Genomic DNA, 111,991 nt, shown 5'->3' with positions numbered 1-111,991 from the left:
GAGCCGGGGCGTGCGTACCGCAGGCCGGAGGGTTTCCGGGAGCGGGCGGTCGAACTCGCCCTGGTAGCGGCCGAGGAGGCCATGGCGGCGCTGCCCGGGGGGCTGGTGCCGGCCGAGCGGTTCGGCGTGGTGCTGGGCACGTGCAACGCCGGTCTGCTCTCGGGCCGGGAGTGGCTGCGGGCGGGGCGGGACGGGGAGGCACCGGCGCCCGAGCTGCCGTCGCTGGTCACGCCGCAGGCACTGGCCGAGGTGGTGGGCGCGGCGTTCCGGCTGCGCGGCCCGGTGCTCGCGGTCAACACGGCGTGCGCGTCGGGTGCCAACGCCATCGGGCTCGCCGCCGACCTGCTGCGCCGGGGCCGTGCCGACGCGGTGCTGGCCGGTGGCAGTGACGCCTTCTCCGATGTCGTCTTCGCCGGTTTCCACGCGTTGCAGTCGCTGTCGCCGGAGCCGGCGGCGCCGTACTGCGCCGAGCGGCAGGGACTGTCGCTGGGCGAGGGGAGCGGCATGGTGGTGCTGGTACGGGCGGACTTCGCCCGCGAGCACGGACTGCCGGGGCTCGCCGACATCGCCGGTTACGGGCTGTCCGCCGACGGGTTCCACGCCACGGCGCCGCATCCGGAGGGGAAGGGGGCCGCCCGCGCCATCGAGGCGGCGCTGCGACACTCCGGGGTCGCCGCCGAGCGGATCGGTTACGTCAACGGGCACGGGACGGGGACGCCGAAGAACGACCCGGCCGAGTCCCGGGCCATCGCCCTGGCGCTCGGGGCGGAGGAGGCCGCCCGCGCGCCGGTCTCCAGCACCAAGTCGGTGATCGGTCACCTGCTGGGCGCGGCCGGGGCCGCGGAGGCCATCGTGACCGCGTACGCGCTGTCGGAGCAGACCGCGCCGCCCACCGCGTCCTTCACCGCGCCCGACCCCGACTGCCCGCTGGACTACGTCACGGGAGTGGCGCGGCCGCTGTCCACCGGGGCGGCGCTCTCCAACAACTTCGCGTTCGGCGGGGCCAACGCCGCGCTCGTCCTGACCCGCACCGAGGACGCGCACCGTCCCCCGCTGCCCGACACCGACCGCGTGGTGGTGACCGGTATCGGACTGCTCAGCCCGGCGGGCGACCGCGTGGCGGAGGTGTGGTCGGCGTACGCACGCGGCGAGAGCCCCGTCGCGTGGGCCGGTGGGCTGCCGGTGTGCCGGGTCGACTTCGACCCGGAGCCGTATCTGACGAAGCGTCAGCGGCGGCGGATGGACCGGCTCGGGCAGCTCGGCGTGGCCGCCACGGTGAAGGCGCTGGCCGACGCGGGCATCGCGCCTGGCGGTGCCGAGGCGGAGGCGGTCGGCATCGTCTTCGGCACCGGCACCGGGCCCATGGAGGCGATGGAACGGTTCACCGTCCCGCTGCTGGCGGAAGGCCCGGCCGCCGCCGACCCGGCGGTGTTCCCCAACACCGTCTACAACCAGGCGGCCGGGCAGATCGCCATCCACCTGGGCCTGCGCGGGCCGACGTCCACCCTCTCGGTGGGCCACGCCACCGGTGCCGCCGCGCTGGCCTACACCGCGGACCTGCTGGCGGCCGGGCACGCCGACACCCTGGTGTGCACCGTCACGGACGCCCTCACCGACGAGGTGGCCAAGGCGTACGCGGCCGTCGGCGCCGCCTCCACCCGGGCGCCGGGCGAGGGGGACGACGGCAGGTTCACCCTCGCCGAGGGCAGCGTCGCCGTCGTACTGGAACGGCGGTCCCACGCGGTCGCCCGCGGCGCCCGCGTCCTGGGTGAGGTGCTCGGCCACGGCATGGCGTCGGACGCCAGCCGCGCCCGGCTGTGGGACCCGCGCGGCCGGGGCCTGGAGCGGGCCATGCGGGCCGCCCTGGACGACGGGGGCCTCACCCCGGGCGGCCTCGGCGCGGTCTGGCTCGCCTCGGCGGGGCTGCGGGCGGCCGACGCCGCCGAGGCCGAGGCGGTGCGGCGGTTGTTCGACGGCTGCCCGGTGCCGCCCGCCCTGCACGCGCCGAAGACGGTGCTCGGCGAGCCCATGGGCGTCGGCGGGGCGCTGAGCCTGGCACTGGCCCTGCACCACACCGGCTCGGGGGACCGCCCGGTGCTGCTCAACAGCTCCTCACTGGGCGGCAGTCATGTGTCGCTGGCGGTGCGCCGTGGCTCCGGCGCCGAGGAGACCCGTACATCCCACGCCACCCCGACAGGAGAGACCCGATGACGCTCGAAGGACAGGTCGCCCTGGTGACCGGCGGTTCGCGGGGCATCGGCGCCGCGGTGTGCCGCCGCCTGGCGGCCGACGGTGCCGCCGTCGCCATCAACTACCGCAGCTCGGAGGGCCCGGCCAAGGAGCTGGCCCAGGAGATCGAGGCGGCCGGCGGACGGGCCGTGACCGTGCACGGCGATGTCGCCGACGCGGCACACGCGGAGGAGATGGTGCGCCGGGTCACCGAGGACCTCGGCGGGCTGGACATCCTCGTCAACAACGCCGGTGTCGCGCAGGACGCGCTGATCTACAACATGGGCATGGACGACTGGCTGGACGTCATGCGCGTCAACTTCGGCGGGGTGTTCCACTGCACGAAGGCCGTGCTGCCGCACTTCATGGCCAAGGGCAGCGGGGTGATCGTCAACGTCTCGTCCGTGATGGGCGAACGCGGCTGGATCGGTGAGTCCAATTACGCCGCCTCCAAGGGCGCCGTCAACGCCTTCACCCGCTGCTGCGCCATGGAGTCCGCGCGGTTCGGCGTCCGGGTGAACGCCGTCCTGCCGGGCTTCGCGCCCACCGACCTGGTGGCGGGCCTGACCGAGGGCGACACCGGCCGCTCCATCAGGAAGCAGATCCCGATGCGGCGCTTCGGCGAGGTCGACCAGATCGCCGAGGTGGTGCGCTTCCTGAGCGGGCCCGAGTCCTCGTACATGACGGGCTCCCTGGTCAACGTGGACGGCGGCGCGATGACCGCGCTGGGGCTCGGCCGCCCCTGACCCCCCGTGGGCCGCGCGCCGCCGGCCCGCCGCCGAGCGGTCGTCCGTACGGCCCGGCTGCCCGCCGCCACCCGGCGTGCCCCTGCCCGCTGCCGCCCGGCTCTCCCCCGGCCGGGACGGCCGCGGGCGGGCACACCCGGCCGGGGCACACCCGGGGCCCCCGGGCGGCCGCCCGCCCGGGGGCCGTACGCCGTCGGCCGGCCGGCCGCGTGTGGGCGGTCCTGGGCGGGACGCGCCGGTGTGGTCCGCCCGCTGGGGGCGCGCGTCGCGCCCGGTGGGCACCGTCACCGCCGGCCGCGGGTGTATCCGCGGCGCGGCCGGGCGGATCTCAACGGTGACAGCGGGCGCCACCGCCCGCGTACCCGACCCACTCTTCTCTCTTCGACCGGCCCAGCGCCCGGCTCACCTGGAGGACATCCCATGGAACGCAACACCATCGTCGACGCCGTGAACGACGCCGTCATCGACGCACTCGGCGTGGAGCCGGAGGAGGTCACACCGGACGCCACCCTGCTGGACGACCTGGGCGCCGAGTCGATCGACCTGCTCGACATCCTCTTCCGGCTGGAGCGCTCGCTCGGCATCAAGATCCAGGCGGCCGAGCTCGCCGCGTACGTCCAGGGCGGCATCCCGGACGAGGAGTTCGGCGACGAGAACGAGATCGTCTCGGCCGCGGGCCTCGCCCAGTTGAAGAAGGTCATGCCGCAGATCGACGTCGACGCCCTCACCGGCACGCTCCAGGCGACCCAGGTCATGGGTCTGTTCACGGTGGAGAACCTGGTCGCCCTCGTCGCGCACCGCGCGGGTCTCGGCGCCGCCGAGACCGCCGGCGCGGCCGCGTGAGGACGACACCCATGACCGCGATACACATCATCGGCACCGGTGGCTACCAGCCCGGCGAGCCGATCTCCACCGACGAGATCGCCCGTCTCGTCGGCCCCCTGCCGGACGAGGTGCGCGAGGGCCTGTCCATCGAGCGCCGCTTCTGGATGATCGACCCGGAGACGGGCGAACACCGCGAGAACAACTCGGACATGGCCTACAAGGCGGCGGTGCGCGCCCTGGAGTCCGCGGGGCTCGAACCGGGTGACGTCGACCTGCTCGTCCTGGCGACCGGCACCCCGGACTTCCCGCTGCCCCCGCTGGTGAACATGGTCCAGGAGCGTCTCGGCCTGGTGCGCTGCGCCACGCTGGAGCTCCGCTCCGGCGGCGCGGGGGTCGTCCAGGGGCTGGACATCGCCCGGATGTACCTCCAGTCGGGCGTCTACCGGACGGCCCTGGTGATCGGCAGCGAGGCCATCTCACCCGTGCTGGCCCCGGTGTTCCTCGGCAAGGACCCGGACAAGATCCGCATGCGGGACCGCATGCCGGTCTACATGTTCGGCGACGGCGCGGGGGCGATCGTGCTGCGCGCCGAGGAGGGGGCCACCTCCGGCGGGATCCTCGGAGCGGCGATGGAGGCCATCGGCGGAGACCGCAAGCCGGGCATCCACTCGGTCGGAGGCGGTACGCACGCCCCGATCCACGAGCAGCTGAAGGCCAAGCGGCTGGTCGACCTGAAGGTCGACGTGGTCGGCGCCGGTGACTTCACGCCGGTGATGGTCACCGAGGCGATCAGCAGCACACTGCGGCGCAGTGGCGTGGACGTCGGCACCGTCGACCTGTGCCTGGTCCCGGAGGGCAACGTCGGCTGGATGCTCGAATCCCTCCAGGAGCTCGGGCTGGACACCGCCGACTGGAAGGCGCTGGACGGCAAGATCATCGACAGCCTCGCCACGATGGGCGCCGTCGGCTGTGCCGCGGTTCCGCTCTTCCTCGACGACGCCTGGCGCAGTGGCCGGATCAAACCCGGTGACCGGCTGATGTTGGTGGGCGTCGAGTCCACCAAGTGGATCTACGCCGGTGCGGTCGTGGACTGGACCGCGCCCGCTCCCACCCTCCCGTAAGGAGCCGGCCATGACGTCCCAGCAGCCGCCCCTGGCCTCCGTCGCCACGGCGGAGCACGACACCGGGCGGTTCCGGCAGGCCATGGGGCGCTTCCTCACCGGCGTCGCGGTGGTCACCTCGGCGGGGCCGCAAGGGCCGCACGGCACCACGATCAGCTCCCTGACCTCCGTCTCCCTCGATCCCCCGATGCTCCTGGTGTGCCTCAGCCGGCAGTCGTACGGGGCCGAAGTGATCCGCGACGCCGGCACGTTCACCGTGAACGTCCTGGGGCGCGACCAGTCGGAGCTGGCGGGCTGGTTCGCCACACCGGGCAGGCCGCGCGGGGCGGCGGGCTTCGCCGGAGTGGCGCACCGGACGGGGAGCACGGGCGCGCCGGTGCTCGCCGGTGCGGTGTCGCACCTGGACTGCCGGGTGGCGCAGCGGATTCCGGCGGGCGACCACACCATCTTCCTCGGCGAGGTGGCGGAGGTCGGGCTCGCCGACAGCGCCGATCCCCTCGCCTACCACCAAGGGCAGTTCCTGCACCTTCCGTGACTTCTCGAGGCGCCCATAAGGGGCCGGCGCGACACTCGTGCCGGTCCCTTGTGCCGCCCCCATCCCAAGGAAGTGACCATGAACGACATCGCCTTTCTCTTTCCCGGCCAGGGCTCCCAGCGGCCCGGCATGGGCCGGGACCTCGTCGCGCGCCATCCGGAACTGACCGACAGGTACTACCGGGTCGCCGACGAGGTGCTGGGCTTCGAGCTGTCGAAGCTCTGCTTCGAGGGCTCGAAGGAGGAGCTGCTGCCGACCGAGATCACCCAGCCCGCGGTGTTCCTCACCGGCGTCGCCGTCCTGGACGTGCTGCGCGGCCACGGCGTCACCCCGTCGGTCACGGCCGGGCACAGCCTGGGGGAGTACACGGCGCTGGTCTGCGCGGGCGTGCTGGAGTGGACGGACGCGCTGCGGCTGGTGCGGAGGCGGGGCGAGCTGATGGCCGGGGTCAACGAGCGCACCCCGGGCGCCATGGCCGCCGTCATCGGCCTGTCCGCCGCCGAGGTGGAGGAGCTGTGCGCCCGGACGCACGGCCGCACCGGCGCCGTGGTGGAGGTGGCCAACTACAACGACCCGCGGCAGCAGGTGATCTCCGGGGAGCGGGACGCGGTGCGGGAGGTGGCCGCGGCGGCCAAGGCGGCCGGTGCGGAGCGCGCCGTCACACTGAACGTGGGAGCGCCGTTCCACTGCAGTCTCATGCGTGAGCTGGAGGAGGAGTTCACCGCCGAGCTGGACACCGTCGCCTTCCGGGACCCCCGGCTGCCGGTGCTGGCCAATGTGACGGCGGCGGTCGTCCGTACCGGCGCCGAGGCCAAGGACTGCCTGCGCCGCCAGCTCGCCGGTGCGGTCCGCTGGGAGGAGACGCTGCGCGCCATCGGGGACCGTGGGGTGGCGTCCTTCGTGGAGGCCGGTCCGGGACGCGTGCTGAGCGGTTTCTGCCGTACGACCCTCCCGGACGCGTCGTGCCACCCCGCCGGCGAGGCGGGGCGTATCGACCGTTTCCTCAATACCTGGCAGCGGCCGGACGGTACGCCGCTCGAATGACCATCTCGTCGGCCCCGGGCAACAGTTGAGTCCCGCGAACGTGCCTACTCATCGGTATTGCCGTTCGCGGGACTTTCACCTACGCTGCATCTAGTTAAGTGGCGAACTATGTGGTGGGGGTGTGAAAGAGAGTGGAAGAAAGCGACATGGAAGCCCTGACCAAGCTTGCCGATGCCATCGGACAGCCTTCCTCCACCGTGGCCGAGAAGGCCAAGGCGCTCTTTCCGTTTATCGCCCAGGAATCCGAGATGCGGGAATTCGGCGTGGACGACCGGGAACCGGTCGCGGTTTCGGAGTGCGTAAAGCCGGAATCACATGGCTGAGCCGCACGGCTGAGCCGCACGTCAGTTTTCCTCGTCCGCTTTCCCCGGCTGGTTCTTACGGCTGGATCGGACCGGCCGGCGAACCCGGAGTCACACGGGCTGCGCCGGACCGGCCGGCCGGAACGGAATCACGGCACCGCATCGCGCCGGCCGGCCCGGCTTCACACGGCCGACGAGCGCAGCCCGGCGCTGCTCTCCAGGGCGTACGCCCGCAGCCCCATCTTCTTGATGGCGTCGAACAGCTCCCTGGCCTGTTCGGAGCGGTCCGCCTCACGCTCCAGGGCCCGCCGCAGGTGCTTGAGGCAGCGCGCCCGGATGGGCCCGATGGAGCCGCGCGCCATTCCCAGCGTGGCGCTCACCTCGTCGTACGACATCGGCGGGTCGGCCATCAACAGGCCGAGCAGCGCCTGGCACTTGGGCGCGAGCGAGCAGTAGGCGTGCAGCACCTCGTCACGCCGCTCCCGCGCGAGTGCCGACTCCTCCGGCTGGTTGGACGACGGCTCCGGCCGGTCGAACACCTCGGGGTCCTCGATCGGCGTGCTGCGACCGCCGCGCTGGATGTGCTTGAGGCTCTCGCGGCGGGCCGCCACGGAGATCCAGTGGGCCAGTTTCTCCGGGTCCCGCAGCTTCCCCAGGTGCTGGATGACCCGCAGCCAGGTGACCTGGCTGACGTCCTCGCAGTCCGCCGGGCCGAGCCGGTGGCCGCGCGCTATGGCCCATATCAGCGGCGTATAGCGGTCGACGATCCTGTTCCAGCTCTCCTGGCTGCCGGCCAGGCACTCATCGACAAGCGTATGCAAAGGTACAGATTCCACGTACATCCCCCGATAGTTATGTGGAACTCTTACTTCCCTGCACTGACGGTGTCTCGATAACCACCGTACTGGAGTGCTACAGGTGTTAACTATACGGTGCCGATCCGGCCTTGTGTCAACGGCTGAAATCACCCCCTGCAACGCCCCGCGCCGGAGGCCCGATTGCGCGGTTGCGCAACCGGACCCCCGGCGCGTTCGCCTTTTTCTACAAGGCAGCCGGCGCGCCCCCGGATTCCGCCGCCTCTCGGCTGTAAGGACACCCGGCGGCCGGTTTCGGTTCCCCCCCGACCAAGGCCTCCGACGATTCCGCCGCCGGCTCCCGTGACGGCGCCGGGGGCGCCGCGGGGGTGCTCGCCGGGCCCCGGCCGGTGACCGGCCGCAGCGTCATCCGGATGCCGTGCTTGGCCCGCAGCGAGATGTCCGGCTGCATGACGACCGGGTGGCCGGGGACCATGTCCAGGTGGAAGCGCTGGAGGATCGACGCCACCACGATGGTCAGCTCCATGTTGGCGAAGGCGAGCCCCACGCAGTTGCGCGGCCCGGCGACGTACGGCACGTAGGCGTATCTCGGCCGCCCGGCCGAGCGCTCGCGTGTGAACCGCTCCGGGTCGAAGCCCTCGGGGTTGTCCCAGAACTCCGGGTTGCGGTGCGTGATGTACGTACTCAGCAGCAGGAACGAACCGGCGGGGATGTCGTAGCCGCCGAGCACGTCGTCCTCCAGCGGCATCCGCGCCACCTGCCAGAGGGGCGGGTAGAGCCGCAGCGCCTCCTGGATGAACATCTTGAGGTACTTCAGCTGCGGCAGGTCCTCCTTGGCCGGCGGCCGGTCCCCCAGCACGGCGAGCACCTCCGCCCTGGCGCGTTCGGTCTCCGCGGGACGGGTGGAGAGCAGGTGGCAGATCCACGACAGGGTGGCCGCCACCGTCTCGTGCCCGGCGATGAACAGCGTCATCACCTGGTCGCGCAACTGCTCGTCGGTCATCAGGTGCCCGGTCTCGGGGTCCGGGGTGCGCATCAGTGTGGACAGCAGGTCCTCGTCCTCCGCCTCCCCCTCCGCCGGCCGTCCCCGGCGCTCGGCGATCAGCCGGTACACCGTGTCGTCCAGCAGCGTGCGCGCCTGCCGGAAGCGGCGGTTGCGCGGTGTCGGCACCCGCTCCGGGATGTCGGCCACCGCGATGAGCTTGCTGTTGATGTGCTCCAGCTGGACACCCACCGCCCGGCCCAGTTCGAGCGCGTCGTGCGACCAGTCGGCCCGGAACAGGCAACGGGCCAGGATCTCCAGGGTGAGGCTCTGCATCTCGGTCCGGGCGTCGATGACCTCCCCGTACCGGGCCACCCGCTCCCACCGCTCCAGCATTCGCGCCGCGCTGTCCACCATGACACCGGCGAACCGCTCCAGCGGCTCCTTGCGGAAGGTGGGCGCGACGGTGCGCCGCTGGGCCTGCCACACCTCGCCCTCCGTGGTGACCAGCCCCTGTCCCACCGAGACGCGCACCTTGCGGTTGAAGTCGTCGGGGTGGGGATAGTTGGCGAAGTTGTCCACGAGGATGTGCTTGAGGTGGTCGGGGTGGGTGACCAGCACCACCGGCACCGGGCCGCGGAACTGCACCAGGTCGCCGTGGTCCCGCCAGGCCCGGACGAACGTCCGCAGCGGGTCGCGGCGGAAGTCCAGCGCCGACCCCAGCAGCGGCAGCCCGCGCGGCCCCGGTGGCCGCCGCCTCCCGGCGACCGGGCGGCCCCGCATCACCGGGCTCCTTCCGCCACGCCCTTGACGTGTTCCAGGCGCATCGGCATCCCTCCGCGCGGATACAGGAAGACGTTCGACGTCGGTTCGCACACGTGCCCGCCCGCCAGCGTCAGCCGGTACGCCTGGAGGATCCTGGCGATCACCAACGGGGCCTCCAGGACGGCCACCGACGAGCCGGGACACAGCCGCGGACCTCGCGAGAAGGGGATGTACGCGTACAGCGGCGCCCCGCCGGTGGCGCTCTTCTCGAACCGCTCGGGCAGGAACCCCTCCGGGTTCTCCCAGAACCGCGGGTGCCGGTGCATCAGGTAGGGGCTGATGAAGACCTGTGACCCGGCGGGAACGTGGTACCCGCCGATCTCGTCGTCCTCCAGCGGACTGCGCGACATGGTCCACACGGAGGGGTAGAGGCGCAGCACCTCCTGGTAGAAGGCCTTCAGATAGCGCAGCTTGGGCAGGTCCGCCGCGGTGGGCTCGCGGTCCCCGCACACCTCGGCGATCTCCGCCCGCGCCCTGCGCTCGGATTCCGGGTGCCGGGACAGCAGGGAGAACGCCCACACCAGGGACAGCGCCGTGGTCTCGTAGCCACCGAGGAACATGGTGACGACCTCGTCCCGCAACTGCTTGTCGGACATCCGCTCACCGGTCTGCTCGTCCTGCGCGCGCAGGAACCGGGTCAGCAGGTCGTCCGGGGCGGAACTGTCCCGCCGCCGCTCCTCGATGAGCCCGTACACGAAGGAGTCGAGGGTGTCCCGGGCCCGGAGGAAGCGGGTGCGGGCGCGGCTGGGCAGCGACTGGGGGAGTTCGACGAAGCGCTGGAGACGCGTGTTGGTGTACGCGTTGCAGATCCGCACCGCACGGGCCAGCTCTCCCGCCCGGCCGCTCACGTCGGTGCTGAACAGTGTCCGCATGACGATGGTCAGCGCGAGCCGGAACATCTCGGGGGTGATGTCGAAGGTCTCCTCGCGGGTGGCCCTCGGGTGCCAGTCGCGTACGAGATCGCCGGTGGCGTCGACCATCGCGGGCGCGAAGCCGGCGATGCGCGATCCCTTGAAGGCGGGCTGCGCCAGCCTGCGCTGGCGGAAGTGGAAGTCCCCGTTGCTGGTGAACAGGCCCTGCCCGACCCAGGGTTCGAACTTGCCGACGGACAGCGGGTCCTTCGGGTAGTTGGCCTGCCGTTCGTCGAGGACGTGTTTGATGTGGTCGGGGTGCGCGATCAGGAACAGGTTGCGCTTGCCGGGCAGGCGGAAGCGGACGACGTCGCCGTACTCCCGCCATGCCCGGGTGAAGGTGCCGACCAGGTCGCGGACGAGGTCGGGGCCGCAGCCGACCACCGGATAGCCCTGTGGGCCCGGGGCGTGGCGGACGCGGCCGCTCGAGGTCAGACTCATGGTGGTGCCTCGCTCTGCTGGTGGCCGTCGGTCAGCGGTTGCGGATCCTGTGCCTGGCGACGTGGAGGATGTTGCCGAAGGTGAGCTTGAGGATCGTGCCGGGCCCGCTGCCGGGTTCGGGCGCCATGCCGAGCTGCTCGACCATGGCGGCGGTGCTCTCCTCGTGCCACAGCTCGGCGAACCTGCCGTCGCGTACGAGGTGGAAGTCCAGGCCCGTCATCGTCATCCGGCGGCCTGTGCCGGGGAAGCCGTACAGCTCGCCGTGGAAGGTGCCGGTGGCGGTCCACCGGTCGATGACCTTGTCCCCCATGACGACCACGTCGTCCAGGAAGAACCGCAGGTCAGGAAAGGCGTCGTGCATGAGCTGGACGGCGGCGCGGTGCCCCGCCGGGCCCTGCGGGCAGCCGGGCAGCGGCATGTGGTCCACCCAGTCGGGGGCCAGCAGTTCGCGCTCGGTCGCGACGTCGTTCCTGTCCCAGACGTCCTCGATGTAGCGGCGGGCCATCTCGTGGTACGTCTTGTCGAGGGAGCCGTCGAAGTTGGCGTGTGCCTGGATGTCGATGTGCGCGGGGCGTGACATCAGCGGTCCTTTCGGTAGGCGTGGTGGCGGTGCGGACAGGGGCGCGCGTGACCACGGCGGAGCGTGCGGGCGCGCCGGGGACGCCGGGTGCGCCGGGGTGCGCCGGGGGCGCGGGGATGCGGTGGGTGGCGAGGCGGACGTGCGGGCAGCGGCCGGTACCGGCCCGGCTCAGAGCTCCGGGCCCACGTCGGTGACCCCGGCGGCGCGCAGGATCTCCTGGGCGGTGTGGCTGCCGGAGACGATCACCCGGAGGGCGCTCGCCGCCTGCGCCCAGTGGCCGGAGAGGTAGAGCCCCTCGATGGGGGTGCGGTAGGTCAGGCGCTTGCTGCCCGCCTGCGCGGGGGTGTTCTCCCAGCCGTAGGCCGCACCGCGGTGGTTGCCCGTGTAGCGCTCCAGCGTCAGCGGCGTGGCGCTCGACACGAAGGTCAGCCCGTCCCGGAAACCGGGGTAGAGCCGCTCGATCAGGCCGAGGTACTTCTCCTCCAGCTTGGGCTTCAGCTCCTCCCACGGCTCGGGGCCCTCGTAGGGAGCCAGTGCCGTGGAAGTGACCAGGTGCTCTCCGGGCGGGCCGAGGCTCGGGTCGAGGAGCGTCGGTACGACCACCACCGTGGCCGGGGCCTCGCCCGCCGAGAAGCCGGCGAAGTTGCGGTCGTGGTCGTCGCTCTCGTAGATGAACGTCTCGTGCGCCCCGCCCGCCGCGGCGATGTCCAGGGTCGTGGCGGCGTACACCACGAACATCGACATGGAGCCCTTGAGCGAGCGGAGCCTGCGGTTGTACGCCTTCGGCAGGTGCTCCAGGCCCACCAGGTCCTGGAAGGTGTGCGTGGCGTCCGCGTTGGAGATGACGATCGGCGCCCGCAGCTCCTGGCCGCCGGCCAGCACCACCCCCTCGGCGCGCCCGTCGCGGACCAGGATCCGCTCCACCGGGGAGTTGGTGACGATCTTGCCGCCGTGCCGCTCGATCGCCGTGGTGAAGGCCTTGACCAGGTGCTGGAAGCCACCCTTGCAGTGGTACAGGCCGTGCATCTGGGTGAAGAGGAAACGGGCGAACAGCTCGAAGGACAGCTGTGACGGCGGAAGCCCCATGTACGGCCACCCGGCGCTGCAGAAGGCCTTGCAGCGCGGGTCGTCGATGTACTGGTCGAGCACTTCCCCGAGCGTGGACATCCGGTGCCCGAACAGGGTGGGGAAGCGCTCCACCGCCTCGCCGAGCTCCTTGGGCGACAGCTGCACCGGCACCTGGTGGGCCTCGGCCAGGAACTGCTCGCACAGCCCGAAGAAACCCCGGATGCCCTCCGCCTCGTGCGGGAAGAGCCGGATGTGCGACTCGATGAACGCCTCGGACCCGAAGGGCGCGTCCAGTACGTCGTCGTCGATGACCACGCGGTAGAGCGCGTCGGACTCGACGAAGTCGCACATCTCCCGTACGCCGAGGTAGCGCAGCAGGACGTCGATCGTGCCGCCCTCGGCCGCGCCCGGTACGACGTGGATGGCCGGGTCGTAGTAGCGGTCGCCGGCCCGGAAGGCGTGTGCGTATCCGCCGATTCCGGCGGCGCGCTCGGCCACGAGGACCCGCCGGCCGAACTTCGCCAGGTAGGCGGCCGCCGCCAGGCCGCCCAGGCCGCTGCCGACGACGATGACGTCGTGGTCGGTGTCCGCGGTGGGCGGTTCTTCCGTCGGCTCGTGCATCGGCATCGGCTCTCCCGGGGATCGAGGTGCGGTGGCTTCACTCTCAGAGATCCGCGGCCGGGGTCCCGGGATACAACTCCGGGACCGTTCAGTGGCGTTGTTGTTCCTTCCGGTGCTTGCGGTCCAGCCAGGACAGCCGGACGGCCGTCCTGACGGAGTGGGCGATCGTCCCGAGCGGGCCGGTGCCGGGCGGTGGCACGATGCCCATCTGCATGAGCATCCCGGCGTAGTCGCCCTCCTGCCGGAACTCGACCATGCGGCCCTGGTCGTCGTACGTCTCCTCGATGATCTCGTCGATCTCCAGGAGCCGGCCGGTGGGCGGGATGCCGAAGAGCGGGCCCCACTGGTGTCCGCGGAAGGTCAGCCGGAGAACGGCCTGGTTGCCCTCGATCAGGATGTCGTGCCATTCGACGTCGAGGTCCGGCTTGGCCGCCCGGACCATGTTCAGTGTGTCGAGGAACTCCTGACCGCCCGCCATGACGGGGCGGCCGGGCAGGTGGGCCCGGTACTCCGGGGCGTACCACTCCAGGGCCCGCGAGTTGTCCTTGGACCAGGACAGCTCGGCCACCATGTGCACGTGCTCGCGGGTGAGCCGGAACGGGGGCCGGGCCGCGGTGGGTTCCGGGGTGCTTCCGGGGGTGTTCTCCGGGGACGCTCCCGGGGTGGGTCCGGGGGTGGTCTCCGTCTGCGCCGGTATGCCGTGCGTGGTCATCGGACGTCCGCCTTCCTTCGCTGCTGGATCTTCGCCTTGGCCGCCAGGACACCGAGCCGGCCGACGGTCTTGAAGGTGTGCGCGACCGTGCCCAGCGGTCCCGCGCCCTCGGGCGGGGCGATGCCCAGCTGGCCGAACACGCCCAGGTAGTCGGCCTGTTGCCAGAGTTCGGCGACTTTCCGGCCCTCGAACCGCAGGATGATCATCTCGGTGAGCCGGGTGGGCCTGCCGGTGGGCGGTATGCCCATCAGGTCGCCCAGGTGGGTGCCGGTGAGCTCGGCCCGCATGAACACCTTGTCCCCCTCCCGCACCTGGAGGTGGATGCGCTCCTGGAGGTCGGGCAGGGCGGTGCGCAGGCCGGCCGCCATCTTCTTGAAGTCGGCCGGGCCGTGCACGTCGGGCAGGCCGGGGAAGTGCCCGACGAAGTGCGGCACGAAGAACTCGTCGATGGCGTCGAGGTCGGCCTGGTTCCATACCCGGTCCGCGATGTGCGCGGCCAGCTCCTTCAGGTCGGTCCGGTCGTTCGGTGGCATGGGGAGTTCCTCCACTGGGTGAGGGCCGGGACCGGACGCGGTCCCGGCGGGTGTGTGAGAGAGGGGGCCGCCGCGTCAGTGCCCCCGGGCCGTCTCCACCGGGCGCTGCTCGCCGGCGCCGTCCGGCTCCGTCGCCGCGATACCGGTGACACCGGCCGGTGCCTTGGCGGTGCGCCGGGGCAGGACCACGACCGCCGCGAGCGCGCCCAGCGCGGTGACGCCGGCCGCGATCAGCATCGAGTCCACGAGCCCGGCCATGAACGCGTCGTTGGCCGCGGCGAGCAGCCGCCGCCCGCCTTCGCCGCCGAGCCCTTCGGCCACGGCGCCGGCCGCGCCGACGGAGTCGCCCACGGCCGTCGCGGCCTCCGCCGGCAGGTGGCCGAGGTCGGGCAGGTCGTCGCGGTAGGAGTTGGCCAGGGCGCTGCCGATGACGGCGATGCCCAGCGCGCCGCCGACCTGCATGGCGGCGTCGGTCACCGAGGCGCCGGCTCCGGACTGTCCGGAGGGGGCGGCGGCGAGCATGGCGTCCGCGGCGGCCGGCATGGTCAGGCCCATACCGAGGCCGAAGAGCGCCAGGCTCCAGACCACCTGGGTGTCGGAGTCGATATCGGCTCCGGCCGTCAGGAGGAGGGCGACGGTCAGCAGGGTGAGCCCGGCCGTCACCACGGCCTTCAGCCCGAGCCGCTCCACCAGCTTGGGGCTGAGTGGCGCGGCGATCATCATGGTGGCCGCGGCGAGCAGCCGCACGCCCGCGGTCAGCGGCTCGTACGCCAGGACGAACTGGAGGTACTGGGTGAGGACGAAGAGCGAGCCGAACATGCCGAACGAGACGGCGGCGACGGCCAGGGCGGAGCCGCTGAACCGGGAGTCGCCGAACAGGCCCGCCGCCAGCATGGGGTGGGCGGTGCGCCGTTCCCACAGCACGAACCCGGCCATGAGCAGCGCGCCGACGCCGAGGGAGACCAGGGTGACGCTGTCGGTCCAGCCGTTACGGGACGCTTCGACCAGGCCGTAGACCAGGACGCCGAGGCCGGCGGCCGACAGCAGCGCGCCCATCAGGTCCAGGCCCGGGTGGTCGCGGTTGAGCGACTCGGGGATCAGGAACACGGCGGCGAGAAGCGCGACGACCACCACGGGCGCGTTGACGAGGAAGACGGACCCCCACCAGAAGTTGTCCAGCAGGAAGCCGCCGACGACCGGGCCCAGCGGAACACCGAGCGCGGCGCTGCCGGCCCAGATGCCGATCGCCTTGGCCTGTTCCTCGGCCGGGAAGACGTCCTTGATGATGGCGAGCGTGGCAGGCATGATCATCGCCGCTCCGACGCCCATGGCCGCGCGCATCGCGATGAGCATGGCGGGGTCGGTGGAGAAGGCGGCTGCCAGTGAGAACGCGAGGAACACCACCATGCCCAGGATCAGCAGGAGCCGCCTGCCGAAGCGGTCGGCCAGACTCCCGCAGAGCAGCAGCAGCCCGCCGAACGCCAGGGTGTAGGAATCGACGATCCACTGCATCTCGGTGCCGGTGGACGCGAAATCCTTCTGGATCATGGGCAGTGCCATGTTGAGGATCAGGTGGTCGAGGCCGATCAGCAGCAGGCTCAGGCAGAGCGCGGCCAGGATCTGCCAGCGATGCCGATGGACGGTACTGCGGTCCACGGTCTTCTCCTTCGGTGGATGAGGAACCCCGCTTCCCGGAGGAGCGACAGCCCTGTCGTTCACAGGGATCCGCGCGGAGTGGGGCTGGATACAGCGGGAGGGTGGGCGGCGGCCGGGAACGGCCGGGCCGCCGCGGACCGCGTCAGCGGGAGTGGCGGCCTTCGCGCGCGGTGCGTTCCGCACGGCGGCCGACGGCACCCAGCAGGTCGCGGCGCATGAGGCTGCTGAAGGGCTCGATGACGAGCCAGTAGGGCTTGAAGCGGCGGGCGGCGCGCGGGTCCGTCGCGTACACGCGGGTCTCCGTGTGCAGCCGCGCTCCGGCGCCGCCGGGTTCGGCCCACAGGCCGAACACCCCCTTGACGTACCCGGGCCGGTCGAACGCCATGAACTCCTCCGGGCTCAGGCCCGGGACGACCGCCTTGGGGAGGCTCGGCTTCCAGGGCTGCCCGACGAAGCCCATGATGAGTTCTCCGCCGGGGACGTCGTCCAGCACGATGAAGCCCATCCGCTTCATGCCCTGGATCGCGTCGGCGTCGCCGGCGATCAGCTTCCGGTCGCTGTGACCCAGCAGCCGGGACGGCAGCGTGCGCAGCGTCATCAGCGGTCGCATCACCGTCATCTCGCTGAACGTCACCTCTTTGAGCGCCCTGGCCGCCTCCGGCTCGGGTGCCGCGACGGAGCGGTCGTGGTGCGTGCGCCATTGGGCGCCGGGCAGCCAGTGGTCCAGTCGCGCCGTCATGAGCCGCCCGCCCGCGCCGGGCGCGCCCCGCGCGCCTGTTGCCGCCTGTCCACCATGGGGGTTCCTCCTCGAAACAGCGGGCTCACCGTCTCCAGATCCCAGGGGCGCGGGCTCGGATACATCCGTGCGGGCACCGTGACCGGACGCGGCGGAAGGAAGACCCCCGCTTTCCGAGACTGGAGTTTCGGAACTACGGACTCGTATACTGCCACCATGCCGGACTCTGGACAACAGCTGGGGCGCCCCAGGGACAGCCACATCGACCACGCGGTGCTCGCGGCCGCCCGCGGGCTCCTCGCCGAGGTGGGGTACTCCCGGGTGACCATGGACGCGACCGCCGCCCGCGCCGGAGTGGGCAAGGCGGCCATCTACCGCCGGTTCGGCTCCAAGGCGGAGCTGCTCTTCGCCGCCTCGGTGCACGACATGAGCATCGAGCCGCCCCCGGACACCGGCTCGCTCCGTGGCGACCTGCACGCGCTGGCGCGGCTCATCCACGAACGCCTGGGCAACCCGCTGGCGCGGCAGGTGACGCCCGCCCTGATGGCCGAGATGGTGCGCTCGCCCGAGCTGGCCGCCCGGCTCCAGCAGACCTTCGTCGCCCAGCAGCGCGCCGACTTCGCGGCCCTGCTGGAACGCGCGGAACGGCGGGGCGAACTGCCCCGGCCGCTGGACCCGGCGCTGGCGCACCTGTTGCTGAGCGGGCCGGTGTTCATGGCGCTGTTCGCCTTCCAGGACCCGGTCGACGACACGGTGCTGGGCGAGATCGCCTCGGTGATCGCCGCGGGCCTCGTCGCCCGGTCCGCCGGCCCCGCTCCCGGCTGAGGGGGAGCGATGCCAGGAGGCCACCCGCCCCGCCCCCGCGACCCGGCCGGCCGGCCGGACCGCCCCGCCCCCGGGGACCGTCCCCCCGGCTCCCCCCGCTCCGACCGGGCACGCGCCGACCGGGCACGCTCCGACCGGGCACGCGCCGAGGCGGCGGCCGCCGTGTACACCCCGGCCGTCCTGAAGCTGTACGACGCCGCCGTGCTGGGCGCGGTCTGCTCCCTGGTGTGGCGCTGCCCGCGCCGCGAGATGCTCTCGCTGTACGAACGGAACCTCTCCGCCCGGCACTTGGAGGTCGGCCCGGGCACCGGCTACTTCCTCGACCGGAGCCCTGCCCCCGTCCCGGAACCACGGCTCACTTTGCTCGACCTCAACCCACAGGTGCTGGCCACCGCCCGGCGGCGGCTGGCCCGTTACTCACCCGCGGTGCGGTGCGGCAACGTGCTGGAGCCCCTGGAGCTCGACGGCGGACCGTTCTCCTCGGTGGCACTCAACTTCGTCCTGCACTGCCTGCCGTGCCCGGCGACGGAGAAGGGCGCGGTCTTCGACCACCTCCTGCCCCACATGGCGCCCGGCGCACGAGTGTTCGGCAGTACGGTGCTGGCCCACGGCGTGCACCACACCCCGCTGTCCCGGCACCATCTGCGCACCCTGGCCCGCCACGGGGTCCTGCACGCCGGGGACGACTCCCTGGAGCTGCTGAGGGCGGCGCTGGAGAGCAGGTTCGACCACTGCCGCATCCGCACGCGCGGGGCCGTCGCGCTCTTCGAGGCCACGGGCCGCCCGCGCCGGCGGCGGGGCTGACCCACGGCTCCCCGCCCCGAACTGACGCCTGTTAGCTTCGGTTACCTAGGGTAGGTGTATGAGTCGCACGCCGAACCCCCTGTCCGGAAAACGCATGACGTCACAGAGGATGCAGGTAGGTATGGCCCAGAGGCAGGAGTTCCAGGCGGGGCTCTCCCGGCGGGAGCAGCAGCGCCGTGCGACCATCGACGAGATCAAGCAGGTGGCGCGCGGGCTGCTGGTCGACGAGGGCATCGGCAGCGTCACCATCCGCGCGATCTCGCGCCACATGGGGATGACCGCCCCCGCCGTCTACCGCTACTTCACCAGCCACGAGGAGTTGCTGCGCACCCTGCGGGCCGACATCTTCATCGAAGTCGCCGGCTACCTCGAGGCGTCCTGCGACGTCCTGCCCGAGGACGACGCCCCCGGACGCCTGATCGCCGCCGCGCGGGCACTGCGCCGCTGGGGCCTGGAGCACGAGAGGGAGTTCGGGCTGCTCCTCGGCCCCGGCGCCCCGGGAGCGATCGGCGGCGAGGAGTCGGACCTGGAGCAGGACGCCGGCTGGGTCTTCGGCCTCCTCTTCGCGGACCTGATGGCCAAGCTCTGGCGCTCGCACCCCTTCCCGGTCTCCCCGCCCGGCTCCCTCCACCCCCGCCTCGCCGCCCAGCTCGACCGCCTCCGCGCACACCGCGACGTGGACCTGCCCATCGAGGCCATCGCCGTGATGCTGCGCTGCTGGGTACGCCTGTACGGGCTGGTCTGCATGGAGGTCCTGGGCCACCTGGACTTCGCCCTGGACGACGGCGGCCCCTTCTTCGAACGCGAACTCGCCGACACCTGCGAGACGCTCGGCGTCGGCCACCGCTACACCGAGGAGGCCCCCCGGGACCCGGCACGGTGCTTCAAGTAGCCGTCACCGGCGGCCCGTCGAGGCCCCGGGGACCAGGCACCCGCCTCGCCCCGGCGACGGCGGGCCGGGCGGGTTCACGCGGGGAACCGGCGGTCCACCAGCCGCCACGCCACCTCCACGAGCACGGCGCCGACCGCCGCGATGCCCACGGCCAGCCACGGCATCGTCGTGCCCACCAGCCGCAGCGCGAAGAAGTCCTGGAGCCAGGGCACGACGAGCACCAGCAGGAACGCCCCGCCCATGACCGCCACCAGCGCGATCCGCCACCACGTGTAGGGCCTGGCGACGATGGCCAGCACCCACATCGACACCAGGAACAGGGTGAGCGTCGCCGCGCTGGTCTCGGCGCTCAGCGCGTCCGGCCCGCTGTAGTGGGCGCGGGCGAGCAGGTACGTCGCGAACGTCGCCGAGGCGGCGACGATCCCGCCCGGGATCGCGTACCGCATCACCCGGCGGACGAAGTGGGGCTTCGCCCGCTCCTTGTTGGGCGCCAGCGCCAGGAAGAAGGCGGGCGCGCCGATGGTGAGGGTGGACAGCAGGGTGAGGTGGCGGGGCAGGAAGGGGTACTCGATGCCGGTGCACACCACCAGGATCGCCAGCAGCACCGAGTAGACCGTCTTGGTCAGGAAGAGGGTCGCGACGCGTGTGATGTTGCCGATCACGCGGCGGCCCTCGGCGACGACGGCGGGCAGCGTGGAGAAGCTGTTGTTCAGCAGGACGATCTGGGCCACGGCCTTCGTCGCCTCCGAGCCGGAGCCCATGCTGACGCCGATGTCCGCGTCCTTCAGGGCCAGTACGTCGTTGACGCCGTCACCCGTCATGGCGACCGTGTGTCCGCCGGACTGGAGCGCCCCGACCATGCCGCGCTTCTGCTGCGGGGTGACCCGCCCGAAGACGGCGCCCTTGTCGAGGGCCTTGGACATCTCGTTCCGTTCGGCGGGCAACCGGCGGGCGTCGACGGTGTGCTCGGCGCCTGGCAGTCCCAGCTTCTCGGCGACGGCGCCGACCGAGACGGCGTTGTCGCCGGAGATGACCTTGGCGGCGACGTTCTGCTCGGCGAAGTAGGCCAGGGTGTCGGCGGCGTCGGGGCGCAGCCGCTGCTCCAGGACGACGAGGGCGGTGGCGTGGGCGGTCGCGGTGACGTCGGGGTCGTCCAGCTCGCCGGTGACGTTCGCCAGGAGCAGGACGCGCAGCCCCTGCTGGTTGAGGCCGTCGATCTCGCCCAGGACGGGGTCGTCGTCGGGGAGGAGGACGTCGGGCGCGCCCAGCAGCCAGGTGCTGGTCCGTCCGTCGCCCTCGCTGAAGGTGGCGCCGCTGTACTTGCGTGCGGAGGAGAACGGCAGGGCTCGCACGCACCGCCAGTCCTCGTTGTCCGGGTAGGCGTCGATGATCGCCTGGAGGGAGGCGTTGGGGCGGGGGTCGGACTCCCCGAGGGCGCCGAGGACCGTGCGGACGTACGTCTCGTCCGAGCCGTTCAGGGGGCGCAGCTCGGTGACGTCCATGCCGCCCTCGGTGAGGGTGCCGGTCTTGTCGAGGCACACGACGTCGACGCGGGCGAGCCCCTCGATGGCGGGCAGCTCCTGCACGAGGCACTGCCGGCGGCCGAGCCGGATGACGCCGATCGCGAAGGCGACGGAGGTGAGGAGCACCAGGCCCTCGGGGATCATCGGCACGATGCCGCCGACGGTCCGGGCGACGGAGTCCTTGAAGGCGGCGTCCTTGACGAAGAGCTGGCTGATGACGAGCCCGATCGCGGTCGGCACCATCATCCACGTCACGTACTTGAGGATCGTCGAGATGCCGCTGCGCAGCTCGGAGCGGACGAGCGTGAAACGGGACGCCTCTTCGGCGAGCTGCGCCGCGTACGCCTCGCGTCCCACCCTGGTGGCGGTGAACGCCCCGCCTCCGGCGACGACGAAGCTGCCGGACATGACCTGGTCGCCGCGCTTCTTCACGACGGGGTCGGCCTCACCGGTGAGCAGCGACTCGTCGATCTCCAGGCTGTCGGCCTCGGCGACCTCGCCGTCGACGACGACCTTGTCGCCCGGTCCGAGCTCGATGCAGTCGCCGAGGACGATCTCCGACATGTGGACCTCGGTCGCCGCCCCGTCCCGCCGGACGGTGGGCTTGGTCTCACCGATGACGGCGAGGGAGTCGAGGGTCTTCTTGGCGCGCAGCTCCTGGATGATGCCGATGCCGGTGTTGGCGATGATGACGAACCCGAACAGGCTGTCCTGGATCGGTGCGACGACCAGCATGATCACCCACAGGACGCCGATGATCGCGTTGAAGCGGGTGAAGACGTTGCCGCGGACGATGTCGGCGGTGGAGCGGGAGCTGCGGACGGGTACGTCGTTGACCTCGCCCCGCGCGACCCGCTCGGCCACCTCGGTGGCCGTCAGCCCGGCGCTCCGGTGCCGGACGGGCGCCTGGGCCGGGTGGACGGGGTCGAGCTCGGCCCCGGCGTCGATGGTGGGCCTGCCGGGTTCGGAGCCGTCGGTCTCGATCTTCGCCCGCTGCGTCATGTTTCCGACGGTACGACCGTCCCCGCGCCCGCACACCGCGACCGGCGGGAAGATCCGCCCCCGGTACGACGGGAATCGTCCCGTGGACGTACGGCACACCCTGACGTCGGGCCTCTGGGTCCGCCCCGGCGTCAGGGCTTCCGGGTCAGGAGGCCGCCAGGAGGCCGTCAGGCGGTGTCGCCGTGCGACTCCCGGGCCGCAGCGCGCTTGAGGGCCGCCTCGCGCCTGCGGACGTACCAGATGCCGATCAGGCCGAGTCCGCCACCGGCGAGGCAGGTCCACACCCACCAGGTCAGGTCGCGGTCGGCGAACCAGCCGTAGAAGGGGACCTGCACCACGAAGAGGACGAACCAGATGACCGTGCCACCGGTGATGGTGGCGACGACGGGCCCCTCAAGGGGCTCGGGTGCCTCGTGCCTGGGGGTCCACTTCGCCATGCGCACAGTGTAGGCGGGGCCTTCCGGGTGGCTCCCGGCCCTGGCGCACCAGTGTTCTACGCGCGGAGATACCGATCTTCGCATCATGCGTTCATACTGAAACATCTTGTGTCTGACTGGTTTTCTTAGTGTGAATGACCAAATACGACCGGTCATGGCGCCCCATCCCACCCCCGCACCATGAGGTTTCGCATGCCCTCCTCGGCCACCCCGCTGACGGACGCCGGCGCCCGGCCGCCGTCCCCCCAGCAGCCGACCAGCCGCCTGGACCGCTACTTCAGGATCTCGGAGCGCGGCTCCACGGTCGCCCGAGAGGTACGTGGCGGATTCGCGACCTTCTTCGCGATGGCCTACATCATCGTGCTGAACCCGATCATCCTCGGCAGCGCCAAGGACATGTACGGGCACCAGCTCGACGGCGGCCAGCTCGTCACCGCCACGGTGCTGACGGCCGCGTTCTCGACGCTGCTGATGGGTGTCATCGGCAACGTGCCGATCGCGCTGGCGGCCGGGCTCGGAGTCAACACGGTCGTCGCCCTCCAGCTCGCGCCCCGCATGTCGTGGCCGGACGCCATGGGCATGGTCGTCCTGGCGGGCTTCGTGGTGATGCTGCTGGTGGCGACGGGGCTGCGCGAGCGGGTGATGAACGCCGTACCCCTCGGGCTGCGCAAGGGCATCGCCATCGGTATCGGCCTGTTCATCATGCTGATCGGCCTCGTCGACTCCGGCTTCGTCTCCCGTATGCCGGACGCCGCCCACACCACCGTCCCGCTCCAGCTGGGTGCCAACGGTCACCTCACCGGCTGGCCGGTCCTGATCTTCGCACTGGGCGCGCTGCTCACGCTGGCGCTGATCGTCCGCAAGGTGCCGGGCGCCATCCTGATCTCGATCGTCGTCATGACGATCGTCGCGATGATCGTCAACGCGGTCGCGACGATCCCCTCCTGGGGCCTGACCAGCCCCGAGTGGCCCGGCAACCCGGTCGCCAGCCCCGACTTCGGTCTCGTCGGCGAGGTCAGCCTCTTCGGCGGCTTCGGGAAGGTCGGTGTGCTGACCGGCTGCCTGTTCGTCTTCACCGTCCTGCTGTCCTGCTTCTTCGACGCCATGGGCACGATCCTGGGCGTCGGCGACGAGGCCAAGCTGATGGACAAGGACGGCAACTTCCCCGGCATCAACAAGGTGCTCCTGGTCGACGGCCTGGCCGTGGCCTCCGGCGGCGCCACCTCGTCCTCGGCCACCACCTGCTTCGTGGAGTCCACGGCGGGCGTCGGCGAGGGCGCGCGCACCGGCCTGGCGTCCGTCGTCACGGGCGCGCTCTTCTCGGTGGCCCTCTTCCTCACGCCGCTCGCCACGATGGTCCCCTCCCAGGCGGCCACCCCCGCCCTGCTGGCGGTCGGCTTCCTGATCCTGGCCGGGTCGGTGAAGGACATCGACTGGAGCGACTTCACGATCGCGGTGCCCGCGTTCCTGGCGATGGTGATGATGCCGTTCACGTACTCGATCACCAACGGCATCGGCATCGGCTTCATCGCCTTCAGCGTGCTGCGCCTGGCGGCCGGACGCGGCCGGGAGGTCCCGGTGGCGATGTACGTCGTCTCGGCGGTCTTCGCCTTCTACTACGCCATGCCGGCGCTGGGCCTCACGTAACGCGCCCCGCGCCTCTCCCGGTCGGCCCGGCCCGTGCTCCCCGCACGGCCCGGGCCGCCCATGTCTCCGCCCCCGTTTCCCGGCGCGGGTCGCGGCGCGGGGCGGGGCCGGGGCGAGTGCGGGGCGGTGCTGTGCGGGCCGGTGTCCCTGGCGGGGCGGGGCGGGGCGCTCGGGTCCGCGCGCGCCCTGGGCGCTGGTGGGACGGGCGCGCGGAAACGCGGCCCGTTCCCGCCGAGGGCCTGGGGCGCGGGGGAGACGGACGCACCCCCGGCGGCGTGCCGCCCGCGCCGCGCGGGCGCGGGTCCCTGGTGGGGCGGGGCGGACGCGGGCCGGCGCGGGTCCTGTTCGCCAGGCGGGGCGGGCGTGCTGGTGCCGGGAGCGAGGCCCGGGTGTGCGCGGGCGCGCGCGGGGCGCCGCGTACGGGGGAGGGCCGCCCGGGCGGCGTCAGGCAGCGTCAGGCGCCGTGGAGCCGTAGAAGCGGTTCGTTTCGTCGACCGCCGTTTCGAGGCGCTCGTCGAAGTCGTCGCGGACGAGCGTCCGGACCACGTAGTCCTGGACGCTCATCCCGCTGCGGGCGGCGTGGCGCCGGACCCGGTCGAGCAGCTCTCCGTCTATTCGCACGCTGAGCACCGTCGATCCCATGGCGCCCAGACTCGCCGCCCCGCCGCGCTCCCCGCGCTCCTTTCCGCCCTGCTCTCACTCGTACGGGTGACACGTAGCACTCCCCGTTCGCCGGGTAGTATTTAGCCAGGGTAATGAGTTACGCTAAATAGATGCCTGATCTTTCCCACGGCGACCCCGCTGACGTAGCCGCCGTGAACGCCTTGCGCTCCGCCGTCATGCGGCTGGGCCGACGCCTGAAGCACCAGCGCGTCGACGAATCGCTGAGCCCCACCGAGATGTCGGTGCTCGGCACCCTCGCCCGCTGCGGTTCCGCCACCCCCGGTGAGCTGGCCCGCAAGGAGCACGTGCAGCCGCCGTCGATGACGCGCATCGTGGCCCTGCTGGAGGCCAAGGGACTGGTCCGGCTGGAGCCGCACCCCGACGACCGCCGGCAGAAGGTCGTCAGCCAGACCGAGACGGCCGAGGCCATGCTCGAGGAGTCCCGCCGCAAGCGGAACGCCTGGCTCGCCACCCTCGCCGAAGGTTTGGACGAGGACGAGTGGGCAAAGCTGCGCGATGCCGCACCCGTGCTGGAGAAGCTCGCACATCTGTAAACAGTCACACCAAGGAGGCGACCCCTTTTGAGTACGGGACCCGGAGCAGACTCCGCACCCGCACACAACCCCTACGACAAGCACGACAAGCACGACAAGCGCGACAAGCACGCCAAGCACGCCAAGCGCAATAGGCGCGGCGAGCGTGACAAGCGCGATACGCACGGCGGGCCCCGCCGCACCGGGACCTTCTCCTCGCTCAAGGTCCGCAACTACCGGCTCTTCTTCACCGGTGCCATCGTCTCCAACACCGGCACCTGGATGGCCCGTATCACCCAGGACTGGCTGGTCCTCAGCCTCACGGGCTCCGCCGCCGCCGTCGGCATCACGACGGCGCTGCAGTTCCTGCCGATGCTGCTCTTCGGCCTGTACGGCGGAGTCCTCGTCGACCGCTATCCCAAGCGCAACCTGCTGATGCTCAGCCAGGGTGCCCTCGGCCTGTGCGGTCTCGCCCTCGCCGTCCTCACCCTCTCCGGCCATATCCAGGTCTGGCACGTCTACCTGATCGCGTTCCTGCTCGGCATGGTCACGGTCGTCGACAACCCGGCCCGCCAGTCGTTCTACTCCGAGCTGGTCGGCCCCTCCGAGGTCCGCAACGCCGTCAGCCTGAACTCGGCCAACTTCCAGTCGGCCCGCCTCGTCGGCCCCGCCGTCGCCGGCGCGCTGATCGCGTCGGTCGGCAGCGGGTACGCCTTCCTGATCAACGGCCTGTCCTTCCTCGCCCCGCTGGCCTCCCTGATGCTCATGCGCACCAGCGAGCTGCACCAGGTGGAGCGGGCACCGCGAGGCAAGGGCCAGCTGCGCGAGGGACTGCGGTACGTCGCCGGCCGCCCCGAGCTGATCTGGCCGATCGCGCTCGTCGGATTCGTCGGCACTTTCGGCTTCAACTTCCCGATCTGGCTGACCGCCTTCTCCGACGACGTCTTCCACGCCGGAGCGGGCACGTACGGCTTCCTCAACACCCTGATGGCCGTCGGCTCCCTCATCGGCGCCCTGCTCGCCGCCCGGCGCGGCACCTCGCGGCTGCGGCTGCTGGTCGGTGGAGCGGTCGCCTTCGGCGTACTGGAGATCGCGGCCGCGTTCTCCCCGTCCTTCTGGGTCTTCGCGCTGCTGCTGGTCCCGATCGGCATGTTCGGCCTGACGGTCAACGTCACCGCCAACTCCTCGGTCCAGCTCGCGACCGACCCGGTCATGCGCGGCCGGGTGATGAGCCTCTACATGATGGTGTTCGTCGGCGGTACGCCGGTGGGCGCGCCCTTGCTCGGCTGGATCACCGACACCTACGGCGCCCGCGCCGGCTTCGCCACGGGCGGCGCCGTCTCGCTGGCCGCCGCCGTGGTGATCGGCCTGGTGCTGGCGCGGGTGGGCGGACTGCGCCTGAAGGTCGAGATGCACGGCCGCCACCCGCACGTGCGGTTCGTCCCGCGCGAGCGGCTGACCACGGCCGCCTAGCGGCACCTGTGCGCTCCGAAGGGGCCCGCCCGGGACGGGGCGAGGCCCCTTCGTCACACCCGCCGCTCCAGAACCTGCCCCGGCCAGTCGCCGACCGTGTAGGTCTCGGTGGGCGTGAAGCCGTGCCGTACGTAGTAGTCCACGAGCCGCCCCCCGCCGCCCGCGAAACAGTCCACCCGCAACAGCGGCACCCCCCGCCGGCGGGCCTCCTCGACCGCGTGCGCCAGCAGCGCGCCGCCGACCCCCCGCCCGTGGAACCGGCTGTCGGTGGCCAGGAAGCGCACGTAAAGCTCCGGTTCACCGGCGGGAGCGACATCGGGCCCGGGGAACGGCGTCAGCGTCAGCGCCCCGGCCGGTACGCCCCCGATCTCGGCGATCCACGGCGAGCCCTCCGCGACGGTCTCGCGCACCCGCCGCGCGGCCCGTGGCCTCGACGACCACGGCTCGGTGCCCCACTGGTCCGTGATCCCGCGCGCGTTCAGCCAGACGACCGCGCTGTCCAGCACACCGAGTATCGCGGGGACGTCGTCCACCCCGCCCCGCCTGATCCGCACCTTCTCCATCGGCCAAGGGTACGGCGCGTGGATCATGCCAGACTCGACGTATGAGGCTTTTCGCTGCCGTGCTGCCGACTCGTGCGGCCGTGGACGAACTCGCGGTGCGGATCGACCGGTTGAGAGCCCTCCCGGGCGCCGGTGACCTGCGCTGGACGGGGCGTGCCGGCTGGCACTTCACGCTGGCGTTCATGGGGGAGGTGGACGACGGGCTGGTGCCCGAGCTGTGCACCCGGCTCGCCCGCGCCGCGCACCGCACCGCGCCCTTCCCGCTGCGCCTGCACGGCGGCGGACGGTTCGGCCGGCGGGTCCTGTGGGCGGGCGCGGCGGGCGGGCTGGACGAGATGCGGCTGCTCGCCGACCGCGCGGACGCCGCCGCCCGGCGCGCGGGCATCCCGATGGACGAGCACCGCCGCTACCACGCCCACCTGACCGTGGCCCGCAGCCGCACGGACGCCACGGACCTGCGCCCGTTCGTCGAGGGGCTCCAGGACCTCGAGGGCACCCGCTGGAACGTGGCCGAGCTCGTCCTGGTACGCAGCAACCTGCCCGGTGGAGGCGCCGCGGGCCAGGCACCGCGCTACGAGGCGGTCGGTTCCTGGCCGCTCGGAGGAGCCAGCTAACCTCGAAGTGTGGACCCGAAAACCCGTAACCGGATCATGGCCGGTGTGCTTGTCCTGATGTTCGTGCTCGTCGCCGTGGCGGCCGCCTTCGGCTGATCCCGAGGCGCGGCCGCCCGGCGACCCCGTCACCAGGCGAAAGCCTCCGGTGACGGCCCCGTGCCCGGGAAGATCGCGTCCAGCTCCTTCAGGACCTCCTCCGACAGCTCCAGCTCCACCGCACGCAGCGCGGAGTCGAGCTGCTCGGCCGTACGCGGCCCGACGATCGGCCCCGTCACGCCCGGCCGGGTCAGCAGCCAGGCCAGGGCCACCTCGCCAGGCTCCAGACCGTGCTTGTCGAGGAGGTCCTCGTACGCCTGGATCTGGAGGCGTACGTCGGTGTCGGCGAGCGCGTCCGCCGAACGGCCGCCGGCGCGGCGCCCGCCCTTGGCCTCCTTCCTGATCACCCCGCCGAGCAGTCCGCCGTGCAGCGGCGACCAGGGGATGACGCCCAGGCCGTAGTCCTGGGCGGCCGGGATGACCTCCATCTCGGCGCGGCGCTCGGCCAGGTTGTAGAGGCACTGCTCGCTGACGAGCCCGAGCATGCCGCGCCGGGCGGCGGTCTCGTTGGCCTGGGCGATCTTGTAGCCGGGGAAGTTCGACGACCCCGCGTAGAGGATCTTGCCCTGCTGGATCAGGACGTCGACGGCCTGCCAGATCTCCTCGAAAGGCGTGTGCCGGTCGATGTGGTGGAACTGGTAGAGATCGATGTAGTCGGTGTTCAGCCGCTTGAGGCTGGCCTCGACGGCCCGCCGGATGTTCACGGCGGAGAGCTTGTCGTGGTTGGGCCAGACCGGCCCGTCGGCCGCCATGTTCCCGTACACCTTGGTGGCGAGCACGACCTTGTCCCGGTCGCCGCCCCGGGCGAACCAGGAGCCGATGATCTCCTCCGTACGGCCCTTGTTCTCACCCCACCCGTACACGTTGGCGGTGTCGAAGAAGTTGATGCCCGCGTCGATGGCGGCGTTCATGATGGCGTGACTGCCGGCCTCGTCGGTCTGAGGTCCGAAGTTCATCGTGCCGAGGACGAGTCGGCTGACCTTGAGTCCGGTGCGTCCGAGCTGCGTGTACTTCATGGATGTACAGCCAACGCCTTGGAGGGCGCTCGAAGCAAGGGGGCGCCCGTTCGTCCCGGCCCGGACCCCACGGCGCGGCTCTCCTGCGCCCGCGCCGCCGGCCTACTTCATGCGCCGCTGCATGACGTTGAGGCATGCGAGGACGACGGCGAGCGGCAGCGGGACCACCACGGCGATCGCGCTGTCCCCGAACACCGGTGCGACGAGGGCGAGGATCAGCAGTGGTCATTGGCACCGGTACGTACCGTCAGGATCACCGCGCCAAGCGGGGCTGGGACGGCCGTACTTCAGCTCGGGCGGTCCGCAGCCGCCGTCACGTTGTCGGTCATGCGGCGCAGCACCTTGAGTGCGGCGACGTATTCGTTGTCGGTGATGCCGTCGTGGATCCGCGCCCGGACGCCCGCGAGCATCTCCCTGATGCGGGCCTTCGCGGCGCGGCCCTCGTCGGTGAGGTGGAGGCGCTCGTCCTCGCCGGCGCGGACCCAGCCCCGGTGGAGCAGGTGGTCGACGGCGCGGGAGGCGTCGTACGGGGTGTCCGCGACGTCGGCGAGTCCGGCGGCGATCACCTCCCGGGTGACGTGGTCGCCGACGTCGACCCGGTTGAGGGCCCACCACATGGGCTGGGTGACGTCCACGCGGGCCATGGCGTCGCGGATGTGCTTGATGACGGCCTTGTGGACGACGCCGCTCCAGTAGCCGATCGGCTGGGAGGCGAGGTCGGCGTCGGTGGCGGCGGGGTCGGCGGGTGCGGGAACGGTCGGTGTCGTCGTCATGCCGATGACCGTAGGACCTCGACCGCGCTTGAGGTCAACTCCCCCACGGGAAGGGTCAGTCGGCGGGTGGAGATCGTCGTACGTCCGGCGGCCGACCCCGCTCAGGCTGTGGGGTGACGCCTCGGACGGGTCCCGCTGCCTAGCCTCACCGGTATGAATCACCTGCCTCGCGCCGCCGCCGCTTTACTCGGACTCTCCCTCGCCCTGCTCGGCACGGGCGCCGCCCACGCCGCCCCCGCCACGCCGGTGGCCCCGGCCGCCGAGACCGCCCGCGTACGCCTCGAACTGCCGCCGCCCACCGGCGCGTACGTGGTCGGGCGTGACACCCTGCACCTCGTCGACAAGAGCCGCCCCGACCCCTGGGTCCCCGAGGCCGGGGGACGCGAGCTGATGGTGTCGATGTACTACCCGGCTCGGCCCGGTGGCGGCCGGACGGCCCCCTACATGACCGCCGCCGAAGCCCAGGCCTTCATCGACGACCGGGGGCTGACCGACGCCGTGCCCGCCAGGACGCTCAGCGGCACCCGCACCAACGCCCGCCCCGCCGCCGCTCCCGTACGCGGGAAGTTCCCGCTCGTGGTGCTGTCACCCGGCTTCACCGTGAACCGCTCCACCCTGACCATCCTGGCGGAGGAGCTGGCGAGCCAGGGGTACGTCGTCGCCACCGTCGACCACGCCTACGAGTCGGCCGGCACCGCCTTCCCCGGCGGACGCCTCCTGGACTGCGTCGCCTGCGACAAGATCAAGCCGGGCGGGTACGGCGTGGTGCCCAAGGGGCGGGCGAAGGACGTGTCCTTCCTCCTCGACCGGCTGCTCGCCGACAAGCACCCCGCCTGGCGGCACGCCCGCGTGATCGACCGGAAGCGGATCGGCATGGCCGGCCACTCCATCGGTGGCGCCTCCGCCGCGACGACCATGGCGGGTGACGACCGGGTGCGCGCCGGGGCCGACATGGACGGTTCCTTCATGGAGCCGGTGCCCGCGGAGGGCCTGGGAGGGCGCCCGTTCATGATGCTGGGCACGGGCGACGACGACCCCTCCTGGATACGCGACTGGCCGCTCCTGGACGGCTGGAAGCGCTGGATCAGCGTCACCGGCTCGGGCCACTTCACGTTCACGGACGTGCCCGTGCTCGCCGACCAGTTGGGCCTGCTGCCCCCGGACGAGCCCCTGTCGGGCAAGCGGTCGCAGGAGATCACGCGGGCGTACGTCACGGCCTTCTTCGACCTGCACCTGAAGGGCGTGGACCGGAACCTACTGGACGGCCCGACCGCCGAGCACCCGGAGGTGGTCTTTCACCACCAGGAAGGCTGACCAGGCGGAGGGGGAGAGGGCCAGGGCGGGGCGGGTCACGTCCTTCGAGTCACGGACGTGGACGGTGTGGGGGCAGGCGGCCACCTCGACGCAAGCTCCGCCCTGGTCGCCGCTGTAGGAGGACTTGGTCCAGGCGAAGGCGACCTCGACGCAGTCGCCACCTTGGGGGCCGCTGTAGCTGCTCTTGAACCAGCCGAGGTCGGTGCTCATAGCTCTCGTGCCACCTCTTCGATGAGTTCGGCGGAGTCCTCCGGGGTGAGGGCCTGGGCTCGCAGAATGCCATACCTGGCGAACACGTCACCCAGGTCCGGCTGTTCGCTGAGAAAGTAGCGCCCGCCCTGTCCCTCGACGTACACAAGCTGACTGCGGCGCTCGGCCGTGTCCAGCAGTGTGAAAGGGCCATCGATTCCAGCATGGGTGCGCCGGTCCTCCGGCATCACCTGGATCTCGACATTCCGTAGCCGCGCGATGTCGAGGATGTGCAAAAGGTTCCTTTTAAGGACGGGTGGGCCGCCAAGCGGCCGGGTTAGCACCGCCTTCTCCAGCACGAAGCTGACGAGAGGCATGGGCTTGCGGTGGAACAGCGCTTGTCGCGCCAGGCGGGCCGTGACGCCTGCCTCGATCTCATCGCTGTCCAGTGGCGGGCAGGCGCAGCCGAAGACCGCGCGAGCGTATGGCTCGATCTGCAACAGCCCGGGGATGACGTGGTTCTCGTATTTGTGGATAGCCGCCGCCCGCGCCTCCTCCTCCAAGTAGTCCTCGAACCACGCCGCCACCCCGCTCGCCCTCACCTCCTCCGCAACCTCCACCAGTGCACCCTGTGCACCCAGCAGCTCGTCCGCCACGTCCACGAAGTTGCCCCTCGGGCGACGCTCGCCGCGCTCGATCATGGCCACCTGGGACTTGGAGTAACCGGTCTCCCGGCCCAGCGCCTCCTGGGAGACCTTCGCTCGCTCGCGGTGGAACCGCAGCAGCCTTCCGAACGCCTTCGCGGCGCCGGGACTGCCGTTGTTTCCGATGTTCACGCCCGCCCTCCCGAGGTGCACAGACCAGCACAGAAGCCCTGTGGTGCTGGTCACAGTAGGGCCGGACCGCGAAGCTGGCCGCATGAATCCGCGCAACTCACCCAACGGGGTTCCGTCCTGGATCCCCGCCTCCGGGCACGCCCTGCGGCATGCCGGCATCCACTTCGACGCCGTTCGCGTCACGGGGGTGCTCGGCGAGGAAGTGGCCTACCGGCTCATGGAGTTCACGGACTTCCGGGCCGGGCCGATCGTCCGGGAGCTGACCGGCGAGCAGAACGTGTACTTCCTGCTGCCGCCGCAGACGGCGGCGGCGTACGCGTGGCCGGCGGGGGCGCGGGCGCTGAGCCGGAGCGGGCGGGGCGCCGCGTTCGTGGGCATCCCCGCGCTCGACGGGCTGACGTGGCCGCTGGACTGGCGGTCGCGGCCCACGGCGGACGTGCCGTTCGTGGAGCCGGGCCTGCTGCACGAGATGGTCGGCCGTGCGGTGCGGTGAGCTGGGAACACGCGATCGCGGATCGCCTGGGCTCCCGTCTTGCACGTCGCCGCCACGCCAACGGGCCTGAGCAGACGCCGCAATGGAGGAAGACCCCTTGATGCCCTTGGTCTGAGGGGGCCTCCTAAGATGACCGAAGCCGCAGGGCCGGACAAGCAGACGTAATACGGGTGACCGCATGCGGCAGCGGCCACGAACCAAAGTAGGCCATCACCACGGGGGGATCGATGGGCTGGGACGAGTGGGAACAGATCAAGGCTGACGTAGCGGCCCGTTCCGAGACGCATATGCAGGTGAACGCCGCGGGTGCAGCGGCCGGACCACCTGATCTCAAAACCAATGCGCACGGCAAGGGCGGGGCGGTCAAAGCGCTGGTGGAGCTGATACGTCCCGGGCTGGACAAGGCGGGCACCCATGCCGATGAGACGACGGATGCGGCGGAGCGCGCCTTCAGCGGCTGGGCGACCGGCTCCGGCCTGGCGGACGCACACGAAGAGTGGGCCCTACAGGTCAAGAACCTGAAGGCGCGCCTCGCGGGGGACCAGGCGGCTCTGAGCAGCACACGCAGGGACTTCCAGTACGTTGACCACGGTGTGTACAGCGGGCTCGCAGGCATCGACGTCCCGACACCGGATCCACGCCGGGATGCCTGACCTCCACTCTCGGTCGGCTCGTACCGGTAGGCGAGCCGGGCGCCCAGCACACGGAAAGGGGTAGGCGTGCTCACCTACCAGGACGTCATGAACATCCGGCTGACGCCGCTGACGACCGCGTCCGTCTCGTGGGACGAGATGGCTGACGGCTTCGAGCGCCTGGGCGAGGCCTACGGAGACACCGTTCAATCCGTGGCGAGCGATGGGTCGTGGGTCGGTGCCAGCGCCAATGCCGCGAAGCCCCGCTTCGCTGCGACGCGGGCGCAGTTCGACGCTGCGGCGGCCGAAGCCCGGGCCATCGCGTCGATCCTCCGCGACATCTACGCGCAGTTCACCGAGCGAATACAGGCGGTCAGGCACCTGGTGGAGTCGGCGAAGGAAGCCAACATCCACATCGACGCGAACGGGCAGGCTCACGTCGACGAAAGCAAGGTCAAGGGCACCGATATCGGCGGCCTCGCAGACGCCGCTCTTCGCGCGATGCACGAAGCTTCCTGGACCGCTGCGGTGGCTTCCGCCGTCCAGGCGGTCGACGATGCGGACCAGGGCGCCAAGCTGGCCCTCCGCGACGCCGCCGGCATCAAGAGCTTCTTCGAGGAAGCGTTCGACCAGGCCCGTGGCGCGGGCCACGAGTTCAACGCGAACGCGGTCGGCGACATCGAGGTCGTCGAGGCCCGCGAGGCCAAGAAGTACGCGGACCAGATCCTGGCGGGCGAGAAGCCGGCCGACCCGGAGGAGTGGGCGCGACTGATGCGCGACAACTCCGGGGACAAGCAGTTCAGTCAGACGGTGCTGAACCATCTCGGGCCCGAGGGCACCATCAAGGTGACCAACCAGCTCAACACCTTCGCCTACGATTCGGACACGGGCAATAAGCAGCACTACCTGGGGGCGGAGCGAGGCCTCGCCAACGCGCTCGCCACCGCGACGCAGGACCCGAAGTCCCAGTTCTACAAGGATTTCCACGCCGGCATGAAGGAAGCCGGTATGAAGCGCTACGAGTGGCAGGGCGAGAAGGTCCGCGGCTACCAGTCGCTCGTCACTTTGATGCAGCACGGCGAAGGCTACTCGGACCGGTTCATGCACGACCTGGGTGACGACCTGATCGCCGCTGAGAAGGCGGACAAGGGCAACGACAACTGGGACCTGCCCAAGAGGTTCGTCACCTCGCGGGACGAGTGGTTCGCGAACGATCCCCTCGACGGCCTGCTCGGGATCATGAGCAAGGACCCGGAGGCCTCGGCAGCGTTCCTCGACCCCAAGTCGGACCCCAACCCGGAGGACAACGAGAAGCAGGGGAACGACCGGCTCGAATACCTGACGCGCAAGCGCGACTGGGACGTCGTCGACGGGAATCCCCACATGCGCAACCCGCATGACCCCGACAGCATCTGGGGCGATCCCCTCCGCAGCTACGACATCGAGGACGCGCAGGACAGGGCCGGGTTCGGCGCCGCACTCGTGGCGGGGACGACGGGCATCGACCCGAACAACTCGGGCGGAGGTTACGTCGAGCACTCGACGGCGAACAACCGGGTGTTCGAGGGTGCGCTGAACCATCTCGCCGCCGAGGGCAACGACTTCCCCCCGAGCCTGCGCACGCCCATGGCGGTGGCCATGGGCAACTACGGGGATGACGTACACGTTGCGGCAAGTGCTCACAACGATGGGGAAAGCTCTCTGGATCGCGGGCAAGTCCTGGAAGTGGCAAAGCAGATATCCCGGGACCAGTTCGCATATGGAACGCTTCAGGACAGCATAAATCGCGAGATCCTCCACGACATAAACACGGCCAAGGAAAACGATTCGGAGTCCTTGGTGAGGGCCGGTCGCACCGTGGGCTTCCTCGAAGAGGCTCGCTATCAAGGTCTCGCGATGGATGCTGGTGATGCCAAGACTAAGGCCGCCTGGGAAGCGAAGTGGGACTATCACACGTGGGGCGGCGTCGTGAACTTTATTCCGCATGTAGGCGATGCGGCGCAGAGAGGTGTTGACGCCCTCACTGCCAAGTGGCTTGAAGAAGAGGTCGCAAGGATCGACAATGGGCAGGTGCGGGACAACTTGGCGACCGGAACAGATCGAGAGGGAAGGCTTGAAGAATTGGCGATGATCTGGCGGGAACGGAATCCCGACCTGGCGGCACTTGAGAAGCCGTATATGACCGTCGACACCATCGATAATGCTGCCAACAATGGAAACGATACGGCTAAGCGCCTGGCGGGGAAGGGGGCATGATGCGCCATCGCAGGGTCGTGGCTGCTTGTGCTTCTGTGCTGCTCGTTGCCGGTTGTTCGGGGGGTGAATCGGAGTATGACTATGCGATCCCCAGCGAAGTTTGTGACGTTGCCGTCGCGCAACAGGATGTGAAGCCGCTCCTTCCTCCTGGGAAGTCCGTCAAAGAAGATTCCAGTGAAAGCCTGTCGAGACCGGGTGAGCGTAAAAGCTGCAGCATAGTGGTGGATGAAGGGGTGGATCTCACCGTTTCATTGTCTCGGCAGTGGGGAGATCTCGATATCGTAGAAGAGGCGGCCGATAAGTACATCGGCCTGAAGAGGGTCGACCTGGGTGGTGGATTCACAAGTGCGGGCGTAGGTGACGACGGTGCCGTTGCGTGGGCGGCATGCAAGCCCAAGGCGAATCAACGCCAGTACGAATTTCCGGAGACCCAGAGCGGGAGGTACGACGCTCTGGCGCTGGAAATTCGAGTTGGAAATGAGAAACCCGCTGACGTCGGGGAGTGGCGTGAGCGAATCGAGAACTTTCTTCGGGCGTACGTCCCTGGAATGGTCCAGGCCTGGTGTGCATGATGCTCGGCCCACCTGGGCGCCATCGTGGTCGCGAGAGGTGTTCCCCGCCTACGTGACGGCAGAGTCCGAGCGGCTCGGCTGTGGTCCGCTTCAGATCCGGCTGCCCGCCTCCTGACCGTCGGACCGAGTCGTCACGCGCGGGGGCGTGAGCAGGCGGGCGACCGCACGAGAGGGGTGGTGGCCGCGCAGGGATGCCGGCGACGCCTACTGATCTGGGACGGGCGCGTACGGCCCGCCCAGGCCCCACGCCTGGTGCATCGCCGTCGCGAAGGCGGCCGCGAGTTTGTGCTCGCCCGAGGGGCCGGGGTGGGTGCCGTCGTAGGTGTCGGTGGCGATGTCGTACGAGTCCGGCGTCGACGCCAGCAGCAGGGGGGAGCCGGGTTCGTCGAGGTCGGCCACCGTCTTGGCCAGCAGCTCGTTGAAGCGGGCGCACTCGGCGGCGAAGTGGGCGTCGTACTGGGCGCGTACGTTCGGGATCACCGGGAGCAGGACCGCCCGTACGCGCGGGTTGGCGGCGCGGGCCTCCGCGATGAAGGAGCGGACGTTGCCGGACGTCTGGTCGCTGTCGGTGTAGAAGCCGAGGTCTATCAGGCCCAGCGAGACCAGCAGCACGTCCGCCCGCGCGGCGGCGACCGCCTCGCGGACCAGCGGCGCCATGTGCAGCCAGCCCTCGCCCCAGCCGGAGAGGTGCCGGCGGGCGTCGGCGGGGAACGCCGGGTCGGCGTACGCGTGCGAGACGGCGGCGTCGGCGGTCGTCTCGTACAGTTCCGTGCGCGGGCCGACGATCTCGTACGGGCCGGGGAAGGCCGCTTCGAGGTGCTGCCACATCCGGTAGCGCCAGGTGTAGTCGCCGGCGCGTCCGATGGTCATGGAGTCGCCGACGAACATGAAACGCATGGGGGTCATCATCGCCGACCGGGGCGCTGGTGTGCGATGTGACCATGGACACTGGGGGCATGCGTTCGTTGCGTACGTCCCTGGGCGCGGCCCTCGCCGCGGTGCTGCTGTCCGCCGCCCCCGCCACGGCCGCGGGGGAGGACGGCGGGTTCGCCATCGAGGACCCCCGCGTCACGGAGTCGAGCGGGCTCGCGGCGAGCCGCGCCCACCCGGGGGTCTACTGGACGCACAACGACCAGGACCGGCCCCGGGTGTTCGCCGTGGACTCCAGGACAGGGAAGACCGTCGCCACCGTCACGTTCCGGGGGGTCGGCACGCCGCGCGACATGGAGGCGATCTCGGTCGGGGCGGACGGCAACGTGTACGTGGGGGACATCGGCGACAACCTCGACGGCTCCTGGGACCACGTCTGGATCTACCGCTTCCCCGAGCCGGAGCGGCTGCGGGACCAGACGGTGGAGGCCACCCAGTACACGGTGAGGTACGCCGACGGGCCGAGGAACGCCGAGGCGCTGATGGTCCACCCCACGACCGGGCGGGTCTACATCGCGTCCAAGCACGAGGACGGCGGCGGGTTGTACGAGGGCCCCGCGCGGCTGAGCGCGGGCGGCCCGAACGTCTTCCGGCGGATCGGCGAGGTGCCGTGGGTCACGGACGGGGCGTTCTCGCCGGACGGTGACGAGCTGGTGCTGCGCGGGTACTTCAGCGCGCGGGCGTACGCCTGGAAGGACGGGCGGCTCGGCGCCGAGAAGCGGCTGAGCGCGCCGATCCAGCGGCAGTCGGAGTCGGTGACGTACACGGTGGACGGCTCGGCGCTGATGTACGGCTCGGAGGGGACGAACAGCGAGGTGGCGCGGGTGCCCGTGGAGGGTGCGCGCCCCGCGCCGAGCGGCGGCGGTTCCGCCGCGCCGGGCACGAGCGGCGCGACGCCGGGGCCCCCGGGCGGGAGCGGTGACGGCGGCGGTGGCGGTGGCAACACCACGGTGGGCGTCCTCGTGCTGGCGGGGGCCGGTGCCCTGGTCCTCCTGTGGCGGCGGGGGCGGCGCCGGGGGTGAGGCCGGGGCAGGGCGCCGTCAGCCCGTGAAGTGCCGCACCGCCTCGTGCGTGAACGCCTCCACGGCCGGGGTGGCCCACCGCTTGCGGTGCCGGGCCAGCCGCACGGGGACGTCGGTGAAACGCGGACCGGGGATCCGGACGAGCCGTCCCTGGCGCAGGTGGTCCTCCACCGTCGTGAGCGGCAGCAGGGTCAGCCCCAGCCCGGCGGCCACGCAGCCGCGCGCCGCGTCCACGCTGCCGAACCGGGTCAGCCGCGGGCGCGCGCCGGGCACGGCGAGCAGCCGGCGCTCCAGCGCGTCGCTGTAGGAGCAGCCCTGCTCCAGCAGGAAGTAGCTCTCCGCCGCGAGCTCCTCCCAGGTGACCGGTCGGGTACGCGCGGCGAGCGGGTGCCCGGGGGAGCAGAGCAGGCCAAGTGGCTCACGGCCGATCGGCTCGGCGGTCAGGTCGGGGAAGTCGCCCTCCTCCTCCAGGCTCAGGGCCAGGTCCAGGTGCCCGGAGCGCAGACCCTCGACGCTCCGCGCCGTGCCGGCGGCGTGGAGGCGGACGTCGACGTCGGGGTGGCCGGTGCGCAGGGCGGCGATGACGCCCGGCAGGCGGGTGGAGCACAGCGACTCGGGGGTGCCGACGGTCACCCGCCCCCGTACGGCTCCGTCGCCGCCGGTCCCGGCCCGCAGACGGGCCACCGCGTCGAGGACGTTCCCGGCCTCCTCCAGCAGTCGCCGGCCGGACTCGGTGAGCAGCGCGCCGGAGGGGAGGCGGTCGAAGAGGCGGGTGCCGAGCTCCCGCTCCAGCGCCCGGATCTGCACGGTCACGGTGGATTGGGCCACGTGCAGTTCGGCGGCGGTGGCGGTGAAGCTGCCGGTACGGGCGAGGGTGGCGAAGGTGTGCAGCAGTCGGGTGTCCACCCTCCCAGGCTATGCGTCACGCGCATGGGACCGATCGGAATCAATCGTTGGACGCGATGGCCCGGGCGGCGCCAGCATGGACCCATGACCACCACCGAAGTGCCCCTGCGGTACACCGCCTTCACCAGCGCCCCCGAGGGCGGGAACCCCGCCGGTGTCGTACTCGACGCTTCCGGACTCGACGACGCGGCGATGCTCGCGACGGCGGCCGAACTCGGTTATTCGGAGACCGCGTTCGTCACCGAGCGCGACGAGGCGGCGCGGCGGTTCCGGGTCCGCTATTTCAGCCCGCTGGCGGAAGTGGCGTTCTGCGGCCACGCCACCATCGCCCTGGCCGTCGCGCTCGCCGAGCGGCTGGGCACCGGGGACCTCCACCTCGACACCCCGGCGGGCGGGATCCCCGTGGCCACCACGAGGGACGACTCCGGCGCGGTCCTGGCCACGCTCACCAGCGTCCCCGCCCGCAGCCGGCCCGCCGAGGGCGCCGAACTGGACGCGGCCCTGCGCGCGCTGGGCTGGTCCGCCGCCGAGCTGGACCCGGAGCTTCCCCCGCACGTGGCCTTCGGCGGCAACGACCATCTGGTGCTGGCCGCCGCCTCGCGGGAGCGCCTGGCCGGCCTGGAGTACGACTTCGACGCCCTCGGCGCGGTGATGCGGGAGCACGGGTGGACGACCGTGAACCTGGTGTGGCGCGAGTCGCCGGAGCGGTTCCACGCCCGCAATCCGTTCCCCGTCGGGGGCGTCGTGGAGGACCCGGCCACCGGAGCGGCAGCGGCGGCGCTCGGCGGCTACCTCCGCGCGCTGGGCCTGGTCACCCGGCCCATGACGATCGCGATCCGCCAGGGCGAGGACATGGGCCGCCCCAGCGACCTGCTGATCGAGGTGTCCCCGGAGGACGAGCGCACCCGGGTCACGGGCCGGGCGGTCGCGATCGCGTAGAGGGGCCGCTCACCGCCCGGCCGGTCGCCGCTCGGCGGGCTGCCGCCCCGCCGGTCACCGCCCGGCCGGTCACCGCTCCGTGGGCTGCCGCCCGGCGGCTTCCGCCACCATCGCCTCGAAGCCGCCCATCAGGGCCCGCAGGCCGAACTCGAAGTGGTCGAACTCGGTGGAGAAGGCGTCCGGGGAGAGCGCCGCCATCATCGGGTACGCGCCGGTGCGCATGGCGCGCTCGAGGAAGGGCTCCTGCCGTGTCCAGAACTCCTCGTCGCTGACACCGGTCTCCTTGGCCGCCTCGACCGTCTCGGCCTCCATGCGCACGATCCCGGTGACGAAGCTCTGGACGGCGATGATCACGGAGATGAGCTCCGGGTCCGTGAGGCCCATTCTCTTCAGGCCCGTCAGGGCGAGTTCCAGCCCCCGCAGGGCGCTGGGGCCGAGGACGGTACGGGTCTGGTTGACCTTGAGCAGCCAGGGGTGGCGGCGGTACAGGGCCAGTTCGGCGCGCGCCAGCGCGTCGACGGCGGTGCGCCAGTCGCGGGGCTCGGCCGGCTGCGGGTCGAGCATCAGACCCCGTACCCGGTCGAGCATCAGGTCCAGCAGCTCGGCCTTGCCGGGGACGTACCGGTACAGCGACATCGTGCCGACGCCCAGGTCGGCGGAGAGCCGCCGCATCGAGACGGCGTCCAGGCCCTCGGCGTCGGCGACCGCCACGGCGGCGGCGACGACACGGTCGACGGTCAGGCCGCGTTTCGGGCCCCGGGAGGGGGGTTCGCCGATTCCCCAGAGCAGTTCCAGGCTGCGGACGATGTCGCCGCTGCCGCTCGTCGCCGCCGGTCGGGCGGGTGCCTTGTCACTGCTGGTCATGGCGCCAGCGTAAATCACTGGACGAAAATTGAGTACGCTGTACGCTCGCTTGGGTACGGTGTACTCAGTTTCAGTGGGAGGGCGTCATGGACGACTGGGCGGTACGGGCCGAGGGCCTGGAGAAGCGGTACGGGGAGAAACGCGCACTGGACGGATTCGACCTTGCCGTGCGGCCCGGCACGGTGCACGGGCTCCTCGGCCCCAACGGGGCGGGCAAGACCACCGCCGTCCGCGTGCTGGCCACGCTGCGGCGCTTCGACGGCGGCCGCGCCGAGGTCGCCGGGGTCGACGTGGCCCGCGACCCGCGCCGCGTGCGGGCCCTGATCGGCCTCACCGGCCAGTACGCGGCCGTGGACGAGATCCTGACCGGCCGGCAGAACCTGGAGATGTTCGGCCGGCTGTTCCACCTCGGCGGGCGCCGGGCCCGCTCGCGCGCCGCCGAACTGCTGGAGCGGTTCGGGCTGACGGAGGCCGCCGACAAGGGCGTCGAGGGGTACAGCGGCGGCATGCGGCGCCGCCTGGACCTGGCCGCCTCGATGATCCTCGCGCCCCGCGTGCTGTTCCTGGACGAGCCGACGACCGGCCTGGACCCGCGGGGACGCGGCGAGGTGTGGGACGCGGTGCGGGACCTGGTGGCGGGCGGGACGACGGTCCTGCTGACCACGCAGTACCTGGAGGAGGCCGACAAGCTGGCCTCCCGGGTCACCGTCATCGACCGGGGCCGCGCCATCGCCGACGACACGCCCGAGGCGCTGAAGGACCGGGTCGGCGGTGACCGCATCGAGGTCGTCGCCGCCGACCCCGCCGACCTGCCGCGCGTGGCCAAGACCGTCGCCCGGGTGTGCCACGGCGAGCCGCACGTGGACGAGGAGGAGCGGCGCGTCCACGCACCGGTCGCCGACCGGGTCGTGGCGCTCACCGAGGTCGCCAGGACCCTCCAGGACGAGGGCGTCCAGGTCGAGGACATCGGGCTGCGCAGACCGAGCCTCGACGACGTGTTCCTGCGCCTGACCGGCCATTCGGCCGACGAGGAGAACAAGGAAGGAGCGGCCGCATGACCATCTCGCTGGAGCCCCTCGCCGGGCGCGGACGGGCCTACTGGGCGCTCGCCGACTGCTGGAACGTGGTGCGCCGGACGCTCACCCACTACCGGCGCAAGCCCGTCTACATCGCCTGGCAGCTCGGCTTCCCGATCCTGTCGGTGCTGCTCTACGGGTATGTCTTCGGTGGCGCGATGAAGCCGCCGGGCGGTGGTGGGGCGGACGCCTACCGGGACTTCCTGATGCCGGGCATGTTCGTGATGACGATGGCCTTCGGGTTCATCAACACCGCGACCGCCGTGGTCACCGACGCCAACAAGGGCGTCATCGACCGCTTCCGCTCCATGCCCATGGCGCCTTCCGCGGTGGTCACCGGGCGGGGCGTCACCGACGTGATCATCGCCTGCGCCGAGCTGGCCATCCTCGCGGGGACCGCGTTCGTGATGGGCTGGCGCTCGGACGGGGGCTTCCTCGGCACCGTGGCGGCCTTCGGCCTGCTGCTCCTGCTGCGCTACTGCCTGACCTGGGTCGGCATCTGGCTCGGGCTGCTGGTGCCGGACCCTGAGGCGGCGGGCGGGCTGTTCGCGGTCGCCTTCCCGCTGACCATGATCTCCAGCGTGTTCGTCCAGCCCGGCTCGATGCCCGACTGGCTGGGCACCGTCGCCGCCTGGAACCCGATCTCCTCCACGGCGGCGGCGACGCGCGAGCTGTTCGGCAACCCCGGTGCCGGGGGCGGGAGCTGGGTCGAGCAGCACGCCCTGCTGATGGCGGTGGTGTGGCCCGTGGTGATCACGGCGGTCTTCCTGCCGCTCGCGGTACGGCGCTTCCAGCGGCTGAGCCGGTAGTACGCGCCTGAGGGCGGCCGGTGGACCACGGCGGGGGCGGCCGGTGGACCACGGCGGGGCGGCCGGTGGTCCACGGCGGAGGGTGGGCCCGCGGAGGGGGTGCGGGCCCACCCGGTCCGGTTACGCCGGGCATTCCTTCCAGGCCAGGCGGTAGATCGTCTTGATGTCCCCGTCCGTGGAGTCCATCGTGATGAAGCTGTTGGTCTTCGCCGGGTCCGAGGTGCCCGCGCTGACCCGCAGCTCGGTGTTGATGTTGAAGTTCCGCTTCGCGCCGCAGGGCGCCCAGACCAGCTGGCCCCAGTCGGTCTGGTCGGTCGCCTGCCAGTTGTTGTCGTACGGGCCCCGGTACGGGTGGCTCGTCCTGGCCGTGTCCGGCGAGCCCTGGAAGTAGTAGGACGCCTTCTGTTCGGCGGTGGCGCCCGGCTCCAGCTTGGCGTAGCCCCGGTAGTCGGCGCTCGCGACGGCGTAGGTGAAGCCGCCCGGAACGTGGACGATCAGGTTGAGCTGGCAGTTCTTGCGGAAGTCGGTCGGTTTCGCGCCCACGCCCACCTGGGCGAGGTAGTCGCTGTACGTCACGGTGAAGGCGGTGTTGTCCGGGGCCACGGCGACGGCGGCCGTGCCCTGGGGGCAGCCCGAACCGTTGACGGTCGCGATCTCGATCACGATCTTGTCGGGCGGGGCCACGATGCCCGCCGAGGCGGGGGTCGGGGTGAGGGCGGTCGCCGCGAGGGCCGCGGTGGCGGCCGAGCCGGCGAACAGGGATCTGGACAGGGAGCGTCGGGACATGGGGCTCCGATCGGTTGCCGGTCGAAGTGGGGGGTCCAACCGTGGATGTCCTGGACATGCCAATCACTCGCGCGGGTGCTTCCGAGGTGCTTCGGATGGTAGGGACCGGCGACGGCACCGGATAGAGCGGTTATCGGCCGCATGCGGAAGGGCCCCGTCCCATGGCGGGATCGGGGCCCTTCACGGACGACTGCCTACAGCTTCTCGATCACGTGCTCGACGCACGCCGTCAGCGCCTCGACGTCCGCCGGGTCGATCGCCGGGTACATCGCGATCCGCAGCTGGTTGCGGCCCAGCTTGCGGTACGGCTCGGTGTCGACGATGCCGTTGGCGCGCAGCACCTCGGCGACCGCCGCCGCGTCGATCTCGTCCGAGAAGTCGATCGTGCCGATGACCTGCGAGCGCTTGGCCGGGTCGGCGACGAACGGCGTCGCGTACTTGGACTCCTCGGCCCAGCCGTACAGCGTGCGCGCGGAGGTCGCGGTGCGCCGCACCGACCAGTCGAGACCGCCCTGGCCGTTGATCCACTTCAGCTGCTCGTTCAGCAGGAACAGCGTGGACAGCGCCGGGGTGTTGTACGTCTGGTTCTTCAGCGAGTTGTCGATCGCCGTCGGCAGGGAGAAGAACTCCGGGACGTGCCGGCCGGACGCGTGGACCCGGGCGGCCCGCTCCAGCGCCGCCGGGGAGAACACACCGATCCACAGACCGCCGTCGGAGGCGAAGGACTTCTGCGGGGCGAAGTAGTACACGTCCGACTCGGTGATGTCGACCGGCAGACCGCCCGCGCCGGAGGTCGCGTCCACGAGGACCAGCGCGCCCTCGTCGGCGCCCTCGACGCGCTTGACCGGCGCGGCGACACCCGTGGAGGTCTCGTTGTGCGTGAACGCGTACACGTCGACGCCCGCCTCGGCCGCCGGGTCGGGGTGCGTACCCGGCTCGGAGGAGATGACGGTCGGCTCGGCCAGCCACGGGGCCAGCTTGGACGCCTTCGCGAACTTGGACGAGAACTCGCCGAACGACAGGTGCTGCGACTTGTTCTCGATCAGCCCGTAGGTCGCGATGTCCCAGAAGGCGGTGGAGCCGCCGTTGCCGAGGATCACCTCGTAGCCCTCGGGGAGGGAGAACAGGTCACGCATACCGGCGCGGACCTCGCCGACCAGGTTCCTGACCGGAGCCTGGCGGTGGGACGTGCCCAGGAGGGAGGTGCCGGTGACGGACAGGGCGTCCAGCGCCTCCGTACGCACCTTGGAGGGGCCCGCGCCGAAACGGCCGTCGGCGGGCTTGATGTCAGCGGGAATCCGGATCTCAGCCACGTTCGGAGCCTAGCCGCTCAGGGTCACGGCCGAAGACCGTGTCCGTCCGATGAGACACGAAATGGCAAGTTCACCGCCGGCCCGGACCCAGCCGGACGGGCAGCTCGAAGAGGTCGTTCTGCGTGACGACCGGCTTGCGGCGCAGCTCGGAGGCGGGCACCGCGAGGGCGAGGCCGGGGAAGCGCGCGTACAGCGCCGGCAGGGCCACACCCGCCTCCAGCCGGGAGAGCGCCGCCCCCGGGCAGACGTGCGGCCCGTGGCCGAAGGAGATGTGCCGGTTGGGCGAGCGGGTGATGTCGAAGACCCCGGCCGTCGGACCGTGCTGCTCCTCGTCCCGGCCGATCGCCCCGTACGACACGATCAGCGCGTCCCCCGCGGGGAGGGTCCGGTCGCCGACCCGGACGTCCTCGGTCGCGAACCGGATCAGGACGTGGGAGGTGGGGGTGGAGAACCGGAGGGTCTCCTCGACCACGGCGTCCCAGCCCGCCTCCCCGGACCGGACGAGGGCGAGCTGCTCGGGGTGGGCGGCCAGGTTGACGACGGCGTTGACGATCAGCGAGATCGTCGTCTCGTGACCGGCCGCCACCATCAGCTGGAGGGTGGAGACGATCTCCTCGTCGGTGAGGTGGTCGCCGTTCTCGGACGCGGCGATCAACGCGCTGGTGAGGTCGTCGCCCGGCTCCGCGCGGCGGGCGGCCACCACCTTCCCCATCATCTCCGCCAGCTCCCCGAGGGTCGCCACGACCTCCTCCGGCGGTGTCTGGGTGGAGAAGAACTTGTCGAACAGGACCTTCAGGCGCGGGTGGTCCGCCGGGTCGATGCCCATCAGGTCGCTGATCACGTACATCGGGAGGGGGTAGGCGAACGCGGCCTTGAGGTCCACCGTCTCGTCCGGTCCGTGCGCGGCCAGACCGTCCAGCAGGCGGTCCGTCAGCTCGGTGATCCGCCCCCGCATCAGCTCCACGCGGCGCGGGGTGAGCGCCTGCGCGACCAGCGCCCGCATCCGGCGGTGGTCCTCGCCGTCCACGGTCAGCATGGACCGGCCGGGGTTGGCCAGGCCGATCAGCGGCCAGTCCCCCGGTATCTCGCCGCGCCGCCAGGCGCCCCACACCCCGATGTCCTTGACGAGCCGTCTGTCGGTGAGCAGCGCCCGCGCCTCCGCGTGGCGCGTGACCGCCCACACCGGGACCCCGCCCGGCAGGACCACCCGGGCGAGCGGCCCGGCCGCGCGCAGGGCCGCGCTCTCGCCGTCGAGGTCGGTGACGAAGGGGTCGAGGGGGATGGGTTCTTCCTCTGCGGTGATCACGCGGTGCCTCCGAGGGCGGGGGTCGGGGTGAAGGTCACGGGCAGGTCGGTCAGGCCGCGCAGCCAGGGCGAGGGGCGCCTGGTCAGCGCGTCCGCGCCGGTCGCCAGGTCCAGGTCGGGCAGCCGGTCCAGCAGGACCTCGATCCCGGTACGGGCGATGACCTCGGCGATCTCCTGGGCGGGGAACGGGCAGCGGTGCTCGCCGTGCCCGAAGGAGAAGTGGGCGCTGTTGCCGCCGGTGAGCGCCGCGTTGTCGATGTGGACCTGCGGATCGGAGTTCGCGGCGGCCAGCCCCAGCAGGAGCAGGTCACCGGCCTTGATGTGCCGCCCGCCCAGGTGGGTGTCGCGCGACGCCCACCGGCCGGCCACGTTCTGGGTGGGCGTGTCGGCCCACAGCACCTCGTTCATCGCCTCGGCGACGCTGTGCCGGCCGCCGGAGAGGGACGCGGCGAACCGGTCGTCGGTCAGCATCAGGCGCAGGGAGTTGCCGATCCAGTCGGCCGTCGGCTGGTGCCCGGCGGCCATCATGACCATCATGTCCTGCGCCATCTCCTCGAGCGTGAACCCGGACGGGTCGGCCAGCATGCGCGAGGCCACGTCGTCACCCGGGTCGGCCTGCTTGGCGGTGAGCAGGCCGAATATCGCCTCGCCCAGGTGCCGCTGGCCGTCCAGCGCCCGCTCCCGGCCGTCGATCATGTCGTTGAGCGCGGTGACCAGCCCGGGGCCCTCCTCGTCGGGCACCCCGTAGATCTTCACCAGCACGCGGACCGGCAGCAGCATGGCGTACTGGGCGATCAGATCCGCCTCGCCCTTGCCGCAGAACGCGTCGATCAGCCCGTCCGCGAACCCCTCGGCGTACCGGCGCAGACTGAAGGCGTCGACCGATTCGAGGGCGGTCGCGATCATCCCGGCCCGCAGGCGGTGGCGTTCGCCGACCGTGTAGAGGATCGACGGCTGCTTGCGGCCGATCATCGGCAGGAGCGGCCAGTCGTCGGGGACGCGGTCCCACTGGTTCCACAGGTCGGAGTCCCGGCTGAAGAGCACCGGGTCGCCGGTGACCTGGTGCAGCTCGCGGTAGTCGAGCACCAGCCAGGCCGGGACGTCCCCGTCGAGGAGGACCGGGGCGACGGCTCCGTGCTCACGCCGGATCTCCCGGTACAACTGGGCGGGTTCGGTCTGGAACCGGGGCCCGGACAGGGGCACGGGGGCGGTCATGTTCTGGTCTCCCGGGGGGCGTGCAGGTGTTGGAGGTGGGTGACGAGGGTGATCAGTACGTACTTGCTGGACGAGCGGTCGCGGGCGTCGCACTCGACCAGCGGTACGTGGTCGGCGAGGTCGAGCGCCTCGCGGATCTCCTGCTCGGTGTGGGCCGGGCCGCCGAAGTCGTTGCAGGCGACGATGAACGGCATGCCGTGGTGCTCCAGGCGGTCGATCGCGTACCAGGAGTCGGCGAGGCGGCGGGTGTCGACGAGGACGACCGCGCCGAGGGTGCCGGAGAAGAGGCGGTCCCACAGGAACCAGAAGCGTTCCTGGCCGGGGGCGCCGAAGAGGTACAGGACGTTGTGCGCGTCGAGCGTGATGCGGCCGAAGTCGAAGGCGACGGTGGTGGACGTCTTGGTGTGGATCTGGGCGACGTCGTCGACGGCCTCGCCCGCGCGGGTCATCGTCTCCTCGGTGTTGAGGGGACGGATCTCGCTGACCGAGCGGACGAGGGTGGTCTTGCCGACACCGAAACCGCCGACGATGACGATCTTCAGACCGTTGTCGGCGGTGCTGGTGAGCGGTGTCCGTTCAGAGGTTGCGGAGTCCAACGAGCACCTGCTCCAGGAGGTCGGGGTCGGGAAGGCTGTAGGTACCGGACCCGTCGGCCGGTCCGGCCGTACGGGGGTGGCGGGCGCTGATCCGGCCCGTACCGAGCAGGTCGGCGAGGAGGATCCGCACGATGCCGACGGGCAGCGCGAGTTCGGCCGCCACCTCGACGACCGCGGTGGGGCGGCGGCACATGCGGAGGATCGCGGCGTGCTCGGACTGCATGCCGGGCGCCGGGTCCGACTCCGCCACCACCAGGGTCACCAGGTCGAAAGGCGCGTCCGGGGCGGAACGGGTGCGGCCACCGGTGAGGGTGTACAACCGGTCCGGGGACTCGTCCCTGTGGTTGATCGGAGTCACGGTGTGCGGGGTTCGGCGTGCAGGTGCTCGCCGAGCTGCTCGACGAGTTCGCTCATGTTGTGCCCCACCAGGCCGACGTCGGAGTCCTCCGCGGCGACCACCGCGAGATGGGCGCCCTCGCCGGCCTCGACGATGAGCAGGACACCGCCGTAGAACTCGGCCATCGCCGACCGCACGCCGCCGGTCCCGTCGCCGAACTCCATGGACGCCCCGTGGGACAGGCTCTGGATGCCGGCGGCTATGGCGGCCAGCTGGTCGGCCTGGTCGACGGAGAGCTCCGGCGTGCGGCACAGCTTGAGGCCGTCCCGGGACAGGACGAGCGCGTGACGGGCTCCGGGCGTGCGCTGGAGGAGGTTGTCCAGCAGCCAGTTGAGCTTTTCGTCGGTGGTGGTACCGGTGGTCATCGAGGGGTGCCTTCCGTGGTGGTGCGTACCGCTTGGCGGAAGCTGCTGAAACGGGCCGCCGACCGGGTCCGCGACGCGGGATCGGTGTGCTCGGCGGGGGTGGTGGGGGTGCCTTCGGGGTGGGCGGCGGCGAGGGTCTGGCCGCGGCGGCGCTTGGGGAGGCCGCCGGGCGAGCGCGTCGCGGCGGCTTCGGAGGTGGTGGTGGCGGGGCGCTCGTGGACCTCGTGGGGTTCTTCCTGGAGCCGGTCGGTCTCGTGGGGCCTCCGCGCCCCGTACGTCTCCTGGTCCTGGTGCGTCTCCCGCGTCTCGTCGGCCCTCCGGGGTGCGGGGGGCGGCGGGATCTCCCGGGGCGCCGCGGGCGCGGGCGCGCTCTCGCGGCGGGTGCGGGCGATCAGTTCGTGCGGGATCATCATCAGCGCGCCGGTGCCGCCCCGGGCCGACGGGCGGAAGGACACGGTCAGGCCGTGCTTGCGGGCCAGCCGTCCGACGACGGCGAGGCCCAGGCGGGTGCCCGACAGGCCGGTCAGGTCGGTCCCCCCGGACGGGTCCACGGCCCGCTCGGCACGGCGCAGCTGGACGTCGCTCATCACCAGGCCGCTGTCCTCGACGGTGACGACGAGTCCGGCGGGGACCTCCTCGACGTACACATGGACCTCGGCGGTGGGCGGCGAGAAGTTGGCCGCGTTGTCGAGGAGTTCGGCCAGCGCGTGCATGACGCCCTCGGCGGCGTGACCGGCGATCGCGGCGTCGCTGGTGGTGTGGAGCCGCACGCGCTGGTAGCCGCCGATGCGGCCCATGGCGCCGCGCAGGATGGACTCCACCACGATCGGCTTCGCCCAGCGGCGGCCCGAGCGGGCGCCGGTGAGGACGGCGATGGAGTCGGCGAGGCGGCCCGCCTGGGCGGTGCGGTGGTCGAGGTGGAGAAGGTCGGTGAGGACGTCCTCGTCCGCGTGCCGGTGCTCCATCTCGCGGAGGTCGGCGAGCATGCTCGTGGCCAGTGCCTGCATACGGCCGGCCGCGTTGGCGCAGGCGGCCACGGCGGCGGCCCGGCTGGTCTCGCTGCGCGCCGCCTCGGCGCGGGCGCGGCCGGCCTCCGCGCGGGCTTCGGCGGCGACCCGGTCGGCCTCGGCGCGGGCTTCGGCGGCGACCCGGTCGGCTTCGGCGCGGGCCTCCGCCCCGGCGCGGGCGGCGGTCGCGCGGGCCTCGGCCACGGCACGGTCGGCGTCCGCCTTGGTCCGGGCGGTCTCCGCGCGGGCCTCGGCGAGCGTCCGGGCGGTGTCGGCGGCGCGGCGGGCGGCCTCGGTGGTGAGCGCGCCGGTCCGGTCGCGCAGCCGGCGGGCGGTGTCGAGGGCGTACGCGGCGGTGGTGAGCGCGGCGGTCAGCAGCACGGCGGCCACGGCCGAGCCCCATGCGAGCGGAGTCCGTACGGAGTCGGGAGCGACGGTCACCGCTCCCGCGCACAGGAGGCCGGTGACGGCCGCCGAGATCAGCAGGGTCGGCACGGCCGGCCGGTGGGAGGGGCGCAAATCGTCAGTCCTCTGGGCGTGGGGGCAGCTGGAGCCGTCAATTCCCGAACAATTCCGGGTCACTATAAGAGAATTGGCGATCACTTTGGGAAGTTCCTGTGTGCTTTCTTCTGCCGACCCCGGCGAGGGCCCGGACCCCGGAGGCCCGGCGGGGGCATCCTGGCCCCATGGGTGATCAGCTACGGGAGACGGCAGCCGTCGCGCGGGCGCTCCGGGACGCGGTGCGCGGCGACGTGGACTTCGGCGCGGCGGCCCGCGCCCTGCACACCATGGACGCGTCCAACTACCGCCGCGTCCCCGTCGGCGTCGTGGCCCCGCGTGACGCGGTGGACGTGGCCGCCGCGCTGGCCGTGTGCCGCGAGCACGGCGTGCCGGTCGTCCCGCGGGGGGCGGGGACCTCCATCGCCGGGCAGGCGACCGGCACCGGCGTCGTGCTGGACCTCACCCGCCATATGAGGGGCATCATCGCGATCGACCCCGCGACGCGGACGGCCGTGGTCCAGCCCGGCGTGGTGCTGGACCGGCTGCGCGACGCGGCACGCCCGTACGGGCTCACCTTCGGCCCCGATCCGTCCACCCACAGCCGCTGCACCCTCGGCGGCATGATCGGGAACAACGCGTGCGGGTCGCACTCGGTGGCGTGGGGGACGACCGCCGACAACCTGCGCGAGCTGTCGGTCGTGACGTACGGCGGCGCCGGACTGCGCCTCGGACGCGGCGGACAGGGCGCGCCGGACGGACTGGACCGGCTGGTCCGCGAGCACCTGGCGGCCCTGCGCACCGGCTTCCCGCCCGGCCTCCCGCGCCGCATCTCCGGCTACGCCCTGGACGCCCTCCTTCCCGAGCACGGCACCGACGTCGCCCGCGCCTTCTGCGGCAGCGAGGGCACCCTGGGCGTGCTGACCGAGGCGACCGTACGGCTCGTCGAGTCGCCGCCCGCCCGCGCCCTCGCCGTCCTCGGGTACGCCGACGAGAGCGCGGCCGCCGAGGCGGCAGCCGGCCTCCTCCCGTACGGCCCGCTCACCGTCGAGGGCATGGCCGAGGACCTGGTCCGCGACCCGGCCGCCCGCGCCGCGCTGCCCCGGGGCGGTGCCTGGCTCTTCGCCGAGACCGGCGGTGCCACGTCCGGCGAGGCCCGTGCCCGCGCCGAGCGCCTGGTCCGGGCCGCCGACGCGCTGGCCGGCACGGTCGTCACCGAACCGGCCGCCCAGCGCGCCCTGTGGCGGGTACGGGAGGACGCCGCGGGGACCGCCACCCGCACCGCCGAGGGCGCCGAGGCATGGCCCGGGTGGGAGGACTGCGCCGTCCCGCCCGCCCGGCTCGGCGCGTACCTCCGCGACTTCCGCGCCCTGCTCGCCGCACACGGCCTGCACGGCACGCCCTACGGCCACTTCGGCGAGGGCTGCGTCCACGTCCGTATCGACTTCGACCTGGTCACGGACGACGGCGTCCGGCGCTTCCGGCGGTTCTCCGAGGACGTGGCCGACCTCGTCGTCGCCCACGGCGGGTCGCTCTCCGGCGAACACGGCGACGGCCAGGCGCGCGCCGAACTGCTGCCGAGGATGTACGGGGACGAACTGGTCGCCCTCTTCGCCCGGTTCAAGGACCTGTGGGACCCGGCCGGAGGCATGAACCCGGGCACGCTCGCCCGGCCCGCCCGCCTCGACGAGAACCTCCGCTTCGCCGTGCTGCCGCGCGAGCGCGTGGACGTCGTCTTCGGCTACCCCCACGACGGCGGCGACTTCACCACCGCCGTACGGCGATGCGTCGGCGTCGCCAAGTGCCGGGTGGACGGGCCGAGTCGGGGCCCCGGGGTGATGTGCCCGTCTTTCCGGGCGACGGGGGAGGAGCGGCACTCCACGCGCGGTCGCGCCCGGCTGCTGCACGAGATGCTCGCCGGCGAGGTGGTCACGGACGGGTGGCGGTCGACCGAGGTCCGGGACGCCCTCGACCTGTGCCTGGCGTGCAGGGGCTGCCGCAGCGACTGCCCGGTGGGGGTCGACATGGCCACGTACAAGGCGGAGTTCCTGCACCACCACTACGCGGGGCGGCCGCGCCCGGCCGCCCACTACGCGATGGGCCGCCTGCCTCGGTGGCTGCGCCTCGCGGCCCCCTTCGCCCGGGTCCTCAACACCGCCGCGCGGGTGCGCCCGCTCGCCGCCCTGGCCAAGCGAGTGGCGGGCGTGGCACCGGAGCGGGACCTCCCGGAGCTGGCGGCGGAGACGTTCACCCGCTGGTTCCGGCGGCGGGGGAGCGCGCCCGGCGACCTGCTCCTGTGGCCCGACACGTTCACCGAGTACCTGTCGCCCTCGGTGGGCCGCGCGGCCGTGACCGTGCTGGAGGCGGCGGGCCTCCGCCCCGCGCTGCCGGCCGCCCGGGTGTGCTGCGGCCTCACGTACGTCTCCACCGGCCAGCTCGACCACGCCCGGACCGTCATGCGCCGCACCCTCGACACCGTGGAACCCGCCCTGGGGACACCCGTGGTCGTCCTCGAACCGAGCTGCGCCACCGCCCTGCGGACCGACCTGCCCGAGCTGCTCCCCGACGACCCCCGCGCCCGCCGCCTGGCCGGCTCCGTGCGTACCTTCGCCGAGGCGCTGGAGGAGTACGCCCCCCACTGGCAGCCCCCGCGCCTGGACCGACCGGTCACCGGCCAGACGCACTGCCACCAGCACGCCGTCCTCGGCGACGCCGCCGACCGCCGCCTCCGCGCCCGCGCGGGCCTCACCGGCGACCTGGCCGGCGGCTGCTGCGGCCTGGCCGGCGACTTCGGCTTCACGCGCGGCCACTACGAGGTCTCGGCCGCGTGCGCCGAGGACCAGCTCCTCCCGGCCGTCCGCGCGGCCCGCCCCGGCACCGAGGTCATCGCGGACGGCTTCTCCTGCCGCACCCAGCTGGACCAGCTGGCGGCGGTGCGGGCCAGGCACCTGGCGGAGGTGTTGGCGGAGGGGCTCGGGGCCTGAGGGCGGCCCTTACGGTGGAAGGGTCGGTTCCGCTCTGGTTGGTACAGTATGTTGGACCAGGAGTTCAATCAGAAGTACCTCGTACTTCGTCGAGGAGAAAGTCGTGAGGGTCCCGGTGTGAACGACGCCGCCCGTACGGAGGCCGCCGCCCGTACCGCAGACGCCGCCTCCGTCGCGCTGCCCGAGACCGCTGCCGCGCACGCCGACGGTGCCGCGCGCCCGGACGGGGCCGTGCGGCGGCGAGGGGCTCTCGGGCCGGTCGCGCTGGTGGTGGCCGGCGGGCTGTCCGTGCAGTTCGGGTCGGCCCTCGCCGTGCTGCTCATGCCGCGCGCCGGGGCGCTCGGGGTGGTGACGCTCCGGCTGATCCTCGCCGCCCTGGTGCTGCTGGCGGTGTGCCGCCCCAAGGTGCGCGGGTACACCCGGGCGGACTGGGGGACGGTCCTGGCGTTCGGGGCCGTCATGGCGGGCATGAACGTCCTCTTCTACCAGGCCGCCGACCGCATCCCGCTGGGCGCCGCCGTCACCCTGGAGGTGCTCGGTCCGCTCGCCCTGTCGGTGATCGCCTCACGGAGGCTGGTCAACGTCGTGTGGGCCGGGCTGGCGCTGGGCGGTGTGCTGCTGCTGAGTGGCGGCGGGTTCGACCGGCTGGATCCGGTGGGCGCGGCGTTCGCGCTGGCGGCGGGCGTGATGTGGGCCGCGTACATCGTCTTCAGCGCCCGCACCGGGCGGCGGTTCCCGCAGGCCGACGGGCTGGCGCTCGCGATGGCGTTCGGCGCGGTGCTGACCCTGCCGCTGGGCGTCGCCGAGGCCGGGTCCAAGCTGCTGGTGCCCTCGACGCTCGGGCTCGGCCTCGCGGTCGCGCTGATGTCGTCCGTCCTGCCGTACACCCTCGAACTGCTCGCGCTGCGCCGGCTGCCCGCGCCCACCTTCGCGATCCTCATGAGCCTGGAGCCCGCCATCGCGGCGACGGCCGGGTTCCTCGTACTGCGTCAGGCCCTTTCCGTCACCGACGCCCTGGCGATCGCGCTGGTCATCGCGGCGAGCATGGGCGCCGTGCGGTCGCAGACGGCGAAAAAGTAAGCAAGCACGCTTGCTTGTTTCTCGGGGCGCTGCCATGCTCCGGGGCACGCACTGCCGTGTCCCCGGAGGGAGCGCACCGTGTCCCACGCCCTGCTCACCGATCTGCGCGACGAGAGCGAGGAGCTCGACCGGCTGGTCGCGGGCCTGAGACCGGACGGCTGGGCCACCCCCACCCCGGCGCCCCGCTGGACCGTCGCCCACCAGATCGCCCACCTCACCTGGACCGACGACGCGGCCCTGCTCGCCGTCACCGACGCGGACGGGTTCAGGGCCCACGCCGAAGAAGCGCTCAGGGCCCCCGGCACCTTCGTCGACGCCGGGGCGGAGGCGGGCGCCGCCGCACCCCCCGGCGAGCTCCTCGCCCGCTGGCGGGAGGGCCGCACCCGCCTCCACGCCGCACTGGCCGCCGCCCCCGCCGGCGCCCGCTTCCCCTGGTACGGGCCGCCCATGAGCGCTGCCTCGATGGCGACCGCCCGCCTGATGGAGACCTGGGCCCACGGCCGGGACGTCGCCGACGCCCTCGGCGTCACCCGCCCCCCGACCGCCCGCCTGCGGCACGTCGCGTGGATCGGCGTGAGGGCCCGCGACCACGCCTACGCGGTCCGGGGCCTGACCCCGCCCGACGAGCCCTTCCGCGTCGAGCTGACCGCCCCGGACGGCTCGGACGTGTGGGCGTACGGCCCCGAGGGCGCCACCCAGCGGATCACCGGGCCCGCCCTCGACTTCTGCCTCCTGGTCACCCGGCGCGCCCACCGCGCCGACGTGGCGGTACGGGCGGAGGGCCCCGACGCCGACCGGTGGCTCGACATCGCACAGGCCTTCGCCGGACCGGCGGGCCCCGCCCGCGCTCCCCGGACCCGGCCCGAGCCCGGACCCGGGCCCCGGACCCAGTCCCAGCCCCTGCCCGAGCCCGAGCCCGAGCCCCGGAGCCGGCCCGAGCCCCAGCCCCGGGCCCGGCCCTCCGGGGCCGCCTCGTGAAGCGGCCGCTGCGGATCGGCAACGCTTCCGGCTTCTACGGCGACCGCTCCGACGCGGTGCGCGAGATGCTCACCGGCGGCGACCTCGACGTCCTGACCGGCGACTACCTCGCCGAACTGACCATGCTCATCCTGGGCCGGGACCGCCTGAAGGACCCGGGGCTCGGCTACGCCAAGACCTTCCTGCGCCAGATGGAGGAGGGCCTCGGGCTCGCCCACGAGCGCGGCGTGCGGATCGTGACCAACGCCGGCGGCCTCAACCCGGCGGGCCTCGCCGCCGCGCTGCGTGCCCTCGCGGACCGGCTCGGCCTGCCGGAGGTGCGCGTCGCGCACGTCGAGGGCGACCAGCTGCCGGTGCCCGAAGGGGCGCTGACGGCCAACGCCTATCTGGGCGGCGGCGGCATCACGGAGTGCCTGCGCGGCGGGGCCGACGTGGTGGTGACCGGCCGGGTCACCGACGCGGCGCTGGTCAGCGGGCCGGCGGCGTGGTGGTTCGGGTGGGGGCCGGAGGAGTACGACCGGCTCGCGGGCGCGGTGGTCGCCGGGCACGTCCTGGAGTGCGGCACGCAGGCGACGGGCGGCAACTACGCGTTCTTCGCCCGCCACGACGTACGCCGGCCCGGCTTCCCGCTCGCCGAACTGCACGAGGACGGATCCGCCGTGATCACCAAGCACGACGGTACGGGCGGGGTCGTCGACGCCGGGACGGTCACGGCGCAGCTGCTGTACGAGACGGCGGGCGCGCGGTACGCGGGCCCCGACGTCACCGCGCGGCTCGACACCGTCCGCCTGGACCGGGACGGCCCCGGCCGGGTGCGGATCATGGGTGTGCGGGGCGAGGCGCCGCCCCCGACGCTGAAGGCCGGGCTGACCCGGCTCGGCGGCTGGCGCAACGAGGTCGTGTTCGTGCTGACGGGCCTCGACATCGAGGCCAAGGCGCGGCTGGTGCGCGAGCAGTTGGCGGGCTCCTTCGCCGAGAGCGCCGAGGTGCGGTGGGAGCTGGCCCGCACCGACCGGCCGGACGCCGACACCGAGGAGACGGCCAGCGCCCTGCTGCGGCTGGTGGTCCGGGACGCCGGCCCCGACGCCGTGGGCCGGGCCGTGAGCGGCGCGGCCGTGGAGCTGGCCCTCGGCAGTTACCCGGGCTTCCACGTCACGGCCCCGCCGGGGAAGGGCGCGCCCTACGGGGTGTTCGAGGCGGTGTACGTCGACCCCGGCACCGTCATGCACACCGCCGTACTCCCGGACGGCGAACGGGTGGTGATCCCGGCGGCGGTACGCACCCGGCCCCTGGAGCCCGTTGCCGAACCGCCCCTCCCCGAGCCCCTCCCGGCCGGTCCGGTGCGCCGCGCCCCGCTCGGGCTGGTCGCCGGGGCGAGGAGCGGCGACAAGGGCGGCGACGCCAACGTCGGGGTGTGGGCGCCCACGGACGAGGCGTGGCGCTGGCTCGCCCACACGCTGACCACCGACCGCTTCCGCGCGCTCGTCCCGGAGACCCGCGACCTGCCCGTCGCCCGGCACGTCCTGCCGAACCTGCGCGCGCTGAACTTCACCGTCACCGGACTGCTGGGCGAAGGCGTCGCCGCCCAGGCCCGGTTCGACCCCCAGGCCAAGGCGCTGGGCGAATGGCTGCGCGCCCGCCACCTCGACATCCCGGAGGCCCTGCTGTGACCGTCCTCCCCACCGCCCTCGACACCGCCGGGCCCGACCACGCCGCCCACCGCGAGGCCATGCTCGCCAAGCTCGCCGAGGTGGAGGCCGAGCACGCCAAGGCCTGTGCCGGCGGTGGCGAGAAGTACACCGACCGGCACCGGGGGCGCGGCAAGCTCCTCGCCCGTGAACGGATCGAGCTGCTCCTCGACCCCGACGCCCCGTTCCTGGAGCTGTCGCCGCTCGCCGCGTGGGGCAGCGACTACCCCGTGGGCGGGTCGATCGTCACCGGCATCGGGGTCGTCGAGGGCGTCGAGTGCCTGATCACCGCCAACGACCCGACCGTACGCGGCGGCGCGTCCAACCCCTGGACGCTGAAGAAGGCGCTGCGCGCCAACGAGATCGCGTACGCCAACCGCCTGCCCTGCGTCAGCCTCGTCGAGTCCGGCGGCGCCGACCTGCCGTCCCAGAAGGAGATCTTCATCCCGGGCGGGGCGCTGTTCCGCGACCTCACCCGGCTGTCCGCCGCCGGGATCCCCACCATCGCCGTCGTCTTCGGCAACTCCACGGCGGGCGGGGCCTATGTGCCCGGGATGTCCGACCACACCGTGATGATCAAGGAGCGGTCGAAGGTCTTCCTCGGCGGCCCGCCGCTGGTGAAGATGGCCACCGGCGAGGAGAGCGACGACGAGTCCCTCGGCGGCGCCGGGATGCACGCGCGCGTGTCCGGGCTCGCGGACCACTACGCCGTCGACGAGGCCGACGCGATCCGCCAGGCCCGGCGGATCGTGGCCCGTCTCAACCACCGCAAGGCGCACCCCGACCCGGGCCCGGCCGAGCCGCCGAAGTACGACCCCGAGGAACTCCTCGGCATCGTCCCCGGCGACCTCAAGGTCCCCTTCGACCCGCGCGAGGTCATCGCCCGGATCGTCGACGGCTCGGACTTCGACGAGTTCAAACCGCTGTACGGGCCGTCGCTCACCACCGGGTGGGCGTCGCTGCACGGCTACCCGGTCGGGATCCTCGCCAACGCCCAAGGGGTGCTGTTCTCCGCCGAGTCCCAGAAGGCGGCGCAGTTCATCCAGCTCGCCAACCAGCGGGACATCCCCCTGCTCTTCCTGCACAACACCACCGGCTACATGGTCGGCAAGGAGTACGAGCGGGGCGGCATCATCAAGCACGGCGCGATGATGATCAACGCGGTGAGCAACTCGAAGGTGCCGCACCTGTCCGTGCTCGTGGGCGCGTCGTACGGCGCCGGGCACTACGGCATGTGCGGCCGCGCCTACGACCCCCGTTTCCTGTTCGCCTGGCCCAGCGCCAAGTCCGCCGTGATGGGCCCCCAGCAGCTCGCGGGCGTCCTGTCGATCGTCGCCCGCGCCTCCGCCGCCGCCAAGGGGCAGCCGTACGACGACGAGGGGGACGCCGCGCTGCGCGCCATGGTGGAGCGGCAGATCGAGTCCGAGTCCCTGCCGATGTTCCTGTCGGGGCGGCTGTACGACGACGGCGTCATCGACCCGCGCGACACCCGCACCGTCCTCGGCCTGTGCCTGTCGGCGATCCACACCGCCCCGGTCGAAGGCGCGCGCGGCGGCTTCGGCGTCTTCCGGATGTGAGGACCACTCCATGATCTCTTCTCTCCTTGTCGCCAACCGGGCCGAGATCGCCTGCCGCGTCTTCCGCACCTGCCGGACGCTCGGCATCGACACGGTGGCCGTCCACTCCGACCCGGACGCGGGCGCCCTGCACGTCCGCGAGGCCGACGCGGCGGTACGGCTGCCGGGGGCGGTGCCCTCCGACACGTACCTGCGCGGCGAGCTGATCGTGGAGGCGGCGCTCGCGGCGGGCGCCGACGCGGTGCACCCGGGCTACGGGTTCCTGTCGGAGAACGCCGGCTTCGCGCGTGCCGTGATGGACGCGGGTCTGACGTGGATCGGCCCACCGCCGGAGGCCATCGAGGCGATGGCGTCCAAGACACGGGCGAAGGAGCTGATGGCGGCGGCGGGCGTCCCGCTGCTGGCCCCCGTCGACCCGGCTGCGGCCACCGGCGCGGACCTTCCGCTCCTGCTCAAGGCGGCGGCGGGCGGCGGCGGCCGGGGCATGCGGGTCGTCCGCGACCTGGCCGCGCTGCCCGGCGAGCTGGCGGCGGCGACCGCCGAGGCCCGGTCGGCGTTCGGGGACGGCGAGGTGTTCGCGGAGCCGTACGTCGAGCGCGGACGCCACGTCGAGGTGCAGATCCTCGCCGACGCGCACGGCACGGTGTGGGCGCTCGGCACCCGCGACTGCTCGCTCCAGCGGCGGCACCAGAAGGTCGTCGAGGAGGCCCCTGCGCCCGGTCTGGACGCCACCCTGCGCGCGACCCTCCACGCGTCGGCGGTGGCGGCCGCGCGGGCGGTCGGGTACGTCGGCGCCGGCACCGTCGAGTTCCTGGTCGCCGGCGACCGGGCGTACTTCCTGGAGATGAACACCCGGCTCCAGGTCGAACACCCCGTCACGGAAGCGGTCTTCGGCCTGGACCTGGTCGCCCACCAGCTCCGGATCGCCGAGGGAGCCGCGCTGCCGCCGGAGCCCCCCGCCCCCGAAGGCCACGCCGTGGAGGTCCGGCTCTACGCCGAGGACCCGGCCCGGGACTGGGCCCCCCAGACCGGCGTCCTGCACTCGGTGGACGTCCCGCCGGGTGACGGACTCCGGGTCGACACCGGGTACACCACCGGCGACACGGTCGGCGTCCACTACGACGCCATGCTCGCCAAGGTGATCGCCCACGCGCCCACCCGCGAGGAGGCCGTCCGCAAGCTGGCGCACGCCCTCGCGCGCGCCCGGCTGCACGGGCCGGTCACCAACCGGGACCTGCTCGTGCGGTCGCTGCGGCACCCGGACTTCGTGGCGGGGCGCCTCGACACCGGGTTCTACGAGCGGAACCTCGCCGCGCTGACCGCCCCCGCGCCCGGCGAGCAGTACGCGGCCGTCGCCGCCGCCCTCGCGGCCGCTGCCGCCCGCTCCGGCCGTTTCGGAGCCTTCCGCAACGTGCCGTCGCGGCCTCAGGCCGCCCGGTACGGCGACCACGAGGTGCGTTACCGCCCCACCCGGGACGGCGGGTTCACCGTCGAGTCGCACCCGCACGCGCGCGTGGTGGCCGTCTCGCCCGGCCGCGTGAGCCTCGAAGTGGACGGCGTCCTGCGGCGCTTCGAGGTGGCCGCGTACGGCGACGGCACCGTGCACGTGGACACACCGGGCGCCTCCTTCCGGACGGTCGTCCACCCCCGGTTCACCGACCCGGCCGAGCGCACCGCGCCCGGCTCGCTGCTCGCGCCGATGCCCGGCACCGTCGTCCGGGTCGCCGACGTGCGGACCGGCGCCCGCGTCGAGGCGGGGCAGCCGCTCCTCTGGCTGGAGGCGATGAAGATGGAGCACCGGATCACCGCTCCCGCCTCCGGCACGCTCACCGCGCTCCACGCCGCCCCCGGCCACCGGGTCGAGGTCGGTGCCCTGCTCGCCGTCGTACAGGAAGCACCGGAGAAGGAGACCGACCGATGAGCAGCGTCATCGAGACCGAAGAGCAGCAGTCCCTCCGTGCCGCAGTCGCCGCCCTCGGCCGCCGCCACGGCCGCTCGCACGACCCTGAGGCCCGCGACGCGCTCTGGGCCGAGGCAGGCAGGCTCGGCTACCTCGGTATCAACCTGCCCGAGGAGTTCGGCGGCGGAGGCGGCGGCATGGCCGAGCTGTCGATCGTCCTCGAAGAGCTGGGCGCGGCCGGCTGCCCGCTGCTGATGATGGTCGTCTCACCCGCCATCTGCGGCACCGTCATCGCCCGCTTCGGAACCGACGAGCAGAAGACCCGCTGGCTGCCGGGCCTCGCGGACGGCACCCGGACCATGGCGTTCGGCATCACCGAGCCGGACGCGGGCTCCAACTCGCACCGGATCACGACCACCGCCCGCCGGGCCGGGGACGGCTGGGTCCTCACCGGCCGCAAGGTGTTCATCTCCGGCGTCGACATCGCCGACGCCACCCTCGTCGTCGGCCGCGCCGAGGACGCCCGTACCGGCAGCCTCAAGCCCTGCCTCTTCGTCGTCCCGCGCGACGCCCCCGGCTTCGGCCGACGGCGGATCGACATGGAGCTGCACGCCCACGAGAAGCAGTTCGAGCTGACCCTCGACGGCGTGCGGCTCCCGGCGGACGCCCTGGTGGGCGACGAGGACGCCGGGCTGCTCCAGCTGTTCGCCGGACTCAACCCCGAACGGATCATGACCGCCGCGTTCGCCGTCGGCATGGGCCGGTACGCGGTCGCCAAGGCCGTCGAGTACGCCAAGGACCGCCAGGTCTGGAAGGCCCCCATCGGCGCCCACCAGGCCATCGCCCACCCCCTCGCCCAGGCCCACATCGAGCTGGAACTGGCCCGCCTGATGATGCAGAAGGCCGCCCACCTCTACGACGCGGGTGACGACCTCGGCGCCGGGGAGGCCGCCAACATGGCCAAGTACGCCGCCGCCGAGGCATGCGTGAAGGCCGTCGACCAGTCCGTGCACACCCTCGGCGGCAACGGCCTCACCCGCGAGTTCGGCCTCGCCTCGCTCATCACGGCTTCCCGAGTGGCACGCATCGCTCCGGTGAGCCGGGAAATGATCCTGAACTACGTGTCCCACCAGTCCCTGGGCCTGCCCAAGTCGTACTGACAGCCGTCCCGCCCCCCACCCGCGACGCGGCGCCGGCCCGCCCGGCCGCCGCGTACACGGCCGGGACCGGCGTGTACGACGAGGACGGCGACGGCGGCGACGGCGGCGACGAGACCCCCGGGGCGTACGTCGTCGGGCGGCCACGGCGTACGTCGTCGGGCGGCCCACGGCGAACGACCCGAGCGGCGGCGACATCATCGCCCGCGTGGCGGGGAAGGTCGCCCCGTACAAGAAGATCCGGCGCGTCGGCTTCACCGGCGGCGTGCCGAGGGCGGCGCCGGGAAGGACATCCGGCGCGAACAGAGGGAGCGGGAAGGCGCATGACGAGGCTCGTCACCACCGCGCACGAGCGGGGCATCACCACCCTGACGCTGGACTCTCCGGACAACCGCAACGCCCTGTCGGCGCGGCTCGTCGGCGAGCTGGCACAGGCCCTGGAGACCTGCGGCAAGGACCCGGCGGTACGGGCGGTGGTGCTCACCCACGCCGGATCCACGTTCAGTGCCGGCGCCGACCTGAAGGCGCCGCCCAGCCCTTACACGTTCGTGGCACTGCTGCGGGCGATCGTGGAGCTGCCCAAGCCGGTGGTGGCCCGGGTCACCGGGCACGTACGGGCCGGGGGACTGGGCATCCTCGGGGCGTGCGACATCGTGGCGGCGGACACGGGCGTGGACTTCGCGCTGACGGAGGTGCGGATCGGCGTGGCGCCGTCGGTGATCTCCCTCACCCTGCTGCCCCGCCTCGACGCACGGGCCGCCGCCCGCTACTACCTCACCGGGGAGAGGTTCGACGCGGCCGAGGCGGCGCGGATCGGGCTGGTCACCCTGGTCGGGGAGGACGTGGACACGGCTCTCGCCCCCGTGCTGGACGGGCTGCGCCGGGCGTCGCCACAGGGGCTGGCTGAGGCCAAGAGGCTGGTCACGGCTAGGGTGCTGGAAACCTTCGAGCGTGACGCGGAGGACTTCGTACAGCGCTCGGCCTCGCTCTTCGCCTCGGCGGAGGCACGCGAGGGGATGACGGCCTTCCTCGAACGACGGGACCCCGCATGGGTGGTGTGACGACTGCCGCGAAGGAGCCGAAGCAGGACCGCAGCCGGGCCACCCGGCAGCGGCTCCTCGCCGCGGCGGTCGCCTGCCTGGCGGAACACGGCTGGGCGGGCTCGACCGTCTCCGTCGTCGCCGAACGCGCCGGTGTCTCGCGGGGCGCGGCACAGCACCACTTCCCGACGCGCGAGGACCTGTTCACCGCGGCGGTCGAGTACGTCGCCGAGGAACGCTCCCAGGCGCTGCGCGCCCTGCCCGGCCAGGACCGCGCCGCCGTCGTCGCCGCCCTGGTCGGCCTCTACACCGGTCCGCTGTTCCGGGCGGCCCTGCACCTGTGGGTGGCCGCCTCCGACGAGGAGCAGCTGCGCCCCCGGGTGACCGAGCTGGAGGCCCGCGTCGGCCGCGAGACGCACCGCATCGCCGTCGAGCTGCTCGGCGCCGACGAGTCCCGGCCCGGTGTCCGCGAGACCGTCCAGGGCCTCCTGGACATGGCGCGCGGCCTGGGCCTGGCGAACCTCCTCACCGACGACACCGCGCGCCGCGAGCGGGTGGTGGCCCAGTGGGCGGCCCTGCTCGACGAGGCGCTCGGCTGACCGGCGGTACGCGGGACGGCGCCGCCCCGAGTGAGGGACGGCGCCGCCTCGCGTACCAGGGGCGTCAGCCGGCGATGTCCTCGTACCCGGAGATCTCGCGCGGGCTGCGCGGGCCGGGGCCCACGTACCGCGCGGACGGGCGGACCAGGCGGCCGGTGCGCTTCTGCTCCAGGATGTGGGCCGACCATCCGGCCGTGCGGGCGCAGGTGAACATGGACGTGAACATGTGCGCCGGGACCTCCGCGAAGTCCAGCATGATCGCGGCCCAGAACTCCACGTTCGTCGCCAGGACCCGGTCCGGGCGGCGGTTGTGCAGCTCCTCCAGGGCGGCCTTCTCCAGTGCCTCGGCCACCTCGAAGCGCGGCGCGCCGAGCTCCTTGGCGGTGCGGCGCAGCACACGGGCGCGCGGGTCCTCGGCGCGGTAGACGCGGTGGCCGAAGCCCATCAGGCGCTCGCCCTTGTCGAGGGCCTGGCGGACGTAGGCGCCGGCGTCCCCGGTGCGCTCGATCTCCTCGATCATGCCGAGGACGCGGGACGGCGCCCCGCCGTGCAGCGGGCCCGACATGGCGCCGACGGCGCCCGACAGGGCCGCGGCCACGTCCGCTCCCGTGGAGGCGATGACGCGGGCGGTGAAGGTGGAGGCGTTCATGCCGTGCTCGGCGGCGGACGTCCAGTACGCGTCGACGGCCTTGACGTGCTTGGGGTCGGGCTCACCGCGCCAGCGGATCATGAACCGCTCGACGACCGACTCGGCCTTGTCGATCTCGCTCTGCGGGACCATCGGCAGACCCTGCCCGCGCGCCGACTGGGCGACGTACGACAGCGCCATCACGGCGGCGCGCGCGAGGTCGTGGCGGGCCTCCTCCTCGTCGATGTCGAGGAGCGGTTTCAGGCCCCACACGGGCGCCAGCATGGCGAGCGCGGACTGGACGTCGACGCGGATGTCACCGGAGTGCACCGGGATCGGGAACGGCTCGGCGGGCGGCAGGCCGGGGTTGAACGCACCGTCGACCAGCAGGCCCCAGACGTTGCCGAAGGACACCTGGCCCACCAGGTCCTCGATGTCGACGCCGCGGTACCGGAGCGCGCCGCCCTCCTTGTCCGGTTCGGCGATCTCCGTCTCGAACGCGACGACTCCTTCGAGTCCGGGTACGAAGTCGGACATCAGGCGGCTCCTCGTGAGGTGGTTCGGCAGGTCGGGGTGTTTTCCGGTGATGCGGTGATGCCCCGTAAGGCTGGTGGTCATCCTCACCGTCGTAGGGAGGGAACAGTGACCCAGCCCATGAGTCTGTCGGGTTCACCGGATGCGGGGAAGCGTGACATCCGGCACACTGCGCCGAACCGGTCCAGCGGGATTAGTGGCACGCGGTGCCGGGCAGACTGGGGTGCTACGGCAGGATGATGCTGTGACAGACGCTCTCGATCCAGCAGCTCTCGATCCCGCCGACATGCGCGAGCAGTACCGCACCGCCGAGCTCACGGAGGCGGACCTCGCGGCCGAACCGATGGAACAGTTCGCACGCTGGTTCGCCCAGGCCACCGACAGCGAAGCGATCGTCGAGCCCAACGCCATGATCGTCTCGACGGCCACGCCCGAGGGCCGGCCCTCCTCCCGGACGGTGCTGCTGAAGCACTACGACGAACGGGGCTTCGTCTTCTTCACCAATTACGGCTCCCGCAAGGGCGTGGAGCTGGAGACCAACCCGTACGTCGCGCTCCTCTTCCCCTGGCACCCCGTCGCCCGCCAGGTCCTCGTCACCGGCACCGCGAGCCGCGTCGGCCGGGACGAGACGGCCGCCTACTTCCGCACCCGGCCGCACGGCTCCCAGCTCGGCGCCTGGGCGAGCGAGCAGTCCGCCGTGATCCCCTCGCGCGCCGAGCTGCTCGCCCGGTACGAGGATCTCGCGGCCCGCTACCCGGAGGGTGAGCAGGTGCCCGTCCCGCCGCACTGGGGCGGGTTCCGGATCGAGCCCGGCACGGTCGAGTTCTGGCAGGGCCACGAGAACCGCCTCCACGACCGGCTGCGGTACGTGTGCGAGGGCGGCACCTGGCGGATCGAGCGACTGGCGCCGTAGGCCCTACGCGAAGTCGACGGCCGCGAGCAGCGGTCCGCACACCATCAGCGCGTACTGGACGAACACCGCCCCGCGCCGCCCCCGGTGGCCCACCGCGTCGTGGGGCAGGCACATCGCCCAGAGCCCCACGAGTCCGGACAGGCCCAGGGACCACATGGCGAACGTCCCGAGAGGGCCGCTCGCGCCGTCGCCCACGTAGGCCTGCCGCAGCATCACCAGGACGGTCGCCAGGAAGGCGAACACCAGCAGCACCAGTCCGACCCCGGCGAAGACCCGCACGGCCGCGGTGCTGGGCGCGAAGGGGTCGCCGGCGGAGGGACCGGCACCGGCCGCGCCGGGCGCTCCCACCGTGCCGGCCGCGCCGGGCGCCGGGACAGCTCGGGCCGTGCCGGTGGCGCGGGGGCTGCCGGGCGTGGCGGTAGCTCCGGCCGTACCGGTGGTGCCGGGGGTGTCCGACACGCCGGTGGTGCCGGGGGTGTCGGTCGCTCCAGCCGTGCCGGTCGTGCCGGGCACGGCGGTCGCTCCGACCGTGCTGGTCGCGCCGGGGGTGCCGGGCGGGGCGGTCGTCCCGGCCGTGCCGGGCGTGTCTGCTGCGTTCACGCGGCCATCCTGCGCGGTGGCCGGCGGGGCGGGCATCGGCGCCGGTACTCAGGAACGCGGGGCCGGATACTCGAGCGAGCCCGCCGCGCGGCACGCCCGGACAGCGGAAACCCGCGGGCTCCGGCTCTCCTGACGGAGAGGCCGGCCGGATGTGCCGGCGAGCCCGCGGGTCGGTGACTGCTGGGATTGCGGCAGGAGGCCTGCCGACATTGCACAGGGTGCGACGACGGGCCTCAGCCCGCAGTCACCTCACGCATCCGAAAAGAAACCACTTCCGGATCACCTCCTTTCTTCGTGTGCCCCACACCCTAGGAACCCCGCCCGCGCCCCACAACCGGTTTTTCGCACCCGGTGATTTCGGGGAACCGGGTGTGCTCTGAGTCACGTTCCAGTTGAATGGCGGATGGCGTGCACGTGCACGTGAGTACACGTCCTGCAGGGGGTGCCGGGATGAGTGCGTCCAGGAGCGAGACCGCGAGGGCTCTGGGGCCCGGGGCGGATCTCCTCGCCGCGCTGCTCGACGGGATGGACGCCGCGCTGTGCGCGTTCGACGCCGACGGGGTGATCACCCACTGGAACCGGGAGGCCGAGCGGATCCTCGGGTGGAGCGCCGGGGAGGCCGTGGGGCGCAGCGGGTTCGCCGGGTGGGCCGTGCGCAGCGCGGACGCCGACGACGTGCACCGGCGTCTGATGGCCGTCATGGACGCGCCGGGCCGTCAGGTCCACGAGTTCGCCCTCGTCCGCAAGGACGGCGGGCGGGTGCTGGTGCGGACGCAGTCGGCCGGGGTGCGCGGCGCGGACGGCGGACCGGCCGGGGTGTACTGCGCGTTCAGCGAGGTGCACGCCCAGATCGACCTGGAGCGGTCGATCGCCCTGAGCGAAGCCCTCTTCGACGACGCCTCCTGGGGCGTCGTCCTCGTCGACGTCGACCTCCGCCCCACCGTGGTCAACGCCCACGCCGCGCAGGCCCTGGGCGCCTCCCGCACGTCGCTGCTGGGACGGCCGCTCGGAGAGCTGGTCGTGCAGGGTGTGGAGGAACTGGAGGGCGCCCTCCACCACGTACTGGCGGAAGGCGCGCCCCGGGCGCTCGTCGAGCTGTGGGTGACGCTCAGGACACCGGAGGGGGAGCGGCGGCGCTGTTGGCGCAGCGGCTTCCTGCGGCTGGCGTCCCCGCTCGCGGAGGAACCGGTGCCGCTGGGCATCGGCTGGCTGTTCCAGGACGTCACGGACGCGAAGCTGGCGGAACAGGAGGCCGACCGGCTCCGGTTCCGGACCAGCCAGCTGCACCGGGCGGGCAACGCCGCCGCGGAGTGCGAGGACCCGATGGAGGCGGCGGCCGTCCACCTGGACTTCGCGCTGGCCGGATTCGCCGACCACGCCCTGGTGGACCTGGTGGAGGGCGACCGCCTCGTACGGGCCGCGGCCTCCCCGGCCGGGGCGCCGGGCCCGGTGGCCCGCCTGCCCGGTGCCGGGATCCCGGTCCGGTACGCGGCGGGGCACCCCGCCCTGCAGGCCGTGGACCGGGTGGGTTCCGTGCGGGCGAGCGCCTCGTCATCGGCGTGGGCGGCCGAACGCCAGTGGCCCCGGGAGGCGGCGCACGCCCTGTGCACGGTGCTCCGCAGCCGTGGCCGGACGCTGGGCGTCGTGACCTTCCTGCGCTCCGGCAGCCGTCCCGCCTTCGGGCGCCCCGACGCGGTGTACGCCGAGAGCGTCGCGGTCCGGGTCGCCGCGGCGGTCGACCTCGCGCGCGGGGACGCCGGCTGAACGGGGCCCGCCCCCGCTCGCGGGCGCGTGCGCTGCCCCTAGTGGCGGAAGAAGATCCGGTCCGCGTACTCGCTCATCACGCGGCCGTTCCACTCGTGGCCGCCGTCGACGTTGCCCGAGCGCAGCAGCGGTGGCTCGATGCCGCGCGCCACCAGGGCCTCGGTGGCGGCCGCCATCACCGCCTGCATCAGGGCGCTGGTGACGACCGTGGAGGCGGGGGCGAACGGGGCGTCGACGCCCTCGTGGGTGAGCTCCGCGTCCCCCACGGCGATCTTGGAGTCCAGGACGATGTCGCAGTGGTCCTTGAGGAAGGTGCCCGACACGTGCCGCGACCGGGTCTCCTCCGCGTACGCCACCGACGTCACGCCGATGACCTTCAGGCCGAGCGCGCGGGCGTTCATCGCCATCTCGACGGGCAGGGCGTTGCGACCGGACAGCGAGACGACGATCAGTACGTCACTGGCCCTGGCGGGCGAGGAGTCGAGGACCGCACCGGCCAGGCCGTCCACCCGCTCCAGGGCGGAGCCCAGCGTCGCGGGCATGACGTCGACGCCGACGACCCCCGGCACGGCGAGCAGGTTCACCGGCGCCAGCCCGCCGGCCCGGTAGACCACGTCCTGGGCGGCGAGCGACGAGTGGCCGGCGCCGAACGCGAACAGCCGGCCGCCCTCGGCGACCGCGCCGGCGACGGCGGCGCCGGCGGCGGCGATGTTCGGGGCCTCCTCGTCCCGGACGCGCTGGAGCAGGCCGATCGCGGCGTCGAAGAACCGACCGGCGAGCTTGCTCTCGCCGCTGGTGTCAGGCATGGCGTCAGGCCCCTATCTCTGCGTGTCGCGGATCACGTTGCGGTCTGGACCATTGCTCTGTCAATACCGGCTTGTCCACGGGGCGGCACGGTTGTCGGCGCGATGCGCAAGAATTGAGTCAGGGCCAGCGCACGATTCTTTCGAGGGGCACGTATGTCCGGACTGATCGACACCACGGAGATGTATCTCCGCACCATCCTCGAGCTCGAAGAGGAAGGTGTGGTGCCCATGCGCGCCCGCATCGCCGAGCGGCTGGACCAGAGCGGGCCGACCGTCAGCCAGACGGTCGCCCGGATGGAGCGGGACGGCCTGGTGACCGTCGCGGGCGACCGTCACCTGGAGCTGACCGACGAGGGACGCCGCCTGGCCACCCGCGTGATGCGCAAGCACCGGCTCGCCGAGTGCCTGCTGGTCGATGTGATCGGCCTGGAGTGGGAGCAGGTCCACGCCGAGGCCTGCCGCTGGGAGCACGTGATGAGCGAGGCGGTGGAGCGCCGCGTGCTGGAGCTGCTGCGGCACCCCACGGAGTCTCCGTACGGGAACCCGATCCCGGGCCTGGAGGAGCTGGGCGAGAAGGCGGGGCCCGAGGCGTTCCTGGACGAGGGCATGGTGTCGCTGGCCGAACTCGACCCGGGCACGGAGGGCAAGACGGTGGTGGTGCGCCGCATCGGCGAGCCGATCCAGACGGACGCCCAGCTGATGTACACGCTGCGCCGCGCGGGTGTGCAGCCCGGCTCGGTGGTGAGCGTCACGGAGTCGGCGGGCGGTGTCCTGGTCGGCAGCAGCGGCGAGGCCGCGGAGCTGGGCGCGGACGTGGCGTCGCACGTGTTCGTCGCCAAGCGCTGACCCCTTCCGCCCGCTGACCCCCCGCCGGGTGGCCGGCGGCCCGTCGCCGTGCCCGGATGCGGCGATCGGTTTCACGCCGGGGTCCGGGACGTGGCCGGGAGCTGTTCCGGCGCCGCCGGCCTCCGCGCGATGACGGTCCGCGGGCGACGCCCGGACGCCCGCGCCGCAGGGCGGTGGTCCGGGGGCGGAACGCGCTTTCGAGCGGAACGGCAGCGCCGGGGCGGCTCCCGTGCCAGTCTTGGCTGAGGCATATGACCCGAGCGAGCGGCGGCCCGGGTTCCGCGCCCGGGGAGGGGGCAGGCGATGCGCCCTGAACAGGACGAGAGCCCCGGCGCCTTACGGCGCCGGGGCCCGACCTCCCCTGTGGTGACCCGGAGCCCCGAGCTCTCAGGGTCGTTCCCCTCGGACCGTTTTCCCCGAGCGGCCCGCCTCCCGATGAAGATCTCCCCTCGGCGGTGGCCGTCAATCCTTGAGTCGGGTCACTCGAACGAGCGGTGTTACGGGCGGGAGCCGTGTTTTCGAATGCAAGTTCGATAGTCTGGCTCGTGCGTGTGACAGAAGGGGGTGTCAGGACACATGGTGCGACGCATCGACCTGACCGGAGCCGACGGCTTAAACCTCGCCGCCTGGGAGTTCGCCGACCCGCCCAAGGGTCAGGAGTCCGGTGACGCCGACCGGGCGTCCGGGGTGCTGCTTCTCCACGGCCTGATGGGCCGCGCCTCGCACTGGGCCCCGACCGCGCGCTGGCTCTCCGAGCGGCACCGTGCGGTCGCGCTCGACCAGCGGGGGCACGGGCACAGTGGGAAGCCCGCCGAAGGCCCCTTCACCCGCGAGGCGTACGTCGCCGACGCCGTGGCCGCGGTCGAACAGCTGGGGCTCGCCCCGGTCACCCTCATCGGTCACTCCATGGGCGCCCTGACGGCCTGGCAGCTCGCCGCGGAGCGTCCCGACCTCGTGCGGGCCCTGATCATCTGCGACATGCGGGCCTCGGCCCTGGGCGCGGCGTCGCAGCGCGAGTGGGAGGACTGGTTCCGCTCCTGGCCGCTGCCGTTCGCCACGCTCGCCGACGTACGGAAGTGGTTCGGCGAGGACGATCCCCGGGTGGAGCGCCCGAACCCGGCTCGCGGCGAGTTCTTCGCCGAGGTCATGGCCGAGGGCCCCGACGGCTGGCGGCCCCTGTTCTCCCGCCGCCAGATGCTCACCTCCCGCGAGACCTGGGTCTACGACGCCCATTGGGACAGCCTCGGCCAGGTCCGCTGCCCCACCCTCGTCGTCCGCGGGCTCGACGGCGAACTGGGCCGCGCGGAGGCCCAGGAGATGGTCCGCGTCCTCCCCCGGGGGCGGTACGCCGAGGTCCCGGACGCCGGCCACCTCGTCCACTACGACCAGCCGGAGGGCTGGCGCGCCGCCATCACCCCCTTCCTGGAGGACGTCAGCCCCTGCTGACCGCCGCCAGGATCTCCGGCAGCCGGTCGGCGGTGCGTGGCGCGGCCAGTCGCAGGCCCGCCCAGGTCAGCAGCGCGCCCCAGGCGGTTCCCAGGGCCAGGAGGAGCAGACGCTCCGCCATCCCCCCACCCGTCACGTTCACCCAGACCGTGAGGGCGATCAGCGGGGCGCACAGCAGCGCCGCCGAGACCACGCCGAGCAGGATGGAGATCCACGCCAGCCCGGCCTGTCCCGGCGCCACGTTCTTGAACGCGCCGTCCTGCGGGATCGAGTACGGGAAGAGCGACGACGCCACCGCGCCCGCCCCCAGCATCGCCCCCAGCAGGCCGAACGACAGCCCCAGCGCCTCCGGCAAGGACCGCCAGTCGCCCAGTACCGCCGCGTTCGCGATGGTCACCAGCGCCACGAAGGGCAGGACGATCAGCAGCATGGCCAGTGCGCGCGCCCGCAGCTCCACATAGGCGTCCCGTGCCGAGGAGATCGTCATGGCGACCATCCAGAACGCCGAGGTGTCCTGGCCGAACTGGTTGTACATCATGAAGCCGAGCATCCCGGCGGCGAAGCACGCGAAGTACACCGACCCCGTGCCCTGCCACGCGTTGAACAGCGGCACGATCAGACCGATCGCCAGCGACGTCACCCACCCCGCCTTCGTCTTGGGGTCGCGGGCGATGTACCGCAGACTGCGCCGCATCACCGTGCCCGTACGGCCCTCGGGCCACAGGCCGGGCCGCGACGACGCCGGCTCACGCCGCGACGGGCCCGAGGCCACGGCCGACGTCGAACCGTCCGGGGCCGTCATCAGCTTCACCAGGCTGCGTCGCCAGGCGTACAGCAGCGCCCCCAGGCCCGCCACCGACAGCAGCAGCCCGGCCACGGCCTCCCCGTACGCGCCCTCGCCCGCCGCGCCGACGGCCGCGACCGCCGAGGCGGGCGGAATCCACCGCACCACCTCCGCCGCCGGATCCAGCGCCGACAGGCCACCCGCCTGCCCGAGCCGCTGCACGCCGAAGTTGACGAACTGCATCCCCACCGCGATCACCAGACCGCTCAGCACCGCCAGGTCCCGGCCCCTGCGGGACGTCAGCAGCCGGACGTTCCCCGCCGCGACCGCCCGCGCCAGCGCCACGCACACCAGCAGCACCAGCGGCACGGCCACCACCGCGACCGCCACGGCGAACGCCCCGCGCGCCAGCGCCACCGCCGAACCGACCGCCAGGCACAGCGTGAACAGCGGTCCGATCCCCACCAGCGAGGACACCAGCAGCGCCCGCACCAGCGACCCCGGGCGCAGCGGCAGCATCACCAGCCGCGTCGGATCCAGCGTCTCGTCCCCACTCGGGAAGAACAGCGGCATCACCGCCCACCCCAGCGCCAGCAGCCCCGTCAGCAACACCGTGACCGTGGCCGCGTGCTCACTGCCCCGCAGCAGCACCAGCCCCAGCAACTGCCCCGCCGCGCACAGCAGCGCCAGCACCGCGGAGGTGACGTACGCCGCCGTGCGCCCCGCCGACTGCCGCAGACCATTGCGCAACAGCGACAGCTTGAGCCGTACGAAGACCCCCGTCAGCGTCACCGGGCACCCCCCAGCCAGTCCAGCGACTCGCCCGCGTCCCGCCCCCGCGCGCCCACCAGCTCCAGGAACGCCGCCTGCAACGAGGGCGCGCCACCCCGCACCTCGGCGAGCGTGCCCTGCGCCCGGACCCGGCCCGCCGCCATCACCGCGACCCAGTCGCACAGCGACTCCACCAGCTCCATCACATGACTGGAGAACACCACCGTCGCGCCCGAGACCGTGTACCGCTCCAGCACCCCGCGGATGGTCTGCGCCGACACCGGGTCCACACCCTCGAACGGCTCGTCCAGGAAGAGGACTTCCGGGTTGTGGAGGAGAGCCGCGGCGAGGCCGATCTTCTTGCGCATACCGGTCGAGTAGTCCACGACCAGCTTGTGCTGCGCCCCCGCCAGGTCCAGCACGTCCAGCAGCTGGGCCGCCCGCTTGTCGACCTCGTCCCCGGGCAGCCCCCGCAGCCGCCCGGTGTACGCGAGGAGTTCCCGCCCCGACAGCCGCTCGAACAGCCGCAGCCCCTCCGGCAGCACCCCGATCCGGGCCTTCACCGCGGCCGGGTCGCGCCACACGTCGTGCCCCACGACCTCGACCCGGCCCTGGTCGGGACGGAGCAGTCCCGTCACCATGGACAGGGTCGTCGTCTTGCCCGCCCCGTTCGGCCCCACCAGCCCGATGAACCGGCCCGCCGGAAGCGTCAGATCGATCCCGGCGACGGCGATCTGCTCGCCGAACCGCTTCCACAGTCCCTCGACCCGCACCGCGGGTGCGAGAGCCTCCGCCATCTGGTCCGGCATGGTCACTGCCTCCCGTAGTCCCCGTGTGTACGCGAGTCAGCCTACGTACCCGCCGGTACGAACACAGGGGCCGGAAACGGCAGTCAGAGGCGGTCAGGCCTGCCGGGACCGGGCATCGGCGGCCTCCCGGGCGCACGCGTACGCCAACGGGCAGATCAGCTCCTCGACGTCCGGCAGCCACCGGTTCGCCGGCGTGGGGCGCCGCGCCCACTGCACCGCGCCGTGCCCGCCCACCCGGGTCGGTGGCGCCGCCACGTACAGACCCTCGCCCCTGGCCACCAGGTCGATCCCGCTCGGCGACCAGCCCAGCTTCCGTACCAGGTCCGGCACCTTGGCGGCGGCACCCGGCAGGACGAAGAACACCATCCGGCGGTCCGGGGTGCAGGTGACCGGGCCGAGCGTCAGATCCATCCGCTCCATCCGCGCCAGCGCCAGGAAACCCGCCGACTCCGGCACGTCCAGCGCGTCGAACGTGCGGCCCGTGGGCAGCAGGATCGACGCCTTGGGCTGCTTCCCCCACAGCCGGCGCGCCACCACCGCGCTGCCGGTCGCCTGCGTCGCCCAGTCCGGCCGCGCCGGGTGCGCCCCCGGCGAAGGGCAGGCGGTGTCACCGCACGAGCACCGCTCCGTGCCGTCGACCGCCTCCAGCCAGGTGCCGGGGAACACGTCCCAGTGCCGCTCTTCCGCGTACCGCACGGCGCTGTCCAGCAGCTGCTCCCCTCGCTGCTTGGGGATCTGTGCGGCTTCCGTGACTCCGATGGTCTCTTCCACGAAAGGACTCAACTCCCCACCTCACCGGGGGTTACGGGGCGCGGGAAGGGAGGCCGAGGAGCATCGATTCGGCATTCGGGGCGCATGGGTGCACGGACGGGGGCGCGCGTGAGCGCCGGGAGCGGAGCCCGGGTAGCCACAGTCGAGGAGGTGGGAATGTGGCGGTCTCACGCCATTACGCGACCTGTCGGCCTTGTCAGCATGTGATGCCCGACCAGCCGTTCCGGTGTCTTCCACTCGCTTCGGTAACGGTGCGTGCCCTTCGCCGGGGTTCCTCGGGTTCGTCAGTATTCGCAGGTCAACTTCTGCATTCTCCGTATATCAGCCGGGCAGTGATCAGCGGGACTGATCACCGCGGCAACAGGGGGTAGTCATGGCAGCGAGGCCGCTCGTCGCCCGTCAGCCGAACGAAAGGCTGCAGGCTCTCATCCAGGAAGCAGGATGCTCCAACGCCGGGCTCGCCCGCAGGGTGAACATGGTCGGGCAGGAGCGCGGACTCGACCTGCGGTACGACAAGACCTCGGTGGCCCGCTGGCTGCGCGGTCAGCAACCGCGCGGACGGGCGCCCGGGATCATCGCCGAAGCCCTCGGCCGCAAGCTGGGGCGGGCCGTCACGATCGACGAGATCGGCATGGCCAACGGCAAGAACCTCGCGTCCGGCGTGGGTCTGCAGTTCTCGCCGACCGTGGTCGGCGCCATCGAGCAGGTCTGCGAGCTGTGGCGCAGCGACGTGGGGCGGCGGGACTTCCTGTCTGGCTCGACCGTGGCCGCCTCCGCGCTCGTCGAACCCAGCCGGGACTGGCTGATCACGGCCGCCGACACGCAGGTCGCCCGGCAGGCGGGGGCGCGCGTCGGGATGGTGGACGTGGAGGCCGTACGGGCGATGACGGCGGCCCTGGTGGACCTGGACCACCGGTTCGGCAGCGGGCACGTGCGGCCCGTCGTCGTGCACTACCTGAACAGCGTGGTGTCGGGGCTGCTCTCCGGCTCGTACCGGGACGCCGTGGGCCGTCAGCTCTTCGCCGCGGTGGCCCGGCTGACGGAGCTCGCCGGATACATGGCGGTCGACACGGGGCAGCCCGGTCTGGCGCAGCGGTACTACATCCAGGCGCTCCGGCTCGCGCAGGCGGCCGGGGACCGCGGGTACGGGGGGTACGTACTGGCCGCGTCCATGAGCCACTTGGCGGCCCAGCTCGGCAACCCCCGGGAGATCGCCCAGCTGGCGCGGGCGGCGCAGGAAGGGGCGCGGGGGCACGTCCCACCGCGGGCGGAGGCGATGTTCCTGGCGGCCGAGGCGCGTGGGCACGCCCTCCTCGGCGATCTGCGCACATGCCAGGAGGTGGCCGCGCGGGCGGTGGCCGCGATGGATCGCGGTGACCCGGAGTCGGGCGACGACCCGGCGTGGATCGCGCACTTCGACCGGGCGTACCTCGCGGACGAACTGGCCCACTGCTACCGGGACCTGGGCCGCCCGGAGGAGGCGGCGCGGGCGGCGACCGAGGCGCTGGACGGGCACCCCGGGACGCGGGCCCGGCGGCGGGCGATCGGGCTGGTGCTGCTGGCCACGGCGCAGGTCCAGCAGCGGGAGGTGGAGGCCGCCTGCCACACGGGCACCCGCGCGGCCGAACTGCTGGGCACGCTGCGGTCGTCGAGGGGCGCGGAGTACCTGGACGACCTGCAGCAGCGCCTCGAGCCGTACGCGGACGAGCCCGTGGTGCGGGAGTTCGGCGCCCGGCTGGAGCTCCAGGCCGCCTAGCCGTCGGTGTGTGCCCCGTCTCATCAGCGTCATGAGGGCGGTTCTTGTTACCGCCACCACACACGTGTGCGCGGGCTCCTCGTCACCCGGTAGCGTGAGCCGACGCTTCCGTAGGTTTACAGGTTCACACGTAGGAGTCCCGGTGACGCAGAGCGGACAGGGCCCAGAGCCGCACCTTCCCGCGGCGCGGCCCGCGCACGAGGGTGTCGTGCTGCCCGCCGAGGGCGGCGAGGCCTGGGGCGCGGCAGGTGCCGGGCCGGCCGGGGGTGCGCCGTGGGGCGGCCCCTGGGGGCCCTCCCACGGTCAGCAGCAGTCCCCGCAGCACCACCAGCAGCCGGGCGCGTACGACCAGCAGCCGGGCGCGTACCAGCAGCAAGACGAGCAGCAGCACCAGCAGTACCAGCAGCACGAGGGTCGGCAACACCACCAGTACGGGCAGCCCGAGGCGTACCAGCAGCACCACCAGTACGGGCACCAGGAACACCAGCAGCAGCAGTATCAGGCGCAGGCGCCTCGCCAGCAGTACCCGCAGGAGCGGGAGCAGGGGCAGGACCGGCAGGAGCAGACGTACGGCGCGGGCGCCCAGCCGCTGCCGCCCGAGGTCCCGTCGGGCGGTGGTGACGCGGACGCCACCCAGTACCTCCCGCCGGTCGCCGCCCCCGGCGCCGGGCCGATGCCCCTGCCGGCGGAGAACCCGGCCGAGTCGACGCGGTTCCTCGGCGCCCGGCCGGCCGCCGCCCAGGACACGGACGCCACGCAGTACCTGCCGCCCGTCCCGCCGCAGCCGTCGGGCGCGCCCTTCGGGATACGCCCCGGAGCGCCCGGCGACCGGCAGCCCCCGGCCGAGTTCGACAGCCTGTTCCGCGACGACGCCGCCGCGACGCGGCACATGCCCCCGGTCGGGGCCCAGGCGCCGCGTCCGCAGGCCCAGCAGCCGTACCAGGCGCCGCACACGCCACAGGCCTCGCAGCCCGTGCAGCAGCAGTACCAGGAACCGGCGCCGCGCCGGTCGTCGAAGCTGCCGCTGATCGCCGCCGTGGTCGTGGGGTGCGCCGTCCTCGGGCTGGGCGCGGGCGCCCTGCTCAGCGGGGGCGAGGAAGCCCCCAAGGGCACGACCGACAAGGCCGGTGTCGCCGCCGCCAGTTCGCCGACCCCCGGCGTGGGCGCCCCGCAGGCCGCCCCGGACCCGGCCAGGACGCAGGCGGAGGCACTCGACAAGCTCCTCGCGGACAGCAACAACAGCCGCGACACGGTGATCCGTTCCGTGGAGAACATCAAGAAGTGCCAGAACCTCGACCGGGCCGCCGACGACCTGCGCGGCGCGGCCGGCCAGCGCCGCGACCTGGTGACCCGCCTCCAGGGCCTGACCGTCGACAAGCTGCCCGACCACGCCAGGCTGAGCGCCGCGCTGACCAAGGCGTGGCAGGCGTCCGCCTCGGCCGACGACCACTACGCGGCCTGGGCCGACCAGGTCAAGGGCAAGAAGGGCTGCAAGGACGGCAAGGCCCGCAGCACGGACGAGCTCGCCGAGGGCAACAGGGCCAGTGGCGAGGCGACGGCCGCGAAGAAGAAGGCCTCCGAGCTCTGGAACGGCATCGCGGCCACCCACGGCCTGTCCCCGCGCCAGCCGGCCCAGTTGTGACCCGCTAGTGGGCGGCGGCCTCGCGGAGCGTCGGGCCGACGTCCACGAAGTCCTCCTTCTGCGCCACCAGCCGCCCCTTGCGTACCACTTGGAACGTGACCTCGTGGTTGACCGCCCTCGGGGTGCTCGGCGTGCCGAGCATGTCCTCGTAGCGCCAGCGCAGCGGCGGGGTGAGGCCGCCGGTGTCCACCCGCGCCCCGCGGTCGAGCGCGCGGCCGAGCAGGCCGGGGGTGATCTTCTCGTCGCCGAGGGATTCGACGACCTCCGTCAGGACGGTGTACGCGATCCAGGTGGTCTGGACGCCGGTGTCGGCCGGGTCGATCCGGTTGTCGGCGAAGGCGTGCTCCCGCAGCACCTGCTTCATCGGGTCCCAGCGCGGGTCTCCCGCCTCCGGGTACCAGCCGGTGAGGTAGGCCCCTTCGAAGGGGCCGTTCGCGCCGCCGGTGCGGTCGATGAGCGGCTGGTCGACGCTGCCGAGGACCGAGGAGACCTTGATCTCCCTCCCGTCGGGCGGGAGCCGGCGGAAGGAGTCGAAGAAGTTCGCGGTGTGGTCGCCGAGCGCGGCGGTGACACAGCCGCCCTTCTCGCCGGCCTGGTGGCGGGCCCGCCGGGCCTCGTCGGTGTACTCGCCGGCGTCGTCGGCGGCCGGGATGTCCACGGCGGTCCGGTGATGCCCCTGGGCCAGACCTGTGTTGAGGATCCGGGGCAGGTCGGCACCGGTGAGGGTGTCGGGCCGTACGAGCGAGACGCGGTCGCACGAGTCCGCGAGCTGGATGCCGTTGCCGGCCAGCAGCGCGGCCTGGCCACCGTTGACGGGGTAGGAGACGGGGCTCCTGAACTCGTCGTCCGTGAGCCCGTAGCCCCCGATGTACGGGATGCCGGCGGCTTCCAGCGGAGGCATGAAGGCGCGGCCGTTCTGGCTGTACGAGCCGACGACGGCGACCACGCCCTCCTGGACCGCGCGCCGGGCGCACGCGGCGGCGGCCATGGGCTCGTTGCCCTCGTTGCAGGTGAGCACCCGCAGCTCACGGCCGTTGATGCCGCCCCGGGCGTTGATCCAGCGGGCGTACGCCTGCCCCATGGCGGGCATCCCGGGCATATTGGTCGCGCGGGTGTTGTCGGGCGCCCAGGTCATGACGGTGACGGGATCCCCGGAGCCCCCCGTGGCTCCAGGGAGAACCCCGCACCCGGCCAGGACGCAGGCCGAGCCGAATACCGCCGCGGTCCTGAGGGCGGAGAGGATGGAGGGAGCGCGTCGCCTGCCATTGCCGGTCATGGGCACGCACAATTCCGCCCCATGGGTAACGCGGCAGTGAGGTCGGTTCAACGCTGGGTGACACCGAGGTGAATTGCGGGGGCCGGTCCTCGCCGCACCCGGGGGAACGTACGATCGAAACGTGTCAGCTTCCGTGAACTCTTCCCGTCGCGGCCGTCGCTCCTCCACCATGGGCGGCATGCCGCTCACAGACATGCCGTGGTGGCGCTGGCGCGCCAACGTGCGCTCGGCGCTGCACATGCTCTCCGACCCCGTCTTCCATCAGGAGTGCTGGCTGGCGGGTCTGGAGGGGTACGGGGACGTCACCGACGCCGTGTACCGGCTGGTCGAGGACACCTGGCTGGACAACTGGTCCGCGGAGAAGTACGTCGGCACCATATTCAGGGACTCGGGCGAGGCCGCGCTGGTCGACGTCGCGGTGCTGCGGGTGCTGCGGATCATGCACCAGGTCGGCCCGGACGCGCCCGTCTCCGCCTACATGGGCCACCACGGCTGGCCGGAGGCCGTACGGGCGGCTCGTGACGCCCACGTACGGCTGGCCGCCAACGACGGCGAGGACCCGGACGCGCCGCCGCGCTCCCTGGACGTACTGCGGATCATGACCAGGTCCGCCTGACGGACCGGCGTCCTGCCGCCCCCGGCGTATATGGCATCCTGCCAGGATGACCGACCAGTACGTCCTCACGCTCTCCTGCCCGGACAAGCAGGGCATCGTGCACGCCGTTTCGAGTTACCTCTTCATCACCGGCTGCAACATCGAGGACAGTCAGCAGTTCGGAGACCGGGACACCGGCCTGTTCTTCATGCGGGTCCACTTCTCGGCCGAGGCTCCGGTCACGGTGGACAAGCTGCGCGCGAGCTTCGCGGCGGTCGGCGACTCCTTCGCGATGGACTGGCAGATCAACCGGGCCGACGAGCGCATGCGCGTCGTGCTGATGGTGTCGAAGTTCGGCCACTGCCTGAACGACCTGCTGTTCCGTACGCGGATCGGCGCGCTGCCGGTCGACGTCGTGGCGGTGGTCTCCAACCACACCGACTTCGCCGAACTGGTCGCCTCGTACGACATCCCGTTCCACCACATCCCGGTCACCAAGGACACCAAGCAGCAGGCGGAGGCCGAGCTGCTGGAGCTGGTACGCGCCGAGAACGTCGAGCTGGTCGTCCTCGCCCGGTACATGCAGGTCCTCTCCGACGACCTGTGCAAGCAGCTGAGCGGCCGGATCATCAACATCCACCACTCGTTCCTGCCGAGCTTCAAGGGCGCCAAGCCCTACCACCAGGCGCACGCGCGGGGAGTGAAGCTGATCGGCGCGACGGCCCACTACGTCACGGCCGACCTCGACGAGGGCCCGATCATCGAGCAGGAGGTCGAGCGGGTCGGGCACGAGGTCACACCGGAGCAACTGGTCGCCGTCGGCCGCGACGTCGAGTGCCAGGCCCTCGCCCGCGCGGTCAAGTGGCACGCGGAGCGCCGCATCCTCCTCAACGGCCGCCGCACGGTCGTCTTCACGTAGGGCTCCGCCCCTACGGCCCCCGGCCGCGCGCACGGCCGCCCGCCCACGGTGAACGCCCCTGACGGGTGGCCGATCCGTCCGTCCCCCCGAGGCGCGGAGCTGCCGCGCCCGGCGCCCCCGGGGCATCATCGGCCCCCCGCGTACCTCCCCCCGCCCGCACCCCACCGCGAGGGCCGCGGGCCCGGTGGGACCTACAGGCGGCTCAGGGAGGCGGCGGCGAAGAGGACGTCGCGGATGGCTTCGCGGTCGCCGTCCTGCCCGGCGGCGGCTTCCTCGGGCGCGATGTGGCCCGCCACCAGCTGGCAGAACTCCACGCCGTCCAGCGCCACTTGCGCGACCTTCAGGTCCGGGGAGCCGATCGCCGCCGGGGAGTCCAGGGCGATGTACCAGTCACCGCCGCCCGAGCCCTCGACCTCCAGGTGGAGCGTGCGGCCCGGCGCCCCGGCCGTCACCAGGTGGCGGGCCGAGCCCGCCAGGCCCGTGCGGCGCCGCTCGGCGAGGGCGGCCGGCAGCAGGCGGGCCGCCAGGTCGATCATGCCGTGCAGGTGCGCCCCGCTGGGCGGCTCGTACGGGTAGTCGACGGCGTTCGCGATGTCGTCCGCGTGCACCCAGCACTCGAAGGCCCGGTCGAGCAGCGCGTCCCGCAACGGCAGGGAGAAGTCGCCGTACGACACGGACAGTTCGGCCACGCCGCGGCCGGCGAAGGAGACCGTGCGGATCAGGGTGTGCGTCTGATCGCGCCACGGTCCGCGGACTGCTCTGGTGGGCGGGTGGTGCGCGCCCTGCCAGTAGGACTCGGTGCGTTCGGTGGGGGTCTTCGGTGACAGCGAGTCGTCCAGGCCGATCGCCGTCGCGACGAGGCTGTCGACGGCCTGGAGATGGCTGATCACCCCCGCGACGGTGGTCCGGCGGCTCACGGGCCGGTCGCGCTCGAACCACTTGAGCCGCACCGGCGCGTGCCACTCCGAGTCGCCGATGTCGCGCAGCAGCGCGTCGAGCCGGGCGGTCTCCGCGTCGTACGGGCCCGCCCAGTCGGGCACGGGGACCCGGGCGGGGCGGCGGCCCAGGCAGTTCTCCAGCACCCGGGAGCGCAGCAGCGGATCGAGGTCCAGGTCCCGCTCGTGGTGGAGCAGCCCGACCGCGTCCCGCAGCCGGAGGGCCTCCTCCGCGCACGGGGCGCACTCGGTCAGGTGCGCCTCGACGGCGGTCGTCTCCTCGGGCGAGCAGGCGGACAGCGCCCACGCGCCGAGCAGCGACTGGAGGACCTTGTGCGGCAGCGGCAGCGGCAGCGGCAGCGGCGGCGGCGGCACGTCCTCGGGAGCGGGGGCGGGAGCGGGGGCGGGCAGCGCCTCGTAGTTGTCGGCGGCCCGTCTCGGGGACGGTATGCGCGGCACTCCGCCCACCTCCTCGCGGCCGTCGTCGTGGCCACCGTCGTCGAGCGGTCCGGTCACAACGCCCGCCCGTCCAGCGGCCGGCTGTTCGCGGTGGCCAGCAACTGGAGTCCGAGCCGCAGCCGGCGCCGCGCCTCGTCCTCGGTCACGCCCAGGTCCGCGGCGGTCTGGCGGTAGTCCCGGCGCTGGAAGTAGGCCAGCTCCAGCGCGGCGCGCAGCGGCGCGGGCATGGACTGGACGATGAAGTCGGCGCGGGCGGACACCGCCGCGCGCCGCACCTTCTGCTCCAACTCCTCGGCGGAGCCGCCGCCCCGCTCCGCGTACGCCTTGGCCTCCGCCTGGCGCAGCCGGTGCACGGCCTGGCTGCGGGCCAGCTTCGCTATCCACGACCGCATGGCCCCCTCGCGCCTGGGGTCGTAGGCGTCCGGGTTCTCCCAGACGTACCCGAACACCTCGCGGGTGACCTGGTCGGCGGCCGACTCGTCGTCGAGGACGCGGTGCGCCGTGTTGTGCACGAGGGAGGCGAAGCGGTCGTAGAGCTCACCGAGGGCGGCCGCCTCGCCGCGTGCCAGCCGCTGCTGCATCTTGCGGTCCCAGCGCGGTGGTGTGTCCTTCGCCATTCGAAAGCCCTCCCGACCCGACTCCTCTCGAATGTAGTGCGCCCCGCCGACAACGCACCCATTTTTGTGCCAAGTGCCCTTCGTGCCCGTGCCGGATGGTAAGGAAACCGTCACTACGAGTGGATCGTGTTTCATGGGGGGACGAGAGGGCAGCAGCGGCGCGAAGGAAGCACCGCTTCCGTTTCGGGGGCCCCGGTTGGATCGGCGAAGGGTAGGCGTGTGACGCTCACGGTGGACGAAGCCGGGCGCGGCCCCTGGACGGTGCTGAGTATCCGGGGGGAACTGGACCTGGTTTCCTCACCCGAGGTCCGCAGACGCGTGCACGACGCCGTCGCCGACGGCAGGCGGGATGTCGTCCTGGACCTGTCCCAGGTGCTGTTCTGCGACTCCAGCGGTGTGGGCGTGCTGATCGCGTCCCGGCGGCTGCTGCACTCCTGCCGGGGAAGGCTGCGGCTGATCCTGCCCGCCCAGGGCGCCGTCGAGGGCTCGCACGTCAACCGGGTGCTCGCGGCCCTCGGCGTGCGGCGCCTGTTCGCGGTGTACGCGGACGTGGCGTCGGCCACCGGCGAGGAGGACGAGCAGCTCTCCGCGTGACGGCGCTCCCTTCGCGTCGTACCCTCCCGGCATGAACGCAGAGGAGTTGTACCAGCGCCGGATCACCTCACGGTTCGCCGCCTTCGACCAGGACGGCAGCGGCTATATCTCCCGCGAGGACTTCACGTCCGCGGCGGGCCGCCTGCTCGAGGAGTTCGGCACCTCGTTCCGTTCGGACAAGGGACAGGCCCTGGCCGCCGGGGCGGAGGCCTTCTGGCAGGGGCTGGCCGGCATCGCGGACGTGGACGGCGACCAGCGGGTGACCCGGGGCGAGTTCGTGAGCGGTGCCGTGAAGCGGCTGCGCGACAACCCGGACCGGTTCGCGGAGATCGCCCGCCCCTTCGTCCGCGCCGTGCTCGCCGTCGCCGACCGGGACGGCGACGGGAAGGTGGGGACGGCGGAGGTGGAGCGCGCGCTGCGGGTGCTGGGCATCGAGACGCACGCCGCCGCGCTCGCCGCGGAGTCGCTGGACCTGGACCGTAACGGGCTGGTCGACGAGGAGGAGACCGTCATGGCCTTCGCGCGGTACTTCATGACCCGCGAACCGTGAGCCGCAGGCCCCCGGGCGGTGCTCGCGCAGCCTGTCCGTGAGGGCTTCGCACGGCGTGCCCGGTCGCGCGGGGCGCATCGGTCGCGCGGGGTGTCCCGTCGCGCGGCGAGGTGCCGCCGCAGCCGCTGGGCTGCCGGGCCGCCGGGCGACGAGGCGGCCGTACGCGGCGCCCGCGACCGTCCGGCCCGGTCGGCCGGCTCTTCGGGCACGGTGGTCACGGAGCGTTGACAGCCGGGTCGTTGTCCTCGGGGACTTGTCACGGCCCGGAGCCGGGGTGCGCCTCCCGTACTCTCCGTGAGGAGCCCGTGGGTCGCGGTCCGGGGCGTTCCGGTGGGGGCCGTGCGGCGGCTCCAGGCCCGGGAGTTCCCGCCGCCCGGGATCTGCGGGCGGCGCGGTGCGTCCCTCTGTTCGACTACTCGCGGCGTGCGTCGCACAGTATGCAGCACGCGTACTCCTTCGCGCGGGAATATGCCCGAAGCGCTTGTTGCGGTGACTGTACGTCAACCATGCTGTGCCGCAGGGAAATCACGTTCAGTGACGACTGTTAAGGCTGTGGTCGCTGTGAGACGCGAGGCGTTGTGTCCGCCGGTTCGGATGGTGTGAGCGGTGCAGGTGCTTCAGGTTCAGTTGGAGATCGGCCCCGATCCGGCAGAGGTCGGACGTGCCCGAAGATGGGCGCGTTCACGGCTCGCCGGCTCCGGGATAGGGGTGGACGAGCCGCTGGCGGAGACGCTGGTGCTGCTCATTTCGGAACTCGTCACCAACGCCGTGGTGCACACCGGCTGCCCCGCCGTGCTGCGGATGCTCTTCGGCGCGGGCGTGGCGGAGGCGGGGACGGTGCGGGTGGAGGTCGCCGACACCAGCGCCCGCCCCCCGCGCCCCCGTCACGCCGATGGGGACGACACCAACGGCCGTGGCCTGGAGCTGGTCGACGGGCTCGCCGACCGATGGGGGTGGCAGCGGGAAGGGGCCGGCAAGAGCATCTGGTGCGAAGTGGACCGGAGCGCGCCGGTGGTGACGGGGGTGGTGCGTGAGCCTGGTGGGTACGCGCCGTCGTGCGCCGTCACAAATAGCGCATAAGGGACGTATGCAGGAATGGGTGTTGACGGGTCGTATCCGCCTGATCACCCTTGGAGCAGCGATTCGTGGCGAGGGGACGCCGAGGGCTTGACGCCCTCGGCGAGTGCGGGTCGTGGCTCGGTGGCGGCTCCATGCCGGGGCCCTCGGGGTTGAGCCCGCCGGAGCCGGGTGGCGGCCGCCGTGCCGTGCTCGGGGTGCGCATGCGTGCGCCGCCACCCAAGGATGCCGCCCTCCCCGGATCCGGCCGCCCGGCGAGGGGCGGGGACCCCGCCCAGCCGCAGGCCGCCCCGGCGCGGGGCGCCCGGCCGCGGGGGCGTTCCCGTCACGATGGCCTACAGTGCGGTGCCGTCGCCACCGGGGCGGGGCCGGGGGCCGAAGACCCCCAGGGGCCGCACGGGCGGCTCGGGGCGCGAGTACGGGCCGTGGGCGCGGTCGCGTCGCGTCGCCCGGAAAGGGCTCGGGCATCCCCGCCGGACGGAAGGCGCACCTCCGCTCCTGTGCGCTGCTTGTGGACGGTTCATCCGGAGCGGCCGCTGTCAGCGGGCCGTGTCCCGGGCGGCCGGGCGGCGGCGTCCAGTTCCGGTGGGTCCGGTGGGTCCGGTCGGCCCGGTCGGTCCTGCGGGTCCGGCAGGTCCGGTCGGTCCGGCAGGTCCGGTCGGTCCGGTTGGCTCGGTCGGTCCGGCGGGTCCGGTCGGGCCGGTGTTCGTGCGGGCGGCGCGGAAGGTGCGGCGGTAGACGGTCGGCGGCACCCCGAGCGTGGCCTGCAGATGCTGGCGCATCGACTGGGCGGTGCCGAACCCGGCATCGGCCGCGACCCGGTCGACCGGCAGGTCGGTGGACTCCAGCAGGTGCCGGGCGCGTTCCACCCGTTGCCGGGTGAGCCACTGGCCGGGGCTGACGCCCACCTCCTCGCGGAAGCGGCGGGTGAACGTCCGTACGCTCATGGTCTCCCGCTCCGCCATGTCCCGCAGTCGGATGGGCTCATGGAGGCGTTCGAGGGCCCAGGCGCGTGCCCTGGTCGTGGTGGCGAACCGCGGCTCGGGCACGGGCCGGTGGATGTACTGCGACTGGCCACCGTCCCGGTGCGGCGGTACGACGGTGCGGCGCGCGACCTCGTTGGCCACGGCCGATCCGTGGTCCCGGCGCACGATGTGCAGGCACAGGTCGAGCCCGGCGGCGACCCCCGCGGAGGTGAGGACGTCCCCGTCGTCGATGAACAGGACGTCCGCGTCGACGTCGACCGACGGGAACAGCCGCTGGAAGTGCTCGGCGGCGGCCCAGTGGGTCGTCGCGGGCCGGCCGTCGAGGAAACCGGCGGCGGCCAGGACGTACCCGCCCGTGCAGATCGAGACCAGGCGGGTACCGGGCCGGATGTGGGCGAGCGCGGCGGCCAGCTCCTCGGTGAGCCTGCCCTCGTCGTAGACCGGGCCGAGTTCGTAGGAGGCGGGCACGACGACCGTGTCGGCGGTGGCGAGCGCCTCCGGGCCGTGGTCGACGGCGACGAGGAAGTCCGCGTCGGTCGGGACCGTTCCCGCCGTCACGCCGCACGTGACGATCTCGTACAGGGGGTGGCCCTCGGAATCCCTGGCGCGGCCGAAGATGCGGTGCGGAATGCCCAGCTCGAACGGGAGGAGCCCGGCGAGGGCGAGAACGACGACGCGGTGCGGGACGGGCCGGCTCATGGCCCGATCCTAGCGAAGGGTGGCATCCGGGCCACTGGTACGGTGCTCGGCCGCTCGCGATCCTTCTGACGTGACCCAGACAACGCCCACGCCCACCCCCGCTCCGGACACCCCGCCCGCTCCGGCTCCCGGCAAGCCACCCGCGCGCACGCCCCGCGTCCACCGCGCCTGGTTCGTCGCCGCCGTCACGTTCGTGACGATCATCGGCGCGGCGGCCTTCGCCTCTCTTCCGGGTCTGCTGATCGAGCCGCTGCACGGGGAGTTCACCTGGTCGCGCGGCACGATCGGGTTCGCCGTCTCGGTCAACCTCGCGCTGTACGGCCTGACGGCGCCGTTCGCCGCCGCTCTGATGGACCGGTTCGGCGTCCGGCGGGTCGTGGCGGTGGCCCTCACGGTCATCGCCGCCGGGTCACTGCTGACGGTGTGGATGACGGCGGCCTGGCAGTTCGTCCTGTACTGGGGCGTCCTCGTCGGGCTCGGCAGCGGCTCCATGGCGCTCGCCTTCGCGGCCACCGTCACCAACCGGTGGTTCACGGCCCGGCGCGGCCTGGTGACCGGCATCCTCACCGCCGCCGGCGCCTCGGGCCAACTCGTCTTCCTGCCCCTGCTGTCCTGGCTCGTCACCCACCACGGCTGGCGCCCCGCCGCCGTCACGGTCGCCCTGTCCGCCCTCATCGTCGTCCCGCTCGTCTGGCTCCTGCTGCGCGACCACCCGGCGGACGTCGGGCTCAAGCCGTACGGCGCCGACGACTTCGTACCGAAGCCCGCCCCCGTACCGGGCGCGGCGCGACGTGCGCTGACGGTGTTGGCCTCCGCGGCCCGCACCGGCCCGTTCTGGCTCCTCGCCGGCACCTTCGCCATCTGCGGCGCGTCGACGAACGGCCTGGTCAAAACCCACTTCGTGCCCGCCGCCCACGACCACGGCATGCCGATGACCGCCGCCGCGTCGCTCCTCGCGGTGATCGGTGTCTTCGACGTCGTCGGCACCATCGCGTCCGGCTGGTTCACCGACCGGTTCGAGGCGCGGCGACTGCTCGCCGTCTACTACGCGCTGCGGGGCGTCTCGCTGCTCTTCCTGCCGATGCTGCTGGCGCCGACCGTGCACCCGCCGATGGTCTTCTTCATCGTCTTCTACGGACTGGACTGGGTCGCCACCGTGCCGCCGACGATCGCCCTGTGCCGCGAGCACTACGGGGAGGACTCGGCGATCGTCTTCGGCTGGGTCCTCGCCTCCCACCAGGTCGGCGCGGCGGTCGTCGCCTTCGCCGGCGGTGTGGCGCGTGACGCCTTCGGCTCGTACGACGTGGTCTGGTACGCCTCGGGCGCGCTGTGCGCGGCGGCCGCGCTGATGGCCCTGGTCATCCGGCGACGACAGCCGGTGGCCGTGGCCGCCTGACCCGGGGGCGGCGGCGTGCCCCTCCTCCCCCGGGAGGAAAATCCGCAGGTGTGAGGGGGAATCGCGAATGACGCGGCAACAGGCAGGTTCGGCGAAGGCCTGCTGGTTTCGTTGTCGGTCCTGTCCTTGGAGGCGGTGCTCGGCGTCATGGCACTGGTCTGGGTGGGGCTGACCCGGGAGGGGCCGGGCGGCGGCGGGACGGCCGCGGACAGGTCGGTGGACGACGGGGGCATCGGCTCATTCGGATTCCTGGTTCCGCTGTTCCTGGTGGCACTCGGGCTTGTCCTCGGCGCGTTCCTCCTGTTCGCCGTGGCGGTCGCGGTGCTGCCGCTGGCCGCGCTGAGCGCCTGGCTGGGACGCCGGGCCCCCGGCCGGGAGGCCTGGTTGTGGACGCCGGTCGTGGCCGCGGCGGTTGTCGGCGTCACCGTGGTGGGCTGCGGGTTCCTGGCCGGCGGTGGGAGAGAGACGATGGCCTGGATGTGGCTGGTGGGCATACAGCGGTAACGAGGGCGGCGCCTGCGTCGAAGTCGCCTACGACTGGCGCAAGTCCAGCTACAGCGGTAACGAAGGCGACGCGTGCGTCGAGGTCGCCGCCTGCCCCCATGCCGTCCACGTACGCGACTCCAAGGTCGCCGACGGGCCCACCTTCGCGGTGGGGGCCGACGCGTGGGCGGCGTTCGTGGCGGGGGCGGCGAGCCGCTGACGCCCGGCGGCTACTCGGTCGCCCGCCGCGCCTCGGAGCAGGTCCTCCGACGCGGCCCCCGCGCCCCCGTCCGGTGGCTCCCGGGGCGCAGGCGCGGGTCGGCGAAGGCGGCGAGGAGCAGCAGCAGGGCGGACGGCCAGAAGAGGAACGCGCCGAGCAGGAACCCCGGCAGCCCCAGCGCCAGGAGCCCCAGCCCCACGACCACGCCGACGCGGGCGAAGGCCGAGGGGCGGCGCGGCAGGAACAGGGGGACCGCCACGGCCATGGCCGTCAGGACGTACAGCGGCAAGAGATAACTGGTCAGCGTCCGGAGGAGTACCGGCAGGGTGGAGAGCACCGCGCCCGCGGCGAGTGCCCGCTGGAGCCCGTGCACCCGAGCGCCCACTTCCTCCATGCCCCACCCACTTTGTTGAACGCGTTCAATGGAACGCGTTCAAGCTACTCCACGGCCGGTCGGCGTTCGAGGTCCGGGTAGCCCCAGTCGAGTGTGATCTCGGCTCCTGGGGCGACCTGTCCGACCGCGAACTTCACATGACTCTCGAATTCCGGCTGCCAGAGGTGGAAGCGGGTGATGCTCAGTGGGAAGTCGGTCTCGCCCGAAACGAAGGCCTTGCCGTCCTCCCAGGCGACGCCCAGGTTCACCTGGTCCTGGATGCGCTCGTCCTCCATGACCTCGTCCAGCGAGCGAACGACCTCCCGAGCCTGGGACTCGTCCTTCAGGGCTGTGACGGTGAGGGTGAATGTGATGTTGACGGACATGGCTGAAGCGTACGAGGCGGCTCGGAGCGCCACGGTGGCGGTCGGCCACCCCGGGCGATCGCTGCACAGCGGCGACGGGTTGCCCAGTGCGTACCTAGTTTCGTATGTGGCAACCGGATGCGTAAGGTGATGGTGCGGTAGGCGACGACCACGAGAGGGTGACCATGGGGGAGTGCACGAACTCCGCGGAGCAGTTGCGCGCCATAGAGATGGCCCCGGTACTCACGCGAGCCGCGTCCGCCGGCGAGCGCGTCCTTGGCGTGCTGTCGGTCGGGGGGCTCCTCGCCGGGCTCGCCGCGTCGGCCGCGGCCGACCTTCCGGTGGTGCCGGGGATCGTCGTCCTGCTACTCGCGCTGGCCCTCGTGCTGGGCTGGCGGTGGTTCCACCTGGGCGCCCCCGGCCGGAGGCCGCACACCAAGGCGGAGGATCGGATCGCCTTCCTCGGTCCGGTGTCCCTGGCGATCCCGGCCCCCGGACTGCTGTGGAACAACCCGGCCGCGCTCCCGGGCTCCCTTGTCGCGGCCGCCGTGCCGGCCGCCGTTCTCGCCGGATACCTCGGGTCGCGCTGGAGGCGCTGACGTGTCGCCGCAGCCGCGTACCCGCCTGACGACCGTGATGCACTCACCCACGCGTCTCGCCATTCTGGGTGTCCTCAGGCATGTTCAGCAGATCAACTTCGCGGAGCTCCAGGAGTCCCTGGAGCTCTCCACCGCCGAACTCTCGCGTCAGCTGGGCATCCTGGAGAAGGCGGGCCTCGTCGAGCTCGCGAAGTTCCGTGAGCGTCGGCACGCTGTCACCCGCGTCCGCCTCTCGCCGTCCGGCCGGGAGCAGTTCCAGGAGTATCTGGAGGAACTGCGCAAGGTCGTGCAGGCGGAGCTGGAATAGCGGGGGGCGAGTGCGGCTCAGAGCACCACCGTGGCGGTCGTGACGGCTGTGACCGCCACCATCGCGGCCTGCATGTTCCGGATCGCCTCGCGGACGCCGTCGCCCGCCCACTGGCCGTCGGCGATCTTCGCCATGCGGGGCGCGACCAGCTTGCGCGGGACGTCCGGGAACGCCAGCCGGTCCAGCTTGGCCGCGTGCAGCAGGCCGACCAGTCCGCTCGTACGGTCGTCCGGCTCCATCCCGTGCACGACGACCGACGTCAGCCGTGCGCGCAGCTCCCGCTCCACCGAGCCGTCCGCCTCGGGGTAGCGGCGCACCGGGAAGAGACCGAGCATCTTGCTGCGCTCCTCCACGACGAGGCCGCGCTCGCACAGGCTCTCCACCGTCGCGGCGACGGCCTTCGACTGGTCCTTCGTCAGCCAGTCGGCCACTTTGCGGGCACCCTTGCGCCGGGTCCACTCGCCGAGCTGCTCAAGCCGCCCGTCGAGCAGCGCGGTCCCGGTCGGCGTCGGGTCCGTCACGGTCAGGCGCCCGTCCGACACGGAGATCCGCCCGGCCATCGCCAGCTCCAGCAGGATGCCGCCCGCCACGGCCCATCCGGCCGACGACCGCTCCCTGGCCGCCCCCGACTCGTCGTCCAGCGACAGCAGCGCGATTTCCTCGGCCAGCGTGACGGTCATGCCCAACTCCTCGGTCGTGTGCGGTCATACGTCTCGACGCCGAAACGGCCCCCGGAGTTCCGCGCCGTCGGGGCCGACACCGCGTGGTCGTCGCCGGCGGGCGGCTCCGGCGTCGCCCGGGGCTACGGCCACAGCAGGTCGCGCGTCCAGGTGCCGTCCGACGCGCGCCGGTACCGCAGGCGGAGGTGGCGGCGGCGGGCGTCGCCCTGGAAGAACTCCACCTCGTACGGTTCGAGCACGTACAGCGTCCAGGTCTCCACGTCCGCGTCCGGCTCCGCCCCCGCGCGCTCCCAGGCCGCCGCGCTCGCCCGTTCCAGCTCGCCGACCGAGGTCAGGGGCTCGCTCTGGCGGCCCACCAGCGCGGCGGCCAGCGCGCCCGTCGAGCGGGCGTGCAGGTCGGCGTACGCCTCCTCCGGCGTGCCCGTCACGACCTGGCCCCTCACCCGGACCTGGCGGCCCTGCGCCGGCCAGTAGAAGCCGAGCGCCGCGTGCGGGGCGGCGGCGAGCTGGCGCCCCTTGGTGCTGGTGGCGTGCGAGGCGAAGTGCCAGCCCCGCTCGTCGGCGCCGTGCAGCATCAGCGTCCGCACATCGGGCCGCCCGTCCGCGTCGACGGTGGCCAGCGACATGGTGTGCGGCTCCACCTGGCCGGCCCGCGCCGCCGCCACGAACCACTCCTGGAACAGCGGCAGCGGCTCCCCGGGTGCGGAGTCCGGGTCGAAGGCGGGCAGCCCCGTGTCCCATACGCGCAGCGAGCGGAGCGTGTCGTGGAAGTCGGTCATGGGGACATCATGCGCGACCGGGCGCCGCCGTTTCCCGTCGAGCGGAACGAGCCGCCCGTCCCGGACACCACGCCCAGCCGGGCGTCCGGGGCGGCGGACCGGGTGTTGGAGCGGACCGTCGCGTGCGTACGGCAGGTGGAGCAGTTCGGGCGCGGCCATCGGCTCGTTCCGGGCGGTCAGGCACCGGCTGGCCGACCTGTTACGTGCGGGTGCAGGCGGCGCGTTCGGCGGCGTGCTACGCGGCCTGGGCCCCGGACGCCGGAGGGCCGGCACTCGCACAGTGCTGGAGGCGCAGCACACCGTCGCCGCCCAGGGCATCCAACTGCACGGCGGCACCGGCTTCACCTGGGAGCACGGGGCGCACCTGTACTTCAAGCGGGCCACCGCCGACTCACTGCTCTTCGGCCCGGTCCAGCTGCTGCGCCCCCACGCGGAGGAAACCGCGGGGGTGTTCGCCCCCTGCGGAGGTCCGTCAGGCGGGGTAGCCGGGTGACCGGCGGTTCTTGGAGTCCTTGAGGAGCTGGACGGGCCGGCGCCGGAGGTGTTCGTATACCAGCGAGGCGCGGACGTCGGCGACGGCCGGGTACTGGGCGATGCGGTCCAGGACGAAGTCCTCGAGCCGCTGGGGGTCCTTCACCGCGACGAGGATCTGGAAGTCGTCGCTGCCGGTCACCACGAAGACGTCGAGCACCTCGGGCAGACCGAGGACGAACTGGCGGAAGGACTCCACGGCGTCACGGCTCTTGGGGTGGATCCGTACGGCGAGTATCGCGCGCAGTCCACGGTCCAGTGAGTCGAGGTTCACCTCCGCGTGGTAGCCGGTGATGATCCCCTCGTCCTGCAGGCTGCGCACGCGTTCGAGGCAGGTGGAGTCGGCGATGCCGAGCGTCCTGGCCAGTTCGCGGTTGCTCCGGCGCGCATTCTTCTGCAACTCGACGGTCAGGCGCTCGTTGATCTCATCAAAATTCGGCATGAGCCCCAACGTAGCGCACACGTTGCGGAGCGACTGTACGACCATCGAACTTCCTGTCAGCATTTGGCTCATGGACAGTAGCAACGAGCAAGTCAAACACTCCGAGCCTTCATTAGGGCGGCACACCGGCCCCCTCCTGGTGCTGGCGGCCGCTCTCATGTGGAGCACCACGGGCATCGCCGGCCAGCTTCTGCCCGACGTGTCTCCGGCGACCATTGCCACGCTGCGGCTGACGCTGGGTGCCGCCGTTCTGTGCCTGACCCTGTTGTTCGCGTCCCAGCGGGGCGGCGCCGGGTGGCGGAGCCTGAACCGGCAGCAGAAGGGCATCATCTGCCTGGCCGGCGTCTGCACGGCGGCGTTCCAGATCTTCTTCTTCTTCTCCGTACGGATGACCGGCGCGGCCCTCGGCACGCTGACCGTCCTGACGAGCGCGCCGCTGTGCGCGGCGGTCATCGACTGGCTGTCCCGCGGCGAACGGCCGTCGTCGCGCTGGTACGTGGGCACCGCTCTGGCCGTCACCGGGGTCTTCCTGCTGACGTTCGACGGCGGCGACTCGCTCAGGATGGGCGGCGTGGCGCTCGCGGTGCTGTGCGGCGCGTGTTACGCCGGGTACTCCGCCACCACGGGAGCGCTGGTCAAGACGGGGGTTCCCCGCACGTTCGTGGTCCGTACCTCCCTCACCATCGGCGGAGTGATGCTCGCCCCGATCCTGCTGGGCGCGGACTACGGGTCGCTGGGCGACACCCGCAGTGTGGCGATTGTGGCCTGGTTGGCCGTGGTGGGCACGGCGCTGCCCTACCTGGCGTTCGTCGCGGGTCTTCAGTACACGGCGGCACGCACGGCCGCGTCCGTGGGCCTCGCCCAGCCGCTGGCGGCGGCGGTGCTGGCGCTCGTCGTCCTGCACGAGCCGTTCACCGCGCCGATGATCGCCGCCACCGCGTTGCTCGTGGTGGGACTCCTCGTGGTGAGCCTGCCGGGCAGGGACAAGGCGGCGGCCGGCGGTACCGCTCCGCCGGCCTCGGAGATCGTGACCGCGCCGGTGGGCGACCGCGGCAACGCGGCGGTCACCACTGCGCAAGGAGAGCGATGAGACCGACCGTCGCCAAGAACCCGTGGCTGCCCTTCGGTACCGGAACCGACGCCGAACTGCGGCTGCTGTGCCTGCCGCACGCGGGCGCGGGCGCGTCGTCCTACCGTGCCTGGGGGGAGGGGATGTCCTCCCGGATCGCGGTGTGCCCGGTGCAGCCACCGGGCCGTGAGACCCGGCGCAGGGAGCCGCCGGAGACGCAGGTCGGCCCCCTGGTCGCCGACCTGGCGGCCGCGCTGTCGCAGGAGCCCCTCTCCCCGTACGCGGTGTTCGGCCACAGCACCGGGGCCCTGTCGGCCTTCGAGCTGTGCCGCCAACTGCGCAGGATGCAGGCGCCGCCACCGGTCCACCTGTTCGTCGCGGGCCGCCGGGCGCCACAGATACCCATGGACCAGACGCGGCTGCGCGGCCTTTCCGTCCCGGAGCTGGCCGACGTGCTGCGCCGGCTCGGGGGCACTCCGGAACAGGTCCTGTCCGATCCGGGCCTGCTGCGCATGCTGCATCCCCTGCTGATCGCGGACTTCGCGGTGAACGAGACGTACCACTACGTCCACGAGCCCCCGCTGGACTGTCCGATAACCGTCTTCGCCGCCGACGAGGACCCACGGGCCGACCTGGACCAGGCGGCGGCGTGGGAGCACCAGACCACGGGCGCCTTCACCTGGCACACCCTCCGCGGGGGGCACTTCGCCGTGTTCCAGCAGGCGGAGCGGGTCCATGGCTGGATCGCGGAGGCCCTGCGGCCCTGACGCCGGCGGGCCATCGGCGCGTGTTCTCCGGGCGGGCGCGCCCGACGTCAGGGGGGCGCTGCCCGGCCGAATTCGGTCATGATCGTGGCTGAATTCAACGGGGGCGAATTGCGTCATGACCAGACCCGAAAACATACCGGACGGAAGCATTCCCGTCCCGTGGGTTCGTTCGAGGGTGGCCGGTCTCAAAATGTGAGAGTCGCCGGGACGATTTCAGCGGTCCGCAGGGCGCCCTTTTTCACGCAGCGTATCAGTCGGTGGCCTATGCCAACAGCAAAGGTGCCATTAACCATTACGGAGCGTAGCGAAACCGGTTGCCTGGGGAACCGGAAGTGATTGACACTCCCTTGCGGGCTGTGATCAGCTTTCAACGTAGGGCGACACCAGGTGCCCGCTCGGAATCCATTGCACTGAGCTCAATCCCTTTTCAGGACTAGCTGAGAGAAAGACAATGCGACTTCAGGGCTGCTTGACGACCTCCCCCGCAACCCCCGTCCATCAGGCGTTCGAGTCCCATGCAGAGGCACGGCCCGAGCGGCCGGCGCTCGTGTGCGGCGAGGTGTCCTACACCTACGGGGAGCTGAACGAACGGGCGAACAGGCTGGCGCACTTCCTGCTGGCCCGGGGTGTGGGCCCCGGATCGGTCGTGGGTCTGTGCCTCGACCGTTCCGCGGAGCTCGTGGTCACCCTGCTCGCCGCGCTCAAGGTCGGCGCCGGCTACGCCCCGCTCGACCCCTCCTACCCGGCGGAGCGGCTCCAGCTGATGACGGAGCAGCTTGCCCACGCCGACTTGATCGCCGTCTCACCTGCGACGACGTCGCTCGTCGAGCACTGCGCCGACAAGCGCGTGGACATCGCCGCTCTGGACCTGGACGGCTTCCCGGCGACGGCGCCCGAGGTCGACGTCGACGTCGACGCGGTCTGCTACGTAGTGTTCACGTCAGGTTCCACGGGTGCTCCCAAAGCCACCGCCGTACGGCATCGTGGCTGGTACAACCTGCTGGAGTGGCTCACCGGCGAATTCGGCCTCGACGCCGACTCCAGCAACCTGATGATCAGTTCCTTCGGCTTCGACATCAGTCAGCGAAGCCTCATGGCGCCACTGTTCTCGGGCGCGACGCTGCATCTGCTGCCCAGCCGCAGCTTCGACGTCCTGATGGCCTCCCGGATCATCCGGGAACAGAAGATCCGCACCCTGCACTGTGCGCCGAGCGCGCTCTATCTGCTTCTCCAGCGCGATGAGGAATCGGGCGGGGAAATCCTCGACTCGCTTCAGCACGTATTCGTCGGCGGCGAGCCGTTCACGGTGAGCCGTATGGAAAACTGGGCCAAGAATTACTCGAGCTCAGGGAAAATCGTCAATGTCTACGGCGTGGCCGAATGCACGGACGTATCCTCTTTCCATGTGCTGACGGACTATCCCGATTATGCTGTCCGGGGTGTTCCCATCGGTCGGCCGGTGAACAATACTGACCTGTACATCCTCGACGAGGAACTCCGGAGCGTGGCGACCGGGGAGACCGGGGAGATATGCGTCGCGGGCGCCGGCATAGGCGCCGGGTATCTCAACGCCCCCGCGCTGAACGCGGAAAGGTTCGTCACCGCACGCCTCGACGACGGACGGGACGTGGCGCTCTACCGCACCGGCGACATGGGTTACGTCCGCGACGACGGCGAGCTGATGTGCGTCGGACGTGTCGACGCACAGGTCAAGATCCGCGGTATGCGCATCGACCTGGGAGAGGTCGAGAACGCGGTGCGCTCCTGCCGCGGGGTCCAGGACGCCGTCGCGCTGGTCGCCGGCGGCGAGCCCGGCGGCGAGGAGGCCCACCTGGTGGCCTTCGTGCTGCCGGAGCCGGGCGCCGAGGGCCGCCCCGCCGAACTGGACAGCCGTGCCCTGCGGTCCGAACTCCTGGCCGCCCACCCGCGCCATCTGGTGCCCAAGGCGTTCGTGGCGGTGCCGGCCTTCCCCCTCAGCCCCAACGGCAAGGTCGACCGCCGGGCGCTGGCCCGGCGCGCCGGATGAGCCACGCGCCGGTGCGCCGGACGACCTGACGGCCAGTCACCCCCACTATCGGCACCGGGTCCGTTGAGCCGAATGTATTTCGGCTCCGTCGCCAAAGTGCCGTTCATCGTGCGGAGGGCAAAAGAGCCCCCACCGCGCCCACCAACTCCGGGTCCTCACCCCGTCCGGTTCCGGACCCGGGTCCATACCCATCGCACGGTCCGCGTGACCGCGCGTATCCACCCACTCACTCAAGGAAGTCGCTCACCATGACGGAAACCGCTCCGCTCCCGCTGCCCCACGCACAGGTGGCCGGAAACGCGATCGTCCCCGACGACATCAAGGACGACATCCGCAGCTTCACCGAGAACGGCTTCGTCGGCCCGATCAAGCTCTACGAGCCCGAGGAGGCCGCGGAGATCATCCGCGAGATCCGTATCCAGAACCAGGACCGGTCCAAGGCGCTCTACCCGAACAGCGTCAACTACGACCGTCACTACGACATCTCGCACCTGTCCAGCCACATCATGCACCCGACGATCATCAAGTACCTGACGGCGATCCTCGGCCCGGACGTCCTGCTGTGGCGCACCGAGTTCTTCCCGAAGTTCCCGGGTTCCAGCGGCACCGAGTGGCACCAGGTGCGGGACTACAGCTACGCCAACGGCAAGCCGCAGCTGCTGCCGACGGAGTCCGAGTGGAACGCCTTCATCGACATCACGGTGTGGACGACGTTCACGCCGGCGACGAAGGACACCGGATGCATGCGGTTCGTCCGCGGCTCGCACCGCAACTGGTACTTCGACGAGCGCAAGCACACCAAGCAGGGCCGCGACGGCGACTACGACGTGACGGCCGTCGACACCGACTTCTTCGGTTACGACTTCTCCGACTTCTCCATCGAGCCCGGCTGGAAGCCGGCCGAGGAGGACGTCGTCGAACTGGAGATGAAGCCGGGCGAGGCCGTCATCTTCACCGCCAACTGCGTCCACGGCTCACTGCCCAACACCACCGAGCGCGAGACGCGGTTCGCCATCGCCGGCCGCTACGTCCCCACCCACGTCCGGGTCTACCCCGACCAGGACGGCTTCACCGCCCACGGTGCCCACTTCAACCTCGAGAAGTACGGCAGTGTCCTGGTCTCCGGCGAGGACCGCTTCGGGCACAACCGGCTGCGCACCCAGAACAACCGCGGTGAGGAGTTCGCGCCGCCCGCCGGCCACTGACTCGTACCCCACCCACAGCATCCGACCCGGCTTTCCCGTACAGAAAGGACCATGACGTGCTGAACGAGCGGATCCACCAGATCTGGGCGCGTGAGCTCAACCTCGAAGACTTCGCCGACACCGACGACTTCTTCGAACTCGGCGGCCACTCGCTGATCATGACCCGCATCCAGGCGGCCATCCAGCAGGAGATCGGCATCGAGGTCCCCATGGACGAGCTCTTCCGCAACCCCACGGTGGCCGAGATATCCGCCCACCTGGCGCAGGCGCCGACCGCCGCCTAGCCGATGGCTCGAAGGGGGCGGCTCCCGGCCGCCCCCTTCATGCCGCACCCCACCCGACAAGGAGGGCACACATGGGACTGTCACTGAGCGGCACGAAAATGGCGAAGGTATCCGGCCTGCGCAGCATCATGGAGGACATCGCCACCACGACGTCCGACACCGGCGGCGCATCCGGCTGGCTCAACCTCAGCATCGGCAACCCGGCGCTCATCAGCGAAGTGCAGGCCACCTGGCAGCAGTTGACGGCCGAATCCCTGGCCGAGGACTTCACCACCGCGAGTTGCCTCTACGGCCCTTCGCGCGGCGCTCCGGCACTGGTCGACGCGATCGTCGCGGACTTCAACGCCCGTTACGGGTGGGGCATCACCGCGGAGAACGTCGTCGTCGGCCCCGGCAGCCAGATGCTGTGCTTCATCGCCGCGGCCCTGTTCACCGGACCCGCCACGGACGGAACACAGCAGATCGTCCTGCCCATGACCCCGGACTACACCGGCTACCAGGGCCTGTGCATGCACTCCGGGGGCATTTCCGGCGTCCCGCCCAAGATCGAGCAGGGCGAGGACCGGTCCTTCCGTTACGCCTTCGACTTCGACGCCCTCCAGCAGCGCAACGACATCGGAATGATGCTGCTCTCCAGCCCCAGCAACCCCACCGGGCGGAGCATCGACAGCGCCGAACTCGACCGTCTCATCGGCGTCGCCCGCCGACGCGACGTCCCCCTGATCATCGACCACGCGTATGGGGCGCCCTTCCCCCAGATCGCCGCGACGGCCACCGCCCCGGCCTGGGACGAGCACGTCATCAACTGCTTCACGCTGTCCAAGGCCGGCCTGCCCGGGGAGCGCATCGGTTTCGCCATCGGCCCTGCCCACCACATCAACGCGATGGTGTCCTTCCTGGCCAACTCGGCGTTGCACGCCCCGCAACTGGCCCAGAACGTCGCCGCCCGCGCCCTCACCACGGGCCGGCTCCAGGACATGGCCACCGAAGTGATCAGCCCCTTCTACCGCGACCGACGCCAGACGGCGGAGAAGCTGCTGACCGAACTGCTCCCCGACGACATGGACTGGCGGCTGCACAGCAGCGAGGGCGGCATGTTCTGCTGGCTGTGGATCAACCACGCCTGGTTCGACGACATGGCGCTGTACCGGCAGCTGAAGACCAAGCGCGTCTTCATCGTCCCGGGCCGCCACTTCTTCGTGGACCCCCTCTACACCGCCCGCCTGGCCAACCATGGGAAGCAGTGCTTCCGCATCAGCCTGAGCGCGGACGAATCGGTCATCGGCGAGGGCATCGTCAGGATCGCCGAAGCTCTCCGGGAGATGCGCAGTGCTTCATGAGAGCGTCGAGCGGGACGGCCTGCGGCTGAGAATCCTGCGGGGTGAGCCGTCCCCGCACCGCGACACCGCCGCCACCACCGAGACCGTCCTCTTCGTCAACGCGGTGGGCATGCCCATCGACCTCCTCGACGACATGGCCCGGCAGTTCACCGCCGAGGGCCTCGACTTCGTCACCTGGGAACTGCGCGGCAGTCCCGGCCCCGGCCGACGCCCCGACGACTCCCGGCTCGCCGACCACGTCGCGGACGGGCTGGCCGTCCTCGACCACCTGGGCGTGACGGCCGCCCACCTCGCCGGCTGGTGCACCGGCGCCTCCGTCGCCCTCGCCATGGCAGGGCTCGACGACAGCCCGGCCCTGTCCCTGACCTCCGTGGACGGCGCGTACCTGTTCAACGGGGTACCCGGCGGACCCATGGGCAACGCCATGTTCGAGATGTGCGGCGAGATCGTCGCCGACCCGGCCGCGGGGGAGCGCTACCACGAACTGACCCGGCCCCGCGGCAACGAAGCGCAGGTCATGGGCCTGCTGGGCAGCAGCACCGAGCTGGTCGAACGGCTCACCCTGCCCTACCGCGGCACCACCATGGACCTGGTCCGTTACGCCCACGCCATCCGCTCCGCCTGCGACTACGACCCCCTCGCCGCCTGGTCGCAGATCACCTGCCCCGTCCTGCTCACCGCCCGCACCGACGACCGCATGGTCTCGTACCGCAACTCCGCCCGCGCGGCCGAACTGGTCACCGGAGCCCGCCTCACGGTCCAGCACAGCGGCGGCCACTACGGGCTGTTCACCGACCCGGAAGCCGTGCCCGCGATGGCCGGGTTCATGCGCGCCGTCGCGGACGAGACGGTGCCCTGCGAGGCGGTGTCCCGCTCATGAGCGCTCCCATGACGAGCGGGGAGGTGATCCTCCACGCGCTGCCCGCCCTGTGCCTCATCGTCGTCGCCGCGCAACTGGCGGGACGGCTCGCCGCGCGCATGGGACAGCCGCGGGTGCTCGGCGAGATCGTCGCGGGCATCGCCCTCGGTCCGAGCCTCCTGGGGCTGCTGTGGCCGCAGGCCCACGCGTACGTCTTCCCCTCCCAAGTCCTCGGGGCGATGAACGTACTGGCCCAGCTGGGCCTCGTCCTGTTCATGTTCCTGCTCGGTCTGGAGATCGAGTGGTCCGCCCTGCGCGGACAGGGCCGCAAGGCGGTCGCCATCAGCCAGGTGTCGGTGCTGCTGCCACTGCTGCTCGGTGCCGGGACGGCCCTGTGGCTGTATCCCCGGATGGGCGGCGACGGCGGCGGGGGCGGGGTACTGGGCTTCGCCCTGTTCCTCGGCGCCGCCATGTCCATCACCGCCTTCCCCGTACTGGCCAGGCTGCTGCTGGAGACGGGGCTGCACCGCACCCGTATCGGTGTGCTCACCATCGCCTGCGCCGCGGTCGACGACGTCACCGCGTGGTGCCTGCTCGCCGTGGTCGTCGCGGTCGTCGGCTCGGCCGGTGTCCTTCAGGCGCTGCTGACGCTGACCCTGGCCATCGCGTACGTCTGCCTCATGCTCTTCGTCGTCCGGCCGCTGCTCGCCCACCGGCGCCCCCCGCTGTGGGCGGTGCTGTCGATCGTGCTGATGAGCGCCTGGACCACCGAGCTCATCGGAATCCACGCGATCTTCGGCGGCTTCCTCGCCGGGGTGATCATGCCGCGTCGGCAGGCGTGGCGTACCGAGGTCCACCACCGGCTCGACGCGATGGTCTCCCAGCTGCTGCTGCCCGTGTTCTTCGTGACCGTGGGCGTCACCACCCGCATCGACGCCCTGAACTCCTGGTACTTCTGGGGCATCACGGCCCTGCTGACCGCAGTCGCCATCGCGGGCAAGCTGGGCGGCGCCACGGTCACCGCCCGGCTCACCGGCGAATCGTGGAGGGACTCCACCGTCATCGGTGTACTGATGAACACCCGGGGGCTCACGGAGATCGTCATCCTCACCGTCGGTCTGCAACTCGGCGTCATCACCGAGACTCTCTTCACCGCCATGGTGGTGATGGCCCTGATCACCACCTTCATGGCGGCACCGCTGCTGCGCCGGCTCGGCGTCGGGCAGATGGCCGGCGAGGGTCCACCGGAACACCGTCCCGCGCCCACGGCAGCGGACGCGCAGCCTGTCGCGGTCGGACCTGAGCGGTCCGACTACGCGACGCACAGCCCCCGTTGACGACCCGCCATGTCCTCTCCGGCCAGGTGGGCGTTAACTACGGGAGAAACGCAAGAGCACCATGGAGGTACGCGTGAATCACATCGTTCTGTCCCTCGGAGAGGCGCAAGCGCCGGCGGTCGCACTGCGCTGCCGCAGCCACGCCGCCTTCATCAGCAGGCTCGCCACCTACGACGGGGGCACCAGCGACGTCGTGTACGGACCGGGTGACCCCGCCGAGGCCCTGGCGGCCCTGGCTGCCGCGGCCGGTGTGGTCGGCGACCCCGGGAGCGCCGACGAAGCCGTCCGCTACGTACCGACGCAAGCGGCCCGCGGGCGGGTCGGGGCCGAGGAGGACGGCAACTGGCCGCAGTCGCCGGCCTCCCGCCAGCGCAAGACGCTGCGCCGCACCCCCGGGGCCCTCTTCACCTTCCCGCTGGAGAAGCCCGCCGCGGACACCACCGCTCCGCTCCAGGTCTTCATCACCGACTGGTCGCCCAGCCCCGCCGCCTGCGCCGTCGCCGTCCACCCGGGCCACCCCCTCAGCGACGGTCTCCCCTCCGGCCGCGACGCCGCGTTCACCGGCCGGTACTGCCGCCACCCGCTGACCGGCGATCTGCTGCCCATCTGGGTGGCCGACTGGGTCAAGCCCGAGTTCGGCACGGGCGCGGTCCTGGTCAACCCCGGTCATGACGCCGTCGACCTCGCCTTCGGTCGGTCCGTCGGCCTGCCGATCCGCTTCGCCCTCGCCCCCCATGACTACGACGAGGCCCCCGCGAACTGGCTGAACCCGCCGGTCGTCAAGACCGGCCGGGCCATTCGCACCGGCACCACCGACGGCCTGGACTTCGCCGAGGCGCGCGCCGCGTACTTCCGGATCCTCTCCGAGCGGGGCCTGGCCGTGGAGCACACCGACATCGGTGCCGGCTCGTTCCCCGTGGCCACGTTCGGCGAGGACGGCCCGGCCAAGCTCGGGTGGCAGCCGGAGCGGCGTACCGTGGCGGGCGACGGCCAGGACACCGGGACCCCGGTCCGGCTGTCGGCGTCGCCCGCGCTGGCCGCCGCCGACCCGCGGGTGCGGCAGGCCTCGCTCGCCGTGGTCGCCGCGTCCACGACCGTCGAGACCGACCTGCTGGCCCTGCGCCTGATGCTCGCCGAGCCCGCCCTGGGACCGGTCCACGAGCAGGCCCCCGAGGTCACCATGGTGGGCCCGGTCACCGGCGCCACTGAAGGGGTGGACGCCCCGGTGCTCGGCCTGGCGCTGCTCACCGCGGCGGGCGCCACGGAGTCCCTCGCGGTCAAGGCGCCGCAACTGGAGGCGGCGCAGCGGTTCCTGGACGCCCATGAGCGGATCGCCGGCGTGGTGCCGTCGGACGGCGACGCGGACCCGGCCACGGCGAAGGCGGCGGCCCAGATCAGGGGGCTCCTCCGGCGCCAGGACACCAAGCAGGCGTTCACCCAGCTCTACCGGCTGCAGAAGACCCTGGCCAAAGCCGAGTCGGTGGCCGAGGGCAGCGTCGTGATCTATGAGGTGCTGGCCCGGATCGTGGCGGGCCTGCCCAGCCGGTACGCGGAGGAGCGACTGGCCGCGGCCTGGCAGCAGCTCTGAACCGATGCGCCGGCCGCGCCCCCAGCGGCGCGGCCGGCGCCGGCCCGCTCCGAGGAACGCGAACGGGAAGAACGCGAGCAGCACCAGGGACGCGAAGAGCAGGAAGCGCACGACGAGCACGACGACCACGTAGAACGCGAGGAAGGAGATCACATGGCACACCACGACGGGGGACCCATGGCGGACGACGAGTGGCTCGGCGCCCCTTCCCCGGCTGCGGCGCTCGTCACCGGGGGGACCCCGGCCGACGACTTCCACGTCTTCGACACGACGCTGCGGGACGGGGCCCAGCGGGAGGGCATCAGCCTGTCCGTCGACGACAAGCTGACCATCGCCCGGCTCCTCGACGGTTTCGGCGTGGGTTTCGTCGAGGGCGGCTGGCCCGGCGCCAACCCGCGTGACACCGAGTTCTTCGCCCGGGCCCGGGAGGAGATCCGGTTCCAGCACGCGCAGCTCGTCGCCTTCGGCGCCACCCGGCGGGCCGGTGGAAGTGCCGCCGAGGACCTACAGGTCAAGGCGCTCCTCGACTCCTGCGCCCCGGTCATCACGCTGGTCGCCAAAGCGCACGACAGGCATGTCGAGCTGGCCCTGCGGACGACCCTGGACGAGAACCTCGCGATGGTCGCGGACACCGTTGCCTACCTGCGTGAGGAGGGCCGCCGGGTCTTCGTGGACTGCGAGCACTTCTTCGACGGGTACCGGGCCAACCCGGAGTACGCCAAGGCCGTCGTGCGGACCGCGCACGAGGCGGGCGCCGAGGTGGTCGTCCTGTGCGACACCAACGGCGGCATGCTGCCGGCTCGCGTCCAGGAAGTGGTCTCCGCCGTCCTCGCCGACACCGGCGCCCGTCTCGGGATGCACGCCCAGGACGACTCCGGCTGCGCCGTCGCCAACACCCTGGCCGCCGTTGAGGCGGGTGCCACGCATGTGCAGTGCACGGCGAACGGGTACGGCGAGCGTGTGGGTAACGCCAACCTCTTCCCGGTGGTCGCCGCGCTGGAGCTCAAGTACGGAAAAAACGTTTTGCCTCCGGGCGGCCTCGCCCGCATGACGCAGGTCTCGCACGCCATCGCCGAGGTGGTCAACCTGACCCCCTCCACCCACCAGCCGTACGTCGGTGTCTCCGCCTTCGCGCACAAGGCCGGCCTGCACGCCTCCGCCATCAAGGTCGACCCCGACCTGTACCAGCACATCGACCCCGAGCGCGTCGGCAACACCATGCGGATGCTCGTCTCCGACATGGCCGGCCGCGCCTCCGTCGAGCTCAAGGGCAAGGAGCTCGGATTCGACCTCGGCGGCGACCGCGAGCTGGTCGGCCGGGTCGTCGAGCGCGTCAAGGAGCGGGAGCTGAAGGGATACACCTACGAGTCGGCCGACGCCTCCTTCGAACTGCTGCTGCGCGAGGAGATCGACGGCCGGCCGCTGGAGTACTTCCGTATCGAGTCGTGGCGCACCATCGCCGAGAACCGCGCCGACGGCAGCCACGCCAACGAGGCGACCGTCCGCCTCGTGGCCAAGGGCGAACGGATCCTCTCGACCGCCGAGGGCAACGGCGCGGTCAACGCCCTCGACCGGGCCCTTCGCGCGGCGGTCGAACAGATCTACCCGCCGCTCGCGGAGATCGAGATGGCCAACTACCGGGTGCGGCTCCTCAGCGGCTCCGGCGGCAGCGGATCGACCGCACGCGTCACCACCGCCCTCCGTGGCGACGGCCATGCGTGGACCACCATCGGTGTCGGCTCCAACATCCTCGCCGCCTCCTGGGAAGCCCTCGTCGACGGGTACACCTACGGCCTGTCGCACCTCGGCGTGGACCCCCTCTGACCCCATCGATTTTCTCTCACCACCCCACGAGCCAGGAGGCCAGGACCGGTGGGCAAGGACGTCATCATCATCGGCGGAGGCGCCAACGCCGTCAGCGCCTACACCCGTATCCCCGCGGGCCCCGGCATCTCCTCCGTCACCTTCGTGGCCCCGCACCCGATCGGCCTCGGCGGTGCCTTCGGCACCACCGACCCGGAGCTGCTGTGCAACACCTCCGTGGACGTCACCTCGCTCGACCCGGAGGGCGCGTCCGGCCTGCTGACGTACCTCACCGCACGCGGCTGGCCGACGGGCCGTGACGACTTCGTGCCCCGCTACCTCGTCGGCCAGTACTGCCGCGAGCGCTACCGTCAGGCCCGGACCGCCGCCCACGAGCGCGGCACCACGACGCGCCACCTCACCGCCCGGGCCCGTACCGTCCGCCGCGACGGGGACCGCTACACCGTCCGGCTCGACGACGGCCGGGAGGTGACCGGCAGCGACGTCCTGGTCTGCCTCGGTCTCGACCGGCCCCGCCTCCCCGACCAGCTGCGGCCCCACCGTGCCCACCCCGAGCTGCTGACCAGCCCCTACCCGATCCGCCGACTGCGCGCACTGCCCACCGACGCGACGGTGCTGCTGTACGGGACCAAACTGTCCGCCATCGACGCCGCCCTCGTGCTGCTCGCCGGGGACTCGGGCCGCCGTGTCGTCATGACGTCCCCGTCCGGCGCCCTTCCCGCCGTACGCACCCGGCTGTGCCGGCCCGACAAGGCGCTGCTGGAGACCGATCGCTGGCTGGCCCTCGACCCCCGCTCCCCGTACCTGGACACTCAGATCACCAGGATCCTGGTGAGCGCGCTGTCCCGGCACGCCCCCCGGCGCGGCCTCGGGCGCCAGACCAGCACCGCCTCCACGCCGGCCACCCGGCTGGCCGAGGAACTGCACCTGGCCACCACCGGCGCAGCCGCATGGCAGGACGTCATCGCCGAAACCATCGACACCATCAACGAGTGGGCCGCGCCGTGGTCCCCGCAGACGCGCACCGACGTCCTCAGCCGGTTCCGGGAACCGATCACCCGGTACATCTCCGCCATCCCGGCCGCCAACGCCCGCCGGCTGGCCGCACACCAGGCAACCGGCGCGCTCCACATCGCCGACGCCATGCCCAAGCAGGTCCGGCCCCGCCCGGACGGCGGCTGGCTCGTACGGTGGCCCGGCGGCCGCGAGGAGCACGTCGACCGGGTCGTCTGCGCCGCCGGCTACCACGCGCCCCGGCTGACCTGGGGCGACGACGGGGCGCTCCACTTGGACGGCTCCGGCGGGACCGACGCCCACATTACCGAGGACCTGCGCGTCACGCCGGACCCGTCCGTCCCCGGCGAACGCGTCTGGGCCATCGGCGCCGCCGCCCACCGGCGTACCCCCATCGTCAACTACCTCCGAACCGCGGCCTTCCACGCCCGGGAGGTGGGCGCCCAGCTCGCCCGCCCCTGATCCCCGCCGCCCGCCCGCCACCCCACCCGCCGAGGAGCCCCACCCATGCTGGTCCTGGTCAACCCGGTCTCCACCGGAACCCGCCTCACCGAGGCGTTCCGCGAGGAAGGCGCGGACTTCGTCAGCCTCTACGAGCCCCACCTGGCCGCCGCCCGTGACGCGGACACCACCTCACCGCGCACCATGACGCACCACAGCACCGAGACCACCCTGGCCGCCCTGCGCGAACTCAAGCCGACGGCCGTCATCGCCGCCAGCGAGTACGGAGTCCTCCTGGCCGACGCCCTCGCACACGAGCTCGGGCTGGACCACCACGCCCCCGAACAGGCCGCCGCGCGCCGCGACAAGCAGCTCATGGTCCAGGCCCTCGAAGGGGCCGCCCTGCCCGCCGCCCGCACCCGCTCCGTCGCCACCGAGCGGGAGCTGCGCCAGGCCCTGTCCGAGCTTCACGTCTACCCCGTCATGGTCAAGCCGCGGGACAGCGCCGGCAGCGACGGCTGCACCATCTGCCACACCCCGGAGGAGGCGGTCGAGGCCTACCGCGCGACCGCCCACCGGACGAACCTCATGGGCGGGACCAACGAGCAGGTGCTCGTTCAGGAATTCCTCACCGGCACCCAGTACATCGTCAACACCGTCAGCATGGCCGGCCGACACCTCCTCACCGAGGTCTATGCCGAACGCATCGACCACACCGAGGGCGCGCCCGTACTGCGCCACATCGTCTCCCGGCCCGTCCTCACGCCCGCCGAGGCCGAGATGGCGGACTACGTCTTCCGCTGCCTGGACGCGCTCGGCATCCGGGAGGGCGCCGCCCACACCGAGGTGATGCTGACCGCGGGCGGCCCACGCCTCGTCGAGGTCAACTCCCGCATCATGGGGCCGTCACTCGCCCCCGACCCGTACCACGCCGCCTTCGGCTACAGCCACCAGCACCTCGTCGCGGAACGGTTCCTCCGACCCGACGACTTCGCCCGCCGCTTCGATGCCCCCTACGGTGCCGCACGAGCCGTCGCGAAGATCTTCCTGCGCCCCGACCGCCCCGGTGTGCTGCTGTCCGCCGACGGGGTACGCACCCTGCGCCGCCTGCCCGGCTTCCACAGTGTCGACCGCCTGCCGGCCGTCGGCGAACCGCTCAAGGACCGCCACCTCACCACCGGCGCCTGCGGCATAGCCTTCCTCGTTCACGAGGACGAGGAACTCCTGCGGAACTCCCTCGATGTCGTCCACGACATGGAGGACGCCGGCCTGTTCTACCGCCTCGGCCCCGAGGAATGACATGCCCATCGTTCTGATCGTCACCTCACTGCTGCTCCAGGCCGGTACCGAGGGGTATCTCACCGGTCGGGTCGACGTGGGCGACAGCCTGATGTTCTCGTGCGGGGCCTTCGCCGCGACCAGCCTCCTGTTCAACGGGGCCCTGCTGGCGCGGCGTGCTGTCGGCGGGGGCGCGGTCGCCCCCGCCGCGGCCCACCGGCCCGCGGCCCTGCGGCTGGTCCTCGCCATGAACGTGGCGACCGCGGTCACTTTCCTCGGCTTCTACGTCTCGCTCGCCTGGGTGCCGGCCGTCCTCGCCAACAGCGTCATGGCGGGTGTGGGGCCCCTCGCCGTCGCCCTGCTGGGCCCCCGCCACCGTACGTCCCGGGCGGGCTGGGCCCGGGCCGCCATGCTCCTCGCCGCCTCCCTCGTGGTCGCCGCCCTGACGCACGACGGTGCCGAGAGGGCCGGCCTCGCGGTCCTCCCGGGCCTGGTGCTGGTCGTCCTCGCCGGATTCAGCGCCGCCTACATCGCCCAGCTCTCCAGCCGCCTCGCCGACGTGGGCGCCCCGCCGGCCTGGGTGACCGCCCACCGTTTCCATCTGACCTACGCGGCCGCGGCTCTGTTGTTGCTGATGCGGACGGACGGCCCGGCCGACGGCGGACTCTCGCTGCCCGCCACGGCGCTGGCCGCGATCGCCGGAGTCACCGTTCCGCTCTACTTGCTCCAGATCGGACTACAGCGCACCCGGCCCGCGATCGCCATGGTCCTGCTGACCACCCTGCCGGGACTCGCCTACGCGGGGCAGGTCGCCTTCGGGGACACCTTCGACCCGTGGCGCCTCGCCGTCGTGTGCGCCTTCATGCTCCTGGCCGGCTACTGCGCCCGCGCCGAGAACCGGGCCGCCGCCCGCCCCCGCCCCGTACCGCCCCTCGTCCCTGCCCACGACCAGCCCCTGAAAGCGAACCCATGACCAACGTCCTGGTCCTCGGCGGTGCCGCAGCCCCCGACACCGGCTTCGTGCGAGACATCTGCGAACGCGCCATGAACCAGTTCACGGACCGGGGCGCCCGGGTCGTGCTCACGGACACCGCCGAGAACCTCGCGGCCGCCCCGGACCTGGCCGCACGGGCCGCCGAGACCCACGTACTCGACTTCGCCGACCCCGCCGCCTGCCGCGCCTGGGCCGTCGAGCACGCGCGCACCCATACGGTCGACGCCGTCGTCGGCTACCGGGAGAGCGCGGGCCCGGGCGTCGCCGCCGTCGCCCAGGCGCTCGGCCTGCCCGGCAACTCCCCCGACGCCGTTCGTCGCATACGGGTCAAGGACGCCGCCCGGAGGCATCTCGCCGACTGCGGCTTCCTCCAGCCGGCCCTGCGGCTGTGCGCCGGCCCGGAGGAGATCCTCGCGTTCCTCGCCGAATGCGACGGCCCCGTCGTCGTCAAGCCGCGTACCGGCTCCAACAGCCAGGGGGTCTCCCGGGTCGACCGCGCCGAGGACGCCGTCCCCGCCTACCGGGCCGCCAAGGACGACGGGGGGCTGGTCCTGGCGGAGGAATTCGTCCACGGCCGTGAGTACAGCGTCGAAGGCCTGATTGTCGGAGGCACGCCGCACATCCTCGCCGTCACCGCCAAGCAGCTCTTCGACGGCACCTTCGTCGAGGCGGGACACGCGATGCCCGCACCGCTCACCGCCCGCGACGAGGGCGACATCGTCCTGGAGACCCGGGCCGCCCTCCTCGCCCTCGGGATCACCACGGGCCCGTTCCACGTGGAGTGCTGGACCACCGAGCGGGGCGTCGTCCTGGGGGAGTTCCACGCCCGTCAGGGCGGCGACTGGATCCACGCCATGCTCGAATGGTGCAACCCCGGTTTCGAGCTGTACGGAACGTGTCTGGACGACCTGCTGGGCCGGCCCGTCCCGCTGCCCAAGTCGCCCTCCCGGGCCGCGGTTTCGCAGTTCTTCTCCCTGCCGCCGGGTGTCTGTCGGCCCCGCGGCTGGGAGGAGGTCCTCGCCCACCCCCGGGTCATGGCCGGCTCGCTGGCCACCACCCTCACCGCGGGCGGACCAGTCACGTCCAACCTCGCCCGCCACGGTTCCCTCGTCGTCACCGGAGCCGACATCGCCGAGGCCCGGCGGCTGGCCGACCGGCTGCTGGCCGGCCTCATACATGGGAACGCCGGTGGCGGTCGGAAGCGGACCGCCACCGGCGTGACAGGACGTACAGGGTGAGGAGTTACTTCGACGGCTTCTTGCCGGTGATCCCGAGGTGGACCAACAGGGCGAGGTTCGGCCGGAGTTCGGCCTGCTTGACACCCCAGGTCTGGAGGCCCTTCTGGTGGGAGGCGACCGCCGCCAGCATGGCGACCAGGGAACCCGCCATCGCCGCCGGACTGACGTCCTTGTCGACCTTGTTCTTGGACTGGAGCTCCTTGACGGCGTCCGTGAGGGAGGTGGTGACGGAACTGAGGATCTTCATGCGGATCTTGGCGAACCGCTTGTCGCCCTCGGCGGCACCCAGGTCGATCACTCGGAGGATGGCGTCGTTCTTCCGCCAGAAGTCGAGGAATCCCTCGACCAGTTCCTCCGAGGACTGCCAGGCCGCCTTGCCGACCCAGGTGCGGCCGGAGGCGAGTTCCGTCAACCCGGCGCCCTTCTTGGCCATTTCTTCCGCGATCTCGAGGACCGCGCCCTCGACGTCCGGGAAGTACTGGTAGAACGTCGCCGGGGAAGTGCCCGCCTTCCGGGCCACGTCGATGACTTTGACGTCCCGGTACGGCGAGGAGCTGAGCATCTCGCTGAGGCAGTCGAGCAGCTTCTGCCGCGTCGCCTGTCCGCGTCGACCGGCCACGCGGCCGTCGACGGTGCGTACTTGTCCTGTCATGTCGTCAGCTTACCGAGGGGTGATCGGCGCGCGATTCGGCCGACTGCAAATGGGGTGACGGCCCTCCCGCGCGGGCGTCCGCCAGGCCTTCCGTACGCGCCCCGCCCTTGCCCGCGCTGGGCCGGGAGGCCTCGGTGCGGGCTCCGGGGAGAAGCGGGCGGGCCGTTCATTACCGCGATTTTCAGCCACGTCGGAGGCCGTGCACAACCCCGATAGGCTTATTAACAGCCTGTGGATAACTTTGGTGGACAACCCGCGCGAACACGGGCCCGGGGCGGCCTCCCGGCCCTCTGGCCGAATGCCAGTTCGATTGTTCTTCCCTGCGGGGGACGCCCGGCGCCATTAGCGTGACCAATGACGGGCACCACACGCCCCGCCCGTACACGGAAAGGGATACAGGCCCATGTCCGCATTCACAGAGGGCACGCCGTGCTGGGCGGATGCGATGCTCCCCGACCTCGAAGCCGGCAAGCGGTTCTACGGTGAGCTCTTCGGCTGGACTTTCGACGACGGCGACCCGGCGTACGGCAACTACACCAACGCCTACAGCGACGGAAAGCGCGTCGCCGGTCTGGCGCCCAAACGGGACGGCCGCATGCCCACCGTCTGGGGCGTCTACTTCGCCACCCCCGACGCCGTCGCCACGACCCGCAGGATCCGGGAGGCGGGCGGCCAGATGGTGATGGACCCCATGCCGATCGGCTCCTTCGGCACCATGGCCCAGGCCGCCGACCCCGGCGGTGCCGTCTTCGGCCTCTGGGAGGCCGGCGGGCACACCGGCTTCGAGAAACAGGGCGAACCATCCTCCTTCTGCTGGACCGAGGTCTACACACGGCAGAAGGACACGGTGGACTCCTTCTACGAGACCGTCTTCGGGTTCCAGGTCCGCGACCTCGACGACGCCTCGATCGACTTCCGGGTCTGGTCGCCCGCCGGTACGCAGGCGAGCGACGAGACGGCCATCGGTGGCCGCAGCGTGATCACCGACGCCTTCCCCGCCGAGATGCCGGCCCACTTCCTCATCTACTTCGCGGTCGAGGACTGCGACGACACGGCGGCCCTCGCCACCGGCCTCGGCGGCCGGGTCACCGAGGAGCCGTTCGACACGCCGTACGGCAGGATCGCCCTGATCTCCGACAACCAGGGCGCCGTCTTCGCCGTGCTGGCGGAGCCGAAGGCCGCCTGAGAACTCCCCCGGAGGTGTCCGGATCGGGGTGAGACACCCCGATCCGCCCCCGGGTTCGCAACCACCGCCCCGGACAGGAAGAATCAGGGGGCACAGGGCCGTACTCTCATGGCCCTGACGGGGAGGTGGCAGGCAAGTGGAACAGCTGACGCAGCACGACCCGAGACGGATCGGCCCGTTCGAGGTGCTGGGCCGGCTCGGTGCCGGAGGCATGGGCCTGGTCTATCTCGCGCGATCGGCGTCGGGGCGGCGCGTGGCGATCAAGACGGTACGGACCGAGCTCGCCGAGGACCAGCTGTTCCGTGTCCGCTTCACGCGCGAGGTCGAGGCCGCGCGGGCGGTGTCCGGCTTCTACACGGCGGCCGTGGTGGACGCCGACCCCCGGGCGGCGGTGCCGTGGCTGGCGACCGCGTACGTCCCGGCCCCCTCGCTCGAGGAGATAGTGAATGAATGCGGGCCGCTCCCGGCCCAGGCGGTGCGCTGGCTGGCCGCCGGCATCGCCGAGGCGCTCCAGTCCATCCACGGCGCCGGCCTGGTCCACCGCGACCTGAAGCCCTCGAACGTGCTCGTCGTCGAGGACGGACCGCGCGTCATCGACTTCGGCATCGCCTCCGGCGTCTCCAACACCCGGCTGACGATGACCAACGTCGCCGTGGGCACGCCCGCCTACATGTCACCCGAACAGGCGAAGGACTCCCGCAGCGTGACCGGCGCGAGTGACGTCTTCTCGCTCGGCTCCACCCTGGTCTTCGCGGCCACCGGGCACGCCCCCTACCACGGGGCCAACCCGGTCGAGACCGTCTTCATGCTGCTGCGCGAGGGCCCGGACCTGGAGGGGCTGCCGGACGAACTGCGGCCACTGATCGAGTCGTGCATGCAGATGGAGGCGGGCCTGCGGCCCTCGCCCGCCGACCTGCAGTCGCAGCTGGCACCGCACCTGTTCTCCGGGAGCGACGACAGCGGTACGGCGTCGGCGTGGCTGCCGTCCCGGGCGACCGCGATGATCGAGACCCGCCGGGGCGGCCGCCCCAGCACCCCGCCGCCCCCGGCCGCGCCGACCCCGCCGCCGCG

Annotated in this window: 107 protein-coding genes and 2 pseudogenes (1 of these 109 running past the window's edge); 65 read left to right on the top strand and 44 right to left on the bottom strand. The window is 72.2% G+C overall.

Annotation, left to right across the window (positions count from 1 at the left end; genetic code table 11):
* The 7 genes from ABD347_RS06450 to ABD347_RS06420 form a co-directional block, all read left to right on the top strand.
* Positions 1-2,211: the 3' portion of a beta-ketoacyl synthase N-terminal-like domain-containing protein gene (locus ABD347_RS06450; protein ID WP_344357522.1), read on the top strand. It extends 189 nt beyond the left edge of the window; only the last 2,211 of its 2,400 coding nucleotides appear in the window; its start codon lies off the left edge, out of view; it ends in the stop codon at positions 2,209-2,211.
* Positions 2,208-2,975 carry a 3-oxoacyl-ACP reductase family protein gene (locus ABD347_RS06445; RefSeq protein WP_344357519.1) on the top strand — a complete coding sequence of 256 codons (768 nt, stop codon included), beginning with the start codon at positions 2,208-2,210 and terminating at the stop codon, positions 2,973-2,975. Before ABD347_RS06450 ends, ABD347_RS06445 begins: the two co-directional genes overlap by 4 nt.
* A 420-nt stretch (positions 2,976-3,395) precedes the next feature.
* Positions 3,396-3,818, top strand: coding sequence for an acyl carrier protein (locus ABD347_RS06440; protein ID WP_344357516.1), 423 nt, complete (start codon positions 3,396-3,398; stop codon positions 3,816-3,818).
* Between the two features lie 11 nt (positions 3,819-3,829).
* A complete protein-coding gene (locus tag ABD347_RS06435) occupies positions 3,830-4,921 on the top strand; it encodes a 3-oxoacyl-ACP synthase III family protein (RefSeq protein ID WP_344357514.1) in 1,092 nt (363 codons plus the stop codon).
* 10 nt (positions 4,922-4,931) lie between these two features.
* A complete protein-coding gene (locus ABD347_RS06430; RefSeq protein WP_344357511.1) occupies positions 4,932-5,456 on the top strand; it encodes a flavin reductase family protein in 525 nt (174 codons plus the stop codon).
* Between the two features lie 78 nt (positions 5,457-5,534).
* Positions 5,535-6,500: an ACP S-malonyltransferase gene (gene fabD / locus ABD347_RS06425; RefSeq protein ID WP_344357508.1), complete on the top strand. Its 966-nt coding sequence runs from the start codon at positions 5,535-5,537 to the stop codon at positions 6,498-6,500.
* 146 nt (positions 6,501-6,646) lie between these two features.
* Positions 6,647-6,823 carry a hypothetical protein gene (locus ABD347_RS06420; protein ID WP_344357505.1) on the top strand — a complete coding sequence of 59 codons (177 nt, stop codon included), beginning with the start codon at positions 6,647-6,649 and terminating at the stop codon, positions 6,821-6,823.
* A gap of 161 nt (positions 6,824-6,984) precedes the next feature.
* Here ABD347_RS06420 and ABD347_RS06415 read toward each other — a convergent pair whose 3' ends face one another.
* The 9 genes from ABD347_RS06415 to ABD347_RS06375 all read right to left on the bottom strand — a co-directional run bounded on the left by ABD347_RS06415 (position 6,985) and on the right by ABD347_RS06375 (position 16,685).
* Positions 6,985-7,623, bottom strand: a complete 639-nt coding sequence (locus ABD347_RS06415) for an RNA polymerase sigma factor (protein WP_344357502.1) — start codon at positions 7,621-7,623, stop codon at positions 6,985-6,987.
* Positions 7,624-7,843: 220 nt separating this feature from the next.
* Entirely contained in the window at positions 7,844-9,382 is a 1,539-nt protein-coding gene (locus tag ABD347_RS06410; RefSeq protein ID WP_344357499.1) for a cytochrome P450, read from the bottom strand.
* Positions 9,382-10,776: a cytochrome P450 gene (locus ABD347_RS06405; protein ID WP_344357496.1), complete on the bottom strand. Its 1,395-nt coding sequence runs from the start codon at positions 10,774-10,776 to the stop codon at positions 9,382-9,384. The genes ABD347_RS06410 and ABD347_RS06405 overlap by 1 nt, the downstream gene beginning before the upstream one ends.
* 31 nt (positions 10,777-10,807) lie before the next feature.
* Positions 10,808-11,356, bottom strand: a complete 549-nt coding sequence (locus tag ABD347_RS06400) for an ester cyclase (RefSeq protein WP_344357493.1) — start codon at positions 11,354-11,356, stop codon at positions 10,808-10,810.
* A gap of 168 nt (positions 11,357-11,524) precedes the next feature.
* Positions 11,525-13,051, bottom strand: a complete 1,527-nt coding sequence (locus ABD347_RS06395) for a phytoene desaturase family protein (RefSeq protein WP_344357490.1) — start codon at positions 13,049-13,051, stop codon at positions 11,525-11,527.
* A gap of 82 nt (positions 13,052-13,133) precedes the next feature.
* Positions 13,134-13,757 (bottom strand): ester cyclase, encoded by a 624-nt coding sequence (locus ABD347_RS06390; RefSeq protein ID WP_344357487.1) that lies wholly within the window; start codon positions 13,755-13,757, stop codon positions 13,134-13,136.
* Positions 13,754-14,290 carry an ester cyclase gene (locus tag ABD347_RS06385; protein WP_344357485.1) on the bottom strand — a complete coding sequence of 179 codons (537 nt, stop codon included), beginning with the start codon at positions 14,288-14,290 and terminating at the stop codon, positions 13,754-13,756. Before ABD347_RS06385 ends, ABD347_RS06390 begins: the two co-directional genes overlap by 4 nt.
* Before the next feature lie 75 nt (positions 14,291-14,365).
* A complete protein-coding gene (locus ABD347_RS06380; RefSeq protein ID WP_344357482.1) occupies positions 14,366-15,946 on the bottom strand; it encodes an MFS transporter in 1,581 nt (526 codons plus the stop codon).
* A 142-nt stretch (positions 15,947-16,088) separates the two neighbouring features.
* Positions 16,089-16,685 (bottom strand): hypothetical protein, encoded by a 597-nt coding sequence (locus tag ABD347_RS06375; RefSeq protein WP_344357480.1) that lies wholly within the window; start codon positions 16,683-16,685, stop codon positions 16,089-16,091.
* 213 nt (positions 16,686-16,898) lie between these two features.
* On the opposite strand from ABD347_RS06375, the gene ABD347_RS06370 reads away from it, so the two are divergent.
* From ABD347_RS06370 to ABD347_RS06360, 3 genes are all read left to right on the top strand, one after another.
* Positions 16,899-17,507, top strand: coding sequence for a TetR/AcrR family transcriptional regulator (locus ABD347_RS06370; protein WP_344357477.1), 609 nt, complete (start codon positions 16,899-16,901; stop codon positions 17,505-17,507).
* Positions 17,508-17,516: 9 nt separating this feature from the next.
* Positions 17,517-18,311: a class I SAM-dependent methyltransferase gene (locus ABD347_RS06365; protein ID WP_344357474.1), complete on the top strand. Its 795-nt coding sequence runs from the start codon at positions 17,517-17,519 to the stop codon at positions 18,309-18,311.
* 121 nt (positions 18,312-18,432) lie between these two features.
* Positions 18,433-19,203 carry a TetR/AcrR family transcriptional regulator gene (locus ABD347_RS06360; RefSeq protein WP_344357471.1) on the top strand — a complete coding sequence of 257 codons (771 nt, stop codon included), beginning with the start codon at positions 18,433-18,435 and terminating at the stop codon, positions 19,201-19,203.
* A 74-nt stretch (positions 19,204-19,277) separates the two neighbouring features.
* Here the strand turns inward: ABD347_RS06360 and ABD347_RS06355 are convergent, their stop codons facing one another.
* The gene (locus tag ABD347_RS06355) at positions 19,278-21,728 is read right to left on the bottom strand and encodes a cation-translocating P-type ATPase (protein WP_344357468.1); all 2,451 of its coding nucleotides are present in this window, start codon (positions 21,726-21,728) and stop codon (positions 19,278-19,280) included.
* 167 nt (positions 21,729-21,895) lie between these two features.
* On the bottom strand, positions 21,896-22,165 hold the full coding sequence (locus ABD347_RS06350; protein ID WP_344357465.1) for a DUF2530 domain-containing protein: 270 nt from the start codon (positions 22,163-22,165) through the stop codon (positions 21,896-21,898).
* A gap of 192 nt (positions 22,166-22,357) precedes the next feature.
* Here ABD347_RS06350 and ABD347_RS06345 point away from each other — a divergent pair, with 192 nt between their 5' ends.
* Positions 22,358-23,812: an NCS2 family permease gene (locus tag ABD347_RS06345; protein ID WP_344357893.1), complete on the top strand. Its 1,455-nt coding sequence runs from the start codon at positions 22,358-22,360 to the stop codon at positions 23,810-23,812.
* Between the two features lie 444 nt (positions 23,813-24,256).
* Here the strand turns inward: ABD347_RS06345 and ABD347_RS06340 are convergent, their stop codons facing one another.
* Complete coding sequence (locus ABD347_RS06340; RefSeq protein ID WP_344357462.1) at positions 24,257-24,454, bottom strand: ribbon-helix-helix protein, CopG family; 198 nt, start codon at positions 24,452-24,454, stop codon at positions 24,257-24,259.
* Positions 24,455-24,585: 131 nt separating this feature from the next.
* Between ABD347_RS06340 and ABD347_RS06335 the strand changes: the two genes are divergently transcribed.
* On the top strand, positions 24,586-25,029 hold the full coding sequence (locus ABD347_RS06335) for a MarR family winged helix-turn-helix transcriptional regulator (protein ID WP_344357459.1): 444 nt from the start codon (positions 24,586-24,588) through the stop codon (positions 25,027-25,029).
* A 27-nt stretch (positions 25,030-25,056) separates the two neighbouring features.
* Positions 25,057-26,481: an MFS transporter gene (locus ABD347_RS06330; protein ID WP_344357456.1), complete on the top strand. Its 1,425-nt coding sequence runs from the start codon at positions 25,057-25,059 to the stop codon at positions 26,479-26,481.
* Between the two features lie 53 nt (positions 26,482-26,534).
* On the opposite strand, the gene ABD347_RS06325 is transcribed toward ABD347_RS06330, so the two are convergent.
* Positions 26,535-27,044, bottom strand: coding sequence for a GNAT family N-acetyltransferase (locus tag ABD347_RS06325; protein WP_344357453.1), 510 nt, complete (start codon positions 27,042-27,044; stop codon positions 26,535-26,537).
* 41 nt (positions 27,045-27,085) lie between these two features.
* Between ABD347_RS06325 and thpR the strand changes: the two genes are divergently transcribed.
* Positions 27,086-27,658: an RNA 2',3'-cyclic phosphodiesterase gene (thpR, locus tag ABD347_RS06320; protein WP_344357450.1), complete on the top strand. Its 573-nt coding sequence runs from the start codon at positions 27,086-27,088 to the stop codon at positions 27,656-27,658.
* A 125-nt stretch (positions 27,659-27,783) separates the two neighbouring features.
* Here thpR and ABD347_RS06315 read toward each other — a convergent pair whose 3' ends face one another.
* Entirely contained in the window at positions 27,784-28,770 is a 987-nt protein-coding gene (locus ABD347_RS06315; RefSeq protein WP_344357447.1) for an aldo/keto reductase, read from the bottom strand.
* Positions 28,771-29,057: 287 nt separating this feature from the next.
* A complete protein-coding gene (locus ABD347_RS06310; RefSeq protein WP_344357444.1) occupies positions 29,058-29,543 on the bottom strand; it encodes a MarR family winged helix-turn-helix transcriptional regulator in 486 nt (161 codons plus the stop codon).
* 153 nt (positions 29,544-29,696) lie between these two features.
* Between ABD347_RS06310 and ABD347_RS06305 the strand changes: the two genes are divergently transcribed.
* On the top strand, positions 29,697-30,857 hold the full coding sequence (locus ABD347_RS06305) for an alpha/beta hydrolase family protein (RefSeq protein WP_344357441.1): 1,161 nt from the start codon (positions 29,697-29,699) through the stop codon (positions 30,855-30,857).
* On the opposite strand, the gene ABD347_RS06300 is transcribed toward ABD347_RS06305, so the two are convergent.
* Positions 30,798-31,067, bottom strand: coding sequence for a DUF397 domain-containing protein (locus ABD347_RS06300; protein WP_344357438.1), 270 nt, complete (start codon positions 31,065-31,067; stop codon positions 30,798-30,800). The genes ABD347_RS06305 and ABD347_RS06300 overlap by 60 nt on opposite strands.
* A complete protein-coding gene (locus ABD347_RS06295) occupies positions 31,064-31,882 on the bottom strand; it encodes a helix-turn-helix domain-containing protein (protein WP_344357435.1) in 819 nt (272 codons plus the stop codon). The genes ABD347_RS06300 and ABD347_RS06295 overlap by 4 nt, the downstream gene beginning before the upstream one ends.
* An 82-nt stretch (positions 31,883-31,964) precedes the next feature.
* On the opposite strand from ABD347_RS06295, the gene ABD347_RS06290 reads away from it, so the two are divergent.
* The 4 genes from ABD347_RS06290 (at position 31,965) to ABD347_RS06275 (ending at position 35,835) form a co-directional block, all read left to right on the top strand.
* Complete coding sequence (locus ABD347_RS06290; RefSeq protein ID WP_344357433.1) at positions 31,965-32,375, top strand: hypothetical protein; 411 nt, start codon at positions 31,965-31,967, stop codon at positions 32,373-32,375.
* 227 nt (positions 32,376-32,602) lie between these two features.
* Complete coding sequence (locus tag ABD347_RS06285) at positions 32,603-33,028, top strand: hypothetical protein (RefSeq protein WP_344357430.1); 426 nt, start codon at positions 32,603-32,605, stop codon at positions 33,026-33,028.
* 66 nt (positions 33,029-33,094) lie between these two features.
* Positions 33,095-35,263 carry a hypothetical protein gene (locus ABD347_RS06280; protein WP_344357427.1) on the top strand — a complete coding sequence of 723 codons (2,169 nt, stop codon included), beginning with the start codon at positions 33,095-33,097 and terminating at the stop codon, positions 35,261-35,263.
* On the top strand, positions 35,260-35,835 hold the full coding sequence (locus tag ABD347_RS06275; protein WP_344357424.1) for a hypothetical protein: 576 nt from the start codon (positions 35,260-35,262) through the stop codon (positions 35,833-35,835). Before ABD347_RS06280 ends, ABD347_RS06275 begins: the two co-directional genes overlap by 4 nt.
* A 204-nt stretch (positions 35,836-36,039) precedes the next feature.
* On the opposite strand, the gene ABD347_RS06270 is transcribed toward ABD347_RS06275, so the two are convergent.
* On the bottom strand, positions 36,040-36,732 hold the full coding sequence (locus tag ABD347_RS06270) for a GDSL-type esterase/lipase family protein (protein ID WP_344357422.1): 693 nt from the start codon (positions 36,730-36,732) through the stop codon (positions 36,040-36,042).
* A gap of 59 nt (positions 36,733-36,791) precedes the next feature.
* Between ABD347_RS06270 and ABD347_RS06265 the strand changes: the two genes are divergently transcribed.
* Positions 36,792-37,787: a WD40 repeat domain-containing protein gene (locus tag ABD347_RS06265; RefSeq protein WP_344357419.1), complete on the top strand. Its 996-nt coding sequence runs from the start codon at positions 36,792-36,794 to the stop codon at positions 37,785-37,787.
* Between the two features lie 18 nt (positions 37,788-37,805).
* On the opposite strand, the gene ABD347_RS06260 is transcribed toward ABD347_RS06265, so the two are convergent.
* Positions 37,806-38,693 carry a LysR family transcriptional regulator gene (locus ABD347_RS06260; protein ID WP_344357417.1) on the bottom strand — a complete coding sequence of 296 codons (888 nt, stop codon included), beginning with the start codon at positions 38,691-38,693 and terminating at the stop codon, positions 37,806-37,808.
* 84 nt (positions 38,694-38,777) lie between these two features.
* Here ABD347_RS06260 and ABD347_RS06255 point away from each other — a divergent pair, with 84 nt between their 5' ends.
* Positions 38,778-39,632: a PhzF family phenazine biosynthesis isomerase gene (locus tag ABD347_RS06255; protein ID WP_344357414.1), complete on the top strand. Its 855-nt coding sequence runs from the start codon at positions 38,778-38,780 to the stop codon at positions 39,630-39,632.
* 69 nt (positions 39,633-39,701) lie between these two features.
* On the opposite strand, the gene ABD347_RS06250 is transcribed toward ABD347_RS06255, so the two are convergent.
* Complete coding sequence (locus tag ABD347_RS06250; protein WP_344357412.1) at positions 39,702-40,496, bottom strand: TetR/AcrR family transcriptional regulator C-terminal domain-containing protein; 795 nt, start codon at positions 40,494-40,496, stop codon at positions 39,702-39,704.
* 86 nt (positions 40,497-40,582) lie between these two features.
* Between ABD347_RS06250 and ABD347_RS06245 the strand changes: the two genes are divergently transcribed.
* Both ABD347_RS06245 and ABD347_RS06240 read left to right on the top strand, forming a co-directional pair.
* The gene (locus tag ABD347_RS06245; RefSeq protein WP_344357409.1) at positions 40,583-41,554 is read left to right on the top strand and encodes an ATP-binding cassette domain-containing protein; all 972 of its coding nucleotides are present in this window, start codon (positions 40,583-40,585) and stop codon (positions 41,552-41,554) included.
* Positions 41,551-42,381, top strand: coding sequence for an ABC transporter permease (locus ABD347_RS06240; protein WP_344357406.1), 831 nt, complete (start codon positions 41,551-41,553; stop codon positions 42,379-42,381). The genes ABD347_RS06245 and ABD347_RS06240 overlap by 4 nt, the downstream gene beginning before the upstream one ends.
* A 120-nt stretch (positions 42,382-42,501) precedes the next feature.
* Here ABD347_RS06240 and ABD347_RS06235 read toward each other — a convergent pair whose 3' ends face one another.
* The 8 genes from ABD347_RS06235 to ABD347_RS06200 all read right to left on the bottom strand — a co-directional run bounded on the left by ABD347_RS06235 (position 42,502) and on the right by ABD347_RS06200 (position 49,884).
* Positions 42,502-43,167 (bottom strand): DUF4360 domain-containing protein, encoded by a 666-nt coding sequence (locus tag ABD347_RS06235; protein ID WP_425575585.1) that lies wholly within the window; start codon positions 43,165-43,167, stop codon positions 42,502-42,504.
* A gap of 194 nt (positions 43,168-43,361) precedes the next feature.
* Complete coding sequence (gene serC / locus ABD347_RS06230; protein ID WP_344357404.1) at positions 43,362-44,480, bottom strand: phosphoserine transaminase; 1,119 nt, start codon at positions 44,478-44,480, stop codon at positions 43,362-43,364.
* Between the two features lie 70 nt (positions 44,481-44,550).
* Positions 44,551-45,786, bottom strand: a complete 1,236-nt coding sequence (locus ABD347_RS06225) for a cytochrome P450 family protein (RefSeq protein ID WP_344357402.1) — start codon at positions 45,784-45,786, stop codon at positions 44,551-44,553.
* Positions 45,783-47,000, bottom strand: coding sequence for a cytochrome P450 (locus ABD347_RS06220; RefSeq protein WP_344357400.1), 1,218 nt, complete (start codon positions 46,998-47,000; stop codon positions 45,783-45,785). Before ABD347_RS06220 ends, ABD347_RS06225 begins: the two co-directional genes overlap by 4 nt.
* The gene (locus ABD347_RS06215; protein ID WP_344357399.1) at positions 46,997-47,596 is read right to left on the bottom strand and encodes a GTP-binding protein; all 600 of its coding nucleotides are present in this window, start codon (positions 47,594-47,596) and stop codon (positions 46,997-46,999) included. The genes ABD347_RS06220 and ABD347_RS06215 overlap by 4 nt, the downstream gene beginning before the upstream one ends.
* Positions 47,577-47,954, bottom strand: coding sequence for a DUF742 domain-containing protein (locus ABD347_RS06210; RefSeq protein ID WP_344357397.1), 378 nt, complete (start codon positions 47,952-47,954; stop codon positions 47,577-47,579). The genes ABD347_RS06215 and ABD347_RS06210 overlap by 20 nt, the downstream gene beginning before the upstream one ends.
* On the bottom strand, positions 47,951-48,358 hold the full coding sequence (locus tag ABD347_RS06205; protein WP_344357395.1) for a roadblock/LC7 domain-containing protein: 408 nt from the start codon (positions 48,356-48,358) through the stop codon (positions 47,951-47,953). The genes ABD347_RS06210 and ABD347_RS06205 overlap by 4 nt, the downstream gene beginning before the upstream one ends.
* Entirely contained in the window at positions 48,355-49,884 is a 1,530-nt protein-coding gene (locus tag ABD347_RS06200; protein WP_344357393.1) for a sensor histidine kinase, read from the bottom strand. Before ABD347_RS06200 ends, ABD347_RS06205 begins: the two co-directional genes overlap by 4 nt.
* Before the next feature lie 167 nt (positions 49,885-50,051).
* On the opposite strand from ABD347_RS06200, the gene ABD347_RS06195 reads away from it, so the two are divergent.
* From ABD347_RS06195 to ABD347_RS06155, 9 genes are all read left to right on the top strand, one after another.
* The gene (locus ABD347_RS06195) at positions 50,052-52,847 is read left to right on the top strand and encodes an FAD-binding and (Fe-S)-binding domain-containing protein (RefSeq protein ID WP_344357391.1); all 2,796 of its coding nucleotides are present in this window, start codon (positions 50,052-50,054) and stop codon (positions 52,845-52,847) included.
* 117 nt (positions 52,848-52,964) lie between these two features.
* On the top strand, positions 52,965-53,927 hold the full coding sequence (locus ABD347_RS06190) for an EamA family transporter (protein ID WP_344357389.1): 963 nt from the start codon (positions 52,965-52,967) through the stop codon (positions 53,925-53,927).
* A gap of 78 nt (positions 53,928-54,005) precedes the next feature.
* A complete protein-coding gene (locus ABD347_RS06185) occupies positions 54,006-54,905 on the top strand; it encodes a TIGR03084 family metal-binding protein (RefSeq protein WP_344357387.1) in 900 nt (299 codons plus the stop codon).
* Entirely contained in the window at positions 54,902-56,575 is a 1,674-nt protein-coding gene (locus ABD347_RS06180) for an acyclic terpene utilization AtuA family protein (protein ID WP_344357385.1), read from the top strand. Before ABD347_RS06185 ends, ABD347_RS06180 begins: the two co-directional genes overlap by 4 nt.
* Positions 56,572-58,170: an acyl-CoA carboxylase subunit beta gene (locus tag ABD347_RS06175; protein ID WP_344357382.1), complete on the top strand. Its 1,599-nt coding sequence runs from the start codon at positions 56,572-56,574 to the stop codon at positions 58,168-58,170. Before ABD347_RS06180 ends, ABD347_RS06175 begins: the two co-directional genes overlap by 4 nt.
* Positions 58,171-58,180: 10 nt before the next feature.
* Positions 58,181-60,091 carry an ATP-binding protein gene (locus ABD347_RS06170; RefSeq protein ID WP_344357380.1) on the top strand — a complete coding sequence of 637 codons (1,911 nt, stop codon included), beginning with the start codon at positions 58,181-58,183 and terminating at the stop codon, positions 60,089-60,091.
* Positions 60,088-61,230 (top strand): acyl-CoA dehydrogenase family protein, encoded by a 1,143-nt coding sequence (locus tag ABD347_RS06165; RefSeq protein ID WP_344357378.1) that lies wholly within the window; start codon positions 60,088-60,090, stop codon positions 61,228-61,230. The genes ABD347_RS06170 and ABD347_RS06165 overlap by 4 nt, the downstream gene beginning before the upstream one ends.
* A 320-nt stretch (positions 61,231-61,550) precedes the next feature.
* Positions 61,551-62,288: an enoyl-CoA hydratase family protein gene (locus tag ABD347_RS06160; protein ID WP_344357376.1), complete on the top strand. Its 738-nt coding sequence runs from the start codon at positions 61,551-61,553 to the stop codon at positions 62,286-62,288.
* Positions 62,276-62,866 (top strand): TetR/AcrR family transcriptional regulator, encoded by a 591-nt coding sequence (locus ABD347_RS06155; protein WP_064067455.1) that lies wholly within the window; start codon positions 62,276-62,278, stop codon positions 62,864-62,866. The genes ABD347_RS06160 and ABD347_RS06155 overlap by 13 nt, the downstream gene beginning before the upstream one ends.
* 64 nt (positions 62,867-62,930) lie before the next feature.
* Here ABD347_RS06155 and ABD347_RS06150 read toward each other — a convergent pair whose 3' ends face one another.
* Positions 62,931-64,031 (bottom strand): citrate synthase 2, encoded by a 1,101-nt coding sequence (locus ABD347_RS06150; RefSeq protein WP_344357888.1) that lies wholly within the window; start codon positions 64,029-64,031, stop codon positions 62,931-62,933.
* A 283-nt stretch (positions 64,032-64,314) separates the two neighbouring features.
* Here ABD347_RS06150 and pdxH point away from each other — a divergent pair, with 283 nt between their 5' ends.
* Positions 64,315-64,941, top strand: coding sequence for a pyridoxamine 5'-phosphate oxidase (gene pdxH, locus ABD347_RS06145; protein WP_344357885.1), 627 nt, complete (start codon positions 64,315-64,317; stop codon positions 64,939-64,941).
* 3 nt (positions 64,942-64,944) lie between these two features.
* On the opposite strand, the gene ABD347_RS06140 is transcribed toward pdxH, so the two are convergent.
* Entirely contained in the window at positions 64,945-65,541 is a 597-nt protein-coding gene (locus ABD347_RS06140) for a hypothetical protein (RefSeq protein ID WP_344357373.1), read from the bottom strand.
* A 450-nt stretch (positions 65,542-65,991) separates the two neighbouring features.
* Here ABD347_RS06140 and ABD347_RS06135 point away from each other — a divergent pair, with 450 nt between their 5' ends.
* Positions 65,992-67,305, top strand: a complete 1,314-nt coding sequence (locus ABD347_RS06135) for a PAS domain-containing protein (protein ID WP_344357371.1) — start codon at positions 65,992-65,994, stop codon at positions 67,303-67,305.
* Positions 67,306-67,343: 38 nt separating this feature from the next.
* Here the strand turns inward: ABD347_RS06135 and ABD347_RS06130 are convergent, their stop codons facing one another.
* Positions 67,344-68,111 carry an SIS domain-containing protein gene (locus tag ABD347_RS06130; protein WP_344357369.1) on the bottom strand — a complete coding sequence of 256 codons (768 nt, stop codon included), beginning with the start codon at positions 68,109-68,111 and terminating at the stop codon, positions 67,344-67,346.
* Between the two features lie 153 nt (positions 68,112-68,264).
* Between ABD347_RS06130 and ABD347_RS06125 the strand changes: the two genes are divergently transcribed.
* Both ABD347_RS06125 and ABD347_RS06120 read left to right on the top strand, forming a co-directional pair.
* Positions 68,265-68,957 (top strand): iron-dependent transcriptional repressor DtxR, encoded by a 693-nt coding sequence (locus ABD347_RS06125; protein WP_344357367.1) that lies wholly within the window; start codon positions 68,265-68,267, stop codon positions 68,955-68,957.
* A gap of 576 nt (positions 68,958-69,533) precedes the next feature.
* Complete coding sequence (locus tag ABD347_RS06120; protein ID WP_344357365.1) at positions 69,534-70,403, top strand: alpha/beta fold hydrolase; 870 nt, start codon at positions 69,534-69,536, stop codon at positions 70,401-70,403.
* Here ABD347_RS06120 and ABD347_RS06115 read toward each other — a convergent pair.
* From ABD347_RS06115 to ABD347_RS06105, 3 genes are all read right to left on the bottom strand, one after another.
* Positions 70,390-71,997 (bottom strand): transporter, encoded by a 1,608-nt coding sequence (locus ABD347_RS06115; protein WP_425575590.1) that lies wholly within the window; start codon positions 71,995-71,997, stop codon positions 70,390-70,392. The two genes, ABD347_RS06120 and ABD347_RS06115, sit on opposite strands and share 14 nt — an antisense overlap.
* A complete protein-coding gene (locus tag ABD347_RS06110; protein WP_344357361.1) occupies positions 71,976-72,767 on the bottom strand; it encodes an ABC transporter ATP-binding protein in 792 nt (263 codons plus the stop codon). The genes ABD347_RS06115 and ABD347_RS06110 overlap by 22 nt, the downstream gene beginning before the upstream one ends.
* Before the next feature lie 93 nt (positions 72,768-72,860).
* The gene (locus ABD347_RS06105; RefSeq protein ID WP_344357358.1) at positions 72,861-73,538 is read right to left on the bottom strand and encodes a bifunctional DNA primase/polymerase; all 678 of its coding nucleotides are present in this window, start codon (positions 73,536-73,538) and stop codon (positions 72,861-72,863) included.
* A gap of 373 nt (positions 73,539-73,911) precedes the next feature.
* Between ABD347_RS06105 and ABD347_RS06100 the strand changes: the two genes are divergently transcribed.
* Positions 73,912-75,294, top strand: coding sequence for an NsdA family TPR-like regulatory protein (locus tag ABD347_RS06100; protein ID WP_344357357.1), 1,383 nt, complete (start codon positions 73,912-73,914; stop codon positions 75,292-75,294).
* 142 nt (positions 75,295-75,436) lie between these two features.
* Complete coding sequence (locus ABD347_RS06095; RefSeq protein ID WP_344357355.1) at positions 75,437-76,936, top strand: hypothetical protein; 1,500 nt, start codon at positions 75,437-75,439, stop codon at positions 76,934-76,936.
* Positions 76,937-76,940: 4 nt separating this feature from the next.
* Here ABD347_RS06095 and ABD347_RS06090 read toward each other — a convergent pair whose 3' ends face one another.
* Entirely contained in the window at positions 76,941-78,212 is a 1,272-nt protein-coding gene (locus tag ABD347_RS06090) for an ABC transporter substrate-binding protein (protein ID WP_344357353.1), read from the bottom strand.
* Positions 78,213-78,381: 169 nt separating this feature from the next.
* Between ABD347_RS06090 and ABD347_RS06085 the strand changes: the two genes are divergently transcribed.
* Together ABD347_RS06085 and purU are read left to right on the top strand one after the other, a co-directional pair.
* Positions 78,382-78,828 carry an SCO4402 family protein gene (locus ABD347_RS06085; RefSeq protein ID WP_344357883.1) on the top strand — a complete coding sequence of 149 codons (447 nt, stop codon included), beginning with the start codon at positions 78,382-78,384 and terminating at the stop codon, positions 78,826-78,828.
* Between the two features lie 46 nt (positions 78,829-78,874).
* A complete protein-coding gene (purU, locus tag ABD347_RS06080) occupies positions 78,875-79,726 on the top strand; it encodes a formyltetrahydrofolate deformylase (protein WP_344357350.1) in 852 nt (283 codons plus the stop codon).
* 191 nt (positions 79,727-79,917) lie between these two features.
* Here the strand turns inward: purU and ABD347_RS06075 are convergent, their stop codons facing one another.
* Together ABD347_RS06075 and ABD347_RS06070 are read right to left on the bottom strand one after the other, a co-directional pair.
* Positions 79,918-81,177 (bottom strand): zf-HC2 domain-containing protein, encoded by a 1,260-nt coding sequence (locus ABD347_RS06075; protein ID WP_344357349.1) that lies wholly within the window; start codon positions 81,175-81,177, stop codon positions 79,918-79,920.
* Positions 81,174-81,737: a sigma-70 family RNA polymerase sigma factor gene (locus ABD347_RS06070; RefSeq protein WP_344357346.1), complete on the bottom strand. Its 564-nt coding sequence runs from the start codon at positions 81,735-81,737 to the stop codon at positions 81,174-81,176. Before ABD347_RS06070 ends, ABD347_RS06075 begins: the two co-directional genes overlap by 4 nt.
* A 219-nt stretch (positions 81,738-81,956) precedes the next feature.
* Here ABD347_RS06070 and ABD347_RS06065 point away from each other — a divergent pair, with 219 nt between their 5' ends.
* The 3 genes from ABD347_RS06065 to ABD347_RS06055 all read left to right on the top strand — a co-directional run bounded on the left by ABD347_RS06065 (position 81,957) and on the right by ABD347_RS06055 (position 83,961).
* Positions 81,957-82,331 carry an STAS domain-containing protein gene (locus tag ABD347_RS06065; protein WP_344357343.1) on the top strand — a complete coding sequence of 125 codons (375 nt, stop codon included), beginning with the start codon at positions 81,957-81,959 and terminating at the stop codon, positions 82,329-82,331.
* Between the two features lie 31 nt (positions 82,332-82,362).
* Positions 82,363-82,881 (top strand): EF-hand domain-containing protein, encoded by a 519-nt coding sequence (locus ABD347_RS06060; protein ID WP_344357342.1) that lies wholly within the window; start codon positions 82,363-82,365, stop codon positions 82,879-82,881.
* A gap of 606 nt (positions 82,882-83,487) precedes the next feature.
* The gene (locus tag ABD347_RS06055) at positions 83,488-83,961 is read left to right on the top strand and encodes an ATP-binding protein (protein WP_344357339.1); all 474 of its coding nucleotides are present in this window, start codon (positions 83,488-83,490) and stop codon (positions 83,959-83,961) included.
* A gap of 536 nt (positions 83,962-84,497) precedes the next feature.
* Here the strand turns inward: ABD347_RS06055 and ABD347_RS06050 are convergent.
* Positions 84,498-85,643 (bottom strand): GlxA family transcriptional regulator, encoded by a 1,146-nt coding sequence (locus tag ABD347_RS06050; protein ID WP_344357336.1) that lies wholly within the window; start codon positions 85,641-85,643, stop codon positions 84,498-84,500.
* Between the two features lie 70 nt (positions 85,644-85,713).
* On the opposite strand from ABD347_RS06050, the gene ABD347_RS06045 reads away from it, so the two are divergent.
* From ABD347_RS06045 to ABD347_RS06035, 3 genes are all read left to right on the top strand, one after another.
* Entirely contained in the window at positions 85,714-87,039 is a 1,326-nt protein-coding gene (locus ABD347_RS06045) for an MFS transporter (protein WP_344357334.1), read from the top strand.
* 111 nt (positions 87,040-87,150) lie between these two features.
* Positions 87,151-87,543: a hypothetical protein gene (locus ABD347_RS06040; RefSeq protein ID WP_344357331.1), complete on the top strand. Its 393-nt coding sequence runs from the start codon at positions 87,151-87,153 to the stop codon at positions 87,541-87,543.
* Complete coding sequence (locus tag ABD347_RS06035) at positions 87,494-87,742, top strand: DUF397 domain-containing protein (protein WP_344357328.1); 249 nt, start codon at positions 87,494-87,496, stop codon at positions 87,740-87,742. The genes ABD347_RS06040 and ABD347_RS06035 overlap by 50 nt, the downstream gene beginning before the upstream one ends.
* Before the next feature lie 10 nt (positions 87,743-87,752).
* On the opposite strand, the gene ABD347_RS06030 is transcribed toward ABD347_RS06035, so the two are convergent.
* Both ABD347_RS06030 and ABD347_RS06025 read right to left on the bottom strand, forming a co-directional pair.
* Positions 87,753-88,136, bottom strand: a complete 384-nt coding sequence (locus ABD347_RS06030) for a hypothetical protein (RefSeq protein ID WP_344357326.1) — start codon at positions 88,134-88,136, stop codon at positions 87,753-87,755.
* A 44-nt stretch (positions 88,137-88,180) separates the two neighbouring features.
* The gene (locus ABD347_RS06025; protein WP_344357324.1) at positions 88,181-88,501 is read right to left on the bottom strand and encodes a hypothetical protein; all 321 of its coding nucleotides are present in this window, start codon (positions 88,499-88,501) and stop codon (positions 88,181-88,183) included.
* Between the two features lie 164 nt (positions 88,502-88,665).
* Between ABD347_RS06025 and ABD347_RS06020 the strand changes: the two genes are divergently transcribed.
* Both ABD347_RS06020 and ABD347_RS06015 read left to right on the top strand, forming a co-directional pair.
* On the top strand, positions 88,666-89,079 hold the full coding sequence (locus tag ABD347_RS06020; protein ID WP_344357323.1) for a hypothetical protein: 414 nt from the start codon (positions 88,666-88,668) through the stop codon (positions 89,077-89,079).
* A 1-nt stretch (position 89,080) separates the two neighbouring features.
* Positions 89,081-89,386 (top strand): transcriptional regulator, encoded by a 306-nt coding sequence (locus ABD347_RS06015; RefSeq protein ID WP_344357320.1) that lies wholly within the window; start codon positions 89,081-89,083, stop codon positions 89,384-89,386.
* A 17-nt stretch (positions 89,387-89,403) separates the two neighbouring features.
* Here the strand turns inward: ABD347_RS06015 and ABD347_RS06010 are convergent, their stop codons facing one another.
* Together ABD347_RS06010 and ABD347_RS06005 are read right to left on the bottom strand one after the other, a co-directional pair.
* Positions 89,404-90,066 (bottom strand): GOLPH3/VPS74 family protein, encoded by a 663-nt coding sequence (locus tag ABD347_RS06010; protein WP_344357319.1) that lies wholly within the window; start codon positions 90,064-90,066, stop codon positions 89,404-89,406.
* A gap of 122 nt (positions 90,067-90,188) precedes the next feature.
* A complete protein-coding gene (locus tag ABD347_RS06005) occupies positions 90,189-90,845 on the bottom strand; it encodes a pyridoxine/pyridoxamine 5'-phosphate oxidase (protein ID WP_344357316.1) in 657 nt (218 codons plus the stop codon).
* Positions 90,846-90,920: 75 nt separating this feature from the next.
* Here ABD347_RS06005 and ABD347_RS06000 point away from each other — a divergent pair.
* Positions 90,921-91,338, top strand: a pseudogene (locus ABD347_RS06000) (acyl-CoA dehydrogenase family protein); the annotation flags it as partial.
* On the opposite strand, the gene ABD347_RS05995 reads toward ABD347_RS06000, so the two are convergent.
* Positions 91,318-91,818: an Lrp/AsnC family transcriptional regulator gene (locus ABD347_RS05995; protein WP_344357313.1), complete on the bottom strand. Its 501-nt coding sequence runs from the start codon at positions 91,816-91,818 to the stop codon at positions 91,318-91,320. The pseudogene ABD347_RS06000 and the gene ABD347_RS05995 sit on opposite strands and share 21 nt — an antisense overlap.
* A gap of 70 nt (positions 91,819-91,888) precedes the next feature.
* Here ABD347_RS05995 and ABD347_RS05990 point away from each other — a divergent pair, with 70 nt between their 5' ends.
* From ABD347_RS05990 to ABD347_RS05925, 14 genes are all read left to right on the top strand, one after another.
* Positions 91,889-92,908, top strand: coding sequence for a DMT family transporter (locus ABD347_RS05990; RefSeq protein WP_344357310.1), 1,020 nt, complete (start codon positions 91,889-91,891; stop codon positions 92,906-92,908).
* Positions 92,905-93,654 (top strand): thioesterase II family protein, encoded by a 750-nt coding sequence (locus tag ABD347_RS05985; RefSeq protein ID WP_344357307.1) that lies wholly within the window; start codon positions 92,905-92,907, stop codon positions 93,652-93,654. The genes ABD347_RS05990 and ABD347_RS05985 overlap by 4 nt, the downstream gene beginning before the upstream one ends.
* Before the next feature lie 469 nt (positions 93,655-94,123).
* Positions 94,124-95,680: an amino acid adenylation domain-containing protein gene (locus ABD347_RS05980; RefSeq protein ID WP_344357305.1), complete on the top strand. Its 1,557-nt coding sequence runs from the start codon at positions 94,124-94,126 to the stop codon at positions 95,678-95,680.
* A gap of 248 nt (positions 95,681-95,928) precedes the next feature.
* Positions 95,929-96,885 (top strand): chlorinating enzyme, encoded by a 957-nt coding sequence (locus tag ABD347_RS05975; protein ID WP_344357303.1) that lies wholly within the window; start codon positions 95,929-95,931, stop codon positions 96,883-96,885.
* A gap of 56 nt (positions 96,886-96,941) precedes the next feature.
* Positions 96,942-97,169: an acyl carrier protein gene (locus ABD347_RS05970; RefSeq protein ID WP_344357301.1), complete on the top strand. Its 228-nt coding sequence runs from the start codon at positions 96,942-96,944 to the stop codon at positions 97,167-97,169.
* Between the two features lie 71 nt (positions 97,170-97,240).
* The gene (locus ABD347_RS05965) at positions 97,241-98,509 is read left to right on the top strand and encodes a valine--pyruvate transaminase (protein WP_344357299.1); all 1,269 of its coding nucleotides are present in this window, start codon (positions 97,241-97,243) and stop codon (positions 98,507-98,509) included.
* Positions 98,499-99,389, top strand: coding sequence for an alpha/beta fold hydrolase (locus ABD347_RS05960; protein WP_344357295.1), 891 nt, complete (start codon positions 98,499-98,501; stop codon positions 99,387-99,389). The genes ABD347_RS05965 and ABD347_RS05960 overlap by 11 nt, the downstream gene beginning before the upstream one ends.
* Positions 99,386-100,705 (top strand): cation:proton antiporter, encoded by a 1,320-nt coding sequence (locus ABD347_RS05955; RefSeq protein WP_344357292.1) that lies wholly within the window; start codon positions 99,386-99,388, stop codon positions 100,703-100,705. Before ABD347_RS05960 ends, ABD347_RS05955 begins: the two co-directional genes overlap by 4 nt.
* A 73-nt stretch (positions 100,706-100,778) precedes the next feature.
* The gene (locus ABD347_RS05950) at positions 100,779-102,293 is read left to right on the top strand and encodes a hypothetical protein (protein WP_344357289.1); all 1,515 of its coding nucleotides are present in this window, start codon (positions 100,779-100,781) and stop codon (positions 102,291-102,293) included.
* A 153-nt stretch (positions 102,294-102,446) separates the two neighbouring features.
* Positions 102,447-104,117 (top strand): citramalate synthase, encoded by a 1,671-nt coding sequence (gene cimA / locus ABD347_RS05945; protein ID WP_344357286.1) that lies wholly within the window; start codon positions 102,447-102,449, stop codon positions 104,115-104,117.
* Positions 104,118-104,165: 48 nt separating this feature from the next.
* Entirely contained in the window at positions 104,166-105,593 is a 1,428-nt protein-coding gene (locus tag ABD347_RS05940; RefSeq protein WP_344357283.1) for an FAD/NAD(P)-binding protein, read from the top strand.
* A 45-nt stretch (positions 105,594-105,638) separates the two neighbouring features.
* Complete coding sequence (locus ABD347_RS05935) at positions 105,639-106,871, top strand: ATP-grasp domain-containing protein (protein WP_344357280.1); 1,233 nt, start codon at positions 105,639-105,641, stop codon at positions 106,869-106,871.
* A gap of 1 nt (position 106,872) precedes the next feature.
* On the top strand, positions 106,873-107,823 hold the full coding sequence (locus tag ABD347_RS05930; protein ID WP_344357277.1) for an EamA family transporter: 951 nt from the start codon (positions 106,873-106,875) through the stop codon (positions 107,821-107,823).
* The gene (locus tag ABD347_RS05925; RefSeq protein WP_344357274.1) at positions 107,820-109,082 is read left to right on the top strand and encodes an ATP-grasp domain-containing protein; all 1,263 of its coding nucleotides are present in this window, start codon (positions 107,820-107,822) and stop codon (positions 109,080-109,082) included. Before ABD347_RS05930 ends, ABD347_RS05925 begins: the two co-directional genes overlap by 4 nt.
* 4 nt (positions 109,083-109,086) lie before the next feature.
* Here ABD347_RS05925 and ABD347_RS05920 read toward each other — a convergent pair whose 3' ends face one another.
* Positions 109,087-109,734 (bottom strand): TetR family transcriptional regulator, encoded by a 648-nt coding sequence (locus ABD347_RS05920; protein ID WP_344357272.1) that lies wholly within the window; start codon positions 109,732-109,734, stop codon positions 109,087-109,089.
* Positions 109,735-110,137: 403 nt separating this feature from the next.
* On the opposite strand from ABD347_RS05920, the gene kbpA reads away from it, so the two are divergent.
* Both kbpA and ABD347_RS05910 read left to right on the top strand, forming a co-directional pair.
* Complete coding sequence (gene kbpA / locus ABD347_RS05915; RefSeq protein ID WP_344357269.1) at positions 110,138-110,920, top strand: AfsK-binding protein KbpA; 783 nt, start codon at positions 110,138-110,140, stop codon at positions 110,918-110,920.
* Positions 110,921-111,056: 136 nt separating this feature from the next.
* Positions 111,057-111,991: pseudogene (locus ABD347_RS05910) on the top strand (serine/threonine-protein kinase); the annotation flags it as partial.

The organism is Streptomyces gobitricini (genome assembly GCF_039532985.1).
Taxonomy (GTDB): domain Bacteria; phylum Actinomycetota; class Actinomycetes; order Streptomycetales; family Streptomycetaceae; genus Streptomyces; species Streptomyces gobitricini.
The sequence above is the reverse complement of the archived record's forward strand: the minus strand, read 5'-3'. Positions and strand labels throughout refer to the sequence as shown.

What these genes read in the sequence shown, in the direction of transcription:
- ABD347_RS06445 (WP_344357519.1), top strand. Translation starts at nt 2,208, where the DNA reads ATGACGCTCGAAGGACAGGTCGCCCTGGTGACCGGCGGTTCGCGGGGC.
- ABD347_RS06440 (WP_344357516.1), top strand. Translation starts at nt 3,396, where the DNA reads ATGGAACGCAACACCATCGTCGACGCCGTGAACGACGCCGTCATCGAC.
- ABD347_RS06435 (WP_344357514.1), top strand. Translation starts at nt 3,830, where the DNA reads ATGACCGCGATACACATCATCGGCACCGGTGGCTACCAGCCCGGCGAG.
- ABD347_RS06430 (WP_344357511.1), top strand. Translation starts at nt 4,932, where the DNA reads ATGACGTCCCAGCAGCCGCCCCTGGCCTCCGTCGCCACGGCGGAGCAC.
- fabD (WP_344357508.1), top strand. Translation starts at nt 5,535, where the DNA reads ATGAACGACATCGCCTTTCTCTTTCCCGGCCAGGGCTCCCAGCGGCCC.
- ABD347_RS06420 (WP_344357505.1), top strand. Translation starts at nt 6,647, where the DNA reads ATGGAAGCCCTGACCAAGCTTGCCGATGCCATCGGACAGCCTTCCTCC.
- ABD347_RS06410 (WP_344357499.1), bottom strand. Translation starts at nt 9,382, where the DNA reads ATGCGGGGCCGCCCGGTCGCCGGGAGGCGGCGGCCACCGGGGCCGCGC.
- ABD347_RS06405 (WP_344357496.1), bottom strand. Translation starts at nt 10,776, where the DNA reads ATGAGTCTGACCTCGAGCGGCCGCGTCCGCCACGCCCCGGGCCCACAG.
- ABD347_RS06400 (WP_344357493.1), bottom strand. Translation starts at nt 11,356, where the DNA reads ATGTCACGCCCCGCGCACATCGACATCCAGGCACACGCCAACTTCGAC.
- ABD347_RS06395 (WP_344357490.1), bottom strand. Translation starts at nt 13,051, where the DNA reads ATGCCGATGCACGAGCCGACGGAAGAACCGCCCACCGCGGACACCGAC.
- ABD347_RS06390 (WP_344357487.1), bottom strand. Translation starts at nt 13,757, where the DNA reads ATGACCACGCACGGCATACCGGCGCAGACGGAGACCACCCCCGGACCC.
- ABD347_RS06385 (WP_344357485.1), bottom strand. Translation starts at nt 14,290, where the DNA reads ATGCCACCGAACGACCGGACCGACCTGAAGGAGCTGGCCGCGCACATC.
- ABD347_RS06375 (WP_344357480.1), bottom strand. Translation starts at nt 16,685, where the DNA reads ATGACGGCGCGACTGGACCACTGGCTGCCCGGCGCCCAATGGCGCACG.
- ABD347_RS06370 (WP_344357477.1), top strand. Translation starts at nt 16,899, where the DNA reads ATGCCGGACTCTGGACAACAGCTGGGGCGCCCCAGGGACAGCCACATC.
- ABD347_RS06365 (WP_344357474.1), top strand. Translation starts at nt 17,517, where the DNA reads ATGCCAGGAGGCCACCCGCCCCGCCCCCGCGACCCGGCCGGCCGGCCG.
- ABD347_RS06360 (WP_344357471.1), top strand. Translation starts at nt 18,433, where the DNA reads ATGGCCCAGAGGCAGGAGTTCCAGGCGGGGCTCTCCCGGCGGGAGCAG.
- ABD347_RS06355 (WP_344357468.1), bottom strand. Translation starts at nt 21,728, where the DNA reads ATGACGCAGCGGGCGAAGATCGAGACCGACGGCTCCGAACCCGGCAGG.
- ABD347_RS06350 (WP_344357465.1), bottom strand. Translation starts at nt 22,165, where the DNA reads ATGGCGAAGTGGACCCCCAGGCACGAGGCACCCGAGCCCCTTGAGGGG.
- ABD347_RS06345 (WP_344357893.1), top strand. Translation starts at nt 22,358, where the DNA reads ATGCCCTCCTCGGCCACCCCGCTGACGGACGCCGGCGCCCGGCCGCCG.
- ABD347_RS06340 (WP_344357462.1), bottom strand. Translation starts at nt 24,454, where the DNA reads ATGGGATCGACGGTGCTCAGCGTGCGAATAGACGGAGAGCTGCTCGAC.
- ABD347_RS06335 (WP_344357459.1), top strand. Translation starts at nt 24,586, where the DNA reads ATGCCTGATCTTTCCCACGGCGACCCCGCTGACGTAGCCGCCGTGAAC.
- ABD347_RS06325 (WP_344357453.1), bottom strand. Translation starts at nt 27,044, where the DNA reads ATGGAGAAGGTGCGGATCAGGCGGGGCGGGGTGGACGACGTCCCCGCG.
- thpR (WP_344357450.1), top strand. Translation starts at nt 27,086, where the DNA reads ATGAGGCTTTTCGCTGCCGTGCTGCCGACTCGTGCGGCCGTGGACGAA.
- ABD347_RS06315 (WP_344357447.1), bottom strand. Translation starts at nt 28,770, where the DNA reads ATGAAGTACACGCAGCTCGGACGCACCGGACTCAAGGTCAGCCGACTC.
- ABD347_RS06310 (WP_344357444.1), bottom strand. Translation starts at nt 29,543, where the DNA reads ATGACGACGACACCGACCGTTCCCGCACCCGCCGACCCCGCCGCCACC.
- ABD347_RS06305 (WP_344357441.1), top strand. Translation starts at nt 29,697, where the DNA reads ATGAATCACCTGCCTCGCGCCGCCGCCGCTTTACTCGGACTCTCCCTC.
- ABD347_RS06300 (WP_344357438.1), bottom strand. Translation starts at nt 31,067, where the DNA reads ATGAGCACCGACCTCGGCTGGTTCAAGAGCAGCTACAGCGGCCCCCAA.
- ABD347_RS06290 (WP_344357433.1), top strand. Translation starts at nt 31,965, where the DNA reads ATGAATCCGCGCAACTCACCCAACGGGGTTCCGTCCTGGATCCCCGCC.
- ABD347_RS06285 (WP_344357430.1), top strand. Translation starts at nt 32,603, where the DNA reads ATGGGCTGGGACGAGTGGGAACAGATCAAGGCTGACGTAGCGGCCCGT.
- ABD347_RS06275 (WP_344357424.1), top strand. Translation starts at nt 35,260, where the DNA reads ATGATGCGCCATCGCAGGGTCGTGGCTGCTTGTGCTTCTGTGCTGCTC.
- ABD347_RS06270 (WP_344357422.1), bottom strand. Translation starts at nt 36,732, where the DNA reads ATGCGTTTCATGTTCGTCGGCGACTCCATGACCATCGGACGCGCCGGC.
- ABD347_RS06265 (WP_344357419.1), top strand. Translation starts at nt 36,792, where the DNA reads ATGCGTTCGTTGCGTACGTCCCTGGGCGCGGCCCTCGCCGCGGTGCTG.
- ABD347_RS06255 (WP_344357414.1), top strand. Translation starts at nt 38,778, where the DNA reads ATGACCACCACCGAAGTGCCCCTGCGGTACACCGCCTTCACCAGCGCC.
- ABD347_RS06250 (WP_344357412.1), bottom strand. Translation starts at nt 40,496, where the DNA reads ATGACCAGCAGTGACAAGGCACCCGCCCGACCGGCGGCGACGAGCGGC.
- ABD347_RS06245 (WP_344357409.1), top strand. Translation starts at nt 40,583, where the DNA reads ATGGACGACTGGGCGGTACGGGCCGAGGGCCTGGAGAAGCGGTACGGG.
- ABD347_RS06240 (WP_344357406.1), top strand. Translation starts at nt 41,551, where the DNA reads ATGACCATCTCGCTGGAGCCCCTCGCCGGGCGCGGACGGGCCTACTGG.
- ABD347_RS06235 (WP_425575585.1), bottom strand. Translation starts at nt 43,167, where the DNA reads ATGTCCCGACGCTCCCTGTCCAGATCCCTGTTCGCCGGCTCGGCCGCC.
- ABD347_RS06220 (WP_344357400.1), bottom strand. Translation starts at nt 47,000, where the DNA reads ATGACCGCCCCCGTGCCCCTGTCCGGGCCCCGGTTCCAGACCGAACCC.
- ABD347_RS06205 (WP_344357395.1), bottom strand. Translation starts at nt 48,358, where the DNA reads ATGACCACCGGTACCACCACCGACGAAAAGCTCAACTGGCTGCTGGAC.
- ABD347_RS06195 (WP_344357391.1), top strand. Translation starts at nt 50,052, where the DNA reads ATGGGTGATCAGCTACGGGAGACGGCAGCCGTCGCGCGGGCGCTCCGG.
- ABD347_RS06170 (WP_344357380.1), top strand. Translation starts at nt 58,181, where the DNA reads ATGATCTCTTCTCTCCTTGTCGCCAACCGGGCCGAGATCGCCTGCCGC.
- ABD347_RS06165 (WP_344357378.1), top strand. Translation starts at nt 60,088, where the DNA reads ATGAGCAGCGTCATCGAGACCGAAGAGCAGCAGTCCCTCCGTGCCGCA.
- ABD347_RS06160 (WP_344357376.1), top strand. Translation starts at nt 61,551, where the DNA reads ATGACGAGGCTCGTCACCACCGCGCACGAGCGGGGCATCACCACCCTG.
- ABD347_RS06155 (WP_064067455.1), top strand. Translation starts at nt 62,276, where the DNA reads ATGGGTGGTGTGACGACTGCCGCGAAGGAGCCGAAGCAGGACCGCAGC.
- ABD347_RS06150 (WP_344357888.1), bottom strand. Translation starts at nt 64,031, where the DNA reads ATGTCCGACTTCGTACCCGGACTCGAAGGAGTCGTCGCGTTCGAGACG.
- pdxH (WP_344357885.1), top strand. Translation starts at nt 64,315, where the DNA reads ATGCGCGAGCAGTACCGCACCGCCGAGCTCACGGAGGCGGACCTCGCG.
- ABD347_RS06135 (WP_344357371.1), top strand. Translation starts at nt 65,992, where the DNA reads ATGAGTGCGTCCAGGAGCGAGACCGCGAGGGCTCTGGGGCCCGGGGCG.
- ABD347_RS06130 (WP_344357369.1), bottom strand. Translation starts at nt 68,111, where the DNA reads ATGCCTGACACCAGCGGCGAGAGCAAGCTCGCCGGTCGGTTCTTCGAC.
- ABD347_RS06125 (WP_344357367.1), top strand. Translation starts at nt 68,265, where the DNA reads ATGTCCGGACTGATCGACACCACGGAGATGTATCTCCGCACCATCCTC.
- ABD347_RS06120 (WP_344357365.1), top strand. Translation starts at nt 69,534, where the DNA reads ATGGTGCGACGCATCGACCTGACCGGAGCCGACGGCTTAAACCTCGCC.
- ABD347_RS06110 (WP_344357361.1), bottom strand. Translation starts at nt 72,767, where the DNA reads ATGCCGGACCAGATGGCGGAGGCTCTCGCACCCGCGGTGCGGGTCGAG.
- ABD347_RS06100 (WP_344357357.1), top strand. Translation starts at nt 73,912, where the DNA reads ATGGCAGCGAGGCCGCTCGTCGCCCGTCAGCCGAACGAAAGGCTGCAG.
- ABD347_RS06090 (WP_344357353.1), bottom strand. Translation starts at nt 78,212, where the DNA reads ATGACCGGCAATGGCAGGCGACGCGCTCCCTCCATCCTCTCCGCCCTC.
- ABD347_RS06085 (WP_344357883.1), top strand. Translation starts at nt 78,382, where the DNA reads ATGGGCGGCATGCCGCTCACAGACATGCCGTGGTGGCGCTGGCGCGCC.
- purU (WP_344357350.1), top strand. Translation starts at nt 78,875, where the DNA reads ATGACCGACCAGTACGTCCTCACGCTCTCCTGCCCGGACAAGCAGGGC.
- ABD347_RS06070 (WP_344357346.1), bottom strand. Translation starts at nt 81,737, where the DNA reads ATGGCGAAGGACACACCACCGCGCTGGGACCGCAAGATGCAGCAGCGG.
- ABD347_RS06060 (WP_344357342.1), top strand. Translation starts at nt 82,363, where the DNA reads ATGAACGCAGAGGAGTTGTACCAGCGCCGGATCACCTCACGGTTCGCC.
- ABD347_RS06050 (WP_344357336.1), bottom strand. Translation starts at nt 85,643, where the DNA reads ATGAGCCGGCCCGTCCCGCACCGCGTCGTCGTTCTCGCCCTCGCCGGG.
- ABD347_RS06030 (WP_344357326.1), bottom strand. Translation starts at nt 88,136, where the DNA reads ATGGAGGAAGTGGGCGCTCGGGTGCACGGGCTCCAGCGGGCACTCGCC.
- ABD347_RS06025 (WP_344357324.1), bottom strand. Translation starts at nt 88,501, where the DNA reads ATGTCCGTCAACATCACATTCACCCTCACCGTCACAGCCCTGAAGGAC.
- ABD347_RS06020 (WP_344357323.1), top strand. Translation starts at nt 88,666, where the DNA reads ATGGGGGAGTGCACGAACTCCGCGGAGCAGTTGCGCGCCATAGAGATG.
- ABD347_RS06010 (WP_344357319.1), bottom strand. Translation starts at nt 90,066, where the DNA reads ATGACCGTCACGCTGGCCGAGGAAATCGCGCTGCTGTCGCTGGACGAC.
- ABD347_RS06005 (WP_344357316.1), bottom strand. Translation starts at nt 90,845, where the DNA reads ATGACCGACTTCCACGACACGCTCCGCTCGCTGCGCGTATGGGACACG.
- ABD347_RS05995 (WP_344357313.1), bottom strand. Translation starts at nt 91,818, where the DNA reads ATGCCGAATTTTGATGAGATCAACGAGCGCCTGACCGTCGAGTTGCAG.
- ABD347_RS05990 (WP_344357310.1), top strand. Translation starts at nt 91,889, where the DNA reads ATGGACAGTAGCAACGAGCAAGTCAAACACTCCGAGCCTTCATTAGGG.
- ABD347_RS05985 (WP_344357307.1), top strand. Translation starts at nt 92,905, where the DNA reads ATGAGACCGACCGTCGCCAAGAACCCGTGGCTGCCCTTCGGTACCGGA.
- ABD347_RS05975 (WP_344357303.1), top strand. Translation starts at nt 95,929, where the DNA reads ATGACGGAAACCGCTCCGCTCCCGCTGCCCCACGCACAGGTGGCCGGA.
- ABD347_RS05965 (WP_344357299.1), top strand. Translation starts at nt 97,241, where the DNA reads ATGGGACTGTCACTGAGCGGCACGAAAATGGCGAAGGTATCCGGCCTG.
- ABD347_RS05955 (WP_344357292.1), top strand. Translation starts at nt 99,386, where the DNA reads ATGAGCGCTCCCATGACGAGCGGGGAGGTGATCCTCCACGCGCTGCCC.
- cimA (WP_344357286.1), top strand. Translation starts at nt 102,447, where the DNA reads ATGGCACACCACGACGGGGGACCCATGGCGGACGACGAGTGGCTCGGC.
- ABD347_RS05935 (WP_344357280.1), top strand. Translation starts at nt 105,639, where the DNA reads ATGCTGGTCCTGGTCAACCCGGTCTCCACCGGAACCCGCCTCACCGAG.
- ABD347_RS05930 (WP_344357277.1), top strand. Translation starts at nt 106,873, where the DNA reads ATGCCCATCGTTCTGATCGTCACCTCACTGCTGCTCCAGGCCGGTACC.
- ABD347_RS05925 (WP_344357274.1), top strand. Translation starts at nt 107,820, where the DNA reads ATGACCAACGTCCTGGTCCTCGGCGGTGCCGCAGCCCCCGACACCGGC.
- ABD347_RS05920 (WP_344357272.1), bottom strand. Translation starts at nt 109,734, where the DNA reads ATGACAGGACAAGTACGCACCGTCGACGGCCGCGTGGCCGGTCGACGC.
- kbpA (WP_344357269.1), top strand. Translation starts at nt 110,138, where the DNA reads ATGTCCGCATTCACAGAGGGCACGCCGTGCTGGGCGGATGCGATGCTC.